At 69.7% G+C, this 109734-nt stretch carries 114 protein-coding genes, 1 tRNA gene and 1 pseudogene (1 of these 116 only partly in view); 43 read left to right on the top strand and 73 right to left on the bottom strand.

Annotated elements, in window-relative coordinates:
- Positions 1 to 1398: the 3' portion of an ABC transporter ATP-binding protein gene (locus V5F49_RS18935; RefSeq protein WP_394117884.1), read on the top strand. 402 nt of this gene lie to the left of the window's left edge; only the last 1398 of its 1800 coding nucleotides appear in the window; its start codon lies beyond the left edge, outside the window; it ends in the stop codon at positions 1396 to 1398.
- A gap of 251 nt (positions 1399 to 1649) precedes the next feature.
- Positions 1650 to 2153: a GNAT family N-acetyltransferase gene (locus tag V5F49_RS18930; RefSeq protein WP_394117883.1), complete on the top strand. Its 504-nt coding sequence runs from the start codon at positions 1650 to 1652 to the stop codon at positions 2151 to 2153.
- Positions 2154 to 2179: 26 nt separating this feature from the next.
- Here V5F49_RS18930 and V5F49_RS18925 read toward each other — a convergent pair whose 3' ends face one another.
- Both V5F49_RS18925 and V5F49_RS18920 read right to left on the bottom strand, forming a co-directional pair.
- The gene (locus V5F49_RS18925; protein WP_394117882.1) at positions 2180 to 2632 is read right to left on the bottom strand and encodes a DUF6790 family protein; all 453 of its coding nucleotides are present in this window, start codon (positions 2630 to 2632) and stop codon (positions 2180 to 2182) included.
- Between the two features lie 172 nt (positions 2633 to 2804).
- On the bottom strand, positions 2805 to 4241 hold the full coding sequence (locus V5F49_RS18920) for a class II 3-deoxy-7-phosphoheptulonate synthase (protein WP_394117881.1): 1437 nt from the start codon (positions 4239 to 4241) through the stop codon (positions 2805 to 2807).
- Positions 4242 to 4707: 466 nt separating this feature from the next.
- Here V5F49_RS18920 and V5F49_RS18915 point away from each other — a divergent pair, with 466 nt between their 5' ends.
- Both V5F49_RS18915 and V5F49_RS18910 read left to right on the top strand, forming a co-directional pair.
- Positions 4708 to 5982: a multidrug effflux MFS transporter gene (locus V5F49_RS18915; protein WP_394117880.1), complete on the top strand. Its 1275-nt coding sequence runs from the start codon at positions 4708 to 4710 to the stop codon at positions 5980 to 5982.
- Positions 5983 to 6147: 165 nt separating this feature from the next.
- Positions 6148 to 7044, top strand: a complete 897-nt coding sequence (locus tag V5F49_RS18910; protein ID WP_394117879.1) for an SHOCT domain-containing protein — start codon at positions 6148 to 6150, stop codon at positions 7042 to 7044.
- 93 nt (positions 7045 to 7137) lie between these two features.
- Here V5F49_RS18910 and gor read toward each other — a convergent pair whose 3' ends face one another.
- Positions 7138 to 8505, bottom strand: coding sequence for a glutathione-disulfide reductase (gene gor, locus V5F49_RS18905; RefSeq protein ID WP_394117878.1), 1368 nt, complete (start codon positions 8503 to 8505; stop codon positions 7138 to 7140).
- Between the two features lie 162 nt (positions 8506 to 8667).
- Here gor and V5F49_RS18900 point away from each other — a divergent pair, with 162 nt between their 5' ends.
- Positions 8668 to 10782: a glycosyltransferase family 2 protein gene (locus tag V5F49_RS18900; protein ID WP_394117877.1), complete on the top strand. Its 2115-nt coding sequence runs from the start codon at positions 8668 to 8670 to the stop codon at positions 10780 to 10782.
- Positions 10783 to 11191: 409 nt separating this feature from the next.
- Here V5F49_RS18900 and V5F49_RS18895 read toward each other — a convergent pair whose 3' ends face one another.
- From V5F49_RS18895 to V5F49_RS18885, 3 genes are all read right to left on the bottom strand, one after another.
- A complete protein-coding gene (locus V5F49_RS18895) occupies positions 11192 to 11740 on the bottom strand; it encodes a DUF2059 domain-containing protein (RefSeq protein WP_394117876.1) in 549 nt (182 codons plus the stop codon).
- 23 nt (positions 11741 to 11763) lie between these two features.
- Positions 11764 to 12471, bottom strand: coding sequence for a ribose-5-phosphate isomerase RpiA (gene rpiA / locus V5F49_RS18890; RefSeq protein WP_394117875.1), 708 nt, complete (start codon positions 12469 to 12471; stop codon positions 11764 to 11766).
- 128 nt (positions 12472 to 12599) lie between these two features.
- Positions 12600 to 13067 (bottom strand): hypothetical protein, encoded by a 468-nt coding sequence (locus V5F49_RS18885; RefSeq protein ID WP_394117874.1) that lies wholly within the window; start codon positions 13065 to 13067, stop codon positions 12600 to 12602.
- A gap of 159 nt (positions 13068 to 13226) precedes the next feature.
- Here V5F49_RS18885 and V5F49_RS18880 point away from each other — a divergent pair, with 159 nt between their 5' ends.
- The 3 genes from V5F49_RS18880 to V5F49_RS18870 all read left to right on the top strand — a co-directional run bounded on the left by V5F49_RS18880 (position 13227) and on the right by V5F49_RS18870 (position 14680).
- Positions 13227 to 13937: an HAD hydrolase-like protein gene (locus V5F49_RS18880; protein ID WP_394117873.1), complete on the top strand. Its 711-nt coding sequence runs from the start codon at positions 13227 to 13229 to the stop codon at positions 13935 to 13937.
- 90 nt (positions 13938 to 14027) lie between these two features.
- A tRNA-Val gene (locus tag V5F49_RS18875) sits at positions 14028 to 14102 on the top strand.
- 290 nt (positions 14103 to 14392) lie between these two features.
- Complete coding sequence (locus tag V5F49_RS18870; RefSeq protein WP_509210714.1) at positions 14393 to 14680, top strand: immunity protein CdiI family protein; 288 nt, start codon at positions 14393 to 14395, stop codon at positions 14678 to 14680.
- A gap of 279 nt (positions 14681 to 14959) precedes the next feature.
- On the opposite strand, the gene V5F49_RS18865 is transcribed toward V5F49_RS18870, so the two are convergent.
- From V5F49_RS18865 to V5F49_RS18835, 7 genes are all read right to left on the bottom strand, one after another.
- Complete coding sequence (locus V5F49_RS18865; protein WP_394117872.1) at positions 14960 to 15625, bottom strand: class I SAM-dependent methyltransferase; 666 nt, start codon at positions 15623 to 15625, stop codon at positions 14960 to 14962.
- The gene (locus tag V5F49_RS18860) at positions 15625 to 16296 is read right to left on the bottom strand and encodes a tetratricopeptide repeat protein (RefSeq protein ID WP_394117871.1); all 672 of its coding nucleotides are present in this window, start codon (positions 16294 to 16296) and stop codon (positions 15625 to 15627) included. Before V5F49_RS18860 ends, V5F49_RS18865 begins: the two co-directional genes overlap by 1 nt.
- A 54-nt stretch (positions 16297 to 16350) precedes the next feature.
- Positions 16351 to 17145, bottom strand: coding sequence for an SDR family NAD(P)-dependent oxidoreductase (locus V5F49_RS18855; RefSeq protein ID WP_394117870.1), 795 nt, complete (start codon positions 17143 to 17145; stop codon positions 16351 to 16353).
- On the bottom strand, positions 17135 to 17803 hold the full coding sequence (locus V5F49_RS18850) for an iron-containing redox enzyme family protein (protein WP_394117869.1): 669 nt from the start codon (positions 17801 to 17803) through the stop codon (positions 17135 to 17137). The genes V5F49_RS18855 and V5F49_RS18850 overlap by 11 nt, the downstream gene beginning before the upstream one ends.
- A 39-nt stretch (positions 17804 to 17842) precedes the next feature.
- Entirely contained in the window at positions 17843 to 19294 is a 1452-nt protein-coding gene (locus V5F49_RS18845; RefSeq protein WP_394117868.1) for an AMP-binding protein, read from the bottom strand.
- Positions 19278 to 19895: a thermostable hemolysin gene (locus tag V5F49_RS18840; protein WP_394117867.1), complete on the bottom strand. Its 618-nt coding sequence runs from the start codon at positions 19893 to 19895 to the stop codon at positions 19278 to 19280. Before V5F49_RS18840 ends, V5F49_RS18845 begins: the two co-directional genes overlap by 17 nt.
- Before the next feature lie 138 nt (positions 19896 to 20033).
- Complete coding sequence (locus tag V5F49_RS18835) at positions 20034 to 20294, bottom strand: hypothetical protein (protein WP_394117866.1); 261 nt, start codon at positions 20292 to 20294, stop codon at positions 20034 to 20036.
- A 402-nt stretch (positions 20295 to 20696) separates the two neighbouring features.
- On the opposite strand from V5F49_RS18835, the gene V5F49_RS18830 reads away from it, so the two are divergent.
- From V5F49_RS18830 to V5F49_RS18810, 5 genes are all read left to right on the top strand, one after another.
- On the top strand, positions 20697 to 21890 hold the full coding sequence (locus V5F49_RS18830) for a glycosyltransferase (protein WP_394117865.1): 1194 nt from the start codon (positions 20697 to 20699) through the stop codon (positions 21888 to 21890).
- A 32-nt stretch (positions 21891 to 21922) separates the two neighbouring features.
- Positions 21923 to 23467: a glycosyltransferase family 39 protein gene (locus V5F49_RS18825; RefSeq protein ID WP_394117864.1), complete on the top strand. Its 1545-nt coding sequence runs from the start codon at positions 21923 to 21925 to the stop codon at positions 23465 to 23467.
- A gap of 212 nt (positions 23468 to 23679) precedes the next feature.
- A complete protein-coding gene (locus V5F49_RS18820) occupies positions 23680 to 24351 on the top strand; it encodes a response regulator (RefSeq protein WP_394117863.1) in 672 nt (223 codons plus the stop codon).
- Positions 24348 to 25709 carry a sensor histidine kinase gene (locus tag V5F49_RS18815; RefSeq protein ID WP_394117862.1) on the top strand — a complete coding sequence of 454 codons (1362 nt, stop codon included), beginning with the start codon at positions 24348 to 24350 and terminating at the stop codon, positions 25707 to 25709. Before V5F49_RS18820 ends, V5F49_RS18815 begins: the two co-directional genes overlap by 4 nt.
- A 219-nt stretch (positions 25710 to 25928) precedes the next feature.
- A complete protein-coding gene (locus V5F49_RS18810; RefSeq protein ID WP_394117861.1) occupies positions 25929 to 26624 on the top strand; it encodes a VIT1/CCC1 transporter family protein in 696 nt (231 codons plus the stop codon).
- 255 nt (positions 26625 to 26879) lie between these two features.
- On the opposite strand, the gene V5F49_RS18805 is transcribed toward V5F49_RS18810, so the two are convergent.
- The 4 genes from V5F49_RS18805 to V5F49_RS18790 form a co-directional block, all read right to left on the bottom strand.
- Positions 26880 to 27284 carry an EAL domain-containing protein gene (locus V5F49_RS18805; protein ID WP_394117860.1) on the bottom strand — a complete coding sequence of 135 codons (405 nt, stop codon included), beginning with the start codon at positions 27282 to 27284 and terminating at the stop codon, positions 26880 to 26882.
- Between the two features lie 221 nt (positions 27285 to 27505).
- A complete protein-coding gene (locus tag V5F49_RS18800; protein WP_394117859.1) occupies positions 27506 to 28012 on the bottom strand; it encodes a YciE/YciF ferroxidase family protein in 507 nt (168 codons plus the stop codon).
- 71 nt (positions 28013 to 28083) lie between these two features.
- Entirely contained in the window at positions 28084 to 28350 is a 267-nt protein-coding gene (locus V5F49_RS18795; RefSeq protein WP_394117858.1) for a con-10 family general stress protein, read from the bottom strand.
- A gap of 189 nt (positions 28351 to 28539) precedes the next feature.
- Complete coding sequence (locus V5F49_RS18790) at positions 28540 to 29832, bottom strand: hypothetical protein (RefSeq protein WP_509210713.1); 1293 nt, start codon at positions 29830 to 29832, stop codon at positions 28540 to 28542.
- A 211-nt stretch (positions 29833 to 30043) separates the two neighbouring features.
- Here V5F49_RS18790 and V5F49_RS18785 point away from each other — a divergent pair, with 211 nt between their 5' ends.
- Both V5F49_RS18785 and V5F49_RS18780 read left to right on the top strand, forming a co-directional pair.
- Positions 30044 to 30886, top strand: coding sequence for an alpha/beta fold hydrolase (locus V5F49_RS18785; protein WP_394117856.1), 843 nt, complete (start codon positions 30044 to 30046; stop codon positions 30884 to 30886).
- Between the two features lie 175 nt (positions 30887 to 31061).
- Positions 31062 to 31649 (top strand): L,D-transpeptidase, encoded by a 588-nt coding sequence (locus V5F49_RS18780; protein WP_394117855.1) that lies wholly within the window; start codon positions 31062 to 31064, stop codon positions 31647 to 31649.
- Positions 31650 to 31726: 77 nt separating this feature from the next.
- Here V5F49_RS18780 and V5F49_RS18775 read toward each other — a convergent pair whose 3' ends face one another.
- The 7 genes from V5F49_RS18775 to V5F49_RS18745 form a co-directional block, all read right to left on the bottom strand.
- Positions 31727 to 31933 (bottom strand): cold-shock protein, encoded by a 207-nt coding sequence (locus tag V5F49_RS18775; RefSeq protein ID WP_394117854.1) that lies wholly within the window; start codon positions 31931 to 31933, stop codon positions 31727 to 31729.
- Between the two features lie 418 nt (positions 31934 to 32351).
- On the bottom strand, positions 32352 to 33383 hold the full coding sequence (locus tag V5F49_RS18770) for an ABC transporter substrate-binding protein (protein ID WP_394117853.1): 1032 nt from the start codon (positions 33381 to 33383) through the stop codon (positions 32352 to 32354).
- A 44-nt stretch (positions 33384 to 33427) separates the two neighbouring features.
- A complete protein-coding gene (locus V5F49_RS18765) occupies positions 33428 to 34237 on the bottom strand; it encodes an ABC transporter permease (protein ID WP_394117852.1) in 810 nt (269 codons plus the stop codon).
- Positions 34237 to 35028 carry an ABC transporter ATP-binding protein gene (locus V5F49_RS18760; protein ID WP_394117956.1) on the bottom strand — a complete coding sequence of 264 codons (792 nt, stop codon included), beginning with the start codon at positions 35026 to 35028 and terminating at the stop codon, positions 34237 to 34239. Before V5F49_RS18760 ends, V5F49_RS18765 begins: the two co-directional genes overlap by 1 nt.
- A gap of 208 nt (positions 35029 to 35236) precedes the next feature.
- On the bottom strand, positions 35237 to 35737 hold the full coding sequence (locus tag V5F49_RS18755; protein WP_394117851.1) for a DUF2165 family protein: 501 nt from the start codon (positions 35735 to 35737) through the stop codon (positions 35237 to 35239).
- Between the two features lie 78 nt (positions 35738 to 35815).
- Positions 35816 to 36091, bottom strand: a complete 276-nt coding sequence (gene infA / locus V5F49_RS18750) for a translation initiation factor IF-1 (RefSeq protein WP_012115181.1) — start codon at positions 36089 to 36091, stop codon at positions 35816 to 35818.
- Between the two features lie 127 nt (positions 36092 to 36218).
- Positions 36219 to 37889: a DEAD/DEAH box helicase gene (locus V5F49_RS18745; protein WP_394117850.1), complete on the bottom strand. Its 1671-nt coding sequence runs from the start codon at positions 37887 to 37889 to the stop codon at positions 36219 to 36221.
- 370 nt (positions 37890 to 38259) lie between these two features.
- Between V5F49_RS18745 and V5F49_RS18740 the strand changes: the two genes are divergently transcribed.
- From V5F49_RS18740 to modC, 4 genes are all read left to right on the top strand, one after another.
- Complete coding sequence (locus V5F49_RS18740) at positions 38260 to 38784, top strand: DedA family protein (protein ID WP_394117849.1); 525 nt, start codon at positions 38260 to 38262, stop codon at positions 38782 to 38784.
- A 158-nt stretch (positions 38785 to 38942) separates the two neighbouring features.
- Positions 38943 to 39722: a molybdate ABC transporter substrate-binding protein gene (gene modA / locus V5F49_RS18735; RefSeq protein ID WP_394117848.1), complete on the top strand. Its 780-nt coding sequence runs from the start codon at positions 38943 to 38945 to the stop codon at positions 39720 to 39722.
- Between the two features lie 206 nt (positions 39723 to 39928).
- Positions 39929 to 40618, top strand: a complete 690-nt coding sequence (gene modB / locus V5F49_RS18730; RefSeq protein WP_394117847.1) for a molybdate ABC transporter permease subunit — start codon at positions 39929 to 39931, stop codon at positions 40616 to 40618.
- Positions 40618 to 41814 carry a molybdenum ABC transporter ATP-binding protein gene (gene modC, locus V5F49_RS18725; protein ID WP_394117955.1) on the top strand — a complete coding sequence of 399 codons (1197 nt, stop codon included), beginning with the start codon at positions 40618 to 40620 and terminating at the stop codon, positions 41812 to 41814. Before modB ends, modC begins: the two co-directional genes overlap by 1 nt.
- Here modC and V5F49_RS18720 read toward each other — a convergent pair.
- Together V5F49_RS18720 and V5F49_RS18715 are read right to left on the bottom strand one after the other, a co-directional pair.
- Positions 41720 to 42142 (bottom strand): winged helix-turn-helix domain-containing protein, encoded by a 423-nt coding sequence (locus tag V5F49_RS18720; protein ID WP_394117846.1) that lies wholly within the window; start codon positions 42140 to 42142, stop codon positions 41720 to 41722. The genes modC and V5F49_RS18720 overlap by 95 nt on opposite strands.
- Before the next feature lie 94 nt (positions 42143 to 42236).
- Positions 42237 to 43082 (bottom strand): FTR1 family iron permease, encoded by an 846-nt coding sequence (locus V5F49_RS18715; RefSeq protein ID WP_394117845.1) that lies wholly within the window; start codon positions 43080 to 43082, stop codon positions 42237 to 42239.
- 569 nt (positions 43083 to 43651) lie between these two features.
- On the opposite strand from V5F49_RS18715, the gene V5F49_RS18710 reads away from it, so the two are divergent.
- From V5F49_RS18710 to V5F49_RS18685, 6 genes are all read left to right on the top strand, one after another.
- Complete coding sequence (locus tag V5F49_RS18710) at positions 43652 to 44926, top strand: imelysin family protein (RefSeq protein ID WP_394117844.1); 1275 nt, start codon at positions 43652 to 43654, stop codon at positions 44924 to 44926.
- A 7-nt stretch (positions 44927 to 44933) separates the two neighbouring features.
- Complete coding sequence (locus tag V5F49_RS18705) at positions 44934 to 46403, top strand: multicopper oxidase family protein (RefSeq protein ID WP_394117843.1); 1470 nt, start codon at positions 44934 to 44936, stop codon at positions 46401 to 46403.
- Positions 46400 to 47665, top strand: coding sequence for a di-heme oxidoredictase family protein (locus tag V5F49_RS18700; protein WP_394117842.1), 1266 nt, complete (start codon positions 46400 to 46402; stop codon positions 47663 to 47665). The genes V5F49_RS18705 and V5F49_RS18700 overlap by 4 nt, the downstream gene beginning before the upstream one ends.
- Before the next feature lie 25 nt (positions 47666 to 47690).
- Entirely contained in the window at positions 47691 to 48788 is a 1098-nt protein-coding gene (locus tag V5F49_RS18695; protein WP_394117841.1) for an imelysin family protein, read from the top strand.
- Position 48789: 1 nt separating this feature from the next.
- A complete protein-coding gene (locus V5F49_RS18690; RefSeq protein WP_394117840.1) occupies positions 48790 to 49959 on the top strand; it encodes a DUF1513 domain-containing protein in 1170 nt (389 codons plus the stop codon).
- Positions 49960 to 50050: 91 nt separating this feature from the next.
- Positions 50051 to 50611, top strand: a complete 561-nt coding sequence (locus V5F49_RS18685; protein ID WP_394117839.1) for an NADPH-dependent FMN reductase — start codon at positions 50051 to 50053, stop codon at positions 50609 to 50611.
- A 54-nt stretch (positions 50612 to 50665) separates the two neighbouring features.
- On the opposite strand, the gene queD is transcribed toward V5F49_RS18685, so the two are convergent.
- Both queD and queE read right to left on the bottom strand, forming a co-directional pair.
- Positions 50666 to 51022, bottom strand: a complete 357-nt coding sequence (queD, locus tag V5F49_RS18680; protein WP_394117954.1) for a 6-carboxytetrahydropterin synthase QueD — start codon at positions 51020 to 51022, stop codon at positions 50666 to 50668.
- Between the two features lie 29 nt (positions 51023 to 51051).
- Entirely contained in the window at positions 51052 to 51687 is a 636-nt protein-coding gene (queE, locus tag V5F49_RS18675) for a 7-carboxy-7-deazaguanine synthase (protein WP_394117838.1), read from the bottom strand.
- A gap of 196 nt (positions 51688 to 51883) precedes the next feature.
- Here queE and V5F49_RS18670 point away from each other — a divergent pair, with 196 nt between their 5' ends.
- Positions 51884 to 52825: a ring-cleaving dioxygenase gene (locus V5F49_RS18670; protein ID WP_394117837.1), complete on the top strand. Its 942-nt coding sequence runs from the start codon at positions 51884 to 51886 to the stop codon at positions 52823 to 52825.
- An 88-nt stretch (positions 52826 to 52913) separates the two neighbouring features.
- Here V5F49_RS18670 and V5F49_RS18665 read toward each other — a convergent pair whose 3' ends face one another.
- Entirely contained in the window at positions 52914 to 54044 is a 1131-nt protein-coding gene (locus V5F49_RS18665; RefSeq protein ID WP_394117836.1) for an aminomethyl transferase family protein, read from the bottom strand.
- A gap of 407 nt (positions 54045 to 54451) precedes the next feature.
- On the opposite strand from V5F49_RS18665, the gene V5F49_RS18660 reads away from it, so the two are divergent.
- The 7 genes from V5F49_RS18660 (at position 54452) to V5F49_RS18630 (ending at position 63463) form a co-directional block, all read left to right on the top strand.
- Entirely contained in the window at positions 54452 to 55855 is a 1404-nt protein-coding gene (locus tag V5F49_RS18660; protein ID WP_394117835.1) for an acyl-CoA dehydrogenase family protein, read from the top strand.
- 166 nt (positions 55856 to 56021) lie between these two features.
- Positions 56022 to 56534 (top strand): flavin reductase family protein, encoded by a 513-nt coding sequence (locus V5F49_RS18655; RefSeq protein WP_394117834.1) that lies wholly within the window; start codon positions 56022 to 56024, stop codon positions 56532 to 56534.
- Positions 56535 to 58844, top strand: coding sequence for a trimethylamine N-oxide demethylase (locus tag V5F49_RS18650; RefSeq protein ID WP_394117833.1), 2310 nt, complete (start codon positions 56535 to 56537; stop codon positions 58842 to 58844).
- A 305-nt stretch (positions 58845 to 59149) separates the two neighbouring features.
- The gene (locus V5F49_RS18645) at positions 59150 to 60832 is read left to right on the top strand and encodes an APC family permease (RefSeq protein ID WP_394117832.1); all 1683 of its coding nucleotides are present in this window, start codon (positions 59150 to 59152) and stop codon (positions 60830 to 60832) included.
- Positions 60833 to 60843: 11 nt separating this feature from the next.
- Positions 60844 to 61431 (top strand): dimethylamine monooxygenase subunit DmmA family protein, encoded by a 588-nt coding sequence (locus V5F49_RS18640; protein ID WP_394117831.1) that lies wholly within the window; start codon positions 60844 to 60846, stop codon positions 61429 to 61431.
- The gene (locus tag V5F49_RS18635; RefSeq protein ID WP_394117830.1) at positions 61428 to 62384 is read left to right on the top strand and encodes a PDR/VanB family oxidoreductase; all 957 of its coding nucleotides are present in this window, start codon (positions 61428 to 61430) and stop codon (positions 62382 to 62384) included. The genes V5F49_RS18640 and V5F49_RS18635 overlap by 4 nt, the downstream gene beginning before the upstream one ends.
- Positions 62385 to 62401: 17 nt before the next feature.
- On the top strand, positions 62402 to 63463 hold the full coding sequence (locus V5F49_RS18630; protein WP_394117829.1) for a heme-dependent oxidative N-demethylase family protein: 1062 nt from the start codon (positions 62402 to 62404) through the stop codon (positions 63461 to 63463).
- A gap of 57 nt (positions 63464 to 63520) precedes the next feature.
- Here the strand turns inward: V5F49_RS18630 and V5F49_RS18625 are convergent, their stop codons facing one another.
- A complete protein-coding gene (locus tag V5F49_RS18625; RefSeq protein WP_394117828.1) occupies positions 63521 to 64156 on the bottom strand; it encodes a MarC family protein in 636 nt (211 codons plus the stop codon).
- A gap of 158 nt (positions 64157 to 64314) precedes the next feature.
- On the opposite strand from V5F49_RS18625, the gene V5F49_RS18620 reads away from it, so the two are divergent.
- Positions 64315 to 65154, top strand: coding sequence for a universal stress protein (locus tag V5F49_RS18620; RefSeq protein WP_394117827.1), 840 nt, complete (start codon positions 64315 to 64317; stop codon positions 65152 to 65154).
- An 80-nt stretch (positions 65155 to 65234) separates the two neighbouring features.
- Here the strand turns inward: V5F49_RS18620 and V5F49_RS18615 are convergent, their stop codons facing one another.
- The 13 genes from V5F49_RS18615 to V5F49_RS18555 all read right to left on the bottom strand — a co-directional run bounded on the left by V5F49_RS18615 (position 65235) and on the right by V5F49_RS18555 (position 78125).
- Positions 65235 to 65672: an RT0821/Lpp0805 family surface protein gene (locus V5F49_RS18615; protein WP_394117826.1), complete on the bottom strand. Its 438-nt coding sequence runs from the start codon at positions 65670 to 65672 to the stop codon at positions 65235 to 65237.
- 208 nt (positions 65673 to 65880) lie between these two features.
- Positions 65881 to 67305: an ATP-binding protein gene (locus V5F49_RS18610; RefSeq protein WP_394117953.1), complete on the bottom strand. Its 1425-nt coding sequence runs from the start codon at positions 67303 to 67305 to the stop codon at positions 65881 to 65883.
- 12 nt (positions 67306 to 67317) lie between these two features.
- A complete protein-coding gene (locus tag V5F49_RS18605; RefSeq protein WP_394117825.1) occupies positions 67318 to 67989 on the bottom strand; it encodes a response regulator transcription factor in 672 nt (223 codons plus the stop codon).
- Positions 67990 to 68232: 243 nt separating this feature from the next.
- Positions 68233 to 68553 (bottom strand): hypothetical protein, encoded by a 321-nt coding sequence (locus V5F49_RS18600; RefSeq protein ID WP_394117824.1) that lies wholly within the window; start codon positions 68551 to 68553, stop codon positions 68233 to 68235.
- Positions 68550 to 69401 carry a glycoside hydrolase family 108 protein gene (locus V5F49_RS18595; RefSeq protein ID WP_394117823.1) on the bottom strand — a complete coding sequence of 284 codons (852 nt, stop codon included), beginning with the start codon at positions 69399 to 69401 and terminating at the stop codon, positions 68550 to 68552. Before V5F49_RS18595 ends, V5F49_RS18600 begins: the two co-directional genes overlap by 4 nt.
- Positions 69402 to 69482: 81 nt before the next feature.
- The gene (locus tag V5F49_RS18590; RefSeq protein ID WP_394117822.1) at positions 69483 to 70727 is read right to left on the bottom strand and encodes an SGNH/GDSL hydrolase family protein; all 1245 of its coding nucleotides are present in this window, start codon (positions 70725 to 70727) and stop codon (positions 69483 to 69485) included.
- Positions 70727 to 70885 carry a hypothetical protein gene (locus tag V5F49_RS18585; RefSeq protein ID WP_394117821.1) on the bottom strand — a complete coding sequence of 53 codons (159 nt, stop codon included), beginning with the start codon at positions 70883 to 70885 and terminating at the stop codon, positions 70727 to 70729. Before V5F49_RS18585 ends, V5F49_RS18590 begins: the two co-directional genes overlap by 1 nt.
- A gap of 51 nt (positions 70886 to 70936) precedes the next feature.
- The gene (locus V5F49_RS18580) at positions 70937 to 71257 is read right to left on the bottom strand and encodes a spike base protein, RCAP_Rcc01079 family (protein WP_394117820.1); all 321 of its coding nucleotides are present in this window, start codon (positions 71255 to 71257) and stop codon (positions 70937 to 70939) included.
- 33 nt (positions 71258 to 71290) lie between these two features.
- Entirely contained in the window at positions 71291 to 71992 is a 702-nt protein-coding gene (locus tag V5F49_RS18575; RefSeq protein ID WP_394117819.1) for a DUF2793 domain-containing protein, read from the bottom strand.
- Between the two features lie 28 nt (positions 71993 to 72020).
- Positions 72021 to 75923: a baseplate multidomain protein megatron gene (locus V5F49_RS18570; RefSeq protein ID WP_394117818.1), complete on the bottom strand. Its 3903-nt coding sequence runs from the start codon at positions 75921 to 75923 to the stop codon at positions 72021 to 72023.
- Positions 75924 to 76115: 192 nt separating this feature from the next.
- A complete protein-coding gene (locus tag V5F49_RS18565; RefSeq protein ID WP_394117817.1) occupies positions 76116 to 76589 on the bottom strand; it encodes an NlpC/P60 family protein in 474 nt (157 codons plus the stop codon).
- On the bottom strand, positions 76586 to 77476 hold the full coding sequence (locus V5F49_RS18560; RefSeq protein ID WP_394117816.1) for a phage/gene transfer agent baseplate hub protein: 891 nt from the start codon (positions 77474 to 77476) through the stop codon (positions 76586 to 76588). Before V5F49_RS18560 ends, V5F49_RS18565 begins: the two co-directional genes overlap by 4 nt.
- Positions 77477 to 77483: 7 nt before the next feature.
- Positions 77484 to 78125, bottom strand: a complete 642-nt coding sequence (locus V5F49_RS18555; RefSeq protein ID WP_394117815.1) for a phage distal tail protein, Rcc01695 family — start codon at positions 78123 to 78125, stop codon at positions 77484 to 77486.
- Positions 78126 to 78234: 109 nt separating this feature from the next.
- Here V5F49_RS18555 and V5F49_RS18550 point away from each other — a divergent pair, with 109 nt between their 5' ends.
- Complete coding sequence (locus tag V5F49_RS18550) at positions 78235 to 78912, top strand: hypothetical protein (RefSeq protein WP_394117814.1); 678 nt, start codon at positions 78235 to 78237, stop codon at positions 78910 to 78912.
- Between the two features lie 371 nt (positions 78913 to 79283).
- Complete coding sequence (locus tag V5F49_RS18545) at positions 79284 to 79607, top strand: hypothetical protein (protein ID WP_394117813.1); 324 nt, start codon at positions 79284 to 79286, stop codon at positions 79605 to 79607.
- 10 nt (positions 79608 to 79617) lie between these two features.
- Here the strand turns inward: V5F49_RS18545 and V5F49_RS18540 are convergent, their stop codons facing one another.
- The 8 genes from V5F49_RS18540 to V5F49_RS18505 form a co-directional block, all read right to left on the bottom strand.
- Entirely contained in the window at positions 79618 to 80193 is a 576-nt protein-coding gene (locus tag V5F49_RS18540) for a phage tail tape measure protein (RefSeq protein WP_394117812.1), read from the bottom strand.
- Between the two features lie 922 nt (positions 80194 to 81115).
- Positions 81116 to 81283, bottom strand: coding sequence for a rcc01693 family protein (locus V5F49_RS18535; RefSeq protein WP_394117952.1), 168 nt, complete (start codon positions 81281 to 81283; stop codon positions 81116 to 81118).
- Positions 81284 to 81327: 44 nt separating this feature from the next.
- Positions 81328 to 81684 carry a gene transfer agent family protein gene (locus tag V5F49_RS18530; RefSeq protein ID WP_394117811.1) on the bottom strand — a complete coding sequence of 119 codons (357 nt, stop codon included), beginning with the start codon at positions 81682 to 81684 and terminating at the stop codon, positions 81328 to 81330.
- Between the two features lie 15 nt (positions 81685 to 81699).
- Positions 81700 to 82107 carry a phage major tail protein, TP901-1 family gene (locus V5F49_RS18525; protein WP_394117810.1) on the bottom strand — a complete coding sequence of 136 codons (408 nt, stop codon included), beginning with the start codon at positions 82105 to 82107 and terminating at the stop codon, positions 81700 to 81702.
- 17 nt (positions 82108 to 82124) lie between these two features.
- On the bottom strand, positions 82125 to 82544 hold the full coding sequence (locus tag V5F49_RS18520; protein ID WP_394117809.1) for a DUF3168 domain-containing protein: 420 nt from the start codon (positions 82542 to 82544) through the stop codon (positions 82125 to 82127).
- 1875 nt (positions 82545 to 84419) lie between these two features.
- Entirely contained in the window at positions 84420 to 84704 is a 285-nt protein-coding gene (locus V5F49_RS18515; RefSeq protein WP_394118570.1) for a hypothetical protein, read from the bottom strand.
- Between the two features lie 1239 nt (positions 84705 to 85943).
- Positions 85944 to 86267 (bottom strand): head-tail adaptor protein, encoded by a 324-nt coding sequence (locus tag V5F49_RS18510; RefSeq protein WP_394118569.1) that lies wholly within the window; start codon positions 86265 to 86267, stop codon positions 85944 to 85946.
- Positions 86264 to 86827: a head-tail connector protein gene (locus V5F49_RS18505; protein WP_394118568.1), complete on the bottom strand. Its 564-nt coding sequence runs from the start codon at positions 86825 to 86827 to the stop codon at positions 86264 to 86266. The genes V5F49_RS18510 and V5F49_RS18505 overlap by 4 nt, the downstream gene beginning before the upstream one ends.
- A gap of 82 nt (positions 86828 to 86909) precedes the next feature.
- Between V5F49_RS18505 and V5F49_RS18500 the strand changes: the two genes are divergently transcribed.
- Positions 86910 to 87716: a S1 family peptidase gene (locus tag V5F49_RS18500; RefSeq protein WP_394118567.1), complete on the top strand. Its 807-nt coding sequence runs from the start codon at positions 86910 to 86912 to the stop codon at positions 87714 to 87716.
- Between the two features lie 1463 nt (positions 87717 to 89179).
- A complete protein-coding gene (locus V5F49_RS18495; protein WP_394118341.1) occupies positions 89180 to 89950 on the top strand; it encodes a lytic transglycosylase domain-containing protein in 771 nt (256 codons plus the stop codon).
- Positions 89951 to 90124: 174 nt separating this feature from the next.
- Here the strand turns inward: V5F49_RS18495 and V5F49_RS18490 are convergent, their stop codons facing one another.
- From V5F49_RS18490 to V5F49_RS18460, 7 genes are all read right to left on the bottom strand, one after another.
- A complete protein-coding gene (locus tag V5F49_RS18490) occupies positions 90125 to 91393 on the bottom strand; it encodes a phage major capsid protein (protein ID WP_394118340.1) in 1269 nt (422 codons plus the stop codon).
- Between the two features lie 28 nt (positions 91394 to 91421).
- Entirely contained in the window at positions 91422 to 91973 is a 552-nt protein-coding gene (locus tag V5F49_RS18485) for an HK97 family phage prohead protease (RefSeq protein WP_394118339.1), read from the bottom strand.
- Between the two features lie 3 nt (positions 91974 to 91976).
- On the bottom strand, positions 91977 to 92222 hold the full coding sequence (locus V5F49_RS18480; protein WP_394118338.1) for a hypothetical protein: 246 nt from the start codon (positions 92220 to 92222) through the stop codon (positions 91977 to 91979).
- Positions 92223 to 92249: 27 nt separating this feature from the next.
- Positions 92250 to 92438, bottom strand: coding sequence for a hypothetical protein (locus V5F49_RS18475; RefSeq protein WP_394118337.1), 189 nt, complete (start codon positions 92436 to 92438; stop codon positions 92250 to 92252).
- A gap of 39 nt (positions 92439 to 92477) precedes the next feature.
- The gene (locus V5F49_RS18470; RefSeq protein WP_394118336.1) at positions 92478 to 92870 is read right to left on the bottom strand and encodes a VOC family protein; all 393 of its coding nucleotides are present in this window, start codon (positions 92868 to 92870) and stop codon (positions 92478 to 92480) included.
- 68 nt (positions 92871 to 92938) lie between these two features.
- Positions 92939 to 94120, bottom strand: a complete 1182-nt coding sequence (locus tag V5F49_RS18465; RefSeq protein ID WP_394118335.1) for a phage portal protein — start codon at positions 94118 to 94120, stop codon at positions 92939 to 92941.
- A 361-nt stretch (positions 94121 to 94481) separates the two neighbouring features.
- Entirely contained in the window at positions 94482 to 94991 is a 510-nt protein-coding gene (locus V5F49_RS18460; RefSeq protein WP_394118334.1) for an HPP family protein, read from the bottom strand.
- 664 nt (positions 94992 to 95655) lie between these two features.
- On the opposite strand from V5F49_RS18460, the gene V5F49_RS18455 reads away from it, so the two are divergent.
- On the top strand, positions 95656 to 95931 hold the full coding sequence (locus V5F49_RS18455) for a hypothetical protein (protein ID WP_394118333.1): 276 nt from the start codon (positions 95656 to 95658) through the stop codon (positions 95929 to 95931).
- Between the two features lie 510 nt (positions 95932 to 96441).
- Here the strand turns inward: V5F49_RS18455 and V5F49_RS18450 are convergent.
- Positions 96442 to 96576 (bottom strand): annotated as a pseudogene (locus V5F49_RS18450) (ATP-binding protein); the annotation flags it as partial.
- 146 nt (positions 96577 to 96722) lie between these two features.
- On the opposite strand from V5F49_RS18450, the gene V5F49_RS18445 reads away from it, so the two are divergent.
- From V5F49_RS18445 to V5F49_RS18430, 4 genes are all read left to right on the top strand, one after another.
- On the top strand, positions 96723 to 96977 hold the full coding sequence (locus tag V5F49_RS18445) for a hypothetical protein (RefSeq protein ID WP_394118332.1): 255 nt from the start codon (positions 96723 to 96725) through the stop codon (positions 96975 to 96977).
- A complete protein-coding gene (locus V5F49_RS18440; protein WP_394118331.1) occupies positions 96970 to 97767 on the top strand; it encodes a hypothetical protein in 798 nt (265 codons plus the stop codon). Before V5F49_RS18445 ends, V5F49_RS18440 begins: the two co-directional genes overlap by 8 nt.
- Positions 97768 to 98018: 251 nt before the next feature.
- The gene (locus V5F49_RS18435; protein WP_394118330.1) at positions 98019 to 98252 is read left to right on the top strand and encodes a hypothetical protein; all 234 of its coding nucleotides are present in this window, start codon (positions 98019 to 98021) and stop codon (positions 98250 to 98252) included.
- 46 nt (positions 98253 to 98298) lie between these two features.
- Entirely contained in the window at positions 98299 to 98553 is a 255-nt protein-coding gene (locus tag V5F49_RS18430) for a hypothetical protein (RefSeq protein ID WP_394118329.1), read from the top strand.
- Positions 98554 to 98590: 37 nt separating this feature from the next.
- Here the strand turns inward: V5F49_RS18430 and V5F49_RS18425 are convergent, their stop codons facing one another.
- The 14 genes from V5F49_RS18425 to V5F49_RS18360 form a co-directional block, all read right to left on the bottom strand.
- Positions 98591 to 98884, bottom strand: a complete 294-nt coding sequence (locus tag V5F49_RS18425) for a hypothetical protein (protein ID WP_394118328.1) — start codon at positions 98882 to 98884, stop codon at positions 98591 to 98593.
- Positions 98881 to 99249 (bottom strand): DUF1937 family protein, encoded by a 369-nt coding sequence (locus V5F49_RS18420; protein ID WP_394118327.1) that lies wholly within the window; start codon positions 99247 to 99249, stop codon positions 98881 to 98883. The genes V5F49_RS18425 and V5F49_RS18420 overlap by 4 nt, the downstream gene beginning before the upstream one ends.
- Entirely contained in the window at positions 99234 to 99551 is a 318-nt protein-coding gene (locus V5F49_RS18415) for an HNH endonuclease (RefSeq protein WP_509210796.1), read from the bottom strand. Before V5F49_RS18415 ends, V5F49_RS18420 begins: the two co-directional genes overlap by 16 nt.
- Positions 99552 to 99992: 441 nt before the next feature.
- Positions 99993 to 100214: a hypothetical protein gene (locus V5F49_RS18410; RefSeq protein WP_394118325.1), complete on the bottom strand. Its 222-nt coding sequence runs from the start codon at positions 100212 to 100214 to the stop codon at positions 99993 to 99995.
- Positions 100215 to 100223: 9 nt separating this feature from the next.
- Positions 100224 to 101297, bottom strand: a complete 1074-nt coding sequence (locus V5F49_RS18405; RefSeq protein WP_394118324.1) for a hypothetical protein — start codon at positions 101295 to 101297, stop codon at positions 100224 to 100226.
- A gap of 348 nt (positions 101298 to 101645) precedes the next feature.
- Positions 101646 to 101867 carry a hypothetical protein gene (locus V5F49_RS18400; protein WP_394118323.1) on the bottom strand — a complete coding sequence of 74 codons (222 nt, stop codon included), beginning with the start codon at positions 101865 to 101867 and terminating at the stop codon, positions 101646 to 101648.
- Positions 101864 to 102244, bottom strand: a complete 381-nt coding sequence (locus V5F49_RS18395; RefSeq protein ID WP_394118322.1) for a hypothetical protein — start codon at positions 102242 to 102244, stop codon at positions 101864 to 101866. Before V5F49_RS18395 ends, V5F49_RS18400 begins: the two co-directional genes overlap by 4 nt.
- A 138-nt stretch (positions 102245 to 102382) precedes the next feature.
- Positions 102383 to 102772, bottom strand: coding sequence for a hypothetical protein (locus tag V5F49_RS18390; RefSeq protein ID WP_394118321.1), 390 nt, complete (start codon positions 102770 to 102772; stop codon positions 102383 to 102385).
- On the bottom strand, positions 102769 to 103716 hold the full coding sequence (locus V5F49_RS18385; RefSeq protein ID WP_394118320.1) for a glycoside hydrolase family 108 protein: 948 nt from the start codon (positions 103714 to 103716) through the stop codon (positions 102769 to 102771). The genes V5F49_RS18390 and V5F49_RS18385 overlap by 4 nt, the downstream gene beginning before the upstream one ends.
- A 15-nt stretch (positions 103717 to 103731) precedes the next feature.
- The gene (locus V5F49_RS18380; protein WP_394118319.1) at positions 103732 to 104994 is read right to left on the bottom strand and encodes an SGNH/GDSL hydrolase family protein; all 1263 of its coding nucleotides are present in this window, start codon (positions 104992 to 104994) and stop codon (positions 103732 to 103734) included.
- A gap of 64 nt (positions 104995 to 105058) precedes the next feature.
- Positions 105059 to 107359 (bottom strand): right-handed parallel beta-helix repeat-containing protein, encoded by a 2301-nt coding sequence (locus tag V5F49_RS18375; protein WP_394118318.1) that lies wholly within the window; start codon positions 107357 to 107359, stop codon positions 105059 to 105061.
- Complete coding sequence (locus tag V5F49_RS18370) at positions 107356 to 107925, bottom strand: hypothetical protein (protein WP_394118317.1); 570 nt, start codon at positions 107923 to 107925, stop codon at positions 107356 to 107358. Before V5F49_RS18370 ends, V5F49_RS18375 begins: the two co-directional genes overlap by 4 nt.
- Before the next feature lie 8 nt (positions 107926 to 107933).
- Positions 107934 to 108461, bottom strand: a complete 528-nt coding sequence (locus V5F49_RS18365; protein WP_394118316.1) for a DUF4376 domain-containing protein — start codon at positions 108459 to 108461, stop codon at positions 107934 to 107936.
- Positions 108462 to 108464: 3 nt separating this feature from the next.
- Positions 108465 to 109715 (bottom strand): glycine-rich domain-containing protein, encoded by a 1251-nt coding sequence (locus tag V5F49_RS18360; protein WP_394118315.1) that lies wholly within the window; start codon positions 109713 to 109715, stop codon positions 108465 to 108467.
- Between the last annotated feature and the right edge of the window lie 19 nt (positions 109716 to 109734).

Here is a 109734-nt window from a genome sequence, read left to right as displayed (position 1 = left end):
ATCTCGCGCGGGATGTGGTCGCTCGACATGCTGCACGACACGCTGCTGGTGGCGCTGTTCCCCTCGCTGGTGGCGCTCGCCGGCTCGGCGCTGCTGCTCGGCTGGCACTGGCCGCTGATGGGCGCTGTGGTGGCGGTGGGCGCGGTGGCGTTCGTCGCCCTCACGCTCGCCCTGTCGATGACCTACGTGGCTCCGGCCGCGCGCCTCTCCAACCAGTGGGACACCCGCGTCGGCGGCGTGCTGGCGGATGCGGTGGGCTGCAACGCGGTGGTGAAGGGCTTCGGCGCCGAGGCGCGGGAGGAGGCGCGGCTGTCCCGCGTGCTCGCCAAGTGGAACGCCCGCACCCTGCGCACCTGGATGGCCGGCACCTGGGCGGGCACCGCGCAGCTGCTGGCGCTGGTGGCGCTGCAGGCGGCCATCCTCGGCACCGCGCTGGTGCTGTGGCGGCGGGGCGAAGCCAGCGCCGGCGACATGGCCTATGTGCTCGCCACCTATTTCGTCGTGCATTCCTACCTGCGCGACATCGGCATGCACATCCACAATCTCCAGCGCGCGCTGAACGAGCTGGAGGAGCTGGTGGAGATCCACCACCACAAGGTGGCGATCGCCGATGCGCCGGCCGCGGTGCCGGCGCGGGTCGAGGACGGGCGGATCGCCTTCGAGAACGTCACGTTCCGCTATGGCGGCCACGCGACGCCGCTCTATGACGATCTCAGCGTCACCATCGACGCCGGGGAGCGGGTGGGCCTCGTCGGCCATTCCGGCTCGGGCAAGACGACGTTCGTAAAGCTGATCCAGCGGCTGCATGACGTCTCCGCCGGGCGGGTGCTGGTGGACGGGCAGGACGTGCGGGAGGTGACGCAGGCCTCGCTGCGGCGCGCCATCGCCGTGGTCCAGCAGGAACCGGTGCTGTTCCATCGCTCGCTGATGGAGAACATCGCCTATGCCCGGCCCGATGCCGATTTCGCCGACATCCGCCGGGCCGCCGAGCTCGCCAATGCGGCCGGCTTCATCGATCGCCTGCCGCGCGGCTACGGCACGCTGGTGGGCGAGCGGGGCGTGAAGCTCTCCGGCGGCGAGCGCCAGCGCATCGCCATCGCCCGCGCCTTCCTCGCCGATGCGCCGATCCTCATCCTGGACGAGGCCACCTCCAGCCTCGATTCGGAATCCGAGGCGGCGATCCAGGAGGCCATGGAGCGGCTGATGGTGGGGCGGACCACGCTGGTCATCGCTCACCGCCTGTCCACGGTGCGCGCGCTCGACCGGCTCCTGGTGTTCGACAAGGGCCGCATCGTCGAGGAGGGCGACCACGATGCCCTGGTCAAGCGCGAGGGCGGCCTCTACCGGCGGCTGTTCGAGCGTCAGGCGCTGGAGCTGTCGCGCGGGCTGGCTGCGTGAGGAGACGGGGAGAGCGTGCCGGCGGCGCCCTCTCCCCGTCCTTGCCGGACGCGCCGCACACGGCCACTGGACCTTCCGGAGCGGCCGTGCTATCCGCCCCGGCCATTCTCGTGAGGGGACCATGGGCATTCGCCTTCAGCGACGACGACAGGACGCGCAGCGCACCAGCGCCCGCGCCGTGCCGCCCGCCTGACGGTCTTTGGGCCGGTCTCGCGGGTCTCTTGTCCTGCCCGCACAGATCCAGGCCTCCCATGACCGAGCTTCCCCTCGCCATTGCCGTCGAGACGGCATCCGACGACCACGACATCGACCGGCTCCACGAACGCACCTTCGGTCCCGGCCGGTTCGCGCGCACGGCGTTCCGCATCCGCGAGCAGACCCACCATGAGCGCGCCTTGTCCTTCACCGCGCGGGTGGGCAACATGCTGGTGGGCTCGGTGCGGCTGACGCACGTGCGGATCGGCGCGACCCCGGCGCTTCTCCTCGGACCGCTGACGGTGGAGCCCCCGTTCCAGTCGGTGGGCATCGGCGCCCGGCTGATGGAGGTGGCGCTGGAGGCCGCGCGGCAGGCCGGCCATGGCCTCGTGGTGCTGGTGGGCGATGCCCCCTATTACGCCCGCTTCGGCTTCCGCCCCGTGCCGGTCGGCCAGGTGACGCTGCCCGGCCCGGTGGACCCGAACCGCCTGCTGGTGGCGGAACTGAGCGACGGCGCGTTCTCCGGCGTCTCGGGCATGGTGAGCGGCGGGGCGGGCTGAACCGACCGCGCCCTTTCTCCCGCGCCTCACCCGCGCAGCATCGCCGCCGTCGCCAGAACCGCCACCATCGCGAGGTCGGAGACCATGGCGATGGTCTCGGTGCGGTTCCGGCCCGGCCGCATCACGTGGCGCAGGCCGGCGAGGAGCAGGAACAGGCCGCCCGCCACCGCAGCCGGCGTGAGGAAGGCCGGAAAGACGAGGGAGAGAAGGCCCAGCAGGCCGAAGGCGAGGTTGGCGAAGCCCAGCTCCTGCACGATCACCTGCGCCTTGGGATCGGCGATCTCGAAGATGGTCTGCGCGGTGAACGCCGGCTGCGCCACCTGCTTCACCCCGGCAAGGCCGAGCCGCGCGCCGATGCCCCAGAACACGAACCACTTGAGCACCAGCGCGGCCGCCGGGCCGCCCGCCACCACCAGCTCGACAAGCACGCTCGCGAGCGGGGCGACGAGCATCAGCAGGAGGAGGACGGCGAGATACATGCGAAACCGTCCGGGCTCGGGGGACGTGGACACACGGCCCCATGATCGGGGAAACGCCCGGCCAATGTAAGCCGGAGCGCGGCCATTTCCCGGCGGGTGGAGCGGTGCGGGCCCCGGAAACGAAAACGGCGGGCCCGAAGCCCGCCGTTCCGTCTGTTTCAGGTGCGTCCGCTCACTCCGCGGCGGCCACGTGCGGGCGGCCGCGGGCGATGCGCTCGCGCTTGAGCAGCTCGGCCACCAGGAAGGCGGTCTCGATGGCCTGCTCGGCGTTGAGGCGCGGATCGCAGTAGGTGTGGTAGCGGTCGCGCAGGTCCTCGTCGGAGATGGCGCGGGCGCCGCCGGTGCATTCGGTGACGTTCTTGCCGGTCATCTCCAGGTGCACGCCACCGGCGAAGGTGCCTTCCGCCGCATGGATGTCGAAGAACGAGCGGATCTCCGACTGGATGCGGTCGAACGGCCGGGTCTTGTAGCCCGAGGCGGCCTTGATGGTGTTGCCGTGCATGGGATCGCACGACCACGCCACCACGCGGCCTTCCTTCTCCACCGCGCGGATCAGGGCGGGCAGGTGCTCGCCGATCTTGTCCGCGCCGAAGCGGCAGATGAGGCTGATGCGTCCGGGCTCGTTGTCGGGCTGGAGGATGTCCAGCAGGCGGATGAGGCCGTCGCCGGTGAGCGAGGGGCCGCACTTGATGCCGATGGGATTGCGGATGCCGCGGAAATACTCGACATGCGCATGGTCCGGCTGGCGGGTGCGGTCGCCGATCCACAGCAGGTGGCCGGAGGTGGCGTACCAGTCGCCCGAGGTGGAATCGACGCGGGTCAGCGCCTCCTCATAGCCCAGAAGCAGCGCCTCGTGGCTGGTGAAGAAATCGGTGGTCCGCATCTCCGGGTGGCTGTGCGGGTCGATCCCGCAGGCGCGCATGAAGTCGAGCGCCTGGGTGATGCGGTCCGCCAGCTCCTGGTAGCGCGAGGACTGGGGGCTGTCCTTCACGAAGCCCAGCATCCACTGGTGGGCGTTCTCGAGGTTGGCATAGCCGCCGGTCGCGAACGCGCGCAGCAGGTTCAGCGTCGCCGCCGACTGGCGATACGCCTCGATCTGCCGGCGCGGATCCGGCACGCGGGCCTCGGGGGTGAAGGCGATGTCGTTGACGATGTCGCCGCGGTAGCTGGGCAGCGTCACGCCATTCTCCGTCTCCGTGTCGGAGGAGCGGGGCTTGGCGAACTGGCCGGCGATGCGGCCCACCTTCACCACCGGCGAGCCGCCGGCGAACGTGAGCACCACCGCCATCTGCAGGAAGACGCGGAAGAAATCGCGGATGTTGTCGGCGGAGTGCTCGTCGAAGCTCTCGGCGCAGTCACCGCCCTGCAGCAGGAACGCCTCGCCCTTCGCCACCTTGGCGAGCTCCGCCTTCAGGCGACGGGCCTCGCCGGCGAACACCAGCGGCGGGTAGGAGGCGAGCTTGGCTTCCACCTCGGCGAGGGCAGGCTTGTCCGGATAATCGGGCATCTGCACGCCGGGATAAAATCGCCAGCTGTCCGGACGCCAGCCTTCGGCGCGGCGAGAAGCCTCGGCGCCAGGGACGGGTGCGGATTGCGGGCGGGTCACCATTTCACTCTCCTGTTGCGGATGCCGGCCGGCTCCTCCGGGCCGACCCGGACCGGCGTTCCTCTTGTGTTCGCCGGACCGGAAGGCGGGCTTATACACGAACCGGCGGCCCACAGGAAGGACGCGCCGCAAATGGCGATTCGGGCCGGCGGCGACAAGCCTCGCCGCACCTCCGGCGCAGCCCGAGCTCGGACCCGTGACCGGGGTCGCTTGCCCGCCCGCCCCGATGCGAGCAGGCGCCACCCGCGCCAGTGCCGACATGGCGCGCCGCGCCCGGCGCGCCCCTCCCCCAACCCCACTCCCTCGCGATCTTGTGCATCCCGCGGCACGCGCGGCCGGGCGGCGGCGGAGGCCGGCCACCTTCTCCTGCGTCGCGCCATGGCCTATGTGTGTCGCTCCTCGCGGCCGCCCTGCCCGGCCGCCGCCCCCCTCGTGTCTGTTGCGGGACACGCCAACTCCCGAGCGTGCCATGTCCCAGCCCCAGCGGGCCTCCGCGACCCGTGATGCCGCGTCTCCGGCGCACCCGGCGCCGAAGCCCCTGCGCCCGCCCTTCGCGGAATTCGTCGCCATCATCGCCCTGCTCATGGGCATGACGGCCTTCTCCATCGACAACCTGCTGCCGGCCTTCGGCGCCATCCGCGCCGATTTCGCGCTGGCCGATCCCAACCAGGTGCAGGTGCTGGTCTACGCCTACCTGTTCGGCATCGGCGTGGCGCAGTTCTTCTACGGGCCGCTCTCCGACGTGCTCGGGCGCCGGCCGATCCTGTTCGGCGGCCTCGCCATCTATGCGGCCGGCGGCATCGTCGCGCTGTTCGCGACGGATTTCGGGACGCTGGTCGCCGCGCGCCTTGTGCAGGGCGTGGGCGCGGCGGCGGGGCGCGTGCTGGCGGTGGCCATCGTGCGCGACCGCTTCGAGGGCCGCGAGATGGCGCGCATCATGTCGCTGAGCATGATGGTGTTCCTCACCGTCCCGATCATCGCGCCGGCGCTGGGCAGCATCATCCTCGTCTTCGGCTCGTGGCACCTCATCTTCCTCGCCATGCTGGCGCTGGCAGTGCTGCTGTGGGCGTGGTTCGGCCTGCGCATGCCGGAGACGCTGCATCCGGAATACCGGATCCCCTTCTCCTTCATCTCCATCGGCCGCGGCATGGGGCTGACGCTGCGCGCCCGCCGCACCGTGGGCTATGCCATTGCCATGGGCCTGATGATGGGCTCGCTGATGGCCTACGTGGGCTCGGCCTCTCAGGTGTTCCAGACCGACGTCTACGCCCTCGGCCACCTGTTCCCGGTGGCGTTCGCGGCGGTGGCGGGCATCATGGCCGTCGCCTCCTTCCTGAACGCCGCGCTGGTGCGCCGGCTCGGCATGCGGCGGCTGTCGCACGGCGGCATGTGCGGGTTCGTGGCGGTGGGGGCGGCCATGGTGGCGGCCAGCATCGCCTTCGACGGCAAGCCTCCGGTGGTGCTGTTCTGCGCGCTGGTTGCGGCGGGGCAGTTCCTGTTCGCGCTCACCGTGCCGAACTTCAATTCCATCGCCATGGAGCCTCTGGGCGCGGTGGCGGGCACGGCCTCCTCGTTCATCGGCGGCTTCACGACGCTGATGTCGTCCGTGCTCGGCTATCTGGTCGGGCGCGCCTTCGACGGCACGGTGCTGCCGCTGAGCCTCGGCTACATGGTGCTCGGCGCCATCGCCGTCCTGTTCGTTCTGTGGGCGGAAAAGGGCCGCCTGTTCGGACACCAGCCGTAGGCGACCGGGAACGCGGGGACGGGCGGACCCGTGCGGGCGGCATGGCTGCCCTGCTCCCGGCCCCTGATTCTGTCGGCGATCTGTGCCCGAGCCGTGGTAGAAGACGGCAACGCCGACACGCGGGCGCCATTCCGCGCCCGTTGACCGAGCCATGTCAGGAGCCCCATGCCTCAGCTCTCGCCGGAAGGCCAGGCGGCCATCAACGCCATTTCCCAGCGCACCGGCTTCAGCCCGGATGCGGTCACCTCCATGCTGTTCTCGGTGATCGCCGGCAACGGCACGATGGCTCAGTTCAACCATCCCGAATTCGGCGGGTCCGGCCAGTGGATGGCGGGCGGGATGACCATGGTCTCGGACATGTTCAACAACTACCTGAAGTGCCGGGTGGACGGCCTGTGCAGCGAGTTGTCGAACCTCGTCGCCAGCCAGCCCGGCCTCACCCAGACCGGCAGCTTCCAGTCCCAGAGCCAGAGCGGCGGCTATCCCGGCGGCGGGCAGTGGCAGTCGAGCGGGGGCGGCGGCTTCGGCGGCAGCCTCGGGGGGAGCATGGGCGGCAATCAGCCCAGCCTGTTCGTGCCGGACGCCTCCGGCAGCTTCAACTGGTGGCCGGCCGATCTCGGCCAGCCGGCCAGCACCGGCGCGCAGAACGGGGTGCGCTATGCGTATTTCCCGGGCGCCCGCCGCCTCGCCATCGACCTCAACGGCCAGGTCACCGTCTATGACAGCCTCGATCACCAGATCGGCGGCTTTTCCCAGCAGCAGGGCGGCTCGGGTTCGCTCACCTTCACCAGCCAGTATGGCACGGTGTTCGTGTCCAGCCTGCCGATCGTGAGCGGCGCCCCGCAGGCCCCGGCCTATGCCCCGCCGCCGGTCTACGAGCCGGCGCCGCAGCAGCAGACCTATGCGCCGCCGACCCAGACCCAGGGCTACGGCGCGGCCCCGCCGCTCGGCCAGAGCGAGGTGATCTCCGCCATCGAGAAGCTGGCCGATCTCCACGCCAAGGGCATCCTGAGCGACCAGGAATTCAGCACCAAGAAGGCCGAGCTGCTCAGCCGCCTCTGAGCGCCGCGGCGGGCCGAGGCCGATCCGCGGCCGGCGCCATGCCGGCCCCTCTCCCAACGATGCGCGGACCCGTTCGCTGGCCGTGAGCGGCATTCAGACGGTGCGCGTGGCCGTGCGCATGGTCACCAGCTCTTCCGCCGATGTGGGATGGACGGCGACGGTGCGGTCGAAGTCCGCCTTCGTCGCCTTCAGCCCCAGCGCCACGGCGGCGAGCTGGATCATCTCCGCCGCCGCCTCGCCCATGACGTGGCAGCCGAGCACGCGGTCCGTCTCCCGGTCCACCACCAGCTTCATGAAGGTGCGCGTCTGGCGGCCGGAGAGCGTGGCCTTCAGCGGCCGGAACTCGGTACTGTAGATGTCCACCGGCCGGCCGGCGGCGCGCGCCGCCTCCTCGCTCAGGCCCACGGTGCCGATCTCCGGCTCGGAGAAGACGGCGGTGGCGACGAGCGAGTGGTCCACGCTCCACGGCTTGTTGCCGAACACCGTGTCGGCGAAGGCGTGCCCCTCGCGGATGGCCACCGGCGTCAGGTTCACCCGGTTGGTCACGTCGCCGACCGCGTAGATGGACGGCACGTTGGTGCGGCTCTGCCCGTCCACCAGCACCGCTCCGGCGGCGTCCAGCTCCACCCCCGCCTCCTCCAGCCCGAGGTTGCGGGTGTTGGGGATGCGGCCGATGGCGAGCATCACCTCGTCCACCTCGACCACGGAACCGTCGGAGAGGGTGACGCGCTTGCCGCCGGCAATCGCCTCGATGGAGGAAAGGGTGCGGCCGGAGGCGAGATGGATGCCGGCGCGCGTCATCTCCGTCTCCAGATGGTCGCGGATCTCCTCGTCGAACCCGCGCAGCACCTTGGCGCCGCGATAGACCAGCGTCACCTCGGCGCCGAGCGAGCGGAACAGGCCGGCGAACTCCACCGCGATGTATCCGGCGCCCTGGATCAGGATGCGGTTGGGGAACTGGCTGAGGTTGAAGGCTTCGTTGGAGGTGATCGCCAGCTCGCAGCCGGGGATCGCCGGCCCCAGCGCCGGCTGGGCGCCCGTGGCGATGAGGATGTGGCCGGCGGTCACTTCCTCGCCGGTGGCGAGAAGGCGCACCCGGTTGCGGCCCGCGAGCACGGCACGGGAGGCCACCACCTCGACCCCGGCATTCTCGGCGTTGCGGCGGTAGATGCCCTCCAGCCGGGCGATCTCCTTGTCCTTGTTGGCGACCAGGGTGAGCCAGTCGAACTCCGGCTCGCCGACGCGCCAGCCGAAGCCGGCCATGTCCTCCAGCTCGTGGGCGAAGCGGCCGGCGTAGACGAACAGCTTCTTGGGCACGCAGCCGCGGATCACGCAGGTTCCGCCCATGCGGTATTCCTCCGCCATCATCACCCGCGCGCCATGCTGGGCCGCGATGCGCGCCGCGCGCACGCCGCCCGAGCCGCCGCCAATGACGAACAGATCCACTTCTCGCAGTGCCATCACATGCTCCCGCCTCGCGCGCCGGCTCCCAGCTGCGCCTCGACTATGTGGGGGCCACTTGAGGGGGGCGCCACCTCTGCGTCAAGCAATGCTGCCGCGCGCTCCCGGCTTGCCGAGGCCGCGCCGGGGTGCTTCAACGCGCCGGGACCGAGCAGGACAGCCATGGCCGAGACCGACATTCCGCCCCTGTGGCTCGCCGCCGCGCCGGGCCGCGACGCGCGACGGCGCTTCCGCCTGCCGTTCGTGCTGCGGATGCGGGCGGCGCGCGACGGGCTGCCGCTGGTGGTGGAGGCGCGCGGCGCCGACTTTCCGCTCGCCCTCACCATCCGTGACCGCAGGGGCGCGGTGCGCGGACAGGAGGTGCTGGCCGCACCGGGACCGGGGGTCATCACCCTGCCGCCCGGCGGCGCGCTGATCGAGGTGGAGGGCGCCTCGGCGGCGCTGCGGCTCGGCTACTACCCCCTCCACAAGGTGGCGCTGAAGCTCCACGCCTTCGCCAACGGGCCGTTCTCCGGCGGGCTCGGCCCGCGCTGGAAGGAGGCCGGGGTCGCCGCGCGCACCCTGCGCGGCGCGCTCCGGGCGCGGCTGTCCGCCTCCTCCGCCCGCCGCAGCGGCGAGGCAGCGGCCTATCGGGCCTTCCGCGCCCGCTATGTGGAAGACTTCCGCGAGGTGCCGGCGCCGGATGCCGCGCCCCGCCTCAGCCTTCTCACCGATGCCACGGATGTGTCCGCCGACCGGCTCGCCCGCTGCGCCCGCGCCGTCGCTGCGCAGACGGACCGCGCGTTCGAGTGGATCGTCGTCCTGCCCGAGGAGCGCCGGGCGACCGAGGGCGCGCCCCTCACCGCCATGGGAGCGCAGGTCATCGCCAGCGCGGCCGTGACGGGCGGCGGCCGGCTGGCGGACGCCCTCGCCGCGGCAACCGGCGGGCTGGTTCTGGTGCTCGACCCCACCGGGCGCCCCACCCGGGACGCCGTGGCGCTGATCCGCGCCACCTTCGCCCGGCATCCCGACTGCGCCCTCGCCTATGCGGACGAGGAGCGGCTCGACGCCTCGGGCACGCCCCTGCACGGCGTGTTCCACCCGGCCTTCAACCGGCATCTCATGGAAGCCTCGGGCTATCTCCGCGCCTTCGCCGCCCTGCCGCGGGCGGATGCCATCCGTCTTGGCCTTCCCGCGGCGGACGGGGCGGCGGCGGCGTTCGACCTGCTGCTGCGCCAGTCGCGCGCCTGCGGACCGGAGCGCATCCGCCACGTGCCCCGCGTGGCCTGGGGAGCGGAGGATCACCCGCCCGGCTTCGCGCCCGAGGCCATCGGGGATGCCGCCCGCCTGCTCTCCGCATCCACCGGCCTGCCGGTGGAGATCACCGGCGGTCGCCACCTGCGGCCGCTCTATGGCGTGCCGGAGCCGGCGCCGCTCGTCTCCATCGTGGTGCCGACCCGCGACCGCGCCGCCCTGCTTGCCACGGCCCTGCGCACGCTGATCGCCGGCACAGACTACCGCGCCTTCGAGATCATCATCGTGGACAACGGCTCGGTGGAGCCCGAGACCTTCGCGCTGTTCGACGAGATCCGCGCCGCCTGGCCGGCCACCACGGTGGTGCGCGACGACGGCGGCTTCAACTTCCCGCGCATCTGCAACCTGGGGGTCGATGCCGCCAGGGGCGACATGATCCTCCTGCTCAACAACGACGTGGAGGTGGTGGAGCCGGGCTGGCTGTCGGAGATCGTGGCCCTCGCCAGCCTGCCGGGCGCGGGCGTCGTCGGCGCCAAGCTGCTGTTCCCGGATCGCACGGTGCAGCACGCCGGCGCCATCGTCGGCCTGTTCCGCTATGCCGACCACTGGTTCGCCCACAGCGCCGCCGACGCGCCGGGCTACGAGGACCGCCTCATGGTGCGGCAGAACCTCTCCGCCGTCACCGCCGCCTGCCTGCTGATCCGTCGCGACGTGTGGGACGCCATCGGCCCTCTCGACGCCGAGCGCTTCGCCGAGGACTGCAACGACATCGATCTGTGCCTGCGCGCCCGCCGCGCCGGCTACGAGGTGGTGTTCAGCCCGTTCGCGCTGCTGGTCCACCACGAATCCGCCTCACGCGGGAAGAAGCGGGCCAAGGCGCACCGGGAGCGGCTGAAGGCGCAGCGCGCGCGCATGGAGGCCATCTGGCACAATTCCACGCTGGTGGACCCGCACTACAGCCCCAACCTCGACCGCAAGAGCCTGTTCGCGGCCCAGGCCCGGGCGCCAGAAGGCCCCCGCGCGCCGCGCACGGGCGAGGTGTAGTGCACGGGATAGGCAGCATGACGCCAGATGGGATGGAGCAATTGCATCGCGCTACACTGTTGCTCGTTGCTGCTGGTTATCTATGCGGATGCACGAGCCAGAGAGAAATCTACACGACCCCGGACGGGCTTGAAGTGGATGCGACCGTGCGCTCTGGCACGTTTTCCGGCTACATCCGGAATGGAAATATGCGCGCCGTCGCCCGGTTCTTGCATGAGAAATGCAGCAATGGCCCCGGAGGAGCATATCCAAAAGCGGATGGATCATTCTATTTCTATTGCGGGACGCAGCCTGTTCCGGAATGACCCTCCGAAATAGCCGGCCCCTTCGGGCCGCGCGCACCAAGAAAAAGGCCGGCCCGCGAACGGGCCGGCCTGGTTTCTGCTCCGGCGCGGGCCGGCGGCGGCGATCAGAGATCGACGCCGCGCTTGCGCATTTCCACGCGCACCCGCTCCACCGCCTGGGCGTTCACCTGCGCGCCCCAGACCTGAATGCCCTGCACCGCCTCCTGGACGATGATCGGACGGTCCTGCACCAGCTTCACGCCCGTGGGCGACTTGTAGAAGGCGATGGCCTCCTTCAGCTGGGCCTCGGTGAAGCGGCGGGCATAGGCGCTGGCGAGGATGTCGATGATCTCGCCCTGGCGCTTCTCGAATTCGGGACGCAGCAGGATCGCCACCTCCCGCAGCTGCTTGGCGAGGTCCGGATTGGTCTGGACGAACGACAGGGCCGCCCCGTCCACCACGTTGGGGATCACGCCCTCGAACGCGCGGGCCTCGCCGTTGACCGCCACGAGATCGCGGGCGAGCTGGAGCAGGGCCGGGCTCGGCGCCTGCGCGGCGGGCTGGGCCGACTGGGCGAAGGCCGCCGGCACGGGGGTGACGGCCAGGGCCAGCGCCGCCAGGGCCGCGGCGAAGCCGATCTTCGCGCCGGTGCGGCCGGTCTTCAGGATGGGCATTGGTCTCTCCGGAACGAGGAAAATCAGAAACTGCCGGGCTCCAGCACGGTGATGCCGTCCGTGCCGGCAAGCACGGCCCGGCGGGCGAGGCCGAGGAACAGCCCGTGCTCGACCACTCCGGCCACTTCCTCCACCGCCCGCGCAAGGGCGGCAGGGTCGGGAATGCGTCCGAGGTGGGCGTCGAGGATCAGGTGCCCCTGATCGGTGACGAAAGGATGGCCGTCGCGATCGCGGCGGATGGTGACGGGCCCCTCGCAGCCGGCCTTGCGCACCGCCAGCTCGACCTGGCGCTGGATGGAGCCGACGCCGAAATCCACCACCTCGATGGGCAGCGGGAAGCGGCCCAAAACGTCCACCTTCTTGGTGGCGTCGGCGATGACCACCATCTCCTTGGCCGCGCTGGCGACGATCTTCTCGCGCAGCAGCGCGCCGCCGCCGCCCTTGATGAGGGCGAGGCCGGGGCCGATCTCGTCCGCGCCGTCGATGCACAGGTCGAGCGGGCCGGCCTCGTCGAGCGTGGCGATCGGAACGCCCAGCTGCACCGCCTGGTCGAGGGTCTGCTCGGAGGTGGGCACGCCGAGGATGTTCATGCCCTCGCGCACCTTCTCCGCCAGCAGCTCCACGAAATGGCGCGCGGTGGAACCGGTGCCGAGGCCGAGGCGCATGCCGTCGGTCACATAGGTGAGAGCGTGGGCGGCGGCGCGGCGCTTCAGGTCTTCGGCGTGGGCCATGGGCTTTCCATCCCGCCCGCGCGGCCCGGAACCGGGCGGCGGGCACGCGAGTGCTTGAAACGGGACGGCGGACCGCCCCGCTCCGGCTCTAGCCCCGTTCGCGGCGGCCGACAAGCCGCGCACCGGCCTCAGCGCGCGGCAGGCGTGCAGACAAGGCTCGAATCGGCTCCGCCGCCGGCCCGCGGCGTCTCGCGCACGTAGCAGATGCTCATCTCGCCGGTATCCCGGTTGACGCGGAAGATGCCAGTCTCACCCTCATAGCGGGTGGGCGCCAGCGCATAATTGCCGGCCTTCTGCGGCCCGGCCCCCTCGCCCTGGGCGAAGCAGCGGGTGATGCCCACCGACGCCGCCTCCGGCCGCTCGAACTGGCAGACGTTCATCTCGCCGGTCTGGCGGTTGATGCCATACACCCGGTTCGCCTGCGCGGAGGGCGGGGCGGCGAACTCGTATCCGGCCGCCGGCGCGGCCTGCGCGGCAGCGGGCGCCGATTGCGCGCCGAGGCCGGCGGCCGCGCACGCCAGCACCACGCCCATCGCCATCCCCCACCCCCGCGAGCCCTTACGCTGCGTCGATGCCGTCAGAGCCAACCCCTGCATGCACGCCTCCTTGGAACAGTCCATCACCGGGCGGACCTGCGCCATGCCGCCGCAGCCCGCTTCAGGGGCGGACGCTCGCGCGAAAAAGCGGCAGGATTTAAGGCAGAGGCATGGGGTCGGCGCCCCCCATGCCCGGAACGCCCAACAATGAGGCCCGACATGACTGCCCCGCTCTCCCCGTCTCCGCTTGCCCACCGGCCCGTCGTCGCGTTCGATCTCGACGGTACCCTGGTCGACACCGCGCCCGACCTGCTCGATGCCCTCGATGTGGTGCTGGCCGAGTACAAGGTACCGCCGGTGGACCGCGCGCTCGCCCGCAACATGATCGGCGGCGGTGCCCGCAAGCTGATCGTGAACGCCCTCGGCTCGGAAGGCATCGTCCTGCCCGACGACGAGCTGGCGGGCATGACCACCCGTTTCATCGCCCATTATGCCGAGCACATCGCCGTCGGCTCGCGCCCCTTCCCCGGCCTCGGCATGGCGCTCGACCGACTCGCCGCGCGCGGCGTGACGCTGGCGGTGTGCACCAACAAGCTGGAGCGCCTCGCCCGCCTGCTGCTGGACGCGCTGGAGCTGACCGACCGCTTCGCCGTCATCACCGGGGCCGACACCTACGCCCGCCCCAAGCCCGATCCCCTGCCCCTCCTGTCCACCATCACGGCGGCGGGCGGCTCGGCGCGGCAGGCGATCATGGTGGGCGACAGCATCACCGACGTGCTGACCGCCCGCGCCACCGGCGTGCCGGTGGTGGCGGTGTCGTTCGGCTACACGGAGACCCCTCCCGCCGAGCTTGGCGCCGACGCGCTGATTCACCATTTCGACCAGTTGGAAGAGGCGGTGGACGCACTGCTCGCGGCCGCTGCCGGATAGGCGTCATCCACAGGCCGGGGGCGGTTCGGCGCGACCGCCCCTTGACAGGAAGGGCCGCGGGGCTCTAAACGGCCCTCCTCGCAATGGCGCGGGCGATTAGCTCAGCGGGAGAGCACTCCCTTCACACGGGAGGGGTCGCAGGTTCAATCCCTGCATCGCCCACCATTCGAACCTAAATCCCGACAATACCTCCCGCCGGCTCGCAGCCTTGACCATCTCGGCAGGCTTCGGCGGACGTGTGCGGAACATGGCAGCCCAGCCGTGGAAAACCCAGGAGTGGGTTTGCCCAATGTCGGCGGAGCGCGATGCGCTCCATGCCGCCGGCTGTCATGCTGTGCAAGCGAAATATCACCAGTATCCCGATACACGCTGCATCGGCTCTAGCTAAGCCGTGAACCCATAAATGGGACAGACAAGAGATGGAGCTTTCGCCGCCGATTGCATAGCATCTCGGCATGAAGATTAGGGTGATGGCGGATTATGAGTGCTGGCCTCTCTGGTGGGACGGGGACGGCCGTGTCGGCAACATAGCTCCGTCAGATCTGGGCTTGAGTGACTGCCTATGGGCCGACCTGAAAGCATGGGCGTCAGCGTATGACGCGACGCTAAACCGCGACGACCCGTTATCGTCAGGTTTTGCTTCGAGCGATGACCAAAAACAGTTTCATGCACAGGGAGAGCGCTTGGCCACTCGTGTGGCGGAGGAGTTGGGAGCCAACGCGGCCGTCCGCTATCAAGGCTGACCGAGTCTGGCGGCGTCCATATCGTCCCAAGTTCTGATTCAGGCTTCGCACGAGCCGATATGATCTGACCGAACTTCGCGTGCCATGGGATCGCGCCGCTCTTCCCCAACAAATCCGTAGGCGTGCAGCGTGTCGATGACCGGCGCGTGCGGAGGCGGCACAGGCGCCGTTACCGTCCCAGTCGAAGACGAGGCGGCTCGTCCGGGCAGCGCAGGTGGAAGGCCGGGCGGCGGAACATCCCGCCCGTCCCGCGCCCAGCGCATCCGCGCCCGAACAAGCTCAAGCCGACGGGGCCGACGAAGCTACGGCCACGAGCCCCTCCACGAACAGCGGCAGATGGTGGGCCGTGATGGAGATATCCCCTGCGCCGAAACCGCCGTCGAGCAACAGGCGCCTGAGAGCAGCTGTATCGTAGGTCAGATGGGTATCCGCCCCCGCGAATGGCCAGCGCGCCATGGTGGCACGGTCGGTTACGTAGAACACCGCCAGTCCGCCCGGCTTCAGCACGCGGCGGATCTCGGCGACGGTCGAGCCGGACCGATCGAAGAAATAGGCGACATTCACGGCGAGCACCTTGTCGAAGCACGCGTTGGGCCAAGGCAGACGCTGGAAGTCCCCCGCCACCAGATCCACTTGGCCGAGAGCCGTCGCCCGGCGATTGCGCCTCTGCGCAAGCCGCAGCATGGCGGGCGAGCCTTCGATGCCGGCGACGTGCCCGACCCGCTTCGCCAAAGCCGCAATCCCCGCGCCGGGGCCGAATCCCAGCTCGAGCACCCGGTCCTGCGGCTCCGGCCGCAGCGCTTCGAGGGCGAGCCGGTATGGCGCCGCGTTGGCGCGCGCCATGAGGTGCCCGACCAGCGCGCCGCCGGGCCCTTCCGGCCGGGCGAGTTGACGGCCGAGCCAGTGCCAGAGCGGGGCCGCTGCTGCGGCGGAGGCCTCCGCCATCAACGCCTGGCCCTGATCTGGTCGAGCTTCTCGGTGATGACCAGACGCCGGTTCTGGTCCCACAAAGCGCGGTCAGCGCGCACCGGGATGGCGAGCGCATGGGTGAAGGCTGCCTGGGCCTTGGCGTATTCGCCCTGCGTCATCAGGAAGTCCCCGTAGAAATACCAGGCGTCGAGGCCATCGGGCGCGCTCTTCGTCGCCTGCTCCAGCAATGCGCGCGCCTTGGTCTTGTCGCCGAACGCCACGGGAAAGCCCGGCACACGGTAATAGAGCACACCAAGGCTGGTCGCCGCGCCGGCATCGAGCACGGTGGCGTTCAGCTTGTAGGCCTTTTCCAGCGTGTCACGGGCGCGGTTCGCCAGCGACAGGGCCGAGATGGGATTGACCAGCGATGCGCGTTCGCTGGTGACGATGCCGTCCCAGATCAGGACCTCCACACGATCCGGATACTTGCTCGCGAGGCCGTCCGCGTCGGCGCCGAGGGCATTCATCTGTTCCGTCTGCCGGTCGCCTTCCGGAACGGTGAACTTGATGGTCTCCCACCGCGTCTGGATCTGCCTCACCTGCCCGAGGACGGGGTCGTCGGCGGGGGTGGTGTTGGCGGAGGTGGCGTTGGCGGAAACGGCGCAGACGGCGGCGAGGAGGGCGCCGAGGAAGAAAGGTGCGCGCATGGCGAAATCCTTTGGGCTCGATATGGCTTTGCTGGATGTACGGGTTGGAGCGGATCAGGCGCCGTGACGCGAGAGAGCGCGGTCGATCAGCTTGGGAAACAGGCTCTGGATGAGCACGAACAGGCGCTCGGGGCCGGCGGGGTAGGCGGCATCTCGGCCTGCATCCGCTGCCCGCCAGATGTGCGCCGCGACCTTGTCGGGATCGTCGAGGCGCATGCCGGTGCTGGCGATGAGGTCGGTGAAGGCAGAGGCCGCATCGGTCCGCGTCGCCCGCGGCGCCGCATAGGTGACGCAGATGCCCCGCCCCCTCCATTCGCGCCTGAGCGCGCTGGAGTAGCCGCGCAGGGCGAACTTGGAGGCGGAATAGGCCGCAAAGCCGGGATAGGCGATGTCGCCGAACACCGATCCGACATTCACCACACGCGCCGGCCGCGCGGCCGCGAGCAACGGGGCGAGGTCCCGTGTCAACGCCATCGGGGCGACGACATTGGTGCGGAACAAGTCTTCCATCGCGTCGTCGGCCGCGTGCTCCACATCGCCGCCAACCACTCGGCCGGCGTTGTTGAACAGAATGTCGAGCCGCCCCCATGCCTGCTGCAGCACGGTCGCGATGCGGGTGCGGTCTTCCGGGCGGGTGAGATCGGCGGGGATGACCAGCGGGCTCGCCGAGGAAGGCAGCGCAGCCGCGGTCTCCTCCAGAGCCGCCGCGCGGCGTCCGCACACGCCCACGATCATTCCGCGCCGGCCCGCCTCGAGCGCCAGCGCCCGGCCGATTCCGGAGCCGCCGCCCGTGACGAGCACGCATTTCACCGCGTGCGGCAAGCCCTCGAGCGCCCCCTCACGCCGCATGGCTCAGCTCCGAGCGGGCGCCGAGCTCGCGGAAGATGTCGCCGTAGAGGCGGTAGAACATCCGCGAATGGTCGATGATGATGTCCTGCGCGGCGGGGTCCTCGATGCCGTCCACCAGCGTGCGAAAGAAGGCCACGTGCTCCTGGTCGAGGCTGCCGTGGGAGGTCAGATAGGAGAAGCCGGCGCCGCCCGCGCTTCCGAAGGTCCGCGCCAGCGTTGTGGCCAGTTGGTCGGCGAGGAGGACGGACATGCCTTCAAGCACGTGCACGCTGCCGAGCATCGCGTAGGGGCTCACATGCTCAATGGCGTAATAGCTGAAGCCGACCATCACGCGGCAGGCCGTCCCCGGCTGCCCGGTGCGCACCGCCTCGGCGTTCCCGCCCATGGCGCGGATGTCGTCGAGGATCCATTTCTCGTGCCCGCGCTCCTCCTCCATGTATTCGAGCAGGGCTTCCTGGTAGCGCTCGTCCGTGGTGCGGGAGGCCGCCAGCGCCAGCAGCGGGAAGGTGTGCCTCACGTGGTGGTAGGCCTCGGCGAGGAAGCCGAGATAGAGCGCGCGCGTGCCGCCCGTGCGGGGCGCATCTGCGACGAGAGGGATGGAGAGGAAGCTGGTGCGCGCTGCGGCGGTCTCGTGGGTCAAACGGTCATGGAAGCTCATGGCCGGGGCCTTTCTGAGGATGAGCGGGAAGGGAGGGGGTCAGATGGCCGCGGCCACATGATCGAGGATCAGGTCGCGCGCCACCTGGCGGCGGATGCGGCCGTTGTCGGTGAAGAGGCCGGCGGCCTTGGCGGCGGCCATGTCGACGACCTGGGTGCGCGCCGGCCGCGCATAGGCCGGCAGGCCGGCGCAGGCGTCGGCGATACGGGCGTCGATTGACGCGCGACTGGCACGCGCGAACCATTCGGTGGTGGCCGATGCCGGAACCACGAGTGCGGCAAGTCCATCCGGGGCTGCCGTGACGGCGCAGGCGGCGATGAAGGGATCGCCGAGCAGCGCCGTCTCCACCCATTCCGGGCTGACATTGCGCCCGAGCGGCGTGACGACGAGGTTGTCCTTGCGGCCGGAAACCCTCAGTCTGCCGTCGGCGCCGAGCGTCGCCAGATCGCCGGTGGGCCAGGGATGGGGAGCGGAGGCGCCGCGCAGGTAGCCGTCCGTCACGCACGGGCCGTCCACGTGGAGCTCGCCATCGACCACGGTGAGCGCGAGGCCGGCAAGCGGCTCGCCGACGGTGCCGGCGACGCGCCGGCCCGGCCGGTTTACCGCGACCACCGAGCCGCATTCGGACAGGCCATAGCCCTCGTGCACGGGGATGCCGAGCTGCCACGCGACCTCCGCCACCCGAGGCGGAACGGCGGCGCCACCGACCGCCACGAAGCGCAGGCTGTCCGGCGCCCGCATCCGCGCGGCGGAAAGCTCCACCACCCAGAGCCGCAGCAGCTCCGGCACCAGCACGCCGGCGGTTGGCCGATGGCGGGCGAATGCCTCGGCGATGCCGCGGACGGCGCCGCGGCCGATCCGCTCCGAGATGGCGGTCTCGAAATGCACGCGACCGCCCACGAGCGCCGGGATGAACAGCGCGCAGATGCTCTCCAGCAGGAGGGAGAGCGGCAGCACGGAGAGGTAGCTGTCATCCTCCTGCGCGCCGATCGCTTCAGCCAGCGCGGCGGCGGACCAGCCCACCTGCCCGCTCTCGTGGCGCACGCCCTTGGGCTGGCCCGTGCTGCCGGACGTGTAGACCAGCGTGCCGTAGCCTTCCTGAAAGACCGGCGGGGCGCCCGGAGCGCCGGTGACGGCGACCGCCTGGCGGGCGATGCCGTCCGGCACGGACCCCTCGTCACCCGGCGCAACGAGGACGAGTTCTATGCCGGCATCACGCACCACATGGGCGATCTGGGCCGGGCTGAAGAAGGCGGGGAGCGGCACCGCGATGCGTCCCGACGCCACCAACGCCATCTGCGCCACGGCATAGGCCCGCCCGTTGGGCAGGAACAATCCGACGACACGAGCCGACGCCGGAAGCGCGGCGACGAGGCGGGCCGCGTCGGCCATGAGCGCTGCGCGAGCGATGGTGCCGCCCGGATCGCTGAACGCGACGCGATCCGGCGACCGTCGGGCGTGGCTCGCCAGCGCGTCAAATAACTGCCGCATGATCCATCGCCCGGCTGGTGGCAGACGGCGCGCAGAAGGCGGTAGCCTTTGCGCGGCGGTAGGCGGCGAGCATGTCGACGCCGCACACGCCATAGACCTGGGGCCGGGTCTCGTAATAGCGGCCCCACTCCTCGCGACCGGCGATGCGGGCGGGATCTGCCTCGGCGAGGTGGATCGGGGAGAGGCCGCGCCGGCGCACCAGCAGGCTGAGGCGGTGCGTGAGCGTGAAGAAGCACCACGACAGGCCCCGGCGACCGCCGAAGGCCACGATGTCCGCGATGAAAGGCACGAGATCGCGGGGCGCGTCGCTTGCCAGCGTCGTCACCTCATAGATGTCGGCACGCCGGACCCGGTGCCCGGTGACGCGGGACAGATCAGCCTCTACCGGCGCGCTCAGGTAGCGTTCGGAGAAGAATCCTTCCTCGGCAAGGCGCATGCCGGCGGCGCAGAGAATATCGCCGGCCGTATTCCGCCGGCACAACAGGCGCTTGGCGAAACTGTTGATGTTTGCGCTGTATTCGCGGGCATATGCGGTCCGGATGAAAGCTTCCACCTCGGCACGCTCGGCGTCGCCGGGTTCAACGATTTGTGCAAATCCCATGTCCGCTGGTCCGTGATTGTGGCTGCCACGGACGTTGCAAGGTTGAGCTTACGCCTCGCTTACGGCTGAGCGGTCAGGTCAAGGTCAATTTGGGGCACTTCCGGGGCATCCTGCACGACCTGCCAAATTGGTCGGCCGTCATGGTGCGCGCCCGCATCCCGCGTGGCGGCCGCAATCCCAGATCGCATCGCCCATGACCCAGCCGAGGCTGACCCAGATCGCGATGAAGGCGACGATGAGGAGCATGGCCACCTCGGAATGACGATAAGCGAGGACGAGCCCGACTTGGCCGCCCGCCATGGTGCGCGCCCGCGCCTGCACTACCCGGATATCCACCGCAGGCACGGACACGGCGCGGGCCGCATTCGAGAGGGCTGCGTGCTGGTCGGCGGTCCGCAAGGTCAGGCATCAGGAGGGCTCCCGCGATTGCCCCCTGGACCGCCAGCCGGAGGTCGCACGCCTGCCCCCGCTGAACAGGCATAAGCGCCGCGCCGTCAAATACCGGGAGGCCCGCAGCACAGACGGAAATTTTTCTGTATTTTATTTGAATATCGAACAACACCAACGCGAAATGCAGATAAAAAACGAATAAAATCATCATTTATGCAATACATAACAGCCAGCCTCACAGCGATGCCCCTGCCCGTCGCTGTAAGTCTGCCGTAAGCTTGGCCACCTAGGGTCCGCCTCGACGGAGCGGCCGGCGGCGGGCTTCGTCGCGATCCGGGGTGAGCGCGTGGGAACCTGTGTCCTGCTTGCCGCGTCGCAAGTGTGTTTGCGCCGCACCAGGGCATTTCCGCAATGTTGCAAGCCTCCCCAGCCTCTTTCGACAGCATGTCGGTGGCGTTCCGAGGGAACCGGGAACTGCGGCTTTGCCCAACGGCATCCTCCTGCGCGGAGCGGGATTCCGTACCGGCATTGCCGGCGCTGTCCGTGATCGTCCCGACGTTCAATGAGCAGGGCAACGTGGCGCACATGTGCCAGGCGCTGAACCATGCGCTGGCCGGCGTGCCGTTCGAGATCATCTTCGTCGACGACGATTCGCCCGATGGAACCGCGCAGGTGGTCAGGGAGCTCGGTGCCCACGATCCGCGCGTCCGCTGCATCCGCCGCGTCGGTCGGCGCGGTCTCGCGGGTGCCTGCATCGAGGGGATGCTGGCCGCGCAGGCGCCGCTGGTCGCCGTGATCGATGGCGACCTGCAGCATGATGCCGGCGTGCTGCGCACCATGCTGGCGCGCGCCCCCGAGGCGGATCTCGTGGTGGCCAGCCGCTACGTGGCGGGTGGAAGCGCCTGCGGGCTGGACCGGCGACGGGGCGCCATGAGCCGCTCGGCCACCGGGCTTGCGCAACGGCTCCTCGGCCTCCACACCTCCGACCCCATGAGCGGCTGCTTCCTGATCCGCCGGGACGTGGTGGAACGCCTCGCGCCGGGCCTGTCGCCGGAGGGGTTCAAGATCCTCCTCGACATCCTCACCGCCGGCAGCGAGCCTCTGCGCATCGTGGAAGTGCCGATGACCTTCGGCGCCCGCCATGCCGGAGTCAGCAAGCTCGACAGCCGCACCGTCATCGATTTCCTGACGCTCCTCGTGTCCAAGGTCACCGGCTCTGTCGTCTCGCCCCGCTTCGTGTGGTTTTCCGGCGTCGGTGCGGCCGGGCTGGTCGTGCATCTCCTGGCGCTGAAAGGCGCCCTCTTCGCCGGCATGGCCTTTGCCCTGGCGCAGGCGCTGGCAACGGTCCTGGCGATGACCTCCAACTTCGCGCTCAACAACGCCTTCACCTATCGCGACCGGCGCAAGCACGGGCTGGCCATCCTGCCGGCTCTGGCCCGCTTCTATGTGGTTTGCGGCGCTGGCGCGGTCGCGAACGTGGGCGTGGCAAGCTGGATCTTTGCCGGCGGCTGGCGCTGGTGGCTCGCCGGCGTCGCGGGCTCGGTGATCGGCGCGGTCTGGAACTTCGCCATGACGGCCCTGCTCGTGTGGGGGCCCCAGAAGTGAGCCTCTCGCCCGTGCGCATGGACGGGGCCGCCATGGCATCCCCCATCGCCGGCGGTCCTGCGACCGCCCCGCGCCTGCCCGTCGCTCTGCTGCAGCAACGCGTGAGCCCCATCACCGCCCTCGCCGCGGTGCTGCTGCTGGCGCTCGCCCTGCGGCTCGTGTTCGCGGCCGCGACCGGGCTCGGCAACGACGAATCCTATACGCTCGTCGCCAGCCGAACGCTGGCGTTGAGCTATTTCGATCACCCGCCCATGGCCTGGTGGCTCGCCCACCTCGCGTCACGCCTCGGCGGGTCGGAGGCGCCGCTCTTGGTGCGGACGCCGTTCCTGCTGCTGTCCACGGCATCCACCCTGCTCATGTATCTCCTCACCGCCCGGCTGTTCGGCCGCTGGGCCGGAGTGTGGGCGGCTCTGATGATGGCCTGCGCGCCGGTGCTGGGCCTCACCGGCGCCGCCTGGGTCCTGCCCGATGGACCTCTGGTCGCCTTTCTGCTGGCCGGGGCGCTGGTGCTGACCCACGTCCTCTTCGATCGGGGCGCCCGCCCGGCGGGCTGGCTTCTCGCCGGCTTCCTCGGCGGGCTGGCGATGCTGTCCAAGTATCACGGTGTCTTCTTCCTTGCCGGAACGCTCCTGTTCCTGCTGGTGAGCCCACGCCACCGCCATTGGCTCGCGAGCCCGTGGCCCTATGCGGGCGCGGCGGTGGCCCTCGCGATGTTCACGCCGGTGATCGTCTGGAATGTGCAGCATCAGTTCGCCTCCCTCGCCTTCCAGGGCAGCCGGGCCACGGGCGCGCACCTCCAGCTGCTGATGCCGCTGGTGAGCGTGGCCGGCATCGCCGTGTTCCTGACCCCGTGGATCTGGGCAGGCCTCGCAGCCGCCGCCTGGCGCGCGCTCAGGGGGCGGCCCGCCAACCCGCGCGCGCTGCTGCTCCTGTGCCTGGCCGCCGGGCCGGTGCTGGTGTTCCCCATGGTGGCCGCATGGTCGAGCGCCAAGCCCTTCTTCCATTGGGCTGCGCCTGGATATCTCATGCTGTTCCCCCTGCTGGGACGGGCCATGGCGCGGCGCTGGCCCATCGCGCGTGGCGTGCGGATCTGGACGGTCTGGGCCGCCGGCTTCACCGCCGCGGGCGTGGCGGTGGTGGCCGTCCTGTCGCTGGTGCCGGCGCCGGTGGCGGCGATCACCGGCACCGATCCCTTGCGTGAACTCGCGGCATGGAGCGACCTGAAGGCCGCTTTCCAGCGCCACAGCCTGACGCCGGAGCGCTACGCCTTCGTCACCGCGCCGGTCTGGCACGAGGCCGGGAAGGTAGGCTACGCGCTTGGCCCGGCGTGGCCGATCGCCTGCATGGGCGCGGACTGCCGGGGCTTTCTCATCGCCGATGTCCAGCGCGGGCACGAGGGCGCGGATGCGGTGCTGGTGCTGGACGCCGGGTCGGCTGGCGAAATCGCGGACATGGGTCGCCGCTTCCGCAGCCTCGAGCCGGTGGAAACCCTGGAGCTGCGCCATTCCGGCGCACTGGTGGGCCGCGTGGCGGTGCTCGTCGGGCGCGGCTACCGCGATCCGTCGCGCGCTCAGTAGGCGCGACCGACCTTGTGGCCGTCGCAACGTTCATATGCATCGACGCCGGTTTCACGATGCAGCTGGCTCTGGTCGTGAGGCATCATTCCACCACCATCGGCGGAGCCGGACGATATTTTTGATCCATATCAAATAGATGGCCGGCTACTGCAAGTCCCACATTGCGCCGTAATTATCCCGCATCGGAGGAGAGAGATGTGGAGTGGCCTCCAATGCGCGTTCTCCTCGTCGAGGACAATATTCGACTGAGCGACCTAACGGCAGCTGCTTTGCGGGCCGCCGGATTTGCCGTGGATGCGGTGCTCACGGCAGAAGATGCGGAGGCCGCGCTCAGCGTTTCAGCGTTTGATGCGATCATTCTGGATCTGGGCCTGCCCGACCTCGACGGCATGGATCTTCTGGAGCGGGTGCGACGGCGGCGGCTCGCCACGCCGGTGCTGCTGCTGACGGCGCGGGACGGCGCTGTCGTGGCCGGCCTGAACGGCGGGGCCGATGACTTCCTGCGCAAGCCCTTCAACATGGAAGAGCTGATCGCCCGCATCCGCGCGCTGCTGCGGCGGCCGGGCGTGCCCATGGCCGCGGCGCTCCGGGAAGGCAATATCGAGCTTGATACCGTGACCCGCCAGGCGCGGGTCGGCGACCTGCCGCTCGCTCTGAGCCGCCGTGAGGCCGGCGCTCTGGAGCTGCTGATGCGGCGCGCCGGCACGGTCATCACCAAGTCCGCTATGGAGGAAGGGCTTTACGGCTTCGGTGAGGAGGTGAGCGTCAATGCGATCGAGGTGCTGGTTCACCGTCTGCGCCGCAAGCTCTCCGGCGCCGGCGCGCAGATGGAGATCCACACCCTGCGCGGCATCGGCTACCTGTTGATGGAACGGCCGCAATGAGGCGCCTCACCCGCGGACTGTTCGGACGGCTCATGCTGGGCATGGTCGTCGTGAGCGTGCTCGCGGTGGTGACGACGGCCGCCTTCCTCTACCTGCGCTTCGACGAGGTGAACACGCGCTTCCGCGAGGGCACGCTGCACAGTTTCGCGGTCAGCATCGCTGCGGACGTGGTGACCGGGCCGGTGCCGTCAGCCCCCATCCGTCAATCCACGGTGGCGCGCATCGCCCAGGAGGGGGGACATTTCATCGTCCTCGGCCCCTCCGGCGAGCGCCTCGCGGGCTCGCGGGAGGTGAAAGAGGCCTTCGTGCCGGTGGAGGATGTCGCGGAGCGCTATTTCGAGCTGCCGCGCGGCAATTCCCCGGAGGCGCTCTACGGCATCTCCCTGCGCCTGCCGCAACAGCCGCCCGTCTATGTGCAGGTCGCGTTTCCCAGCAGCGACCTCATCTTCGATTCCGTGCTCGAGGAGTTCCTCCAGGACATCGCCTGGCTGTGGATCCCGTTCATGCTGGCCATGCTCGCCACCAATCTGCTGGTCGCCCACATCGCCCTGAAGCCGTTGTCGGAAACGGTGAAGGAGGCGGAGGCGATCCATCCCGGCGGGGTCTCGGTGACCTTGAGCGAACGGCGGCTGCCCGATGACGTGCTGGCGCTCGTGCGGGCCATCAACCACGCCCTCGCCCGCCTGCGCGAGGGCTATCGCGCGCAGGAGGAATTCTCCGGCGACATGGCCCACGAGCTGCGCACGCCGCTCGCCGTCATGAAGGCCCAGCTGGCGGCGGTGGAAGCACCCTATGCGCGGGTGCTCGAGCGCGAGGTGGCAGCCATGGAACGGCTGGTGGAGCAGTTGCTGGACCGGGTGCGGCTCGGCCGCTTCCGCCTCGAGCCGGGGGATGTGGTCGATCTCACCGCGGTGACGCGCGACGTCGCCGCCTATCTGGCTCCACGCGTCATCACGCGGCGCCGGCGCATCGAGGTGATCGCGCCGGATGCTCCCGTCATGATCGCGGGCGGCCGGGACGACGTGTTCCGGGCGCTGCGGAACCTCATCGAGAATGCCCTCGAGCATGCGCCCGAGGATGGCGTCATCTCCATCGAGGTGTCCGATGCGCCGTCCATCCGGGTACGCGATGGCGGTGCCGGCTTCCCGCAGGCCCTGCTGGATACGGGCAAGCGGCAGCGCGGGCCGATCCGAAGCGATCGCCGCGACGGGGTGGGCCTCGGCCTCGCCATCGTCGAGCGCACGATGGAAGTGCATGGCGGCCGGCTCGTCCTGCGCAACCTGCCGGGGGGCGGGGGTGAGGCGGAGATGATCTTCCCCTCCACGGTCGCCCTATCGCGCGCGCCCTGCCCGGCCTGACGCGCCGTCCCGGTCGGTCGGGCCCGCGCGCGAGCCCCCCTCCGGGAGCGTTTCCGCCGAGGGCCGCGACGGGCCCTCTTCAGGGCCAGCCGACAAAGCGTGCAGTGACCAACAATTTTCATCCGGCCGACACACTAAGCTGCTCTTCGAACAGCCATATGGTCGGTGTCTCGACAAGATGCCCCCATCGGTCCATCGTCTTTTCCCGCAGGTATCGCCATGACCCCTACTCACCGCGAAAATCACCTGATCGAGCGCATTGGCTGGCTGCGGGCCGCAGTCCTCGGCGCCAACGACGGCATCATCTCGACAGCAAGCCTCATGGTGGGCGTCGCGGCCGCCTCGACCAATTCGTCCGAGATCCTGGTCGCGGGCGTGGCGAGCCTGGTGGCCGGCGCCATGTCGATGGCGGCCGGCGAATACGTCTCGGTCAGCTCCCAGGCCGATACCGAGAATGCCGATCTGCAGAAGGAGCGGCGCGAGCTCGCGGAGGACCCCGAGAGCGAGCTGAACGAGCTGACGCAGATCTATGTGCGGCGGGGCGTCGAGCCGGCGCTGGCCCGTCAGGTGGCGGAGCAGATGACCGCCAAGGATGCGTTCTCCGCCCATGCGCGCGACGAGCTCGGGCTGGCGGAGCACGTGGTGGCGCGCCCGATCCAGGCGGCGCTGACATCGGCGGTCACGTTCGCGCTCGGCGCCGCGATCCCGCTCATCATCTCGCTGCTCGCGCCGACGGCCCAGATCGCACCCATCGTCTCTGGCGGGTCGCTGGTCTGCCTCGCGGTCCTCGGCGCGCTGGGCGCGCGGGCGGGTGGCGCGGCCATCTGGAAGCCGACCATCCGCGTCACGTTCTGGGGCGCGATCGCCATGGCTGCGACGGCGGCCATCGGCACACTGGTCGGGCACGCCATCTAGCGGCTCCCCCGGGCGCTCGGTCGTCACGCCCGCGACGTGCCGACCAGTCCGCCGAACAGCGCGGCCCACTGTCCGGCGGCGGCGTTCACGACCGAACGGGTGTGTTGCCCCATTCGGCCGTGCCGACCGGGCACCGGTCTCGTGCGGGGAAGGTCAGCAAGGACTGCGGCCATGATGACCGCATCGGGATTTCCGCTCGTCCACGTGCGCTCGACCGAAGCCGCCTCCAGCCCCCCGCGCGCGGCGGGCCCAGCCCTAGTGGTGGCGCCGGCCGCGTCCGGGGCCGGCTTTTCTCGGTGGCGCAGATAACGCCGCCCCGCCGAGGCGCAGCTCGAACTCCCGCGCCGGCTCGGGCCGTCCGAACAGATAGCCCTGTCCCAGCGGGCAATCGCGCTCGGCCAGGCAGGCGCGTTCGGCCTCGCTCTCGATGCCCTCCGCGATGACCTCCATGTCCAGCGCCCGGCCCATCTGGAGGATGGCGGCGAAGAAGACGCTGTCGGAGCCGATCATGTTCACGGCCGCCATGGGCACGTTGAAGATGCGCAGCGCCATCTCGACGAGAGGGGTCAGGTCCGCGAGCGGTCCCTGTCCTGCGAGGCAAGAGCTGTCGAGCGCGGCAAGCCGGTCCTTCTCATGGAGAGGCACAGGCGGACATTTCATCCCATCCCCCTTTCGCCCGCTCTATACGGAGCGAAACCGGGTGTTATTGCTCCCCAAAGCAGCACAGAGCCGATTTGAACGCGACGCTCCGGTGCGGCGGGCGGGCGGCGCCCGCTGCGGCCCCGATCCAGCCCCACCGCAACAAAAAGCCCCTGCGGAAAGCAGGGGCGAGTGACGGCGCGGGCCTCAAAACGGGCGGTGCGGGGGTGGCCGCCGGGAGGCTACTCGGCCGCCCGCATGTTGAGCTTCGCCTCGGCGATGGCGGTGAGCTTGCCGTCGGCCGCCTTCTCCTCTTCCAGCGTGCGCTCCAGGATCGCCGCGCAGTCCGCCCGCCCCAGACGCCGGGCCCAGGAGACGAGCGTGCCGTAGCGGGTGATCTCGTAATGCTCCACCGCCTGCGCGGTTGCCGCCAGAGCGGCGTCGAGCACCTCGGGATCCCCCACCTCGCCTGCCACGTCCTCGGCCTCGGAGATGATGCCGTCGATGGCCGGGCATTTCACCGTCTCGGCGGCGACGCCGTGCATCCGGAACACCTCTTCCAGGCGCCGCACATGCTCCTCGGTCTCGCCGAGGTGGAACTGGAACGCCTGGCGCAACGACGTGCTCTGCGCCTTCTCGATCATCTCCGGCAGCGCCTTCAGGATGCGCCGCTCCGCGTAATGGACGTCACGCAGCGTGTGGACGAAAAGGTCGTCCATGGTCTTGATATCCTTGGAAAAGAAACCCATTCCTGCCTCCTCGGGATTGGTGCTGACGGCTGGCGCTCCGGCGCCCGCGGCACCGGCGCGCCAGCGGCCGATCAGCGCTGGCCGCCCTTGCGGCCGGCTTCGGAGGCGAGATCGGGGTCCTGCGAGAACGAGCGCTTCTCATCCGGCGCGCTCTGGCCGCCCTTGCGGCCGGCCTCGGAGGCGCGGTCCTTGTCGTCGGCGAAGCTGCCGGACCCACCCTGCTGGCCGCGGCCATGCTCCTGCTGGGTCTGCTGGCGCTGTTCCCCACCCTTCTGGCCGGCCTGCTCGGCGCGCTTGCGCTCGTCCTCGTTCTGTCCGCCCTGCTGACGATTGTTCATGAGACGATCTCCTTCTTGTATCCCCCGTCAGAGCAACGGACCCCGGGAACTATGGTTCCGCCTCGTGAGCCCGGACAAAGAAAGATAAAATGCACAACAAAAAAGGCCCCGCCGACGACCAGATGGTCGATACGGCGAGGCCTACGGTCGATATGATACTGTCAGCGCGAAGTATTCTGCTGCACCGCCTCAGTTCTCATCAGCGTGACTGGGATCATCGATGGCGATATTCAGGCAGGAGAGACTGTCCTCCGGCTCATCGAACGAAGCCTGGGTGAGGAAGCCGCACCGCGTGCCCTCTGCCGCCGCGATGTAGGACACGAGGCGCTGGGTGATGCCCGCCACCTGCGCCGAATCGTCGGTCGGCTTGAAGGCGGCGTCGGCCGGCGGCTGCGGGCCGGATTTCTTCGCGCCCTTCAGCTCGCTCACGGCGGGAATGAGGGAGATGGTGTCGGCCGCGTCGGTGGGCGTCACCACCGGCTGGAGGGTCAGCGTGAACTGGTCGAAGCTGCCCTTGCCGAGGCGCGTCGCCTCGGCCTCGCCGGTGACGGTGGCGCGATAGACGGGGCCGCTGTCGCCCGGCACCACCTGGCCGGAAAGGCGGAACTTGCGCGGGCCCGGCGCGCCCGCATCCGGCGCCGCGCCCGACAGCAGCCGGCTGAGCACCGTCTCCGCATAGCCCTTCAGCTTGGCCTCGGACACCTTATCCCCGTCCGCGAGGCGCGCGCGCGGCACCACCGCCAGCGCCATCTCCCCGCACAGGGAGGGGAGCATGACGGCGGAGACCTGCGGCAGGCGGCGAAGCTCCTCCGCGATGCGCGCCTCCGCGCCCACCGGCACCGCAACGTCCACGGACACGTCGTCGCCCGAGCGGGCGGCGAGGCGCAGGCGGCTCCAGGCGTCCTTCAGCTTCACCTTCGTCGTGCCGCCCTGCTGGGGCACGACGATGAGGTCGAGGTCGGCCAGCGCGGCGGGGGCGTCCGCCGTCGCGGCAAGATCCTTGGCGCGCAGCTCCACCGTCAGGCCGCCGTAGACGAGGCCGCACCAGTTGTCGGCATCGTGCTGGAGCGCCAGCGCCGGGCCGGAGAAGCCGGCCTGCGGACGGAACAGGCTCACCGCGTCGAGCCCCGGCACACTCGCCGTCTCCTCGAAGATGCGGTGGAGGCCGCGCTCGTTCTCGCTGAAGGCGAGGCTGTAGGTCTCCCCGCCCTGGCCGACGGTGAGCTTCAGCACCCCGTTTGCGAGCGTGCCCGAGAGCGGCAAGGCGGGACGCGGATCGCCCACGGGCGGGACCAGCGTTCCGGTAACCTTGCCGCCGTTCACATCGAGCGTCGCGATGGCGATGCGGTAGGGATCGAAGAAAGGCAGGCCGGTGGCCATGTAGCGATCTGCCGCCCGGGCTGGCGCGCCGAGCGCGACGCCCGCGCAGGCCGCAAGGGCCAACAGGCCGGCTCTGGAAAGGAGGTGACTGCGCATGGTCAAGGACCCCTTCTGGGACTTCCGCTGTCGCCGCGCTCTATAGCACCCCGCCGCCGCCCGCCAAAAGCCGCCCCGGTCAAGCTCGCGCCGCGCCGTGGCGTCCGCCTCCAATCATGAGCCGGCTCACCTCTTGCGTGAAGACGCGCGCGCAAGCTGGTCTCCGGAGCCCATTTCCGGCTTCCGGCGAGCCGCGGAAATGCTCTAGGGATAGGCCATGAGCCAGCCCCTGCCCCCGCCCCGCGCCGCCCGCATCGCCACGCCCGACGGCATCTCGATCGCCGCCGAGGCGCATGGCGCCGCCGCCGGCCGCGACATTCTCTTCATCCACGGATTTTCCCAGTCCGGCCTGTGCTGGACCCGCCAGACGACGAGCCCGGCGCTGGCGGGGTGCCGCATGGTCACCTACGACTTCCGCGGCCATGGGGCCTCCGACAAGCCGGCCGACCCCGCCCGCTACAAGGACCCCGCCCTGTGGGCCGGCGAGGTGGATGCGGTGATCCGCGGCTTCGGCCTGGAGCGCCCCATCCTGGTCGGCTGGTCCTACGCCGGGCGCATCATCGGCGACTATCTGGCGGCGTTCGGCACGGGCGCCATCGGCGGCATCGTGTTCGTGGATGCAGCCACCGCCAACGAACGGCGCTTCTACGGCAGCTGCAACCGGCTGATGCGGCAGATGTGCAGCCCCGACCTAAGGGAGAACGTGCGCGCCACCCGCGCCTTCCTCGGCCAGTGCTTCGCCGCGCCGTTGCCGCAGCCGCTGTTCGACCTGCTGTTCGGCGTGAACATGGTGGTGCCGGTGGAGGTGCGCGCGGCCCTGTTCGACCGGTCGTCGGACTATGAGGCGGTGCTGCGCGCGGTGGACGTGCCCACGCTGGTGGTGCATGGCGCCCGCGACGTGGTGGTGGCCCCGGCCATGGCCCGGCATATCGCCGAGCTGGTGCCCGGCGCGCGGCTCGACCTGTACGAGGACGCGGGGCACGCGCCGTTCCTGGAGGCGCCGGAGCGCTTCAACGCGACCCTCGCCGCATTTGCCGCGGAGGTAGCCGGCAAGGTCTAAGCGTGGCCGTGAGGCCGCAGGGCACCACAAAAGCGCATCACAGGTCCGTGCGAGCGGAACCGCTTCGCCACAAAGCGGTTGCAGTCATGTCCATTTTGCGGCGACAAAATTGCGTTCTTGCGCAATTCGTCCGTCCCCCGAGTGCATCCTTGTTCCTCAGCCGAGCAGCAGAACCATGACGCACCTCAAGACTCTCGCCCTTGCCGCCGTGGCGGCCACCATCGCGGCGGCCGCTCCCGCCCGCGCCGATGACCGCTACGACATCTTCAACTTCAACAAGCTCTTCGGGGGCGGCAACACCGCCTATGTGGGCGGCTCCTCGTCCGTCGGACGGCAGATGGCCTCCATCGATCCGAAGTACGCCCCCGGCACCATCGTCATCAGCACCTCCGAGCGCCGGCTCTATTATGTGACCGCGCGCGGTCAGGCCATCCGCTACGGCATCGGCGTGGGGCGGCAGGGCTTCCAGTGGTCCGGCGTGAAGACGGTGAGCGCGAAGAAGGAGTGGCCGTCCTGGACGCCGCCCTCGCAGATGCTGAAGCGTCGGCCCGACCTGCCGCGCTACATGCCCGGCGGCATCGACAACCCGCTCGGCGCCCGCGCCATGTATCTCGGCTCCAGCCTCTACCGCATCCACGGCTCGAACGAGCCGGAGACGATCGGCCAGGCGGTGTCCTCGGGCTGCTTCCGCATGACCAACGAGGATGTGGTGGACCTCTACAACCGCGTCCACGTCGGAACGACCGTGTACGTCCTGCGCTGAGCCTGCCCCGGACATGCGAAAGGCCCGGCCGTCTCGCGACGGCCGGGCCTTTGCTTTGTCCGGATGGAACCTGCGCGTCAGAGCGCGGCGAGGTTCGCAGCCTTGTTCTTGCCCCGGTTGTCCGGGACCACGTCGAACGACACCTTCTGGCCGTCGTTCAGCCCGTACATGCCGGACCGCTCCACGTCGGAGATGTGGACGAACACGTCGGGGCCGCCCTCATCCTGCACGATGAAGCCGAAGCCCTTCTGGGCGTTGAAAAACTTGACAGTACCCGTGGCCATGGCGGCCTCCTGTAGAACGCCCGCGGGTCTGACCCGGAGGCGCCGATCGCCCCGGCGACACGCGGCGGGAGCCGCGGCGCAACGGGACGCAGTTCAGGACGAGTTCGCTGAAGGGAGGCTTTTGCGTCGCGGCCCGAAGGAAACGAAGAAGAGGCCGTCGACGAACTTGTCCGCTCGGCTCGCCCCTCCGCAAATCCATGGAAATGGAAAGCGGAGGAACGAACACCCCGTGCCGCGGTATCATGCCTGAGCGGGATCGGAGTACATCCGTCCGTCTCCCGGAAGCATCGGCGCTTGCAACAGCGCCCACATCCGTCGGCTGGGGTTGATGGAGAGATAGGCGCGAAAAGCGGCGGTTCAAGGGCGCCGGCGAAGATTTTTCACCGCCGCCCTTTTGCATTGCAACGTAGCGTGGGCGTTATTTGCCGGCAGAGGCCTTGGCTACGAACCGGTCATCGAAGGTTTTCGCCAGATCGATTTTCGCCGCCTTCAGCTCCGGATCAAACTCCACCAGCATGTTGAGCGCATTTTTCATGCCCTGCTCGGGGATGACGCCGGTGCGCGAATAGACCGGCAGGGAGTTCTTGACCGCATTGAGATAGAGCGCCTTGTCGCCCAGGAGATATTCTTCCGGCACCACGGCCGCCACATCCTCGGGCGTCGCCGTCTTCAGCCATTGCAGGGTCCTGTAGAAGGCGTTCACCAGCTTCTGCGTGGTGACGGGGTTCTCGGTGACGAAATCGCGCTTCATGTAAAGCACGGCGGCCGGATTGGCGCCGCCGAAGATCTTGTCGTTGCCGGCCTCGGTGCGGCTGTCGGCGAGCACCACCACGTCGCCGTCATCCTCGAGCTTGGTGATGACCGGATCAAGGTTCGACATGGCGTCGATCTCGCCGCGCTTCATCTGCGCCACCGCCGAGGCTCCGCCGCCCACCCCGATGAAGGCGACGTCCTCCGGCTTCAGCCCGTCCTTGGCCAGCAGGAAGTTGACGAAGAAATTGGTGGAGGAGCCGGGCGCCGTCACGCCGATCTTCGCGCCCTTCAGGTCCTTCACCGACTTGATCGGCCGGTCCTTGCGCGCCACCAGCACGATGCCGGGGAAGCGGCCGAGTTCGATGACAGAGACGATGTCCTGCCCCTTGGCCTGCATGCGGATGGTGTGCTCGTAGGCGCCCGTCACCACGTCGATGGAGCCGCCGATCAGCGCCTGGAGCGACTTCGCGCCGCCGCCGAAATCGTTGATGGTGACGTCGAGCCCCTCGTCCTTGAAGAAGCCCTTCCGCTCGGCGATGGTGAGCGGAAGGTAATAGAGCAGCGGCTTGCCGCCGACGCCGAGGGTGAGCTTGGGCTTTTCCGCCGTCTGCGCCCTGGCCGGCGTCGCGACCGGCGCCCCGGCGAGCACCAGCGCCACGAGCGCGCCGATGGCCGGAGCCAGCTTCATGATCCGCATGTGATCCTCCCGTTTTATGGTTGCGGGCCGTTGCCCGTTCTGTGTCAGCCCCCGGCCGCAGGGGCGGGTCGCCAGACCAGCAGCCGGCGCTCGATGGCGCTGACCGCCGTGTCGATGACGATGACGAACAGCGCCAGCACCAGCATGCCGGAGAACACGCCCGTCACGTCGAACACCCCTTCCGCCTGATGGATGCGGTAGCCGAGCCCGGCAGCGGAGCCGAGATATTCGCCCACCACCGCCCCCACCAGCGCGAACCCCACCGCCGTGTGGAGCGAGGAGAACATCCAGGTCAGCGCCGAGGGCCAGAACACGTTGCGCATGAGCTGGCGCTCGCTCATGCCCAGCATCCGGGCGTTGGCGAGCAGGGTCGGGCTCACCTCCTTCACGCCCTGATAGACGTTGAAGAAGACGATGAAGAACACCAGCGTCACCCCCAGCGCCACCTTCGACCAGATGCCGAGGCCGAGCCACAAGGCGAAGATGGGCGCCAGCACCACGCGGGGCAGCGCATTGGCCATCTTCACATAGGGGTCGAACACGGCGGCCAGCAGCGCTTTGCGGGCGAACCAGAAGCCCACCACCACCCCGCCCGCCGCGCCGATGACGAAGGCCAGCGCCGTCTCCAGCAGGGTGATCCCGAGGTGGTACCAGATGACCCCGGTGTAGAAGTCCTTCCAGGTCCGCTCGATCACGGCGAGCGGCGTGGAGAAGAAGAAGGGATCGAGCGGGAAGAATGGCTTCGGCGAGAGGGCGGGAAGGCTCACCTTCACGGTCGAGCCGAAATGCCAGACCGCGAGGATCAGCACCGCCACCAGCAGCTGGAGGCCGATCAGGGACAGGCGCGCGCGCATCAGCCCACCGCCTCCGACTGCCGATAGCCCTTCACCACCTCGTCGCGCAGCGCGTCCCAGATCTCACGGTGCAGGGCATGGAAGGCGGGATCGAGGCGGATGTCGATGCCGCGGGGGCGCGCCAGCGGCACCCGCCAGGCGCCGATGATGCGGGAGGCCGGCCCCGCCCCCATGATGACCACCCGATCGGCGAGCGCGATGGCCTCCTCCAGATCATGGGTGACGAACATCACGGCCTTGCGGTCGGCGCTCCACAGGTCCAGCAGCAGGCCGCCCATGATCTGGCGGGTCTGCGCGTCGAGCGGGCCGAACGGCTCGTCCATCAGGAGGATCTTGGGATCGCGGATCAGCACCTGGGCGAGGCCGACGCGCTTCCTCTGCCCGCCGGACAGCATGTGGGGATAGCGGTCGGCGAAGGCGGCAAGGCCCACCCGCTTCAGCCAGTCGAGGGCGGCGGCACGGGCCTCGCGGCGCGGCGTGCCTGCGACTTCCAGGCCGATGGCCACGTTGTCCACCGCGCTCTTCCACGGAAACAGCGCCTCGGCCTGAAAGAGATAGCCGGCCGCGCGGTTCAACCCGGACAGCGGCGCGCCGAGCACGCTCACCGTGCCGGCGGCGGGGGTGAGGAGGCCGGCGGTGGCGTTCAGCAGGGTGGACTTGCCGCAGCCCGTGGGCCCGACGATGGCGACGAACTCCCCGTCCGCAACATCAAGGTCGACGCCCTCGACGGCGACGAACGGGGTGGCCGCGCCGGGTGCCGGGAAGGCGATGCGCAGCCCCCGCAGCGCCACGGCGAGGGAGGCGTCTCCCGGCGCCACCTCGCGGCCGCCAGCGATCACGCTGAAGGGTGGGGACACGCAACTCCTCCCGCTTCCTGCGCGCCGCATGCGGGCGCCCGTCCGGTTGGCCGGATCAGGGGCAAAGGTAACGGCGGAAGCGAAAGAGGCAAGGCCGACGCACGATCAACCGGCGCGCCACGAACGAACTGGAGGGCAGCGCTCAGCCGGCGTCCGGCTCGCGCTCCGGCAGGGCCACGAGGATCATGACGCCCAGCACCGCCACATAGAAGCGGAAGGCAGCTTCCTGTCCGTTCCAGTCGTGCGACTGCCACATGGCGAAATACTCGCCGGCGACCACCATGAAGCCGAGGAACCAGAGCAGGAAGGCAAGGGTGCCGCCGATATAGGCGAAGCGCTTGGCGCGCTCGAACCGCGCGGCGGGAGCGGAGAGGCGGGCCAGCATCTGCACGGCGCCGATGGCCAGCAGCAGGCCGCTCGCCGCCTCTGTGGCGATGATGGCGGCGTAGGCGAGGCGCCATGCGGTCGGGTCGACGATCGCACGGTGCATCAGCGCGTTGTTGGGGAAGGTCGTGTCCATGCTCATCACATGGCGCACGAACTCGTAGTTGGACTCGTAGTCGGCCAGGTTGCCGTAGGCGACCATCAGGCAGAAGCCTGCCAGCGCCGCCACCATGATCGCCTTTGCAAGCCGCAGTTCCATGGTGCCGTCCCCCTCGGCGCATCCCGTCGGCGGATGATATCCGCTTGCGCCCGGCGGTCGACCCGCCGGCGCGGCGCGTCAGCGACGGCGGAAATTCTGCTGGCGGCGGGCGCCGGGCGGCGGGGCGTTGCCCTCGGCCTTGTGGCGGAAGTTGATCCGGCCGCGATCGAGATCGTAGGGAGACATCTCCACCACCACGCGGTCGCCCTCGATGGTGCGGATGCGGTTCTTCTTCATCTTGCCGGCCGCGTAGGCCAGGATCTGATGATCGTTGTCGAGGCGCACCCGGAAATTGCCGTCCGGAAGGACCTCGGTCACCGTACCCTCGAACTCCAGCAGTTCTTCCTTCGCCATATAGTCGTCTCCAGCGGCCCCCTCGTGCGGGGCGGAATTTGGCGGGCTTATCTCACGAAAACGCCCGGTAGCCCATAGTCCAGTTGGGCGCGGAGCGGTTTTTGGCCGCCACGCGCCCGAAAAAGCGTCAGCGCGCGGGGCGCTTCATCTGGCCGTTGCCGGGACGCGCGTCGCGACGGGGCTCCTGACGGCCCTCCGGACGCGGACCGCGCCCGGGAACCGCCTGCATGAAGCCGATGCCGCCGAGCTCGCTGCCGAGGCGGTTTTCGCCGCGCTCGCCGCGCGGGCTGCGATCGCCCCGCGCCTGCTGGCCGGCGCCCTGCCCACCGGAGCGGTGGCCGCCATGACGGCCGGAGCCGGCCTCCTCGGCGGTGCGCTCGCGGTCGGCCGGACGACCCTCGCCGCGCGGCTTGCGGGGACGCTCGCCCTGCGGACGGGGCTGCTGCTCGCCGCCGCGGGACTGTCCCTCGCCGCGGCCTTCACCACGCCCCTGGCCGGAACGGGCACGCCCCTCGCCGGAGCGGGCCTCGCCGCGCTCGCCGTTGCGGGACCGCTGGCCGCGCTGGCCCTGCCGGCCGCCGGGGCGGCCGATGTAGTCGTTGCGCTCGGCGGTCTCGTCCTGCTCGTCGAGGATGATCGGCGCCGCATCGGGAATCGCGAAGCGCGCACCGCTGCCGCGTCGGTCGGTCATGGGGATCTGCAGCTTGATGAGCCGCTCGATGGACTTCAGGTACGCCCTCTCCTCGTGATCGCAGAAGGAGATGGCGATGCCCTCGCGGCCGGCGCGCGCGGTGCGGCCGATGCGGTGCACGTAGCTCTCGGGCACGTTGGGCAGGTCGTAGTTGATGACGTGGCTCACGCCGGTCACGTCGATGCCGCGGGCGGCGATGTCGGTGGCCACCAGCGTGCGCACGGTGCCCTCGCGGAATGCCGCCAGCACGCGGTCGCGCTGGTTCTGCGACTTGTTGCCGTGGATCGCCTCGGCGCGGATGCCGCTCTTGGCGAGCACGCGCACCACCTTGTCGGCGCCGTGCTTGGTGCGGGCGAAGACGAGGGCGCGGTCGATCTCCTCGGTGGAGAGCACCTCGGCGAGGAGCGAGCCCTTGTTGGGCTTGTCCACCAGGATCACGCGCTGCTCCACCCGGTCAGCGGTCTTGGCGACGGGGGTCACCGCCACGCGGGCCGGATTGTGCAGCATGGAGCCGGCCAGCTCGGAGATGGCCGGCGGCATGGTGGCGGAGAAGAACAGCGAGTGCCGCTTGTGCGGCAGACGGCGCACGATGGCGCGGATGGCATGGACGAAGCCCATGTCGAGCATCTGGTCGGCCTCGTCAAGGACGAAGGCCTCCACCTGGTCGAGCCGCACCGCATTGTTCTCGACGAGGTCGATCAGGCGGCCGGGGGTGGCGACCAGAACGTCCACGCCGCGTGCCAGGGCGCGGATCTGCCGGCCCATGGGCACGCCGCCGATGGCGAGCGACACCGAGATGCGGGCGTGGCGGCCGAACTTCTCGAAATTGTCCACGATCTGGCCGGACAGCTCGCGGGTGGGCGACAGCACCAGCGCGCGCACCGACTTGGGCTCAGGACGGCGCGGATGGCGCACCAGGCGATCGAGGATGGGGAGGGCGAAGGCGGCGGTCTTTCCAGTGCCCGTCTGGGCGATGCCGATCAGGTCACGACCGGCGAGAATCTGCGGAATGGCCTCGGCCTGGATGGGGGTGGGAGTGACGTGCTGCGCCTCGGTAAGGGCGCGAACGATGGGCTCGGCGAGGCCGAGGGTCGAAAAAGAGGTCAAGCTCTGACTTTCATATGCGAACGACACCGGCGCACGCGTCGGGCGCGGCGCAGCTCGCGGGGAATGCGACATCCCGCGTGGCTAGGGGTGTCCGAGGGCAAAAGTTGAATTCGGGCAAAGCCGCTCGTGATGCTTCTCAAGGATCGGAAGCTCCGGCGGTCTCCGCTACGCGGCCCGGGCGCGCTGCGGGAGAAATGGGCCTCCGGCGCGCGTCGAGAGGCATATGACGCATCCCCATGACGATTTCAAGGCGGCCGCCCCTTTTTCGGCCGCACTGGCAGGCCATCAGGGACCGGCCCGCACGCCGGACACGGGCCCGCCCCCTTGCGCCAGGGGACCGCGCCGCCAATCTCATCCGGCTGGAGGAGACATGTTCGACGTTCAGTCCATCGTCGCGGCCACCACCGCTTTCGTTCAGGAACACCACACCCTCGCGCCCGCCGTGGTGTTCGGCCTCGCCTTCGGCGAGTCGCTCGCGCTGGTCTCCTTCTTCATCCCGGCGACGGTGCTGCTGCTGGCCATCGGCGCGCTCATCGAGGCGAGCGGGCTGCATTTCTTCCCCATCTGGCTGGCCGCCGCCTGTGGCGCGGCCTTGGGCGACGCCATCTCCTACTGGCTCGGCTTCCACTACAAGGACCGGGCGAAGCGCTTCTGGCCCCTGTCGCGCCGACCGGACCTGGTGGCGCGGGCTGAGGACTTCTTCCAGCGCTTCGGCGTGTGGGGCGTGGCCGTGGGAAGGTTCTTCGGGCCGGTGCGCGCCGTGGTGCCGCTGGTGGCGGGGGTGATGGCCATGCGCCAGAGCCATTTCCAGCTGGCCAATCTGGCGAGCGCGGCCGTGTGGGCCTTCGCCATGCTGGCGCCCGGAGCGGCCGCGTTCAAGATGATGGGGTGGTAGCCCTGCCCTGCCGCGGCCAGATGCCGCACTGCAACAAAGCCTGCCCCGCAAACGGCAACAGAAGCGTGACGCCTGGAGCGTGACGCTTCTGTTTCGTAGCGGCATCCTGTATATGTGCGGACATATCACAGGATGATTGCAGAAGGGGAGCCATTGCCATGTCCCGTTTCTTCCTGCGCCGCGGTCTGATCGCCGGCCTTCTCCTTGCGGCCACGCTTGGGCCGGTGCGCGCCCAGGCCCCGGACGTCACCGTCTTCGCGGCGGCCAGCCTCACCAATGCCCTCGAGGACATCAGCAAGGCCTATGCGGCCAAGGGCAACACCACGCCGATCAAGTTCTCCTTCGCCGCCTCCTCGGGCCTTGCCAAGCAGCTCGAGGCCGGCGCGCCCGCCAACATCTTCGCCTCCGCCGACCTGAAGTGGATGGACTACACCGACACCAAGGGCCTGACCCTGCCCGCCACCCGGGTCACGCTGCTCGGCAATTCGCTGGTGATGGTGGCGCCCGCCGACAAGGCGAAGCCCGTCACCATCTCCAAGGGCATGGACATCAACGCGCTGCTCGGCCCGGACGGCCGCATCGCAACCGGCCTCGTGGATAGCGTCCCGGTGGGCGTCTACGCCAAGACCGCCTTCACCAATCTCGGCGTGTGGGACAAGGTGGCCCCCCGCATCGTCGGCGCCGAGAGCGTGCGCGCCGCGCTGGCGCTGGTGGAGCGCGGCGAGGCCCCGTTCGGCGTGGTCTATGCCACCGACGCGGCCATCGCCAAGAACGTGAAGATCGTCGCCGTCTTCCCGGCGGACAGCCATCCCCCGGTGGAGTATCCCTTCGCCCTGGTGAAGGGACAGGATACCCCGGCGGCTCGCGACTTCTTCGCCTTCCTGCAGGGGCCCGAGGCCAAGGCCATCTACACCAAGTACGGCTTCTCGGTGCGCTGAAGCTCGTCGTCCCGTTCGCCTCGCCCCCCTGCGCCCCGGCCGTGGCCACCCGCCGGTCAGCTCGCCTCGCAAGCTGACCGGACGCGCGATCTCCGGCCGCCCGGCAGGGCGCGGGGCGGAACGGGAATTGCTTCGCGCCGTCCGGGGGTTGGCTTAAGCTCCGGCTGCTGCGCCCCGAACCTCCCGCCGATCCGGAACCTCGCCTCATGCTGACCCCTGAAGAATGGACGGCCGTGCGGCTCAGCCTCGAGGTCGCCTTCTGGGCCACCATCTGGAGCCTGCCGCCCGCCATCCTGGTCGGCTGGGTGCTGGCCCGCCTCGACTTTCCCGGCAAGGGCCTGTTCGACGGCATCGTCCATCTGCCGCTGGTGCTGCCGAAGGTGGTGGTGGGCTATCTGCTGCTCATCACCCTGGGCACGCGCGGCTATATCGGCCAGTATCTCAACGAGTGGTTCGGCATCCGCCTCATCTTCACCACGGCGGGCGCCACCGTGGCCGCGGCGGTGGTGAGCTTTCCGCTGACCGTCAACGCCATCCGCCTCGCCATCGGCGGCATCGACCGGGGCATCGAGACCGCGGCCCGCACCCTCGGCGCCAGCCGGATGGACGCTTTCTTCACCGTCACCCTGCCGCTGATGATGCCGGGCGTGCTCTCCGGCAGCCTGATCTCGCTCGCCTCGGCGCTGGGCGAGTTCGGCGCCACCATCACCTTCGTCTCCAACGTCGAGGGGCAGACGCGGACCATCCCGCTCGCCATCTACAGCGCCACTCACATGCCCGACGGCGACGCCGCGGCGCTGCGCCTCACCGTGGTTTCGGTGATCCTCGCGCTCGGCTCGCTGATCCTCGCCGAAATGGCCGACCGGCGCATCCGGAACGCCCTGGGGCAGATATGATCGAGATCGACGTCTCCCTCGCCCGCGGCACCGGCTTCACGCTGGAGGCGCAGTTCGAGGCGCCGGACCGGGGCGTGACGGCCCTGTTCGGCCGCTCCGGCTCGGGCAAGACCACCATCATCCAGCTGGTGGCGGGCTCGCTTCGTCCGGACCGCGGGCGGATCGCGGTGGGCGGCGAGGTGTTCTTCGATTCCGAGCGCCGCATTGACATGCCCATGGAGCGGCGCGGCGCCGGATACGTGTTCCAGGACGCCCGCCTGTTCCCGCACATGACCGTCGAGAACAACCTGCGCTACGGCGAGCGGAGGGCGCGGAGGGCGCGTACCATCGGCTTCGACGCGGTGGTGGAGATGCTCGGCATCCGCCACCTGCTGCGGCGGCGCCCGCATACGCTGTCGGGCGGCGAGAAGCAGCGCGTGGCCATCGGCCGGGCCCTGCTGTCCCAGCCGCGCCTGCTGCTGATGGACGAGCCCCTCGCCTCCCTGGACGAGATGCGCAAGGGCGAGATCCTGCCCTATCTGGAGCGCCTCAGGGACGAGCTGGGCCTGCCGATCCTCTATGTGAGCCATTCGGTGGAGGAGGTGCTGCGCCTGTCGGACGCGGTGGCGGCGGTGGCGAACGGCAAGCTCATCGCCTTCGGCACCCTGACCGACGTGCTCTCGCGACCGGAGCTGCTGCCCATCCTCGGCCGGTTCGACGTTGGCACCATCATCGACTGCACCGTGACGGCGCATGATCCCGAGTTCGGCCTGTCCACGGTGGCGTTCGCCGACGGCGAGCTGCGCGTGCCGCTGGTGGGGCGGCCGGTGGGGGCGCCGGCGCGGGCGCGCATCCGCTCGCGCGACGTATCCCTGTCCCTGTCCCGGCCCATCGACGTGTCGGTGACGAATCGCCTCGCCGGCACCATCGCCCGCATCACGCGGGAGGAAGGGCCTTTCGCCGACGTGGAGGTGAGCCTCGCCAGCGGCCGCATCCATGCGCTGGTGACGCAGGAGAGCGTGCAGCGTCTGGCGCTGGAACCGGGCATGACGGTGTGGGCGATGATCAAGGCGGTGACGGTGGACAGCCGGCCGCTGGGCTTCAATTCCCCCGGGGCGGAGTTCAGGACGCCTTCGCCCGTCCCCGTGTCTCCGCCGGCCCCGCCTCCGGGGCTGCGTCTGATCTCGGGTGGTACTCCGCCGCAAGCGCCTGAGTGAGCTCCTTCACCGCCGCCTGCGTGGACTTGGCGGCCTGCCGTTCCATGGCGCGATAGAGCGCGATCAGCCGCTCGCCGAACGGCGTCACCTCCGTGCCGGCGCCACGGCGGCCGGGGAAGGTCACGATCACCCGCTGCTCGAACATGCGGTCCAGCTCATCCACCAGCAGCCACGCCCGGCGGTAGCTCATGCCCACCGCCTTGGCGGCCGAGAGGATGGAGCGATGCTCGCGGATCGCCTCCAGCAGCATGATCTTTCCGGGGCCGAGCGCCCGCTCGTCGGGAAAGTCCACGCGCAGGAACAGGCGGGCGCCATCCTTCTTCGTCACGGGGTTCCCTCCTGCGGCGCCCGCGCGGCGCTCGGTCCGTGCTGAGCATACCGGATCGGAAGGCCGGCGGATACCGCGCTCAGGCGCCCGCTTCTCAGGCCCGCGCCTGGCGCGGGGCGGCTGCGGCCGGGGCGCCGATCCGGCCGTTGACGATGGCGGAGAACACCACGATCACCGCCACGGTGGCGAGATAGGCGATCACCTGCATCCCGGTCGGCTCGGCGCGATAGCCGATGAGGGTGCGCAGCACGCGGCCGAGCGCGCTGTCGTCGGCGAGGAGCCAGCCGCTGTTCCACACCGGATCGGCCAGCGCCTGGATGAAGCCGGCGTCCTGGAGAATGCCGACCGACTGCGCCGCGAGGCCCGCCGCCACCAGCGTGATGAGCAGCGCGGTGACCTTGAACAGATGCTTCAGCGGAATGGCGACGAGCCCGCGATAGAGCACCAGCGACACCGCCCCACCGCCGGCGAGGCCGATGAGCCCGCCGAGCGCGACGGAACTCCACGTCTCGGTTCCGGTGGACACCATGCCGAAGCAGAACAGCACGACCTCGACGCCCTCGCGCAGCACCGCCATGCCGACCACGATGGCCAGCGCGGCGAGCGGCCGGCGGCCTTCCTTCACCGCGCGCCCCACCTCCTTCACCTCCGCCACCATCTGGCGGCCGTGGCTCGCCATCCACACCACCGTCCACACCAGCATCACCACCGCCACCGACAGGATGGCCGCGTTGAGGAGGTCCTGTCCGGACCCCTCGAAGGTGTTGGCGATCTGGTCGGCGAACAGGGCCAGCAGGGCAGAGCCGGCAAGGCCGCCGAAGATGCCGAGGGCGATCCAGCGACCGCGCTGCGGGATTCCCTCCGAGGCCGCGAGCACCACGCCGGTCACGATGCCCGCTTCCAGCACCTCGCGGAAGACGATGAGGAGAGCGGCGATCATCGGCAGGCTTCCTTCCTGGGCCGCGCGCCGTCGGCGTTGAGATCCGGCTGCGGCGCGTGGATGGCGAAAAACGGGTGGCAACGGCAACGACGGGACATGGCAAACGACGGAACATGGCAAGAGTGCAAAAGTCTTACGTAACGGAATGCGAATTCTCGGCGACAACTTGGCTCGACCTTATCACCCGCGTCACCGCGCTGTCACCGGGCGGGCCATTGTTTTGAATTGTTCAAATCAAAAACAAGGCCAATAACCCGCAACCCCGCGGCGGCATTCACATCCCCTGTTCCGGATCGAGGGGACGTGGCGCAGGTGTTCGCGCCTCGCCCACGAAGGGCGTCATGTCATGGCGCGTTGACCGTGGCGCCGGATGGCGGAGATCGACTGCAGCAGCGTCAGGTTGACGACAATTTGACTTCAATCCGACAAGTCTTCGCGTGCCGGTACACAATGGAACAATTCCATAGTCACGCCGACCGCTTGCCGCCCCCCGAACGCATCCCTAAGGTGCCCCGCGAAGGGTGCCGGGCACCTTTTTTGCCTCATTCAGTCCAGGGGAGAACAGGTCGATGCGCGCGCATGTTCTTGGCGCAGTCGTCGCCGTGGTGACAGCTTTTGCGGGGCCGGCTCTTGCCGATGCGCCCAAGCCGCGCGACGTCGTTGTCCATTATGCCAATCTCGCGGAAGTCATGTACCAGTCCTCCGCAGCCGCGGCGAAGGACATGCAGAAGACGATTCTCGCCTTCCTCGACGCTCCCTCCGCCGAGACCCTGGCCAAGGCCCGCGACGCCTGGAAAGCCGCCCGCGTTCCCTACATCCAGACCGAGGCGTTCCGCTTCGGCAACAAGGCCGTCGACAAGCTGGAGGGCAACGTCAACTCCTGGCCGCTGGACGAGGGGCTGATCGACTACGTGGACCGCAAGAGCTACGGCGAGAAGTCGGATGAAAATCCGCTCTACACCGCCAATGTGATTGCCTCGAAGACCATCCGCGTCGGCAAGAAGACCATCGACGTCTCCAAGATCACCCCCGCCCTGCTGCATGACCTCAACACCGCCGGCGGCGTCGAGGCGAACGTGGGCAGCGGCTGGCACGCCGTCGAGTTCCTGCTGTGGGGGCAGGACCTGAACGGCACCGGCCCCGGCGCCGGCAACCGCCCCTACACCGACTACGACCTGAAGAACTGCACCAACGCCAACTGCGACCGCCGCGCCGAATACCTGAAGGTCGCCACCGCGACCCTGGTGGCGGATCTCGAGGCCATGGCCGCCACCTGGGGGCCCAAGGGCGAGGCGCGCACCGCGCTGCTGAAGAACAAGGACAAGCCGGCGCTGGCGGTCATCTTCACCGGCCTCGGCTCGCTCTCCTACGGCGAGCTGGCGGGCGAGCGCATGAAGCTCGGCCTGATCCTCCACGACACCGAGGAGGAGCAGGACTGCTTCTCCGACAACACCCACAATTCGCACTATTACGACGAGGTGGGCATCCGCGACGTCTATTACGGCCGCTACACCAAGCCCGACGGCACCGTCGTCTCCGGCCCCTCGGTGGCGGACCTCGTGCGTGCCGCCGACCCGAAGATCGCCGACGAGATCGACCAGAAGTCCGACGCGGCGCTGGCGGCCTTGAAGAAGATCAAGGACACCGCCGACAGCGGCGAGATGTACTACGACATGATGCTGGCCGAGGGGAACGAGAAGGGCGCCAAGCTGATCCAGGACGGCGTCGACGCCCTGGTCGCCCAGGCCCACGCCATCGAGCGCGGCGTCGCCGCCCTGAAGCTGCAGATCAAGGTCGAGGGCTCGGCGAGCCTCGACGATCCGAAGGCGGTGAAGAAGAAGTGAGGACATCATGTTGATATCGCGCCGGGCGGTCCTGCTCGGCGGCGCGGCGGCGGCGACGGGGGTCATCCCCGCCGCCATCGGCCGGGAACCCCTCTCCCGCGATACCCTTCCCGCGAACGCCCCGGTGCGCCGCCTCCAGCTCTCCGCAGGCGAGATGGAGGCGGCGCTCCTCGGTCCGGACAAGCCGCGCACGCAGGGCTTCTGCGCCTATAACGGCACGCCCTTCTTCACGCTGCGCGCGCCACAGGGCACTCGCCTGCTGGTGGATTTCGAGAATCGCCTGCCCACGCCGACGACGGTGCACTGGCACGGCATCCGCGTGCCCTACCTGTCCGACGGCGTCTCGCCGCTCACCCAGGCGCCGGTCGCGCCGGGGGCGAGGTTCGCCTACAACGTGCCGCTGCCGGATCCCGGTTTCTATTTCTTCCATCCCCATTGCGACGAGACCGGGCAGGTGGGGCGCGGCCTCGCCGGCCTGCTGATCGTGGACGACCCGGCCGAGGCGAAGCTGGGCTTCGATCTCGAGCACATCATCGTGGTGAAGGACTGGCGCCTCGACGCGGACGGCCGCTGGCTGCCCATGTTCACGGACGACGGCGCCTCCACCGCCGGCACCTTCGGCACGGTGCGCGCCACCAACGGGCAGGTCGTGCCCCCGCGTGTGGAGGCCCCGGCCCATGGCGACGTTCGGCTGCGAGTGCTGGTGGCCGATTCCACCCGCACCATCGATTTCGGCTGCGAGACGCAGGACGCTGCCATCATCGCGGTGGACGGCCAGGCGACCACGCCGCCCCTCTCCTTCTCCCGCCTGCCGGACGAGATCTGGCGCATGGGTCCGGCCATGCGGCTCGACGTGCATGTGCGCATGCCCGGCCCGGGCGAGGAGGTGAAGGTCTACGACTACCGTACCGCCGAGCCCTATCTGCTCACCACGCTGGTGGCGGTGGACCGGGGCCGGCGCAAGACGGCCTTCGTGCCCAAGGCGCTGCCGCCGGCGAAAGTGCCGCTGCCGGACATGCGGCGGGCGCGGAAGATGGACTTCCTGGTGCAGACCTCCGCAGGCGCCACCGCCATCGCCCCGCCGCTGCCGGCCGATGATCCGCTGGCGAAGGCGCTCATCGATTCCCTGTGCGTGGGCGACCGCACCTTCTGGGCCATCAATCGCACCTCGTGGGGCGCGGGCGCCGACCTGCGCCTGCCACCACCGCTCGAGACGCTGAAGGACGGCGAGAGCTACGTGCTCTCCATCACCAACGTCACCAAGCACGTGCACCCCATGCATCTGCACGGGCATGTGTTCCGGGTGCTCTCCTCGTCGCGGCGCAAGGTGCCGCCCTATCTCGCCGACACGGTGATGACCGAGCCCAACGAGACCGTGGACATCGCCTTCCGCGCCACCAGCGGCGACTGGGTGTTCCACTGCCATATCCTGGAGCACATGGACGCCGGCCTCATGGGCTGGTTCCGGGTGGCATGATGGGTGCGCGCCGCCAGGCCATTGCCCTCGCCCTCGCCTTGACGGCCGGCATCGCCGGGCCTGCCGCGGCAGCCGAGACCATCGACCGGCTCGACATCGCCATCGGCAAGGCCCTGTTCCGCCGTGCCTGGGTACCGGCTCCCGCCTCCACTGGCGCCGACGATGGCCTGGGCCCCCTGTTCGACGCCCGCTCGTGCGCATCCTGCCATCCCGCCGAGGGCCGTGCGCCCGCGCGCATGGAGGACGGGACGGCCGGGCGCGGAATGGTGCTGGTGATCGCCCGGCCGGATGGCAGCGGCGATCCGGTCTACGGCCACCGCTTCCAGATCGATGCGGTGCCGGGCATCCCGGCCGAGGGGGTCATCGGCATCGCGGACACTGCGCTACCGGACGGCCGCATCGTCCGGGCGCCGCGGCCGGAGAAGCTGGGCTACGGCCCGCTCGATCCAGCAAGCGGCCTGTCCCTGCGCGTGGCGCCGGACCTGCACGGACGCGGCGCGCTGGCGCAGGTACCGGACGCCGCGCTCCGCGCCGTCGCCGCCGAACAGGCGCGCGGCACGGAGGGCGTCTCCGGCCGCGCGCGCCAGATCCGGCTGCCCGATGGCTCCACCGCCGTCGGCCGGTTCGGCTGGAAGGCGTCCCAGCCGGATCTGGCGCGTCAGTCGGCCGAAGCCTTCTTCCTCGACATCGGCCTCTCCAATCCGTTCCACCCGGAGCCGTGGGGCGATTGCACCGAGGCCCAATCCGCCTGCCGCGACGCCCCCCACGGCGCCGCCGCCCGCGCCCCGGGGAGCGCCGAGACGGCACCCGAGATCGGCACGCCGCTGCTCGACCGGGTCGTGGCGTTCGTCGCCGCCCTGCCGCAGCCGGAACCGGAGGTGCTCGCCGCGCCCGACCGCGCCGAAGGCCAGCGGCTGTTCGCCGCAACCGGCTGCGCCACCTGCCACCGGCCTGCCCTGCCGACCACCGGCGGCGGCACGGCGCGCATGTTCACGGACCTCTTGCTGCACGACATGGGGCCGGGCCTTGCCGACAGCATGCCCGAGCCGGGCGCTGCCGCCTCCGAATGGCGCACCGCGCCACTGGCGGGTGTATCCGACGCGCTCGCCCGCCAGACGGGCTTGCTGCACGACGGCCGCGCGCGCACCATCGACGAGGCCATCGCCTGGCACGACGGGGAAGCCACGTCCGCCCGGCGCCGGTTCGATGCCCTGACCGGCCCGCAGAAGGCTGCGCTCGTGCGCTACGTTTCATCGCTCTAGGTTTCAAGAGAGTTTGCCGGCCGCCATGTTGTCCCAGCCTTCATCCCTCCCCGCCCGCCTCGCGCTTGCGCTGGGGCTCCTCGTCGGCGCCGCCGGCCTTGCCCCCGAGCCAGCCCGTGCGGCCAACCCGGTGCTGGATCCGGTCCCTCTCATCGAGGGTTGGCTGCTGCCGCGCTATGACGCCCTCGCCGCGCAGACCGCCGCGCAGGCGCAGACGTGGACGGCGTTCTGCGCCAAGCCAGAAGCTGCCGGCGTGCCGGCGCTGAAGGAGGCCTACGGCAAGGCGGCCGATGCCTGGAACGCGGTGGAGTTCGTCACCTTCGGCCCGGTCAGCCTGTCGCTCAGGGCAGATCGCATCTCCTTCTTCCCGGACCGCCGCAACGCCATCTCGCGCGGGCTCGCCGAGCTTTTGGGCGACACGGATGCCGCCCGGCTGCAGCCGGAGCGGTTCGCGCAGTCCAGCGCGGCGGTGCAGGGCCTGCCGGCGCTGGAGCGCCTGCTGTACGAGGAGGGTGCGGCCGATGCGCTCGTCGCCGGTCCCGAAGCCACGCGCCGCTGCGCCGTGGGCACCGCCATCGCCACCAATCTCGCCACCATCGCGCGGGAGATCCGCACCGCCTGGGGCGACCGCGGCACCGGGGTGCTGGGCTCCATCGTCTCGGGCAAGGGCGATCCGGCCCTGTTTCCCGATGTCGGCGCCCTGCCGGGCATGATCCTGACCGACCTGTCCGGCGCCTACCAGCGCGTGTCCGACACCAAGATCCTGCCGGTCATGGGCTCCGGCCCTGCCGACACCAAGCCGACGCTGGCCGACAGCTGGCGCTCCGGGCGCTCCGGGCGGGTGGCGGCCAACATGATCCGCAGCGCCGATCAGCTGCTCGTCGCCGTCGGGACACAGATGCCGACCCGACCGCAATGGGTGGTGAACAAGGCGGCCGGTACCGCCGATGCGGCCGCCGACAAGCTGCCCGCGGACATCGGAGCTGCGGCCGCCACCGCGCAGGGGGCCACTGCGCTGCAGGCGGCGCTGAAGGCGTTCAAGGGCGCGCAGGCGACGGTCTACCGTCCGGTGGCGTCCTATTTCGCCATCTCGCTGGGCTTCAACGCGCTCGATGGGGATTGAGATGGCCGCGGGCTTCGAGGATCTCGGCCGGCGCGCCTTCCTCACCGGTGCCGGCGCGCTGCTGGTGGCGGGCCGCGGACCGCGGGCGCTGGCCGCCGGACTGCCGGCGGATGCGATGGGCGGGGGCTGGCTCGCGACCGCCGGCGTAGGCGAGGGCTTCGCCGCGGTAGGGCTCGACGGAGCGTTCGCCGCCGTGACCGAGGCGCCATCCGCCGATCGCCTGCATGGCGTCGAAGCGAGCCCGACCGGCTCTCTGGCAGTGGCGGTGGGGCGCAGGCCGGGCCGTATCGCGCTGGTGTTCGACCGGGAGAAGGGCGGCGCGGTCACGAGCTTCGGCCCCGGCGCCGGGCGCGTGTTCTCCGGCCACGGGCGGTTCACCGCCGACGGCGCCCTGTTCCTGACGAACGAGATCGAGCGCCCGCCCGAGGGCGCGCGGGCCATGGGGCGCGGCGTTGTGACGGTGCGCGAGGTTGCGGGCGGCTTCGCCATCCGCGACGAATGGGCAAGCGGCGGCGACGGCCCCCACGATCTCATGCGCTCCGGCGCCGTGCTGGTGATCGCCAATGGCGGCATCGAACCGAACACACCGGAGGCGCGGGACGCGGAGGCGACCGGCTCCGGCGTCGCCCTGCTCGATCCCCTCACCGGCGCCACCTGCGCCGAGGGGCATCTGTCCAGCGCCCTTGCGAGCCTGTCGCTGCGCCACCTCTCCCGCGACGGGCACGGCGGCACGGTGGTGGCGGCGCAGGACCTGCTGAAGGACGGGGAGGCCCGTCCGCTCCTGTTCCGTATCGGCGAGGGTGGCGCGTTGACCGCCTTCGATGCGCCGGAGGAGGCATGGCGCGCCTTGCGCGGATACGTGGGCTCGGTGGCGCACGATCCCTCGGGCCGGCTGGTGGCCTGCGCCTCGCCGCGTGGCAACCGGGTGGCCGTGTGGGAGGCGTCGGGCCGCTTCCTCGGGGCGGTGCCGCTCACCGATGGCTGCGGCCTCGCCGCCGGGCCAGAGGCGGGCACCTTCATCGCCGCGTCGGGCTATGGCGAGGTGATTCTGATCCGCGCCGACAGCGAAGGCGTCGGCATCGCCGCGCGACGGGCCGGCGGGCCGCGCTTCGACAACCACATGGCCCGCGTGGCATGGGCGCCGGCCACCGGCCCGCACGCCGCCCCCTGATTTTTTTCCGGCCCGCGCGGCTCGCGGCCTCCGGCTTCGCTATTGTCGTCCCGGCTGCGGGGTCGCGGTAGATGAACGATGAGGCAAAGCCATGAACTGGGTCGTCCTGGTGGGCAGCGTGCGCAAGGGCTCTCTCAATGCGGCGCTCGCCCGCGCGCTCGCGGACCTTGCCCCCGAGGGGGTCACGATCGAGATCCTGCCCTCGGTGGCGCAGATGCCGATCTATGACGGGGACATCGAGGCTGCCGGCATTCCGGAGGCCGTGAGCGCGGTCGGCGCCAGGATCAAGGCCGCGGATGCGCTGGTCATCGTCACGCCGGAGTATAACTATTCCGTTCCCGGCGGCCTGAAGAACGCGCTGGACTGGCTCTCCCGCCTCAAGGACCACCCGCTCAAGGGCAAGCCGACGCTGATCCAGTCCGCCTCGCCCGGCGGCATGGGCGGGGCGCGGGCCCAGTATCACCTGCGGCAGGTGCTGGTGGCGCTCGACGCGCTGGTGATGAACGTGCCGGAGGCCATGGTGGCGCAGGCGCACACCAAGGTGACCGACGGCGCCCTCACCGATCAGGGGACGCGCGATTTCATCACTGGGCAGCTGGCCGCGTTCGCGACCTTCGTCCGCAAGGCGAAGGCGGCCGAGGCGATCGTCTGAGCCCACCTCGCGAAGCCGCGCGCCCGCCTCTTGAAAGGGGCGGGCGCGTGGGTGCTACTCGCCGGCGAACTCGGCGAAGGACATGGGCGTCTCATATACCCGCACGCTGGCGAGCAACGGCAGGAGCGGCTTGGTGCGCTCCCAGATCCAGGCGGCGATGATCTCGGCCGTGGGATTCTCCAGGCCGTCGATGTCGTTGAGGCAATAGTGGTCCAGCTGCTTCAGCAGCGGTCCGAAGGCGGCTTCCACGTCGAAGAAGTCCACCACGAAGCCGGTCACGGGGTCCACCGGCCCCTCAAGCGTCAGGTCCACGCGGTAGGAATGGCCGTGCATGCGCCGGCAGCGATGGGTCTCCGGCACGTTGGGCAGGAAATGGGCGGCCTCGAAGGTGAAGCCCTGGGTGATGCGCACCCGCCGCGGCAGCGGGGAGGGGCTCGAAGTCATGGAATGCCGATCATCTTGTGGGTCTGGAGGGACAGCCGCCAGCGCGGGTGCGCCAGGCAGTAGGCCACCGCGGCCTGCGTGTTGCGCAGGCGGTCGGGCCCATCCATGGGCTGCAGGAAGAAGTGCGTGAAATCGAGCGTCGCCAGCGCCTCGGGATCGATCCCTTGCTGGGGGAAGACGAGCTTCAGCTCGCTGCCGGCCGTCTGGCGCAGGGCATTGCCGGCCTTGGGGCTGACGCAGATCCAGTCGATGCCTTCCGGGGCCTCCAGCGTGCCGTTGGTCTCCACCGCGATCTCGAAGCCGTGGCCATGCACGGCGTCGATCAGCGCCGGATCGAGCTGCAGCAGCGGCTCGCCACCGGTGAACACGACGAAGCGCCGCTCCGGCGCGCCTTCGCCCCAGGTCGCGGCGATTGCATCGGCGAGCGCCGACGCATCGGTGAAACGGCCGCCACCCTCGCCCGAGGTGCCGACAAAATCGGTGTCGCAGAAACGGCATGCGGCGTCCGCGCGGTCCTCCTCCCGGCCGGACCACAGATTGCAGCCCGCGAACCGGCAGAACACCGCGGCACGCCCCGCCTGTCCGCCCTCCCCCTGCAGGGTGCGGAACATCTCTTTGACAGAATAAGCCATGGGCCGATGCCTTTAGACCGAAGGCGGCCCGGAAGGAAGCCCGCGGCTGCATGCGTGCAGATCGGCAATCATTATTGGACCATTGGCAGATCCATCTTGCAGACGAGCAAGCCCGCTTTGCAGCTTCGCGCGTCGCATCGGGGGGAGGAAGGGCCTATCTCGGTGGCAACGGATTTCACCCGATCGGGAGACAGCCATGCAGCTCACCGGCCTCCACCACGTCACCGCCGTCTCGGCGGACGCGCCCTACAACCACCGCTTCTACACCCAGACGCTCGGCATGCGGCTGGTGAAGAAGACCGTGAACCAGGACGATACCTCGGCCTACCATCTGTTCTACGCGGATGGCGACGCCAATCCCGGCACCGACCTCACCTTCTTCGACTGGCCGGTGCCGGCGGAACGGCGCGGCACCCATGCCGCGGTGCGCACCTTCCTGCGCGTGCAGGACGAGGCGGCGCTCGAATACTGGGCCGCCCGGCTGGCGGATGCCGGTGTCGCCCACGGCGGCATCGAGACCCGCGATGGCCGCGACATGCTCCCGTTCGAGGATCGCGAGGGTCAGCGCCTCGGCCTCATCGTCGATGGCGGGCGCGGGCCCGGCGTGCCGTGGGCCAAGAGCCCGGTGCCGGCGGCGCACCAGATCCGCGGCCTCGGCCCGATCCTGCTCTCGGTGCCGGATCTCGCCCCCACCGCCGCCGTGCTGATCCATGTGATGGGGATGCGGGAGGCGCGGGTCTATGCCAGCGAGGAGGGTCGCGCCATCCATGTGTTCGAGATGGGCGGGGGCGGCCCCGCCGCGGAAGTGCATGTGAAGGTCGAGCCGGGGCTCGATCCCGCCCATCAGGGGGCCGGCGCGGTGCATCACGTGGCGTTCCGCGTCACCACCTTCGACGAGTATGAAGAATGGGCGCGCCGCCTGCGCGAGCTGCGCATCCCCAACAGCGGCATGGTGGACCGTTTCTACTTCCGCTCGCTCTATTTCCGCGAGCCCAACGGCATCCTGTTCGAGCTCGCCACCGACCAGCCGGGATTTGCCGCCGACGAGGACCCGGCGCACCTCGGCGAGCGCCTCTCCCTGCCGCCCTTCCTGGAGGACCGGCGGGCGCAGATCGAGGCCGGGCTGAAGCCGCTCTGAGGCCGGCGGAAGACCGGCACCGGAACGAAAAAAAGGGCGGCCGGACGGGGAGTTCCCGTCCGGCCGCCCTTCTGCGTGATGAGGATGCTCAGGCCCGCTCGTCCAGCGGATGCGTGCGCAGGCGCATGGGATCGTAGAAGGGCGTGCGCACCACGGCCGCCTCGTAGCTCGCCTCGCCATCCGTGACGGTGAGCCCCGTGCCGAGCGCGGTCACATCCGGCTTCAGGGAAACGAGAGCCAGCGACTTCATCAGGTGCTGGCTGTAGGTGGTGGAATTCACCACGCCCACCTCGGCGCCGTCCTTGTAGATCTTGGCGCCCGGCGTCATGGCCACGGGCGCGAGCACCTCCAGCCCCGCCTGGTGGGTGCGCTCGGTGCCCTTGCGGGCGATCAGCGCCGCCTTGCCGCGGAAATCGGGCTTCGACAGGTCCACGGACCAGTCCATCAGCACCTCGAAGGGCGTCGTATCCTTGTGCGGCATGTCGAACGGGAAGAACAGCAGCGCCCCCTCCACCCGCACGATGTCGAGGCAGTCCCACGACACCGGCATGGCGCCGAACGGCTTGCCCACCTCCAGGATCTTGTCCCACAGGAACACCGCATCATTGGCGGAGCAGAACACCTCGTAGCCACGCTCGGCCGAATAGCCCCCGCGCGCGAGCGACACCGGGATGCTGAACAGGGTGGTCTTGCCGTGCCCGAAATAGGGCAGGTCCTTCAACGTCATGGGAGTATGGGGCGCGAGGATCTCCAGCGCCTTGGGGCCCTGCAGGGAGAGGATGTGCACGTCGTTGTCGCGCGCGAAGGCGACGTCGAAGCCCTGCGCAACCACCGGCAGGGCCTCTTCGAGCGCGCCGCCGCCGTGCGACAGGCGGAAGGCGCCATCGCCGTCCACATAGACCAGCACGTCGTCGATCAGCCCGCCATCGTCGCCGACGATCGAGGCGATCATGGAGCGGCCGGCCGGCACCTTCGAGATATCGGCGGTGACAAGCTGGTTGATGAAGGCCAGCGCATCCTTGCCGGAGACGTTGATGATCTTGAGCGCGGAGACATCGAACAGGCCGGCGCGGTAGCGCACCGCCTCGGTCTCCAGATAGGGGTCGGTGGCGTAATGCTGGGGAATCGCCATGTCGTTCCACGATTCCTCGAGCCTGGAGCCGAGCTCCCGGTGACGCTCATTGAGGATCGATTGGCGCCAGATGGTTGCGCTCGTCATCCTGTCCCCTCTCTTGGCCCTTGGCCTTGTCTGGAAATTGGAGAGGCGGAGGGCGCGCCGGCATCGCGTCACGCGGCCGCACGGACGGCCGTTCCGTCTCGACGCGCACATCCTGTGCGGCCGACACAGCTTGTGTCAATTACTTTTCCTGTGAAGAAATTTTTACGGCTTGTCGCCTAAAAACAAGGCCTTACGAATGCTGCAACGGTCACGATTCCGCTCGTTCGGCCTCCGGATTGGGCACGGATATGCCCAATCATCGGGCTTGCACACGCCGCAATCAATGGCAGAGTGTTTCTACGGCGTCAAAAAAGTTCACCGAGGGGAACAGTCGCCGCCTTCAGCGAGGATCGCAACTGCGGGAGGGATACCCCAAGCGGGACCCGCCCAGGCGGAGCTTCATCATCATGTCCGAAGTCAAAATGTGGGGCAAGGAAGAGTTCTGGGGTCTCGGCTTCGAGTGGGACCCCCAATGGCTGCTGACGCCGGCGCAGAAGGAGTTGCAGAAGAAGCTCATCGCCCTCTGCGAGACCACCCTGCGCGCCAATGCCATCGAGAGTGACGCGCAGTACATCTATCCGCGCAAGAATTTCGAGGCGCTCGCCTCGCTCGGCCTGCTCGGCCTGAACGTGCCGAAGGAGCTGGGCGGCCTCGGCGAGAACCACGTGTGCGCCGCCATGGTGGTCGAGACCATCGCGCGCTACGGCTGCCCCTCCACCGCCATGTGCTTCACCATGCACCTCGGCGCCACCGCGGCCGCCCTGCTGCGGCACCACGACAATCCGATCCTCACCGACATCCTCAAGCGGCTGGACAAGGACGTGCTGATCGGCACGCTTTCCTATTCCGACCCCGAGACCGGCTCGCACTTCTGGTATCCCATCTCCTCCAAGGCGGAGGCCCACGGTGACGGCTGGAAGGTGACCAAGAAGGCCTCCTGGACCACCTCCGGCGGCTTCGCCGACTGGTACATCATCCAGACCACCAGCCCCGGCTTCGCCGGCGACTATTCCGACCTGTCCTGCTTCCTCGTCACCAAGGACGAGGTGAAGGCCAACCCCTCCGAATGGGACGGCCTCGGCCTGCGCGGTAATCAGTCCGGCCCCATCGTCGTGGAAAATGCGGTGCTGCCGAAGGACGCCCTGGTCGGCCCCATCGGCGACGGCGCCAAGTCCAACGATGAGGTGGTGGACCCCTTCTTTCTCACCCTGTCCTCGGCCTGCTGGAACGGAATCTCGCTCGCGGTGGTGGACATCGCCAAGCGTCACACCACCCGCAAGACCCATAACGACGTGGGCATGCGTGTCGCTGACTATCCCACCATCCAGGACTATGTGGGCGAGGCGATCATGGACACCAACGCCTGCCGGGCGCTGGACTTCCAGATGGCGCAGGCGCTCGACAGCGTCACCAACAACTGCGACTGGTCGATCCACAAGGACCCGGACGCCCTGCCCCGCACCGCCCTGCTCCACTGGCTGTGGCAGGTGAAGTTCGAGGCGGCCAAGAACGTCGCCCACGTGGTGGACAAGATGCTCCACGCCACCGGCGGCACCGGCTATCGCCCGGCCCTGCAGATCGAGCGCTACCTGCGCGACGGCAAGGCCGGCTGGGTGATGGGCCCGACCAACGAGGTGCTGCGCCAGTTCGTGGGCAAGGCTTCCCTGCTCGGCTTCGGCTCGCTCGACTACTGGAACAAGTCCATCAACGAGCGCGTGCTGAACAACGAGATCAAGAAGATGGACGACGCCGAGAAGCGCGCCTTCGCCGAGAAGCTGCTGGCGGAAGTCCAGCCCGCCAAGGTCGCCTGAGAAGAGCGACGGGCGGCGGGCGGCGACCTGCCGCCCGCGCTGCCCCGGCAGGTGCCGGAGGCGGCTTCACGATCCGATGCTGCAGGGCGCACGCCCCGCTCACCCGCGGCCGCCGACAGGTTTATCATGGCCGCGCGGTTTCCATTTTTTCAGCGAGTGCCTTGCCATGACCACCATTGATCTCGACGCCCGCCTTGATCCGCGCGAGCTGCGCAACGCCCTGGGCCGCTTCGCAACCGGCATCGCCGTGGTGATGGCGCAGGATGCGGAAGGCCCGATCGGCGTCACCGTCAACTCGTTCTCGGCGGTGTCGCTCGACCCGCCGCTGATCCTGTTCTGCATGGCCCGCTCGCTGCATTCGCTCGGGCGGATGGAGCGGGCCAAAGCCTATTCGGTGAACATCCTGCTGGAGCACCAGAAGGAGGTTTCCAACCGCTTCGCCCGCGCGGGCGAGGACAAGTTCACCGGCACGGCGTGGGAGGTCGGCCCCTCCGGCGCGCCGCGCCTCGTGCCCGCCCACGCGGTCTTCGAATGCGTGCCCTACGCCCATTATGACGGCGGAGATCATGTGATCTTCGTCGGCCGGGTCGTGCACATGCATGCGGAGGGCGAGGGCGACCCCCTGCTCTACTACCGCGGCAGCTACCGGCTGCTGGCGGGGCTCCTGCAAGAGGGCTAGATGGACGCTTCCCTTCTCCCGCCCGGACCGACCCGGACCGACGCACCCGAGCCGCGCGAGCGCCTGGTGGTGCGCGGCGGCGGCGTGGCGGCAGTCCGCCTTTCAGCCGGCGACGCCATCACCGTGATCGACCCGGAAGGGCTGCAGCCGGCGGAGGCCTATGCTTCCGATCCGGCCGCCCTTTCCGATGGCAGGCCGGCGGCTGCGACCGTGGCGGGCGGCCTTGCGGCCCATCTTGCGGCCGGCGGGGAAGGCAGCGCCGAGGTGTCCCGGCTCCTCGCAGGTCTCGGCCTTGATGCGGCAGGCCTTGCCGGCCGCATCCTCCTTGCCGGCGACCATGATGCCGGCGGCCGGGCAAGGATCGAGGCGACCGCCGACGTGCTGGTGGTGATCGCCGCGCCCGGCGGCCCCATGGCGCCGGACGGGCAGGACACCGCCACCGATCTGCTCGTCACCGTCGCCCGCGCCGAGGGCAACGAGCGCCCCCTTCCAGAGCCGCTGGCGGCCTTGACGCTGGACCTGCGGATCCCGGCGGCGCAAGCCTGCGCATTCCGGGTGAAGGCCGGCGACTATATCCAGATCATCGACGTAGATGGCCGCCAGTGCTCCGACTTCCTCGCCTTCGACGCGGCGGAGCTGGAGGCGGGGCGCGAGTTCGGGCTCGATCCCACCACCACCCGCACCCTCATGGGCGCCGCCTATCCGGGGCCGGGGCTGCATTCCAAATATTACGATGAGCGCCAGGTGCCCCTGGTAGAAGTGATTCGCGACACGGTGGGGCGGCACGATACATTCGCCCTCGCCTGCTCGGCGAAATACTACGAGGACATGGGCTATCCGGGCCACGCCAACTGCTCGGACAACTTCAATGCCGTGCTGACACCGCACGGCATCCGGCCGCGGGCGGGCTGGGCGGCCATCAACTTCTTCTACAACACGGCGGTGGACCACTCCAACGCGCTCACCATGGACGAGCCGTGGTCCCGACCCGGGGACTATGTGCTGCTCCGCGCCCTGACCGATCTCGTCTGCGCCACCTCCTCCTGCGCCGACGACATCGACCCGGCCAACGGCTGGGAGCCCACCGACATCCACGTGCGCGTCTATGACGCCGCCGAGACCTTCTCGAAGGGAACCGCGTTCCGCATGAATGCCGAAGCCGAGCCGCGCCTGACGCGCGAAAGCGCCTTCCACCGGAGCCTCGCCGGGCTCACCCGCAATTTCGTGGAGTATCGCGGCTTCTGGCTGCCCACGTGCTTCACCGGCGAGGGGCCCATCGCCGAATACTGGGCCTGCCGCGAGAAAGCGGCGGTGATGGATCTCTCGCCGCTCCGCAAGTTCGAGGTGACGGGGCCGGATGCGGAAATCCTGCTCCAGCGCACGGTGACGCGCGACATGCGCAAGCTCGCCGTGGGCCAGGTGGTCTATACCGCGCTGTGCTACGACCATGGCGGCATGATCGACGATGCCACCATCTTCCGGCTGGCGCCCGCCAATTTCCGCGTGGTCTGCGGCGAGGAGTTCACCGGCACCTGGCTGCGCGACAAGGCCCGCGAATGGGGCCTGTCGGTCCATGTGCGCTCCTCCACCGACCAGTTGCACAACATCGCGGTGCAGGGCCCGCTCTCGCGCGAGATCCTGTCCGAGGTCATCTGGACCTCCCCGACGCAGCCCTCCATCACCGAGCTGAAATGGTTCCGCTTCGCCGTCGCGCGCCTCGGCGGGCCCATGGGACCGGCGCTGGTGGTGTCGCGCACGGGCTACACCGGCGAGCTCGGCTACGAGATCTGGTGCCACCCGAAGGATGCCGCCGCCGTGTTCGCGGCGGTGTGGGGCGCCGGCGCGCCGAAGGGCATGAAGCCACTCGGCCTTTCCGCCCTCGACATGCTGCGCATCGAGGCGGGCCTGGTGTTCGCCGGCTACGACTTCTGCGACCAGACCGACCCCTACGAGGCGGGAATCGGCTTCACGGTGGCGGAGAAGGAGGAGGACTTCGTAGGCAAGGCCGCCCTCGCCCGGCGCAAGGCCAATCCGGCCCGCAAGCTGGTCGGCCTCCTCATCGACGGCAATGATGCGGTCGGCCACGGCGACACGCTGCACGTGGGCCGCGCCAGCGTCGGCGTCATCACCAGCGCCACGCAATCGCCCATTCTGAAGGCACAGATCGCTCTGGCGCGGATCGATGTCGCCCATGCCGCGACAGGCACGCGCATCGAGGTGGGCAAGCTGGACGGGCTGAAGAAGCGCATCGGTGCTGAGATCGTGCCCTTCCCCCATTTCGACCCGCAGAAGACCCGCGTCCGCGCCTGAACGCACTCAAGTTACTGCAAGATCATTCCAATAGCTATTCGACAAACGACCCGTCCGGCAGCGTCTTCCCGCTGTCGCGACGCATGTTTCCGGCCGATTGAAGACTGACCCCCTGTATACCCTCGCGATCAGATGGGATCGCGGGGGCGTGTTTGTTTTCCGGAAGTGCCGATGCACAAGAGTCGGGCAAGGATATGAACAAAAAATCACCTCGCCATGACGTTGGGTTAGATCTATATCTTCATTGACAAAAAATTTTCGCGTCGGGAAACTCCTCGCCATAAAGATAACCGAGGGGTCACACCATGAGCATCGCAGCAACCAACGAGGTGGCCGCCGAACCGGCGGCCGGCACGCTTCATCGAAAAATCTCCTGGACCGGCGCGTTCTGGATCGCGAGCGGCGTGCCCGCGCTCGTGCTGTTCTCCATCGGCGCCATCGGCGCCACGGTGGGGGCGCCGGCCTGGTTCGTATGGATCCTGTCCATCATCTTCGGCTTCATCCAGGCCTTCTCGTATGCCGAGATCGCCGGCCTGTTCCCGCACAAGTCGGGCGGCGCGTCGGTCTATGGCGCCATCGCCTGGGTGCGCTACGGCAAGCTGCTCGCGCCGTTCTCGGTGTGGTGCAACTGGCTGGCGTGGTCGCCGGTGCTCTCCATCGGCTCGGGCCTCGCCGCGGGCTACGTGCTCTCCATCCTGTTCGCGCCGGATGCGGCCATCAACACCTGGCAGCTCACGCTGGTGGATCTCGGCTGGCTGAAGGCGGGCCTTGCCCTGCGCATCAACGCCACCTTCGTGCTCGGCGCCGCGCTGCTGATGGTCGCCTTCGCCATCCAGCACCGCGGCATCAGCCAGACCGCGAAGGTGCAGGTGATCCTCGGCGTGGTGGCGCTGCTGCCGCTGGTGCTGATCGGCCTCGTGCCGCTCCTCACCGGCGACGTGCTCGCCGCCAACCTCGGCCCGTTCGCCCCGCTGGCGAAGGACGAGGCGGGCAAGGTGATCGCGGGCGAGTGGAACATGGCCGGCATCACCCTGATGGCCGGCGGCCTGTTCATCGCAGCCTGGTCCACCTACGGCTTCGAGACGGCGGTCTGCTACACGCGCGAGTTCCGCGACCCGAAGACCGACACCTTCAAGGCCATCCTCTATTCCGGCCTGCTGTGCATCTTCGTGTTCACCATCGTGCCCATCTCGTTCCAGGGCGTGCTCGGCCTCGGCCAGCTGGTGACTCCGGCGGTGACCGACGCTTCCGGCACGGTGACGACGCCGGCGGTCTATGACGGCATCCTCTCCGCGGACATCTATTCCGGCATGGGCGTCGCCAGCGCCATGGCGGGCATGATCAAGGGCGGGCCCATCGTCCACAACGTGATCGTGGTGATGCTGATCCTGGCGCTGATGCTCGCCATCGTCACCTCCATGGCCGGCTCCTCGCGCACGCTCTACCAGGCGTCCGTGGACGGCTGGCTGCCCAAGTACCTCGGCCATGTGAACGAGAACGGCGCGCCCACCAAGGCCATGTGGACCGACCTCGGCTTCAACCTCATCCTGCTGATGATGTCGGACTACGTGTTCGTGCTGGCCATCTCGAACGTCTGCTACATCCTGTTCAACTTCCTGAACCTGAATGCCGCCTGGATGCACCGGATCGACCGGCCGGCGTGGGAGCGTCCCTACAAGGCGCCGACCTGGCTGCTCAGCATGGGCACGGTGCTTGCCTACGTGAACCTGTTCCTGCTCGGCATGGGCGCGGACATCTGGGGCGCGGGCACGCTGGTGACGGGCCTTGTGGTGTCGGCGGCCATCATCCCGGTGTTCCTGTTCCGTCACTATGTGACCGACAAGGGCCAGTTCCCGGCGGCCATGATGGAGGACATGCACCTGAAGGCGGAGCCGGGCGCCAATACCCGGGCGGGCATGCTGCCCTACCTCGCCCTGGGGCTGGGCGCCGTGGTCATCATCGTGGCGCACACGCTGGCGGTCTACTGAGCGGAGACGAGATGAGCGATCAAGGCATCAAGAGCCGGCCGAAGTACCAGCCGATCGCGCCGGACCCGCAGGGGCGGCACCATCTGCTGCTGGTGGACGGCGCCGAGGTTCCGGCCGGCGCGCTGGCGGAGGGGGTCACCCCCTCCGCCTTCGAGGTGTGGACGGTGGCGCGCCGCAGCGCCGTGCCGCCCGCCGCCGCCATGGAGGAGGCGCCCGGCACCGTGCGCCCCTTCCGCTCCCCCGCGCACCTGTTCTCGGCGCTGGAGGAGCGGCTCGCCCGCGAGACCATGGGCCTGCGCCTCTACGCGGCCGGCTCCGAACCGTTCGTGTGGGATACGTCTGCCCTCGGCGCGGCGGCCGGGCTGAGCCGGCAGGAGATGGGCTTCAACCATGCCGGCACCTGGGCGCGGCGCATCTTCTGCGTCCACTGCCGCGAGGTGACGGAGGGGGTGACCACCTCCATCGTCACCTGCTCGGGCTGCGGCGCGCCACTGTTCGTACGCGATCATTTCTCCCGCAGGCTCTCGGCCTTCATGGGCGTGCAGGTGGATGCGGAAGTTCCGGGCGAGGTGCCCGAGGCCGAGGAGCTGTATCCATGACCGCCGCCCCTTCCCGCGCCGTGCGCGTGCGCGAGATCGTCGAGCTTGCTCCGAGCCTGAAGCGGTTCTCGTTCGAGCCCGCCGACGGCGGCCTCTTCCCCACCGCGCCGGCCGGCGGCCATGTGATGCTCACCCTGCGCGACGGCGCACGGGTGATGAAGAACGCCTATTCGCTGGTCTCCCCGCCCGATCAGCGGGCACGTTACGACATCATCGTGCGGCTGGTGGCGCAGTCGCGCGGCGGCTCGGCCTTCCTGCACCGCTCGGTCGCCCCCGGCGACGTGCTGGAGATGGCGAGCCCCATCAGCCTGTTCCCGCTCGCCGCCACGGCGAAGAAGCACCTTCTGATCGGCGGCGGCATCGGCATCACGCCGCTGCTCTCGTTTCTGCCGGAACTGAAGGCGCGTGGCGCGCGGTTCGAGATGCACCAGCTCGCCACGCTGGAAGAGGTGCCCGTGTTCGAGCGCCTGCTGGCCCCCTATGCGGCCGGCGAGGAGATCCGCGTGCATGGCGGCGGCCGCTCGGCGTTCGACATGGCCGGACTGCTGGCGCGCCAGCCGTTGGGCACGCACCTGTATGTCTGCGGGCCCACCAGCCTGATGGAGGCGGTGGCCACCACCGCCGCCGCGCTCGGCTGGCCGAAGGGCAAGGTGCACAAGGAGAGCTTCGGCGGCGACGTGTCCGGCCTGCCGTTCCGCGCGGTGCTGAGGAAGTCCGGCATCGAGGTGGAGGTGGGCGCGAGCCAGACCCTGCTGGAGGCCATCGAGGCCGCCGGCGTCGAGGCGCCCTGCCTGTGCCGCGGCGGCGCCTGCGGCGAATGCGCGACGCCGGTGCTGGAAGGCGAGCCCGACCACCGGGACGACTTCCTCTCGCAGCAGGAGAAGGCCGCCGGCTCGCTCATCATGACCTGCGTGTCGCGCGCCCGCGGGCCGCGCATCGTGCTCGACCTCTGATCCCGGAAGGACATGAAATGACCCTCCAGTTCAAGCCCGCAGAAACCTTCCGCGACACCTTCACCTACCGCAAGTCGCCGCAGGACATCCTGCGCTTCCCGTTCCCGTTCCCCGAGGACGAGTACATGTACTCGGTGAACATCGAGCCGCACGTACGCGGTGGCCCCACCGCCGCGTTCCAGGCCGCGTTCGACATCGACGAGCACTATGTGGCCGAGTGCGCCGAGCGCGCCCGCGTGCTGGCGGAAGACCCCAAGCGCTGCCAGGTGCTGCCGCACATGCTGGCGGCCGAGTGGGACACGCTCGAGCTCATCATGGAGAGCCTCGCGGCCGACTATCCCGAGCACTTCACCCTGTCCAAGGACGGGGACGTGTGGACGTGGGTGAACCGGCCGCTCAACATCCAGCAGACCTTCACCTTCGGCAAGGCGGAGACGCTGCCCTGCGGCCCGTTCGAGTACATCACCCGCCAGGCGCAGGGCGATTTCACCCTGCAGGACCAGCGCGACGACAACCTGTTCGTGGACGGCGGCATGGTGACGACCCAGGCCGACTGGTCGCTGGAATTCGACATCGGCATGAGCTTCCACGAGTGGCACGGCCCGGTGCCGCTGGCCCACGAGAAGGGTGTGTTCGACCGGGCGCTGAAATATCTCCTGCGGCTCCAGTACGGCCAGCCGGTGCGCCGCCTCAACTGGACCATGACCATCAACCCGCGCCTCGACACCTCGCCGGAGAATTATCCCGTCTGGGGGCCGGACAAGGCGACCGTGACCCCCGAGAACGTGGCTCAGAAGGTGCACCTGCGCGTGGAGCTGCAGACGCTGTTCCGGCTGCCCCGCTCCAACGCGATCCTGTTCGGCATCCGCTGCTATCTCACCAGCGTCGCGGACATCGCCCGCGTGCCCAAGTGGCGGCGGCGGCTCCACCGGGTGCTGCGCGACCTGCATCCGGACATCGCCACCTACAAGGGCCTGCCGCGCTATCGCCAGATGGTGGTGGACCATCTCGCCCCGCTCGACGACGGCGCGCCCACCTCCAAGGGCATCGCCCCCGACACCGACAGCATCGAGGGCTGATGCGCCTTCCCCTCCCCGTCGCCCCCGGGCGGCGGGGATGCGGCCATGGCCGGCCGGTCAGATTGCCGGCAGGCCCAGCCAGAGCTGGAACGCGTTGAGGATCAGGTTCACCGACAGCGCCGCGAGCAGGATGCCCATGACCCGCCGCAGCAGGCTGGTGCCGCTCTCGCCGATGACCTTGACGATATAGTCGCCCAGCAGGAACACGACGAACAGCACCGCCATCATCAGCGCCAGCACCACCAGCGTGACCACGTGGTGGGACAGGGGGGCGCCGCGGTTGTTGTCCGAGAACAGAACCATGGCGAGGATCGCCCCCGGCCCGGCGAGGATCGGCGTCGCCAGCGGATAGACCGCCAGCGTCAGCACCCCGCGCTCGGGATTGACGTGCACCGGCCGGTGCGGGCGATCCACGAAGATCAGCGTCATGGCGAACAGGAACAGGATCATCCCGCCGGAAATCTGGAAGGCGAGGATGGAGATGCCCATCGCCTGGAGCAGCATCCGGCCGAGCAGCGTGAACACCAGCAGGATCAGGAACGCGAACGCCAGCGAGAGCGCCGCCGCGCGCCGGCGCTGGCCTGCATCCAGATGGCCGGTGGCGCTCAGGAACATGCTCAGGTGGCTGAATGGCTCCAGCACGACCCACAGGGTGATCATCTGGCTGGCAAAAAGGTTGAGATCCTCGATCATGCCCCGGTTTTCCCGCGCCGTCCGCCGCCGCGCGCACCGGCAGCGTTGTGCGCCGCGGCACGCACGCATGTGGACGGGAGCTAGACTTTTGTTGACGTGACGCAACGATAACTGCTGCGCTGCTGGCTAGCGTGTCTTGTCTCAGGAGGAAAAGCCACATGGTCCAGAACATTAAAAGTGTCCTGATCGGCATGACCGAGGAGGGAATCGACGAGCCGTCGTCCGCCCTCGCCTATGGTCTGTCATTGGCCCGGCAATCCGGCGCCCATGCCACCATCCAGGCGGCCTCGCTGAAGGTGGTGCTGGGCAACACGTTCGTGAGCAACGTGGCGACCGGCCTCGTGGCCGCGCACAACCGCCGCCTGCGCCAGCTGGCGGCGGCGGTGGCGGAGAAGGCGGCGGGCGACGCGGCCGCGGCGGGCGTCGCCGCCTCGGTGGAGGCCCCGCAGCTGAGCTACCCCCAGCTGGTGGACACCTTCGTCGCGCAGGCCCGCGTGCACGACATCGCCGTGCTGGATGCCGAGACCGCGACGGTGAATGCCGACCGCGGCCTCATCGAGGGGCTGCTGTTCGAGAGCGGACGCCCGCTCCTGGTGGTGCCGCCCGGCTTCGACAGCTTCCGGAACGAGCGCGTGCTGGTGGCGTGGGACGCGAGCGCGCGCGCCGCCCGTGCGGTGAATGACGCCATCGGCATCCTGCGGGCCGCCGGCTCGGTGGAGGTGCTCGCCATCGGCTCCGAGAAGGAGCTGGCGCACGAGGTGCCGGGCGCGGAGCTGGCGCCGCATCTGGCGCGGCATGGCGTCAACGTGACGGTGAAGAACCTGGTGGCCGGCCCGGACGGCATCGCCGGCACCCTGCGCTCCCATGCGGGCCTGACCGGCGCAGACCTGATCGTGATGGGCGCGTTCAACCACTCCCGCATGCGCGAGTGGGTGCTGGGCGGCGTCACCCAGTCGCTGCTGGAAGACTGCAAGGTCCCGCTGCTGATGTCCTACTGACGGCACGCCCGCGACGCCTCAGGCGGCGGGCACGTGCCTGCGCACGATCGTCCGAGATCCCGGCCGCGCCGGCCCGCACCTCAGGTGACGGGCTGCCAGCGGCCGTCCGGCGTGCGGCAGGCGGCGCCGCGCGCGATCTGCGGGCGGTTGTCGATGTAGATGGTGTGGGAATAGTCGCGGCAGCTCTGGAAGCCGGCACGGTTGTACGGCGGGCCGGCCACTACCGTGCCTCGCGCGCCGCTGTCGCCCTTCCAGCCGATGGGGTAGCCCGGACCGCCGGTCTCCAGCGCGGAGATTTCGGCGTCATAGGCGCGCTTGCGGTCGCCCTCATCCAGCCCGTTGCCGATGCCGCCGCTGATGAGCCCGCCGGATACGGCGCCGCTCATGACGGGCGCCGTCGGCAGCGCCGCCTGCGCCGCGATGCCCTTGGAGCCGCCGGAATCGGTGGCGCACCCGGCGAGTGCCGAGGCCACGAGGGCGGCGACGGTCAGGCGGATGCGAACCAGGCGGGCGGGCATCGGTCGGGATCTCTCACGCAGGGGCAATGGGGCGAAACGGGGCCCCGATGGGGCGGAACGGTGGCTCCAACCTTCCTCTTAAGGTCTCCCCCGCGCCCTGAAAAGCCGCAAGGGGGCGCCGCCGGGGCCGGGCGCGGCAATGGAGCGCAGGCCGGCGGGAGCGGAAGGCGGGGCGAAGACGGGGGACGGCAGGGCAGCCATTGCCGGCTCAGCCCAGCGGCGGCGGGGGGGCGCTGGCGGCCGGCAGGACGATCTCGGTGCGCAGGCCGCCGAGAGGCGCCGAGCTGAGCTCGAACCGCCCGCCGTAGAGCAGCGCCAGCTCGTGGACGATGGACAGGCCGAGCCCGGAGCCGGGCTTGGATTCATCGAGCCGCCGGCCACGCCGCCCCACGTCCACCCTGCGGGCGGGGTCGAGGCCGGGCCCGTCGTCGTCGATGATGACGTGGAAGAACACCCGCTCCCCCGGCGTGCGCGGCCGGTCGGCGCAGACCTCCACCTCCACGCGGGAGGAAGCCCACTTGCAGGCATTGTCCACGAGGTTGCCGACCATCTCCTCCAGATCCTGCTGCTCGCCGCGGAAATGCACGTCGTCGGCGATCCGCACGTCGATGGCGAGGTCCTTGGTGCGGTGGATCTTCTCCATGGTGCGGGCGAGCGCGGTGATGACCGGCGTCACGCCACACACGCTCGCCACCACGGAGACGCGGGCCGCCATGCGCGCCCGCTCGAGGTGATGGGCGACCTGATCGCGCATCACCCCGGCCTGGTCGCGCACCCGGACCGCGAGGGGGTCGTCGCGCGTGCCGGCCTCGTTCAGCAGCACGGAGAGCGGCGTCTTCAGCGCATGGGCGAGGTTGCCCACATGGGTGCGGGCGCGCTCGACGATCTCGCGGTTGGCCTCGATGAGGGCGTTCACCTCCCGCACCAGCGGGACGATCTCGTCCGGATACGCCCCCTCCAGCCTCTCGGCCTTGCCGGAGCGCACATCGGCGAGGGCTTCCGAGATGCGGGTGAGCGGCTTGAGGCCGAAGCGCACCTGCACCATCACCACCAGCAGGAAGGCGCAGGCCAGCACCACCAGCGTGCCTGCCAGCGCCAGGTTGAAGGCGGCGATCTCCTGCTCCAGCTCCAGCGCGGCCGCGCCGACCGAGACCACGTAGCGGGCGTCGGCGCCGAGATCGACGTCCCGCTCGGTAAGGCGCAGCTCCTGCCCGCCGGGGCCGATTGCGTAGCCCTGGCGCATGATGCCGGGGCGGCCGGAAATGCCCTGCGCCGCGAGGAACGGCAGCGTGGCCCCCGCCAGCGAGCGGGAGGTGCGCCGTGTCGTTTCCCCGCCCGAGACATGGGCGATCTGCCAGTACCAGCCGGAATTGGGGAAGGCGAACAAGGGATCGCCCAGCGCCTGCGGCTCCGGCACGGTGCCCTCGGGGGCGTTGGCCACCTCGGCCACGATGGTCTTCAGATAGACGTCGAGCCGCCGGTCGAACGCCCGCTCGGCAGCGCTGCGGTAGAGCGAGGACAGGACCAGCCCCACCACCAGCAGCACGACCACCGTGATGCCCATGGCCGACAGCACCAACCGGAAGGCGAGTGAGCCGGGGGCATATTCGGAGGGACGCGCGGGCTCGGGCATGGGCATGGCGCGTCAGCGCGGCTCTTCCGGGGCGGCGAGCAGATAGCCGAGGCCGCGCACGGTCTGGATCACGTCGCAGTCCAGCTTCTTGCGCAGACGCCCCACGAACACCTCGATGGTGTTGGAATCGCGGTCGAAATCCTGGTCGTAGAGGTGCTCCACCAGCTCCCCGCGCGACACCACGCGCCCGGCGTGGTGCATGAGGTAGGACAGGAGGCGGTACTCGTGCGAGGTGAGCTTGACCGGATTGCCGGCCACCGCCACCCGCCCGGAGCGGGTATCGAGCCGCACCGGGCCGCAGGTCAGCTCGCTGGAGGCATGGCCGGTGGCGCGCCGCAGCAGGGCGCGCAGGCGGGCCAGCACCTCCTCCATGTGGAAGGGCTTGGCCACATAGTCGTCGGCGCCGGCGTCGAAGCCCTGCACCTTGTCGCTCCAGCGGTCGCGGGCGGTGAGAATCAGCACCGGCGTGGTCTTGCCGCCGCGCCGCCAGCTCTCCAGCACGGAGAGGCCGTCCAGCTTGGGCAGGCCGATATCGAGGACGATGGCGTCATAGGGCTCGGTCTCACCGAGGAACTGCCCCTCCTCGCCGTCATAGGCGCGGTCCACCGCATAGCCCGCGTCGGCCAGCGCCTCGGCGAGCTGTCGGTTGAGATCGGGATCGTCCTCCACCACCAATAGACGCACGGATCGTCTCCGCCTTGCCGCCGGTCCGTCATAAAAGAGCTGCCGCGAGAATGACAGAGGCGCGCGGCGGAGCAAGCGCCAACGGCGCCGCAGGGGCGTCGGCCGCCGCCGCGCGCGCCTCGCCGGCGTCAGCGCCAGCCGCACAGGCGCCGGCCCACGGCGTTGTGGGCGCGGGCCTGGCGGATGGTGTCGTCGGTGTCGGCGGCAGACCAGCGGATGGGCTCGGCGCCGCTACAGAACACCCTAGTCGCGCCGGAACCCGTCGTCGTCGCGCAGCCCGGAAGGCTGGCGGCCACGGCGATCAGCGCGAGCGCGCTCATCGCGCGCCGTCTCCACGATGCGGTCGGCTTCACGGTCCCCCTCCTGTCGTGCCTGTCGATAGCCCTGCTGGGCGCCGCGCCGGTGGGCGAGCGCGAGCGCCAGAGCGGCGGCGGCGGCCATCGCCGCCCGGATGCCAGCGAACCGCGCCACCGCGGCCACCGCGCCGAGGCCCAGCACGGCCCAGACCCACCACGGGATCACCTGCCCGAAAAAATGCGCGATCGCCTGCGCCATGCCGGTCATGCCGCCCGCCCCCGCCCGGCCGTCAGGCCGAGCGCATCGGCCCGCCGGGCGGCGGCGCGGGCGCTCCACCACACCCACGCCGCGCCGGCCAGCGTCGCGGCAAGGCCGGCGAGGGTGAGGACGGTGAACACCATCGCCAGCGTGGGCGAGGCGCCGGCGTGGGGCTCGATCTGCCGGGCTGCCTCGGCGACGCCGGAGGCGATGAGACCGCCCGCCACCGCTCCGGCTCCAGCTTCCGGACGCGGCGCCTTGCGGGCGCTGCTCACGGGCGCCTTCGCCCCCTGCCCGGCCGCGGCCGCGACCGATCCCGGAACCGGTCCCCCGGTGGCCCAGGCCTTGCCGGCGCGGCGCACATCGGCCACCCGCCGCCCCCAGCCCCGGCCGAACACCGGCCAGGTGGAGAGCGCCTTGAGCATGGCCAGCCGGCGATCGCAGATGTCGTCCACCAGCCGGCCCGGCGCCGCCTCGGCGGTGGCGCGGGCGGCGGCCAGCGTGACCTCGCCCACCGCGCCGTCCGCCTCGAGGCCGAGGGCCCGCTGCAGCCATTTGGCGGATTGGGCGGGGCCGGAGTTCACCGCCCCGTCGAACACCACATAGTCGATGCCGGCGGGCAGCTCGTCGGCCCGTACCGCGTCCCAATACTGGCGGCGGTAGATCTCCCGGAGCTCGTCCTCCTCGATCTGCCGCACCGGGCGCGTCGGCATGTTCCTGGCCCGCCGATAGGCATCGTAGACGCGCTGGATCACGCCCTTCATGGTGGGGCCGCCCGGATCGGCCGGATGGTTGGAATAGCCGCCCTCGTGGCGGAGCACGGCGGCGAGCGCCGGCGCGAAGCTGTCCTTGGCCATGTGGTTCACCCCGGAAGGAAGAAGGCACGCCGGATGGCGCGGAGCCGCGCGCCGGCGCAGGGCGGCGCGCGGCGGGGGCGGCTAGGGCGTGACGCGCCAGACGCCGAGGCGACGCATCTTCACCGTCACCGAGCCGGCGGCGGAGAAGTAGAAGAAGGCCCCGACGCTGAACCAGCCGCGCGTGCCGGACGGGACCGCCAGGTGCTCGGTCTCCGACACGAACGCATAGGCCGCGCTCGGCAGGTTGCCGTTGGAGGTGGTCATGAAGCCGTCCTCGGTCGCCGTGGTCGCGCCGGCGCGATTGGCCTCGAGATGCGCCGCGGCGCTCTGGAAGTTGCTCCCGCCGGTCAGCACGTCGAGCTCGCAGTTGGCGAAGTAGCTCTCGCCCACCACCTCGATGTTGCTGAAGTCCGAGAGCACCTTCACCACGCCTCCCGCGCCGGCGGTGATGGCGAGCTGCCAGTCGTTGCCGTAGGCCCCCGCCGACACCGAGCTGACGATGGAGGAGCCCGCCGGCCCGGTGGCGGCGGTGATGCCGGTGGGCTTGGTTCCGGTCATGATGCCCACCGCCGTGCCGTCCGTGGCGGTGAACAGCGGGTTGGCGAACAGCTGCACCCCGCCGTTGGCGTTCACCTGCCCCACCGAATAGACCAGCCCATCGCACGGCGGAGCGATCTGCTTGAGGAGGTCGGCGAACTTCACGCCCACCGCATAGGCGCCGGCGGCGAGGTTGATGTGGGTGGCGTCGCCCGAATAGGCAGGGTTGATGGTCATTTCCGCGCCGGGCTGCATCACCAGCGCCGCCACGTCGAACAGGATGACGTTGCGGTTCGCGCGGGCGTAGTCGCGGATCTGGCGGTTGTACTTGAACACCGCGCCCTTCTGCGCGGCGGTGGTGAGGCCGCCGGAGCCGGTCTCGGTGAGCAGGATCACCGCGCGCCCGGTGGCGATCCAGCGCTCCGCCACCGGGCGCACGGTGGCGTTCCAGTAGTCGGTGGCGTTGCCCAGCTGGGCGATGTCGTTGAGCACGCCATACAGCACCAGCCAGTAGCTCTTGCAGGCGAGCGCGGCGGTCACGTTGGCCTCGGCCAGGTACTGGTCCGAGCGCTGGCCGGACACCGCGAACGACTTCTCCACCTTCATGCGCTGCCCGCAGAGCTTGAGCGCGTGGGTGAGGAAGTTGGCGCCGTGGCGCAGCAGCTTGCTGGAGGGGTCGTTGAACGCGCCGGCAAGGCGGCTGTCGCCCATCAGCACCAGCGTGGAGCGGTTGTAGCCCTGCGCCGCCTGGCGCGCGGCGACGAAATCGGGATCTTCGGTCAAGAGCATCACGGCATCCTTCCGTAGAGCGCGCGGCCGGAGGCGGAGGAGAGGTACGTGCCGCCGGTGCCCTTCAGCCGGCCATAGGCGATGCCGCCGATGATCCGGCGCAGCGGCAGGCCGGCACGGCGCGCGATGGTGGAGAGGGAAAGCGAGAGGGAGATCATGGAGCCACCCGGAGGTCGGCCGCCCCACCGGCGCGCCGGCGGGGCCGGCGGTCAGCGGTCGGAGAGGGCGTAGATGCTGAGGCCGGTGCTGGTGCCGGTGGCCCAGACGCGGCGCACCTGGCACGGCGGCAGCGGCTGGAGGCCGGGCAGCGCCTTCAGGTCCACCGTGTCCGCATCGCCCCCGGCCACGGGCGTGACGCGAATGGTGGCGACACCGCCGGCCACGTCCTCGGGCACGAACGCCCACAGGGCCTTGGCGTAGGGGTCGAGGTCGGCCGCATCGGACGGCGTGATGCGCAGGAGCTGGCGCGCCGGCGACGACAGGGAGGCGGCGAGACCCTTGAGGGGGTCGCGGGCCGGATCGTAGGGCATGAAGCGTCTCCGTGGGGAAAGGCGCGCGGCGGCTCAGGCCTCCGGCGCGGTGCAGACGAGAAGGTGGAAGGCGACGCGCACCGCGCCGCCGGTGAAGCTGCCGCCATTGGCGGTGAGGCGCACCGGCGTCGGCGCGTAGACCGCCGCCGGTCCGATGACGCCGACGTTGCTGGAGCCCGCCGCAATGCCGAGGCTGCCGCCGAACTTGGAGGGTTCCCCCGCGATGCCGCAGTCATAAGACGAGGCGCCGGTGACCGCCGTGATGGTGCGGGTCGAGACGCCGAGCACGATGGCGCGCGCCGGGATGGCGGCGGCGGTCTCGATGAAGGCGCCGGAGAGGGCGACATCCTCTTCCATCACCCGCGCGGCGATGGCGGCGCGGCGGGGCGAGGCGGCGAGCGGCGAGACCCAGGCGGCGCCGTCATAAAGGGCGAGGCGCCCCTCGTCGCGGATGAAGGCGAGGAAGCCGGGGCGCGGATCGAGGAAGTCAAACACCCCCGCCTCGAACGCGGCGATGCGCCCCTCCTGCCCCGCGAACGCGCCGCCGGCGCCGGAGGGAACGAACCAGCGCGCGCCCGCAGCCGGGGTCGCCGGCGGCGCGGTCGCGGTGGCGCTCTCCAGCACCATCTGGACGAAGGCGTCGAGGCGTCGGATGGCCTCGTTGTGGGTCACATGCTTCTGCGCCTGCGCCATCGCGATGTAGGGCAGCGCGAGGTTGGCCGTCTGGTCGGACATGGGGGTCCCCCGGTGTGGAAAAAGCGCCTCAGGGGCGGACGATGGCGGTGACGGCGGCGCCGGGGCCGACGCTCGCCGAGCGCTGGGCCACCCGCACCGTGAGAAGCGGCTGCGGGGCGCCGAAATCCGCGATTTCGTCAGCGGCGGCATAGAGCGCGGCGGGGGCCTCCACCTCCAGCGTGCGCACCACGCTGGCGCCGGAAAGGATCTCCACCCGATAGGCCTCGCGCGCCTCGCCCAGGGGCACATCCAGCACCTCCCAGCCGTCGCCCGCCACGCGGGTGCGGCGGATGAAGGAGAGCGCGACGCCCGCAGCCGTCCGCCGGCCGCGCACATGCACCGGCGAGAGCGGGGTCAGCGCCGCGCCGGAGACAGTGGCCGAGACTTCGGTCGCCTCCTCCGAGCCCTGATCGTCGCGCGCCGGGCCGACGCGATAGACAAAGGCGCGACCAAGGCTCGCCACGCCGCTCGCCACCGGCACCAGCGTGCCGTCGAGCCGCACCAGCCGGGTGCCGGCGGGCCATGCCTCCGCCCCCGCCGCCTCGGTGCCGGCAAGGCCGCGCAGCAGGCCGGAGAGCCGGTAGGTGTCGGCATCGACGAGCTCGGCGTCGGTGAAGGCGAGGATCTCGATCGCGCGCTCCGGCGCGAGGAGGGCGAGGAGGTTGGCGCCGCCCAGCACCTCCGCCTCGGCGGCGGAGACCAGCAGCGAGGACTGGAGCGCGACCTCCAGGATCGTGGCCCGGTCGAACCGCCAGATCGGCCCCGGCGGCAGCGGGGAGATGAGCGTGCCGAAAGTGGCGGAGGCGGTGAGCGGCGCCACCGCCTCGAAGCTTGCGCCATCGGTGGAGCGCCAGATGGCGAGCGTGCCCGGCCAGGGCTTCGCCGCGGCCGCAACGAACTGCAGCGGCACCGGCTCCGCCTCCGACAGGGCGGGCAGATCGAGCACCATCACCGCCGGAGGGCCGGAGGGCACGGGCAGCGCCACGCTCCCCGGCGGATCGTCGGCGAGGGCGGCGTCGAACACCTCCGGCTCGATGCCGCGCGCGCTCACCGCCAGCGCCTCTGCCGCCTCCAACCGGGTCACTTCCACAAGCCGCGAGCGACCGTCGAGGGTGAGGCGCACCAGGTCGCCGGGCGTGAGCGCGAGATGGGACGGCGGCAGCGCGAAGGAGACGGTCTCGCGTCCGGCCCACAGGTCCTGCAGCCAGATGTCGGCGGCGCGCACCATCACCGGCGCGGAGGCCACCGCCGCGAGATCGGCGTGGGTGGCGTGATGGCTGCCGCCAGCCAGCCGGCGCGAGGAGACGGTGGCGCGGCGATAGTCCTTCAGCCCGTCGATGAAGCCGACGCTGACCTGCTGCGGCAGCTCGGTTTCCTGCGCCCGTGTCACGGCAAGGAGCGGGGCATCGCCGGCCCGCACCAGATCCTCGACGCCGATCTCGCGCACCACCCCGCGCCCACGACGGCGGAAGGCCATGCGGCCGTCCTCCTCGCGCGCGTCGAAGCCGAAGGCGCGGCCGAGCGGCTCCAGCGCCGCGCGGGCGGACATGGGCTGCTCCACCACATAGCCTTCCAGCGCGCCGTCAAGGTCGGTGCTGTCGACGTCCGGCACGCCGAAGTCGGCGCAGAGCGTCGCCACCAGCGCATCCAGCGGCGCGCCACCGAGACGGCCGGTGAGCCAGTGGCCGGTGGACCAGTTGGCGCCATCCGCCCACACGCTGTCGGCGACCGGGAACTGCGGATAGGGCCGCGCATCCCACGTCCAGAGATAGACCGCCTCCACCATGCGGCCGGTGTAGAGGCCGGCCGCAGGATTGTCGGTGTCGTCCGCGACCGATGGCTCGAAGGTGGAAAGCACCGCCTCCAGCGCGCGGCGCTGCACGAGGTCGTCGCGCGCGCCGGTGGAGAAAGGCGGCAGCGTGCCTTCGGAGGATTTGGCATCGGGAAAGGCGCTCGGCCGGTTGGGGCCCTTGTCCACCGCCGGGCAGCCGGCCTCCATCAGGCGGATCGGCTTGGCGCCGGGCACGAAGGCGGTGGGCGCGGCGCTGCGCGTGCCGCCTGTGCGCTCATGATGCGCGCTCCCCCACCACGACCACAGGTCCTTCTGGCGGAACACCCACGGCTCGCCGAAGGCACCATCGGTGATGGGCGTGCGCGCCTGCGCGGCGCGGGCCGCTTCATCGGCGTAATACCAGTCGAACGCCTCGCCGGCGCGGAGGTTGGCCTTGAGATACGCGCGCTCGTGAATGTCCTGCGCGAGCCCTGCATCGAGGTGGGCGGAACCGTCGCGCCAGTCCGCCATGGGCGGGTACCAGTCGATGCCAATGAAATCCACCGCCGGCGCGCTCCACACCGCATCGAGCGGGAAGCGCACGTCGCCGTTGGCCAGCACCTGCGCGCCATATTCGGTCCAGTCGGCGGCGTAGGAGACGCGCGTGTCGGGACCCACCACCGCCTTCACGTCGGCCGCCAGCGCGGCCAGCGCCATGGCGGCGGGGAAAGCCCCGGTCTCGTCGGTGAGGCGGGTGAGCGCGGCGAATTCCGAGCCGATCAGGATCGCCTCCACCCCGCCCGCCGCCACGGCGAGATGGGCGTAGTGGAGCGCCATGCGGCGCAGGCTCCATTCGGCCGGGCCGTGATAGAGCACGAGATTGCCGAGGCGGGTGAAATCGTCCGGCTGCGCCGCGCCGAACAGGGTCTCCACCTGGGCGCGGCAGGCGGCGGTGCCATCCACGCTGCCGGGGCGGCCGGGCGCGGGATCGCACACCATGCGCCCGCGCCAGGGATGTGCCGGCTGGGAGGAGGCGCCGGTCCAGGGATCGGGGCGCGTGTTGCCGGCGGGAATGTCCATCATCACGAACGGGTTGAGCGTGACCTTCAGCCCCGCCGCCTTCATCCGCGCGATGGCCCGCACCACGCTGTCGTCGGAGGGCGTGCCGCCATAGGCCGCGCGGCCCTCGTATTGCGACACCGCCGGCACCGCGAAGCGCGGCAGCCCGCCCACCGCCCAGACGGCCGGAACGGTGGCCTTGAACACCCGCTCGCAGCGCGGCTGGATGGCGCACACGCCGGCGCGAAGATCATCCCCGAACCAGGACACCACCAGCGAGACCCGCTCGAGGTTCGGGCAAGTGCCGATGAGCTGATCGAGCGAAGCCTCGAAATCGCTCCAGGCGGTGGTGACGTGGCGGTTCTCCGCCCCGTAGCTGCCCTCGCCATAGGACTGGCGCACGAGCCAGGTGTCGTAGCCGAACTCGGTGGCGCCGGGGATCAGCGTCACCGCCCGTGCCTGCCGCTCCAGCGTGCCCACCGCCCGCTCCACCTCCACGGTGATCTGCGGCAGGCGATTGCCGTAGTCGGTCAGCTCCAGGTTCTGGAACACCACATAGGCGACGCCGCGATAGGCCGGCGTGCCGGTGGCGCCCTGCTTCGCCTCGATCCAGGGATCGGCCGCCTCGTCCTCGCCGCCGAGATGGACGGAGAGGTGCAGGCGGCGCGTGTCCATCAGCTTGCCGTCGGCCCAGATGCGGCCGATGCGCGACACCGGCCCCGCGCAGAGGGCGACGGCGAAATTGCCGTAATAGGTGTAGGTCGTGGTGGAGACCTTGGGCGAGAGGCTGCCGCCCTTGCCGCCCACGGACTGGGTCTCCTCCTTCTTCACCTCGGTGAGCCTGGTCGCCCAGATCACCTGCCCGGCGAGGCGGGCGCGGCCGTAGAGGCGCGGCAGCGGGCCGCCCTCGGTGGAGGCCATCACGTCGAGGTCGGTGAGGCGCGGCCCCTCCACCCGGCGCGAGCGGTTGCCACCGAACAGCGCGCCGTCGATGGCCGAGCCGCCGAGCGCGCCGAGCGCACGCCCGGCCACCGCGCCGAACGGCCCGAACAGCGCGCCGCCGATGAGGCCGCCGGCCGCGCCGAGAAGCAGGGTCGCCATGGATATCTCCTGTGGGGCTGGATGCGGGGGGGCGCAGGTCACCGCCGCAGGCGTAGCCGCGGGAACGGACCGCGCGGGTGAAGGCGGCGGCGCGGGCGGCGGGCGAGGCGAAGGCGGCGCAGGGACGAAGGCGCGCGGGGCATGCGAGGACAGCCGCCCTCGCCGGGCGCGGGTCGAAGCGAACGCCTCGGCTCAGCCGGCGCCGGGAAAGGCGAAGGCGAAGGCGAGGCGGCGGCGCCACCAGGGCGAGAGGTGGGTCTCGCACACGCTCGCGCCGTCATAGGCATGGATCATGCGCCCGCCCTCGGAGAGGATGGCCGCATGCTTGGCGGGCAGGTGCGCACGGAAGCGGAACAGCAGCACGTCGCCCGGCTGCGCCGCGTCGGGCGCGATGGCGACGAGGCAGCGGTGCGCGGTGTCCGCCAGCGTCTCGCGCCGGCCGGCCTCGGCCCAGTCCGGCGCATAGGGTGGAAGCGGCTCCGGCTCGGGCCCAACGAGGGCGCGCCATACCCCGCGCACGAGGCCGAGGCAGTCCGCGCCATGGCCCTTCAGCGAGGCGCGGTGGAGGTAGGGTGTGCCGATCCAGGACCGCGCCTCGGCGAGGATGGCTGCGCGGTCGAGAGGCGCGGCGGCAGCGCGCGCGGGGACGGAAGCGGGCGCGCTCATTCCAGCAGCCCGCCGTCGTATCCGCCCTCGCCGGGAATGGCGACGGTGAGCACGAAATCATTGCCCGGCATATGCGGAAACCCGCGGAAATTCAGCGCGTTGGCGAAGCGGTCGCGGCAGGTGGCATAGCGCTTGTCGCAGCCGGCGGTGAGGACGAGCGCATCGCCCTCGGAGACCTCGAACGGCGGACGCTGCCACAGCCGGATCACCGCGCCGGAGGCATCGACAAGATGCGCCTTCACCTCCGTTGCGAAGCCCGCATTGGCGCCGCTGGCGAACACCGCGCGACCGCGCGCGAACGCCCCCTGCCCATGGCCGGAGAGGCCCTCCACGCGCAGCCGCAGCCCCCCTTCCACCGCGCTCACCGACACCTCCGCGCGATGCGCCGGCGCGGCGAGATCGACGCCGCAGCGCGCATCGCCGAGATCGGCATCGCAGGAGGTGGAGAAGAGGCGGCCGCGCGTCTGGTTCAGCGCATCGGCGGCGCCGCGGATCTCGGCGGTGAACACGCCATCCGCGCAGCGCACCTCGCCGATGGTGCCGCGCCTCAGCACCACGTGCTGCGCGGGGTCCCGCCAGTTGATGAGCAGGAGGTCGATGGCCGCGCCGTCATAGAGGCCGGCGGCGAGATCGGCATCGGCGAGCGCGTCGGAGGAGAGCGCGCCGGAGAGCTCCGCGCCGGTGACCGCGAGCCCCGCCGCCTCGACGCTCTCCGAGCCGGCGATGCCGGACGCCGCGCGCAGCGTGAGGCCGTCCACCACGAGGTCGCGATCATGATCGGTGAAGCCCATGGGCACGCCGTCACGGCGCGTCACGCGCCAGCCGTGGCACAGAGTGGTGACGCCGGTGGCGAGATGGGCTTGGAGCGCATCGGGAAGGGAACGCATGGCAGCCTCACACGCGGATCTCGATGACGGGGATGCGGGGGATCTCGCCGGCCGCGAAGGCGGTGAGATTCACCTCCAGGAAATCGGTGTCGAAACGCACCGGCACGTCGAACGCGAAGCCCGCCGTCACCACCGCGCCGTCAGGCGGCGCGAAGGCCGGCGCGAAGGTGATCTCGCCGCGCGTGACGTCGACGGAAAAATGCGTCTCCTCAATAGCTTCTGTACCATCGACGGCGATACGCACCGTGCCCGCGACAGGCTTGGTGATGGCCCGCGCATAGGGCGCATGGAAGCCGCCGTAGGTCTTCGCGAGGGTGAAGATGCGGCGCGTTCCGTCGCCGGTCGCGAGCACCTGGTCGAGCGGCGTCACATCGTGCCCGTGCGGCGCCGAGGAATGGTCGAGACGGTCGCGCCAGCGGAAGCCGTGGAGGCGTCCGCGACGCTCCTCGAAGAAGCTCACCACATCGGCGAGCGCGGTGAGCGTTTTGACCCCGTATCCGGCGTCCCAGCGATGGCGCGAATCAGCCTGTCGCGTGTTGCGCTCCTCGCGGCCGGACGCGGTGGTGACCACCTCGGTGACGCGCTCGGGACCGCCGGAAGCGCCCAGGGCAACCTCCAGGGGGAACAAAATCTCATGAAAGGCGGCCATATGATGCCCCTCTTCCCCAATTCTTAGCCAAAACCAGTAGAGATGGCCTTGACATAGTTGAACGCGACGCCTTGACTTTCCGATGCCCCGTTGAGCATGGAGCAAAAGCATGGCTACCAAGCCCGCGAAGAAGCCGGCCGCCGCCGCCGAGAAACCTGCCGAGAAGACCCCCGCCCCGAAGGCCGCCGCGAAGCCCGCGGCTGCGAAGGCCGCGAAGCCCGCTGCCGCTCCCAAGGCCGCTGCCGCCAAGGCTGCCGCGCCGAAGGCCGCCGCAGCACCGAAAGCCGCGAAGGCTGCTGCACCGAAGGCCGCCGCGCCCAAGGCTGCGGCTCCCAAGGCTGCTGCCAAGAAGGCCGCCGCCCCCAAGGCCGCTGCACCGAAGACCGCTGCACCGAAGACCGCTGCACCGAAGGCCGAGGCTCCGAAGGCCGAGGTGAAGGCCCCCGCGCCCAAGGCCGCGAAGGCGCCCGCCAAGGCCGCTGCTCCGAAGGCTGCTGCTCCGAAGGCAGCCAAGAAGCCTGCCGAGGCCAAGGCTGCCGCTCCCAAGGCTGCTGCACCGAAGGCCGCCGCCAAGAAGGCTGCTGCTCCCAAAGCTGCCACTCCCAAGGCCGCGGCCCCGAAGGCTGCTGCCAAGGCCGCCGCGCCCGAGGCGAAGGCAGCCGCCAAGCCTGCGGCTGCGAAGCCCGCCGCCCCGAAGGCCGCGAAGGCTGCCGCCCCCAAGGCCGCTGCCAAGCCTGCCGCCAAGAAGGCCGCTGCGCCCAAGGCCAAGGCCGCCGCTCCGAAGTGATCCTTCCCCGATGCCGGCGCGGTCCTGACACCGCGCCGCATCGGAGCGTGCCCTACCTGTCGCGGATGCGCGGCAGCGCCAGACAGGCCCGCCGCCCGGAGATGCGCGCGCAAGCGACATCCGGGGTGCGGCGTGCCTCCAGATCGTGACCCGTCGCGCCCCTGCCCGGCTCCGCCGGACGCATCTGCGTCCGGATCGCGCCCGGCCTTTCCGGTCTTCCGGAGGGAGCGGCGGTCCGCCCGAAACGCCTGTCCTCTCATGACGTTGAGGCAGCTTCGCAGGCTTCCGGATAAGGTTTGCGCACGGCGCGCGGCGCGCTATGGTCCGCCTCGTTCGCCGCCTGCGCGGCATTGCCTGTCCGGACCCGCGCCATGCCCATGTCGCCGACCCCCATTCCGCGCCGCCGCCGCATCCGCGCGGGCCGTGCCCTGCTCGCCGCCGCGCTCCTGTGCGCGACGCCGGTGCTGGCCCAGTCGTCGGGCACGGGCAAGGAGGACAAGAGCTGCGCGCAGTACGGCGCCGGCTTCCAGCGGGTGCCGGGCTCGACGTCCTGCGTGCGCACCGGCGCGAGCGTGCGGACCGACGCCTTCAGCGGCGGCGCGCCCGGCACTGCCGGAAACCAGTTCAACGGGACGCCCACGGGCGCCTCCGGCACTGCCACCCAGAACAGCGACCCCTGGAAGACGACGCGCTGAGGCGCGCCGCTCAGGCCCCGCGCTGCCCCCGCGCCACCGCCCGCGCCACGAGGCCGGAGAGATAGGCATCCGAACGCCGGAAGCCGGCGATGTCCGGGGTGGTGATGTTCACGGTCACCGAACCACCCCCGCCCGTCGCGCCGGCGCTGCGCACGCCGAGCCGGCCGTCCGCGCCGCGCGCCAGCGGCAGGATCGCCTCGGCGCCCTTCTCGCCCATGAGGCCGAGGGAGGCCTGGCCGAGGGGGAAATAGGTGGGCGCGGCCACCACGCCGCCGCGCGCGAACGGCATCACCCGCCCCTGTCCGATCACCCCGCCATCGGCGAAGCCGAGCCCGCCCACGGCACCGCCGATGAGCGAGGTCAGCCCGCTTTCCAGCGGCTTCAGGGCGGCGGTGAGCGCGAGGTTGGCAAGGCGCGTTGCGAGCTGCTCCAGCACGCTGCCCACGTCCTTGCCCTGGATGGCGAGCCCGGTGAAGGCCGAGGCCAGCGCCGAGGCGAACCCCCGCGCGGAAACCTCCACCTCGCCCAGCGCCGCCTTGGCCTTCTGGGTGTCCACCTCGATGGCGATGTCGACGGTCTCGGTCATGGCGTGAGCCCCGGTTGGAGGAATAGGAAGCGCCGGCAGGCTGGCATTGCCGGAAGCCGGATGGGACGGCGGGCGGATGTCGCGGGCGGCACGCCGGCGTTCGCCCATGCCGACGGCCCCGGCTCCCGACGCGCGAGCCTTGCGAAGGAGGCATCGCCCGTCCCGCCCGGCACCGACGCGCGGGGACGGCATTTGCATGCGCACGGCCGTTGCCGTCCGCTCCTCGCGCGAAGGCGAGATGCCCGCGGGGCGAAGCGCGCGGCCTGCCTGCCACGGGCCTGATCCACCGCCGACGCGCCACGCCGCTGGCGGGCGGAGCCGTGCCGGCAAGCCGGGCGTTCGATGCCGCCTCCCCGCATCGCTGCGGCATCCGCCAGGGGAAAGGACACTGCGCCGGACGCCGCGGCGGCGGGCCGGGCACGCCATCACGGCCGGTCCCGCGCTCTCCGGGCGGGAGCGGGAAAGCGCCATCGGCGCGTCCTGCCCGGCAGGCGGGAGAGGTCAAGCGAGGGACGGCGGCAGAGCGGCGATTGCGACCCCAGCCAGCGCGGCGTCGCGCGCCAGAGGACGCCGGGAGAAAGCCGCACGCTTGAGCACAACGCGTCGTCCCCAGCGCGCGGGATCGACAGGGCACGCCATCAGCGCACCGCGTTGGCAGCAGGACGGCACTTGCGCTCTTGCCGCCCGCCAGCATGCAGAGCGTCGGGTGCCGGAAGGGTCGGGAGACAAGCGGCCGATGAGCCGCCGCCCCCCGGCCCTCACCGCGCCGGATCGGGAATGCGCGCCATCAGCGCGTGCAGCCCATCCCCCACAGCGCCGGCCGCCGCGACGGCGGCAGCGCGACAATTGGAGGCTCGCGCCAGCGCGCGCGGCGTCATCCACCGGCAGGCTCCACAGACCATCTGCCAGGCCGCCTCCGCCCTCACCGCGCCGGATCGGGAAAACGCGCCATCAGCGCGTCCAGGCCGGCGCGTGGCAGCGGGCCGCCCTGTGCCGGCAGGAGAGCCGTCACGGCCGCGGCGAGCTCGCGCGGAGTCATGCGCCAGAAGCCATCGGGGGCGAGCCGCAGCAGGCCGAAGCCGGCGCCCATGGCGGCAGCCCATGGAAAGGGCGTCGCCACGCCGGGCGCCGGGCTCACGCCTGCCGCGGCGGCGGAGGGGACGCGGCATCGTCCTCCTCCTCCGTCCCGCCGAAGGTGGCGGACAGCAACCGCGCCACGATGCGCGCGAAGCCGGCCGCGCCGCCTTCCGCGCGCATGGCCTCCACCTCGTCCAGCGTCACGCCGGCGCCGGCACCGTTGAGGCCCGCGACGATGATGCGCGCCGCATCTCGGGCCGAAAGCCGGCCGCGCTCGAAGCGCCCGGCGAGGGCGGTGAGATCCTCCGCGCCGAAGGCGGATTCCAGCTCCGCGAGGGCGCCGAGGGTGAGCACGAGAACGCGCGGCGTGCCATCCAGCACCGCCTCGATCTCGCCACGTCGGGCATTGGCCATGGGTGCCTCCGGAGGTCAGAGGGTGGTGAAGGCGAGTTCGCCCGCGCTTTCCAGGGTGAGGTCGAAGGTGACCTCGCGATCATGCTCGGCGGCGATCTCCAGCGCCGTGATCTGGAACGGGCCGGTCACGGTGCCGAAATCCGGGATCACCACCTGGCAGGAGGCGAGCGCGCCGGAGAAGAACAGCTGCCGCACCAGCGCGTCGGAGGTGGCATCCTTGAACACGCCCGAGCCGGAGACCGACGCGCGCTTCACGCCTGCGCCGTCGAGCAGCTCGCGCCAGCGCCCGGCGCTGTCCGCGTGGGTCACGTCCACGCTCTGCGCATTGAAGGCGAGGGTGCGCGAGCGCAGCCCCGCCACGGTGGAAAAGCCGGTGCCGTCATGCACCTTCAACAGCAGGTCCTTGCCCTTCTGCGCGGCCATGGAAATCTCTCCGAATGTCACAGGGGCTCGGTGACGGCGCGGAACCGCACCAGAGCGTGGAAGGTGCGCCCGTCGCTCTCGCGGCGGACCTCGGCGGTGGTGACCCTGAGGTTGGCGAGCCGGTGACCCGACAGGATCAGCGGCGCGTCGTTCAGCGCCTGCGCCACCGCGTCCGCGAGCGCGAAGGCCTCGGCCCGCCCGCCGGAGCGGGAGAAGGCGTGCAGCGTCAGCGCATGCTCGGTGCCGGCCTCGGTGGCGGTGGACCAGTCGGCCACCACCGCCTCGCCGAGCGCGACGAAGGGAAAGGCCGCATCGGCCGGCGGCACGTCATGGACACGCGCGCCGCCGAGCAGGGCGAGGAGGGGTGCGTCGGCGACGAGCGCGGCGTGGATCGCCGCGCGCAACGCAAGCGCGGGGCTCTCGGATGGCGAGGGCATGAGCATCTCTCCGGAGGGACGGCGGATGGATGAAGGCGGCGCCGGCGTTGGCGCGGCAGGGGTGGAAACGGCGAACGAGCGGCGCCGTCGCCAACCGGACGCATGGCGTTCGCATGGGTTGCGGCGATGAAGCCGCGCAGGCCTGCACGCACCGGCGGCGCCATGCGTCGCATCCGCGCCGTGACAGCCCGAGCCGGCGACGGCCGACGCTACGCGAAGGCCCGCAACCCCTCCGGCATCTCCCTTCAGCCGTGGCACGTGATCCGCGGCGAGAGCATCGCGCGCGGCCGGCAGGCCGAGTTCCAGCCGGTCTCCAGCGCGCAGCGGCGACGCGTGCGGGCGAGCGGCTTCCGTTGCCCCATGGGCCGAGCTTTGTGTGCTCCGGCAGCGGCCCACAGGCGCCCTCGGCGCTGCAGCGAGGCATCCCCGTCGCTCGCCACCGGGCGTCGAACGCCGAGGCCGAGGATGGAAAGCGAAACCGCCCCCGCACGGCCGCAACGGCACGTGATACGCAGCGGGAGCATCGCGCGCGGCGGGCAGGCCGAGTTCCAGCCGGTCTCCGGCGCGCAGCTGCGACGCATGCGGGCGAGCGGCTTCCGTTGCCCCATGGGCCGGAGCTTTGTGTGCTCCAGAAGCGGCCCACAGGCGCCCTCGGCGCTGCAACGAGGCATCCCCGCCGCTCGTCACCGGGCGTCAGACGCCGATGGCGAGGATAGAAAGCGAAAACCGCCCCGCACGGCCGCGACGGCACTTGATCCACAGCGAGAGCATCGCGCGAGACCGGCAGGCCGAGTGCCTGCCGGTCTCCGGCGCGCAGCGGCGACGCATGCGGGCGAGCGGCTTCCGTTGCCCCATGGCCGGAGCTTTGTGTGCTCCGGCAGCGGCCCACAGGCGCCCTCGGCGCTGCAGCGAGGCATCCCCGCCGCTCGCCACCGGGCGTCGGACGCCGAGGGCGAGGATAGAAAACGAAAACCGCCCCGCACGGCCGCGACGGCACTTGATCCACAGCGAGAGCATCGCGCGAGACCGGCAGGCCGAGTGCCTGCCGGTCTCCGGCGCGCAGCGGCGACGCATGCGGGCGAGCGGCTTCCGTTGCCCCATGGCCGGAGCTTTGTGTGCTCCGGCAGCGGCCCACAGGCGCCCTCGGCGCTGCAGCGAGGCATCCCCGCCGCTCGCCACCGGGCGTCGGACGCCGAGGGCGAGGATAGAAAACGAAAACCGCCCCGCACGGCCGCGACGGCACTTGATCCACAGCGAGAGCATCGCGCGCGGCCGGCAGGCCGAGTTCCAGCCGGTCTCCGGCGCGCAGCGGCGACGCATGCGGGCGAGCGGCTTCCGTTGCCCCATGGCCGGAGCTTTGTGTGCTCCGGCAGCGGTCGTCAGACGCGCCCGGCGCCGCAGCAGGGCATCACCCTCGGGCGTCGGACGCCGAGGGCCACGATGGAAAGCGAAACCGCCCCCGCACGGCCGCGACGGCACGTCATCCGCAGCGGGAGCATCGCGCGCCCGGGTGCCAGCGATCCGGTTCCTGGCGGGGTCGGCGGCAGCGGAGCTTGCAGGCAAGCGGCGAACGGCGGTCACGCCGCAGAACCAGGTCGCCTGCGGTCGGCCGGCGGACCAACAGCTGCACACGGATGCAACGGTTCATGTGGCCAACGGGTCATCGTGCGCCGATGCGCATGAAGGATGCGGACGGACCGGATCGCGCCAAATGTCGTCGCTGGCCGCACGCGCGCTGCGTGACGCTCCCTTGCGCGGGCACGAGGCGCCATTCTCGCCCGCCGGGGAACCGTCGCGGCGCTCGCCCATTCGCGACGGCGCAGCAGGGGAACGGGGACCGCGCTCGCCACCTGCGGAGCGGGCGCCGGAAGGCCCTCACCGCCGCCGCGCGAAGGCGAGCAGGATGCGGTCGAGGGTCGGATCGCCGGGCGTGTCGGGCCCGCCGCGACGCGCGGCCGCCAGCGCCGGATCGGCGATACGCACCTGCGCCCGGCCCGCCTGCTCGGTGCTTGCGGCCGGCACCCCCGTCTCCGTGGTGATCGTCTCCGCGAGGTCGGCGGCTGCGGTGGTGGCGGCCCGCGCGGCGGCGGCGGGCAGGAGCCGGGCGGCGAGACGCTGGGCGAGCCCGTCGAGGCCGCGACTGCGGATGCCTGTCGTCATGGTCCCTCCATTCGGGTCGGTGTGGCCCCAAGACCGCGGCACGCCCCAGCACCGCGCCGGTCGGCCGCGAAGCACGCCGAACGGCGGCTCCGCCCGCACAATCGAACGCGGCAGCTGCATCACGTGCACGAGCGCTGCGCGGCTTGAATCCCGTTCGCACGGCAGCGGAGGCGTCGGCGCGGCGGCGCCCTGGTGCCGGCCGCCCGAGGGGGCGTGTCAGCTTTGCTGTCGGCTCTGCCCGCACAATCGAGGGCGGCAACGGCCCCACGTGCACGAGCGCTGCGCGACTTGAACCCCGTTCGCGCGGCAGCGGAGGCGACCGGCGCGGCGGCGCCCTGATGCCGGCCGCCCGAGGGGGCGCGCCAGCTTTGCTCCCCGCGACGCCCTTGCCCCTCCGCGCCAAGTCGCCTGCCCCAAGGCCGCGCGGGCCCGCCAGCCCTGCCCCTCGCGGCGGCGGATGCTCCCGTTGCGCATGGACCCGCCCGACGCCGGGATCGGGGCCGACCCAAGACCGCGGCACGCTCCAATACCGCGCCGGTCGGCCGCGAAGCACGCCGAACGGCGGCTCCGCCCGCACAATCGAACGCGGCAGCTGCACCGCGTGGCATGGGCGCCGTGCGGCTTGAATTCCGTTCGCACGGCAGCGGAGGCGACCGGCGCGGCGGCGCCCTGGTGCCGGCAGCCCGAGGGCGCGCGCCAGCTTTGCTCCCCGCGACGCCCTTGCCCCTCCGCGCCAAGTCGCCTGCCCCAAGGCCGCGCGGGCCCGCCAGCCCTGTCCCTCGCGGCGGCGGATGACCCAGTTGCGTATGGACCCGCCCGACGCCGGGATCGGGGCCGACCCAAGACCGCGGCACGCTCCAATACCGCGCCGGTCGGCCGCGAAGCACGCCGAACGGCGGCTCCGCCCGCACAATCGAACGCGGCAGTTGCACCCCGCGGCACGGGCGCCGCGCGGCTTCCATCCGGTTGCGCACAGCAGCGGAGACGACCTGTGCGGCGGCGCCCTGGTGCCGGCCACCCGAGGGGACGCGCCAGCTTTGCTCCCCGCGACGCCCTTGCCTCTCCGCGCCAAGTCGCCTGCCCCAAGACCGCGCGGGCCCGCCAGCCCTGCCCCTCGCGGTGGCGGGTGATCCAGTTGCGCATGGACCCGCCGACACCAGGATCGGGGCCATCCCAAGACAGCGGCACGCCCTTGCCCCTCCGCGCCCTGCCGCCTGCCCAAGGCCGCGCGGCACGCCCTCACGTCTGCTCCTCGCGGCAGCGGATGCGGTTGAGGCGGCCGCGGCCGTCGGCGTCGGTGATGGCCTCCACGTGCAGCACCCGGCCGGCATGGAGCAGGCGATCGCCCGGCGCCACGGTGTGCGGCGCGCGGACGGTGACGCGCACCAGCTGGCTGGCGCGGGGGCGCTCCTCGGCGAGGCCGAACTCGGCGGAGAGCGGCTCCACCGCGCCCCACAGCATGTCCACCGTGAGGAAGGTGCGGGCGATGCCGCCGGCCCCGTCGGGCAGGTCCACCGCGGTCTGGTGCGCCAGCCGGTGGCGCAGGGCGCCGGGGCCGGTCACAGCCGCACCACGCGATAGGGCGCCATCAGCGCCAGGGCGGCGTCGGGCAGCGCGGTGGCCTCGCCGGGGCCGTCGCGATGCTCATGAAAATGCGCCACCGCGAGCCGCACCGCCTGCACCAGATCGGCCGGCACGTCGGCGGCGTCGGGGCCGTAGCCGGCCTTCAGCGTCACGATGATGCCGTCGCGCCGCACCGCCGGAACCGGAACCAGCGCCGGGTCCACGCGCAGCAGCGCCGGGGCGCGGCCCGTCTGGAGCGTCAGCCCGCCGTCGGGCACCGGCACCGGCGTGCCATCCGCCGCCAGCACGGTGGCGGAGAGGATCTCCCGCACCGGGGAGACCGGCGCCGGGATGATGCCGCGCAGCGGCCAGGCATCGAGGGTGAGGCGCCAGGTCTGGTCGATGAGCGCGCGGCCGGTGGCCGCCTCCACCAGCCGGCGGGCGGCGGCGATGAGCGCGTCGATCAGCGTGTCCTCGGCATCGTGGTCGATGCGCAGGTAGGCCTTGGCCTCGGCACGGGTCAAAGGCTCGACGGCGGGGCCGGAAAGAAGTTCGGCCATGGGGGGGCTCCGTGGGTTGCTCGGGGATCGGGCGCCGCGGTCCGGCATTGACGCTCGCGGCGCGGGGCGGCAGAAACGATGCATGAACGGCCAACGCTGCCCCGGCTTCCGCCCCTCCGGTTTCCGGCGCGCCCGCCTCGCGCGGGCCCTGCGCCTCGGCGCCTGCGCGCTCATGCTGGCAGCGGGGCTCGTTGGGGCCGGGCCCGCCCGCGCCATCGTGGGCGGCGGGCCGGCCGGATCGGAGATGGCGGCGCAGACGGTGCTGATCGTCTCCACCCGCGGCGCCTCCTGCACCGGCGCGGTGCTGGCGCGCGACCTGGTGCTCACGGCGGCCCACTGCGTGGCGCCGGCGGCGGACTACGCGGTGGCCGTCCTCGGCGATGGCGCGCCGAAGCTGGTGCCGGCCGCGCGCGTGGTGGTGCATCCGCGATTCGACGGTCAGCAGTTCCAGACCCGCCGGCCGACGCCCGATCTCGCACTTGTGAAGCTGGCCGAGCCGCTGCCCGCACGGTTCCGCATCGCGCGACTGGCGGATGCGGAGGGCCTGCCGTCGCATGGCACGCCGTTTGTCATCGCCGGCTACGGCATGGCCGCCGATGGCGCGCAGCGCAGCGCCGGCACCCTGCGCTCGGTCGCGCTCCAGTGCATCGGCACCACCGGCGGCATCATGGTGCGCCTCTCGACGCCGGAGGGCGGCGCCGGCGCCTGCACCGGGGATTCCGGCGGACCTGCCTTCCGCGACGGCGCGCTGGCCGGCGTGACCGGATGGGCCACCGGGCCGGGCGGCAGCCGCGGCTGCGGCGGCGTCACCGGCGTGACCCTGGTGTCCATCCACCGCGATTGGATCGAGGCCACGGCACGCAGCCTCGGCAGTCCGCTGGGGCGCTGACGATGGCCCCGGCCCCGCATCGAGCGCGGCCGTGGCACCTTGCGGCGCTGTGCATGATGGCGCTCACGCCCGTACCCGGACGGGCGCAGGCAGCTGGCGATGCGGTTTTGCGGGACCCCGGGAGCCAGACGGCGACAACCGCGTCCGCCTATCGGGCGTGGGCTCGCGGTCCAATGGTCCTTGCGCCCACCGCGCCCGGCGACGAGAACAGCCTGAATTTCCCGGCAGCGCCCGACCGCGACACCGGGGATGGAAAGCCGACCACGCCTGACGGCGGCGAACGCGCGGCCTCACCCGCGACGCCGTCGGGCGTCGAGGGCGGTGCCCGGCCCGTCACCCGGAGCGGAACCTTGCTGCATCTCGCCCAGCTCCCGGCCTCCGGGCGCGGGGAAGGTGGAGCACCACCGGCCGCCGCGACCGACGGTCCCGGCAGCGAGAACGGCGGAAACGCGATCACACCGCCGGACAGCGGCACCCGCGATGGAGCGCCGGCCGCGCCTGACGGCGGCGAACGCTCGGCCTCCCTCGCGACGCCGTCGGGCGTCGAGGGCGGTGCCCGGCCCGTCACCCGGAGCGGAACCTTGCTGCATCTCGCCCAGCTCCCGGCGTCCGGGCGCGGGGAAGGTGGAGCACCACCGGCCGCAACGCCCGCCGGTCCCGGCAGCGAGAAGGGCGGAAACGCGATCACGCCGCCGGACAGCGGCGCAGGCGGTCGAACGCCGACCGCGCCGGAGAGCGACAGACGCTCGGCCTCCCTCGCGACGCCGTCCGGCGTCGAGGGCGGTGCCCGGCGCGTCACCCGGAGCGGAACCTCGCTGCATCTCGCCCAGCTCCCGGCCTCCGGGCGCGGGGAAGGTGGAGCACCACCGGCCGCCACGCCCAACGGTCCCGGCGGCAAGAACGGCGGAAACGCGATCACACCGCCCGACCGCGACACCGGGAATGGAAATCCGACCGCGCCGGAGAGCGACAGACGCTCGGCCTCCCTCGCGACGCCGTCCGGCGTCGAGGGCGGTGCCCGGCCCGTCACCCGGAGCGGAACCTTGCTGCATCTCGCCCAGCTCCCGGCGTCCGGGCGCGGGGAAGGTGGAGCACCACCGGCCGCCACGCCCGCCGGTCCCGGCAGCGAGAAGGGCGGAAACGCGATCACACCGCCGGACAGCGGCCCCGGCGATGGAACGCCGACCGCGCCGGAGAGCGACAGACACTCGGCCTCCCCCGCGACGCCGTCGGGCGACGAGGGCGGAGCCCGGCCCGTCACCCGGAGCGCAACCTTGCTGCATCTCGCCCAGCTCCCGGCCTCCGGGCGCGGGGAAGGTGGAGCACCACCGGCCGCCACGCCCACCGGTCCCGGTGCTGAGCAGAGCGGAAACGCGATCACACCGCCGGACAGCGGCACCCGCGATGGAACGCCTACCGCGCCCGGAAAAGGCGAGGCAGCAGCGCCGGCGCGCGGGGAGACGGTGGACCAGGCCATCTGCCGCCTCATCGATGCGGCGGCGGCGAAGGAAGGGCTGCCGGCGTCGTTCCTCACCCGCCTCATCTGGCGGGAAAGCTCGTTCCGCCCCGACGTGGTGAGCCACAAGGGCGCGCAGGGCATCGCCCAGTTCATGCCGGGCACGGCGCGCGAGCGCGGCCTCGACAATCCGTTCGATCCGGAGGCGGCGATCCCCGCCTCGGCCGCGCTGCTGGCGGACCTGAACCGGAAGTTCGGCAATCTCGGCCTCGCGGCCGCCGCCTACAACGCCGGGCCGGGCCGGGTGAACGGCTTCCTTGCAGGCGGCGGGCTGCCCAACGAGACGCGCACCTATGTGCGCCTCATCACCGGCCGCCCGGCCGAGGACTGGGCGGCGCTGCGCAAGCAAGGGGCGGCACCGGATGCGCCGCCGCCCTTCCCGGCGGAGCCCTGCCTCGTCAGCGTGGCGAGCCTGCGCAAGGGCGCGCCGCCCCCCGTCGCCGGCGAGCCGGTCAATCCGCTGTTCGCGCCGTGGGGGGCGCAGATCTCGGGCAATTACTCGCGCGAGATCGCGCTCGCCTCGTTCCGGCGGGAGGCCGGGCGACATCCGGAGGTGTTCGCCGACCAGACGCCGGTGATCGTGGCGACGCGGGTGGGCGGGCGGGGCCCGCGCACCTTCTATCGCGTGCGCCTGCCGGCCCAGACCAAGCAGGAGGCGATGCGCATCTGCGACCGCCTGCGCAAGGCTGGCGGCGCCTGCCTCGCCCTGCCCAACTGAGCCGGGCGCGCCGCTGAGAGCGCGATCCGGCCGGAGCGCGCGCCGGCGGCGGGGGAGCGGCGAACGCCCCGGCCTGCCGGGTGGTGCCATGGCCCTCGCGCGAACCGGTATCCGCCGGCCATGCGTCAAGCAGTCCCCTCCCCCGCCGGGTCACGGCGGGGGAGGCGCCGAACGTCAGCTGGCGGCGAACTTCAAGAGCTTGGCGGCATCGAAGTCCTGCACCCCGCCGCCCACGCGCTTGGTGGTGTAGAACAGCACGTAGGGCTTGGCGGAATAAGGATCGCGCAGCACCCGCACGCCGGCCCGGTCCACCACCAGGTAGAAGCGGCGGAAGTCGCCGAAGCAGATGGCGAAGGCATCGGCGGCGATGTCCGGCATGGCCTCGCTCTCGGCCACCGGGAAGCCCATCAGGCTCGCGCTCTGCCCCGCCGCGGCGGGCGGCGCCCAGAGGTAGGTGCCGTTCTCGTCCTTCAGCTTGCGCACGGCGGCCTGCGTCTTGCGGTTCATCACGAACGCCGCATTCTGCCGGTAGCCGGACTTCAGCGCGTAGACCAGATCCACCAGCGGATCGGCCGGGGCGGCGGAGGGGAAGGCACCGGCGGCGCCGGTGGCGACATAGCCCACCTTGTCCCAGGTCCAAGAGCCCTCGGCCACCTTGGTGTAGGCGAGGAAGCCCTTGGGCTTGGCCACGCCGTCTCCGGTGACGAAGGCGGTGCCCTCCTGCTCGGCGAAGGCGGCGTCCACCTCCTGCGCCAGCCATTCCTCCACGTTCACCTGCGCATCGTCCAGCAGCGCCTGGGTGGCGGCAGGCATGGCGTAGAGCTCCATGGCCGGGAAGGCGAGCTCGGCGAGGGCGGGGGCGGTGGTCTCGGGCCGCGCCGCCGTCTCCGCCGCCCAGCCGGAGACCGGGCCGGAGGTCATGAACGGCTTGCGATAGGTGCCGGCGCCGATGGTGCGCACGCTCGCCAGCGCGCGGATGGGCGAGAGGGCGGAGAGGCGGCGGCCGATCTCGCTCTCGGTCTCGGACGGCACCAGATAGCCGCCGTCGCCGCCGGCGGTCACGGCCTTGGCCTCCAGCGCCTTGAGGCCGGCGGCCTCGCCGTGGCGCACATAGGTGTCGAACGCGGCCTTGTGCTCGCCCTCCGGCGCGGCGGCGACGAGGGGAGCACCGAGGGGGACGCCCAGCGCCGGGCGGCGGGCCTTGGTGGCGATGGCGTCGAGCCGCGCCTGCTGGGCATCGAGGGCGGCATCGATGCGGGCGAGCTGCTCGGTGGTGAGCACGTCGGCGCTGCGGCGCTCCATCTCGGCGAGGCGGGCATCGTTCACCGCCTTGTAGCTCTCGAAGGCGGAGAGGAACTCGGCGACGGCATCGCGCGCCTCGGAGCCGGCGACCTTGGTCTCGGGCGCGGCGGGAAGGGCGCGGACGGTTTCGGAAAACGACATGGGAAGGCCTTTCGTGGGGAAGCTCGGTTCACGCGCCGAGGGCGGCGCGCAGGCGGGCGGCCGCGGCGGACACCCGCGCGGCGGAGGACGGCAAGGCGGACGACGGCACGGCGGAGGCGACGACAGGCGGCGCATCCGCGCCCGCCGGCTCGGCGGCGACGGCGCGGGCGATGCGCGCTCCCGGCTGCATGGGGAAGGTGACGATGGACACCTCCCACAGGTCGATGCGGGAGATGCGGCGCAGGCGCGTGCGCGGATCGGTGCGCGCGGCCACCGCCTTGAAGCCGATGGACAGGCCGTCGAGCGCGCCCTCGCGGATCAGCGCCGCGCACTCGCGGGCCCGCGCCACCTGCGGCGAGAGGCGGCCGCGAACGTAGAGGCCGCGCGCGTCCTCCTGCACCTCGGTCCACACGCCGATGGGCTCGGCCGGATCGTGCTGGTAGAGCATGCGCACGCCGGAGGGCCCCTGCCGGGCGAGGCTGGCGGCGAAGGCGCCGGGCAGCACCAGGTCGCGGCCGAGGTCGGCGATGTCGAACAGGCAGGCATAGCCCTCGATGGTGAGCAGGTCGGATGCCGCCATGCCTCAGCCCTCCCGCGACGGAGCGGCGGGGGTCTTGCGGCGGCGACGGCTCTTCTCCAGCCGCTCGAGGGTGGCGACGAACTCGCGGAACACCGCCTGCGGCGCCGTCACCGAGGGCGCGGCGGGCGCGCGGGCGGGCGAGGCCGCCTTGGCCCTGGAGGGAGCGGGCCCGCCCGCCGTCGCGCGCGAGGGGGCGCCGGTGAGCGCGCGGATGCGCGGCCCCGGCCCCTTGTGAAAGGGTGAGCGCATGTCAGGTTCTCCGGGAGGGGGAAGGGGTCAGGGACGCTCGTCGAAACGGGCGTTGAAGCGGGCGAGCTCGCGCACGAATTCATCCATGCGGGCGCTGGCGCGGGAGACCTCGCCGAGCGCGCGCCACAGCCCGGCGGACGCGGCCAGCGCCCACAGCAGCAGCGCGAGATGCGCAAGATCCCCCCGCTCCGCGAAGGTGCGGATGAGGGTGTCCATGTCGGTCCTTCGGAAGCGCGGGGTCGGCCCGCTCAGGCCCTATTCAGGGTCGTGGCAGCAGGCGCACAGCTTGTTGCCGTCAAGATCGCGGACATAGGCGCCGTAATAGTGCGGGTGATACTCGGGCCTGAGGCCGGGCGGCCCCTCGCAGGTACCGCCATGGGCCAGCGCCGCAGCATGGAAGGCCGCCACCGCCGCGCGCGAGGGCGCCAGCAGCGCCACCATCTGGCCGTTGCCGGCCGAGGCCGGGGCGCCGTCGAACGGGCGCCCCACCAGCAGCAGCGGACGCTCGGCCTCGGCCGGCTTCCAGCCGGACCACGGGCGCCCCGGCTCCACGAACTTCAGCATCCAGCCCAGCGCCGGCAGCACGGCGGCGTAGAAGGCGTGGGCACGGGCGTGATCGCTGGTGCCGATATGGATGTGGGACAGCATGGCGGGACCCGTGGTGGCGTCCTCCTCCATCCCACACCGGCGCACGGGTGGAAAGCCGGCCCCGCCCCTCACCGCCGCATGCGCCCGCCCTCGCCATAGCCCACCGCCACGCGCTTCTCGGTGTCGGTGAGGAAATCGGCGGCGCCGATGCGGCTCCACAATTCGGTGCGCTCGGTGGCGAGCGCCTCCACCTGGTCGAGGTCCGGCAGCAGCGAAAGATCGCCGCCATAGGCCGGGCCGAGCCAGAGGGCGAGCGCATCGCACACCCGCCGCACCAGCGGCACCACGCTCTGCCGCCAGAGGGCGCGGTTGGCTTCGGCATAGTTCGCATAGGTGTTGTCGCCGGGGATGCCGAGGAGAAGCGGCGGCACGCCGATGGCGAGGGCGATCTCGCGGGCGGCGGCATTGCGGGCGGCCTCGAAATCCATGTCCTTGGGCGAGAGCGAGAGCGGGCGCCAGTCGAGCCCGCCTTCCAGCAGCAGCGGGCGGCCGGCGTTCACCGCGCCCTGGAACGAGGCTTCCAGCTCCCCCTTCAGCCGCTCGAACTGCTCGTCCGAGAGCGAACCCGAGCCGCCATAGACCAGCGCGCCGGAGGGCCGGGCGGCATTGTCGATGAGCGCCTTGTTCCAGGCGCTGGCGGCATTGTGCAGGTCCAGCGCCTGCCCCGCCGCCTCCAGCGGGGCGAAGCCGTAATGGTCGTCCAGCGGGTTGAAGGACGCGAGGTGCAGGATGGCGGGCACGTCGCGCCCCGGCACCAGCGTGTCCTGGGAGATGCGCACCGTGCTGCCGGAGAGGGTGTATTCGAACGCATCGGGCCAGCCGTCGGGGCCGGGCACCACGCGCACCCGGTCGGGCCGCAGCACGTGCAGCTCGCGGATGCCGCCATCCAGCGCCACCGCCTCCACATAGGCGTTGCCGGCCACGAGGAGATGGCTGCAGATGGCCTCCATCAGGCCCGATCCGGTCAGGCGCGGGTTGGGCCGGCGCATCAGGTCGAGCAGGGGGTGGGTCTCCATCTCCATCCGCCCGTCCATGAGCACGAGGGGCAGCGACGCCGCGCATTCGCCGATGAGCCGCACCGCGCGATAGGCGATGGCGTTGCGGGCGAACCCTTCCCGCGCCAGCGAGGCATAGTCGCGCGGCGTCCAGCGCGGGCGGCCGCCGGCGAAGAAGGCCACCAGCGAGGCGGTGCGGCTGGCCTTCGCTTCGGGCGGACGAGTGCGGAAAGGTGCGAGAAGCGCGGCGAGCATGACGGGCTCCGAAACGAAAACGGCCGTCCGGAGGGGCGGCCGTGCGGGGAACGGACGGGATGGCGAAGGACGGCCCGGCAGGCGCCGGCCGGGCGGACCGACCTGAGTTGCGAGGGCGCCCTCCCGGCCAATGCGGCGGAACACCACGCATCGGCCGCCGCCGGAAGCGCCGCCCGCATGGCCATGCGCCGGGCGGACGGAACAGGGCGGCGCGGATGCGGCACCCTGTTGGCCTTCCACCGAAGCAGCGGAGGGACCGGCCGCCCCGGAAGACAGCGGGGGCGAGGGGCAGCACCCATGAGGCAACGGCGCTCCGCCGCACGGCAGGCCGGTCGGGCGGCGGCGGGCCGTACGGCCGGCGTCAGGCGACGCGGCGGGGATAGTCGTGGTGGCGCGGCGGCAGGCGATGGTAGATGCTCGCCAGCGCCACCAGAACCACGCTGCCGACGCAGACGATGCCGGCCAGCTCGAACGGGTCGATGGCGCTCGCCATCATCAGGATCGGCACCGCCCCCGCCGGCGGATGAGACACCCGCAGCAGCAGCATGGCGAGGATGGCGAGGCCGACGCCGAGCGCCGCCGCCCACCAGGCGCCGGGGAACAGCACGGCGCAGACGAGCCCCACCATGGCCGCCGTGGCATAGCCGCCGATGACGTTGGCGGGCTGGGCCAGCGGCGTTGCGGGGTGGCCGAACAGCAGCACGGCGCTCGCGCCGAACGGCGCGATGAGCAGCGGCAGATGGGTGAAGGCGGCCGCGCCGCCCACAAGGCCCATGCCGACCATGCCGCCGGCCCCAGATTTCAGGCCGACGCTGAGGGAGCCACAGTGCGGCTCATGACGTGCGAAGAAGGCTTTGATGTGCTGTCTCATGGCTCCGAACGGGGCAGATGGGGCCAAAGGCGAGCAAATGTCTGCACACTTCGTTGTCATGCAGCCTCATTTGTAGGCACGATGATGCACGTATTCTGAATACGACGCAATGGGCTCGCCGCGGCGATCCCCCGCGGGCGTCTCCCACCCCTCCCCCGGCGCCCCCTGCCCCGGCCACGCCGGCCCCGTGCGGCCCGACGCCGCCCGGCGCCGCGACGGCGCAGGGCTGGTCTGGAGCGCCGTCGGGGCGCGGCCGCCGGTACCGCCTCGGCCATGAAGCCGGGGCATGGCGCGCCATCGACCCGCGCGGCCACCGCCATTCCGGGCCGCGCCGATCGGGCGTAATGTGTTCGTCCGCACTGCCCTGCCCCGCATCGGCCGGTGCGCCGGCAGGGATCGGCAGAAACCCCGAGGCGGCGGGCGCCGGCGCACGGCATGCGCGGCGGCGTGGAACATCGCGGGCCCGGTGCCGTGGCCACGGGCCAGAGCCACGCGGTTCCAGCGGCGAGGGGCGGGTCTGGTGTCCTCAGGCCGCGCGCCTCGGCCGCGCTTCGGTTGCGTCAGGCGCGTCCCCTGACTGGACGCCGTATCGCGTCGGCTGCGCCCCCTGATGGGGCGATCGGGGGAAACGAGGGGGCGGCGGGGGCGCTCCCGGGAGGGCGTCATGCTCTATGCCCTGGTGCTTATCGTCACCACCACCACGGTCCAGCCCTCGGGCGCGGCCATGGGATATGCCGGCACGCCTTATGCCGTGTCGCCCCTCGTCTCCACCCAGACCTCCCAACAGGTGGTCGGCTATTACCGCACCGAGCGGGGCTGCCTCGGCGCCAGCCTGAAGCGCAACCAGAACTGGCCCGATTTCGCGCCGGGCCAGAGCGTCACCGGCATGTGCGTGCAGGTGGAGATCCCGGTCGGCGCCGATTTCGTCGGCGGCAGCTGATCCGCCGGGCAGCGCGCGGCGCGGGGCGGCGCCCGATTGAAAACGAACAGACGGCGTCCCGCCTGGGATCGGCCGGCGGGGAACCCGCGTGCGGTCGACCGGCACCCGCCGCGCAATCAAAGCGTTGAACCGATGGCGCACCGCATCAAGGCGGCGGCTGCGAACCGGATGCGGCGAGATGGCCGATGGCCCGGGGCGGCCCGCAACTCGGCCCGCTTCCCGAACCTGCCGGCCGGAAAGGATCTGGACCGGTAGTCCGCCGCGCCAAGCCGGCGGGAGCGAACCGGATGCGGCGCGACGGCCGATGGCTCGGGGTGGCCCGCAGCCCGGCGCGCGTCCGCAACCTGCCGGCCGGAAAAGCGGCGGCACGTGTGCGGGCACCGCCGCACCGCGTACGGACCCGCAGCCGGCAATTCCTTCCGGACCACCGCCCTTCCCTGCCCTGAAGCCCGCGCACGGGCGGTGCGCCGGAGCCTGCCCGGCATGCACAGGCAGCGCCCGTCCGGGTGCCTAAAGCCCGCGCACGCGCGGCGCGCCGGAGCGGGGGCCGAGGGCCAGCGCCGTCACCGCCCACACCAGCGCGTCCAGCCGGTCCGGCGAGCGGCCGGAGGTGAGGCCATCCGTGCCGAAGTCACACAATTGGTCGTGATCGAAATTTCCCTAAGACTGGCAACGGTATGCGTTTGCAGCGGATGGCCCGAAAAACCGTGAACGGAATCGGAACATCACGCCACATTGTAAAACGTTTTGGCCGGTTCCGGGGATGTTCTGGAAGCGTGAGGAGGAGAGGGATGGAGAAGGAAACCACGATCCTTTGGTGCGCCCATGTGCGCGGACCTGACGATGTGGTGGCGGCTACGAGCTATGCCGACGCCACCGCACTCTGCGATGAGATCAACGGAGTCGCGAAAAAGGTCGCGCACCTCGACGTGATGTGCGTCGCCTACCCGGCGGTGTGGCCTTGGGACGAAGCGAGCCACACCGCATCCCTTGCCACGGGGAATGGATATCGCGGCCCAATGAGGAAGGGCCAGACCAATGCGTGACGCCGACAATGCTGCCTTCCAAAAGGCGTTGCGCGACCACATCAAGGATGCCGTCCACTACGACGGCTATTCGTTTCAAGCCGGCTGGCAGGCCGCCCTTGCCTATGCAAGGGAGGGGACGGCACAGAAGCCGGTGGCGGTCACCGAATGCCGGGTCAACGGCATGTCCCATTGGGGTAGATTCGACAAACCGGAAGGATGGCTGGAATTCCGCTCCACGGGAGGAGCTTGTGTCGTTCTCGCTCCCGGTTCAGCGCTGCACGACGTGACGATCTCTGCCGGAGGCCTGCTTACTGGAGATAAAGACCAGCCTTTTAAGCTTGAAAATGGCAAATACTATAGACTGCGCAACGGCGCCAAGGTTGGCCCGATTGCAGTTTGCGTTGATGTTGGCCTAGGTGAAATGCCAACCCCTGCTTCTTGGGTTAGCCCCAGCGGGTGGCGATTTCGATGGCGACTTGATGGACGCGAGACCGCCCCATCAGGGCTGAATCTAGGCGAGTACGATATCGTTGCTGAGTGGACCAATGATCTGCCACGGCTGGAAGTTCCAGACGGGTACTGGCTTGCGCCTATGGCCCTCACGCCAGCGCTGCGCGCGGCCGGCGCAGAGGGCTCAGGAGAGGATAGCGAGGCCGTGGCAGAGGGAGCCTATGAGGCGATCCGGGATGCCGCGCTTGGGGCGTTCTCCCCGGCCGCAGGAGGCTATGTCGAGCGGATGGCCGCTGTCACCGAAAGCAGCGGCGACGTGTTCCGCGACCTCAACGTGTCTCCGCCGGAGAAGGAGTGAATGAGATGCGCAGGGCTTGGAAGAACGTCCTTGAGGCTCTTGCTGATCGCGGGGGGTATCATCTAGCGCACACTCTGCCCAACGGCCATGGGCACGCCTGCAATGGCAAATATGCCAGCATCCGGACAATGTGGGAGCTAGAGCGAGAAGGGTACATCAAGCACGGGGAGCACGAGCGCATCCCAGTGATGGGGTGGTGTATCACCGACGCCGGCCGCCGGGCTCTTGCTGAGAATAAGGGAGAGTGGTGAATGTCCGATATCGACCCTATCGTGAAAGCAGCAGTGGACGCATGGCTGGGCCAAGTGGAGAGCTTCTCCGTGAGAGCAGAGCGTGTTCCCGAGGGCGCGCTGCCGTGGCTCTATGAGGCGGCGATGGTGGGGGCCATTGCTTCCAGACGCTCCGGAATTCAGGAGTTCGTCACGGCTTGGCGCGAGCGCTTCCCCATTGTCATGGCAGCGCTAAAGGACGCCGAAAAGGGCTAGCCAATCGCCACTTGTTCCCCGTTTGTTCTGACATATAATCCACCCCATGCTCGCCATGGACGCCACTCCAATTGACGCACTACGGTTCGAATATGAAGCCGTCGAGGTGTACCATTGCAGGCTGGCGGTGCAGTTGCCGTTGGGGTTTCTGCCGGACAAGCCGCTGCGTGAAATGCGGTTCCGATGCCGGCGATGCGGGGCGCTATTATCCCATCAGGAGGCGCGGGCGAAATGGACGCGGCAATCGGATGCGGTTGGTGTTCCCAAGTCGGGAAATGCAAAGCCCGTGTTTGAGGTGTGAGCGATACAGACAGGGTGACAGGATGTGTCTGTAGGCCCTATTTCTCCCGCTCGCGCAGCAGCAAAATAGCCGCGGCCGTGTAGACGATAGAGCCCAGCAATTCGCGGATGGCGGCATCCACCTGCCCCCGCTCGATCATGCCTTGGGCCTCTTCCGATTTCTTGTCCGCCTGTCCGAGGGGGAAGCCAATGCCGCGCTTGCGGGCGATGTGCATGATGGGCTGATCGTGGAACGGCCTGTCGTTCGCGTGCCGTTCCTTGCCCTTCCCCGCCGAAGCCTGCTTATAGGCCGAATCCAGAATGTCGCGCAGGATCTCGTAACCATCGCTCACGGCAGCGGCTCCATTTCGACAATCGGCTTTCCGGCTCGCTGGAAGTATTCGGCCTCCAACGCCATTCCAACGCTGGACTTCCACCCCGGCAACTTCACCGCCACCATAGCAAAACATGCCTGCATGAAGCGATCATTTTGCGCCATCCATAGCTCATGTGAGCAGGGATCTATCCCACCCACGCGGGCAATGGGATGGCTATGCGAGATGGGGGAGAAGATGACGAAGCCCATTTTGATGAGGTGGGCAGCGTGTCGGTCTGCGTCATGGGCGGCGCATGATAGGCCGTAGGGGTGGGCGGTATACGGGACAGAAACATAGACTATCCCATCAATATCTAGAATATCATCTACTTGGATAGCCATGACCAGTTCCTTCCACTGCGAATGGCATAGACGGTTGGTATACTAACACTGTAAACTTTCGCACATTCCGACGCCGACAAAGACCCAAATTTTATTTGCCTAGCTTCATCTTCCTTCAATCTTGCGTACCCATGGTCCTCTCCAATCTTTCGTGGCGGGCGGGCCTGGGTTCCAGCCGCAATCCGATCTGCGGCGTTATCTAGATTGGTTCCGAGATAAAGATGATCCGGGTTAACACATGATGGCGTGTTGCACCTATGAAGCACATGTAGCCCGTTCGGAATATCTCCCTTAAATGCCATCCAAGAAGCGCGGTGCGCCTCCATATGCTTCTTGCGGTATATAATTTGACCATACCCGCTCCGATTTCCAGATCTAGTCCATATCCAGCACCCACACTCGGTAACCTGCTCAGAGTGCGCCACAATGCGCTCTGGTAATGGTTCATGACCTCTAAAGCAGGAATACCTTCGTTCTTTTTGGCTATGCGATCGGCTAGCCGTTTCCTTCATACATTGAACACATCGCCTGAACCCAGCATACCAGATAGGGGGGTGGCCATTTTTACAGGATTTATCCGATATATATTTATTATACCCGATGCTTAGCGCCACTTCTTTGGAAGGCGGGAATGGACCTATCATGTTCATCTATTCCAAGGATGTCTCTTGGAGATAGATTATACGGAACATACACCACATATACAATAAGCTAGCCTTCTTTCCCGAGGAGCTTTTCCAGCGTCACAGCGGCTGCTCCTTCGCGATTTTCCCTGTACTTGGAACGAGTGCAACAACCGTGGCCTTCGGAGGCTCCAAGTGCTGCATAAGGAGTTCTGCGGTGCGGTTTAGGATGCGCCGGCCGTCGCGGTTCTTCGCAGTCTCCAGATCGGACGCAATATCGCGGAGGGCTTGAGCGCGGGCAGGGATTTCATCGAAGACCGGTTCCAAATCGTCTTCTTCCACGGCGCGCTCCTATGCGATGTTCACGCGATGACGGCCGATCTCACCTCGATCCTTGTGGAAGGTGAGCGCGACTAGGGAGCGTCCGGAGCGCCAGCCGCCGCCGTTGGCATGGGCATCCTTGGCCGCCGGGGAGTTGAAGGACTCGACCCGGACGGTTCCGATCTCCTTCACGCTTTCATGATGCACGTGACCGAATAGGAGGTGGCGGAATTCGCTCTTGCCCCAATCCTCCGGGCGGTCGGCCGCCAGCATCATCGCCATGCGCTCCGGCTTGACGGTGTGCCCGTGCGTCGCGCCAAGCAGCACCTTCCCAAATCTCCGGTAGTAATGGAGCGATGGAGAGTCGTTGACGGATATCCTTTTGTGCCCATCGAAATAGAGCGCCATTGCCACGGTGAGTGTAACGGCCGCGTCCGGGTCATGATTGCCGGCGAGGAACCGTACCTCGACTTCATGATGACGCTCAGCGACCATGGACACAAGTTCTACAGCGAGTTTTGCACCGGCCTTATAGACTTTCGGCCATCTCCCATCCACATCCAGGATGTGCCCAGACCGAGGCGTCATGTTCGTCCGGTCGTTCATATGGAAGAGGTCGCCTAGACCGAGTACAATAGCGTGTCGCGTCGGGCGGGACTGGCTCACGAGGTCGCGAATTGCTTCCCTGATGGTCTGGCACGCGATGTCCAGATCCCAATTCTCCCCCGTCTCTTTTCCCCAGGACAGTGCGCCGAGGTGCAGGTCAGGAAGTGTGTAGACAGTCAGTAAATGGTCGTCGGGGTCTTTGGGTGGGGCGCGCAACCGGGCGGCGCCCTTCAGATCGGAGAAAGCCTGTTTGATGGCATCCAGATTATCGAGTGCCGTGTCCCCCTCGCGGGTTTTCACCCAGCGCTGGATTTCCCGCCCATCTGCGCCGATGAGGGACGACACGCCTTTAACCACATGGCCGTCAGGAACAGAAAACGGCTCGCCACGTTCGGGGCGCTGGTACACTGTCTTGCGGACCAGATCCCCGTCTGCATTGTAGATCGCGGTCGTGTGCCCAATCTCATATCCGGGAAGGACGGGATCGGTCCCGAGCATTCCGCGTTGAGCTGCGAGGCGCCTCCACCTGCGCGCGGTTGTTTCAGCGAGGCCCAATTCCCGTGCGGCATGAGCAACGACGCCAGCGTGCCCCGCCAAAGCGGAGACGAGGCGCGCCAGATCGTCGTCTGACGGCAGTGGCATAGAGTGCCCCTAGTTGTGGAGGGATGATACTTGGGTCCAACCGGGCGAGGAGGGATTGTACTTAGAGGCCGGTTGTGTAGAATCGGGAGGTCGCGGCGGCACGGAAGGACGTGCGAGTCGTAGTTTTGGTACATCCTCGCCCCTAGGCGCCTAGGCCGAGGCTCTGCGAAGCCCAAAACAGCAGGTATCAAGCCCTGCCCGCGACTACTTCCCAAGCACCTTGAGAAACTGCAGCGCATATGTCGCCGCGCTGCCCACGCCCAGCCAGACGACGATAAAGAGCCACTTGGCCCCCCTCGCCTGCTGAAGCATGTCATGCATGGCGGTTACCTTCGTGGACATGTCGTCCATCGTCTTCTGGAGGTGCGCCACTTCGATCTCTAGAGCGATCACCCTGTCTCGGGTGTCGGATTCTGCCGGGCTCACGCGCGCCCCCGCATCACGGCGTTCATCGCCTGCTCATGCTGAGGGAGGCCAAGCGTCACCGTCTGGCACACCACACCACCCTCAACGAGGGCGATAATAACCGCCCTCTGCCCTACGCCAATATAGAGCCGCTCAGGGGCATGATTGGACACAGGGGGGATGGCATTCACGACGGAGATATAGGCATCCACATCCACCTTGTCCTTAAGGACCAGAATAGGGATGCCGGCGGCTAGAACAGGAGCGACCTGCAATGCCTCAAAGTCAGCCACGGACTGGCATTGAGACTGAGCCGGACCGGCCCACGGGGCGGATGATACAATGGACGTGGCATAGGCCACAGCAGCACAGAATGCCGCCGCTTGCAGGAAGCGCATGAGGGGATGTCCAGAGAGGGGGATTAGCGCCAGCCGCAGAGCTTCTTGCCCGCTGCGTTGTGGGCTTTAGCCTGCCGGATCGTTTCGTCGGTGTCCTTCGCAGACCACCGGATCGGCTTGGACGAAGCGCAGTAGACGCTAGTCGCGCCGTTTGAACCCGTCGTCGTCACGCAACCTGTCAGGGTCAGCGTTGCGGCGGTCAGCATCAGCGCGAGCTTCGTTCGCCCGCTGGACAGCACGGTCGGCATTGGCTTTATCCTTCTGGATCTGGATGGAGGCCCCGGCCTTTTCACCGGAGCGGCGAGCGATGAGGACGGCGCCCGCGGCGAGGGCGCCAAGCGCAGGCTTGAGGCCGACCATCCGCCAGAGGAGCACGAACCCGCCGAGGGACACCGCTGCAATGAGAGCGAGCATCCAATCCCCGCCGAACACGCCTCCAACGATGAGGCCGGCCACGGCAGCGGCGGTCGGCAAGAACCAGGCGGACGCGGCGGCGCTTGCCCACAGAGCGAGAATGGAAGCGATCATGCTGCGGCCTCGCTCGCGTCTGTGTGGTTATCGTTGGCGAGGGCAGGAGGCGGGGCGATATCCAGCGCCTCCGCCATCTGCTTGCTCTTGCGATTGGCCCACCAAGCCCACGCTGCACCCGCTAGGGTGAGCACGATGCCAAGTACGATCAGGAATTGCAGCACGGCATCAAGCGTGGGAGACATGCCCTGCGCCGGCTGGGCAGCAGTGGTGACCGTCGAGACCCCGGACGACGCGGTGCCGATGGTCGTGGTGACCACGCCACCCGTCGCGCTCGGAAGAGGCTTGGCGTCGCTCTGGAATGCCTTCGGCGACGTGGGCGAGCCACCAGCGGCGATAGGCGCCTTATCCGGGGAAGTGACCCACCCGGCGGGCGTCGGGGCCGGCACCGAGCCGCGTGCGACAGCCTGTCCGAGCTTCTTGACCTCGGCGACACGACGGCCCCATCCACGGCCGAAATATTTCCACGTCCGGAGTTCCTGTAGCATCGCAAGCCGGCGGGCCTGCATCCGCTCGATCACCGCGTCCGTGTCGTCAATCGCATTGGCCGCCGCAATGGTGTTGGTGCCCATCTGAGCATCGACAGAGATGGGGCCTTGGCCGGTCTTCGCTCGCACATCGTTGAGGGAGCGCTGAAGCCACCTGATGGCCTGAGCCGGGCCGGAGTTCACCGCAGCATCGAACACCACATAGTCGAGGCCGGCGGGCAGATCATCGGCGCGCACCACGTTCCAGTAATAGGTGCGCCAGATTTCCTCCCGCTCGGGAACGGTGATGCTCCACACGTCTGCGCGGGGGCGCCCCTTGTCGCGGAGATACTGGTTGTACCGAGCCTGAGTCACGCCATAGGCGGTGCGGCCACCGGGGTCGTTCTTGTCGTCGTCCTTGCCGCCTTCGTGGACATTGACGCAGGCAAGGGAGGGCTTGAAGTTCGCTGCAACCATCAGACCGCCTCCTGCTTAAACCAGAACACGCGAGGCAACAGCCGCCGCAAGATACTGGTTTCCTGCGTAGTTCTCGTGGACAGAGTCGTAGAATAGATTGGAGGAGTACCCGTTGAACTCCTGCTCGGCATCGATAACTTCACAGCCATAGGCCGATCCAAGGTCGATCAACGCCTGCCGATATGCGGCCCGGAGTGCGGCCGAGCCGTAGCCGGGGCTCCCCACGGTGGGGTACATGAGCAGCACGTCGGCGCCCGCCGCCTGAGCCGCCACGATGAGCTGCTCTACGTTCGCCTTGTAGGTGGCAGCCGTAACCGACGTATTCAGGTCATTGGTTCCGATCTGGATCACCACGAGGCCGGGGCTGATCGCCGCCAGCATATTGATGGCGCTGAGCGGGTTGGAGGGGGCCGCATGGTCCGCCGATACGGAGCCGCGCCAGCCCGCGTTGATCACATCCACGGCCGGAGCGGCCGAATTGTAGGCGATCAGCCCGAGCGTGGTGACGCCCTGCCCGCTGGTGCGCTGGATGTTGATCTTGTGGGCACCGAGCGTAAACGTTGGCGTGTTCTTGACAATGACTTCCGTCGCCGACACGAGATCGTACGTTCCGATCACAGTCGGATCGGCATCTAGCGTTACCGTGAATACGCGGGAGTTCGCCTGACCGCGCGAATAGATCTCGACGGTGTCTACCTGACCCGCAGGCTGAAACGACCGAGGGTTAGAGTTCGTGCTGTTCTGCCAGCCGTAGCCCCCGAGGGTCACATATGCATAGCCCCACCCGGTAGAGCCGCCGGTATTGCGCGGGTCGTAGGCCGCGAAATCCGAATAGGCCGCCAGTCCCTTGTTGCCAAAGCAGCTGTCCCGGCTCGCCGGGAGCCCCCGCGCGGTGAGCATGCCGGCCAGCAGGTCCGGCCACGACTTGGGCGAAGCCCCAGCGGAGGCGCCGGCGCCAGCGAGGTTCGAGCCGGCCCCGAACCCCTGCGTTTTGCTGTCACCAATGCACACGAGGCGGGTCCGAGCCGCCCCCGCACGCACGAGAGCGGCGGCCTTTTGCCAGCGTCGGAGATTGATCCGAGCAAAGCCTTTGGAGGTGGACGCGAGGTCCGCCAAGGTCGCCTGAACATGGGCACCTGAGGCATCAACGCCCCAGACCTTAGACGGAGAGTTGGACGCGGCTGCATTGACGCGCATCGCCTCGGTCTGAGGCAAAATGCCATCGGCCCCGTCAGATGGGATAAGCACAACAGACTTTGAAGGAAATGGACCGGGCATGTAAAATCCTCCTCAGCCGGCCCTGCCGGTGAAGTTCAATTCTTGGATTAGGAGTGATGCGTAGTTAACTGGTCGGACCGTAATCCGGCGCCCAATCGGGACCAGTCGCGCTTGACACATGGTTGCTGCCAAGGGTGAGGCGGGTCCACCCACGCAGCACCTTGCCCCCGGAAACCGCCGGGAACAGGCTCTTTACGTAGTGCCCCGGAGAGTATTTTCCGCTTGTTGGGACCGCCGTCGCGGCACGGACGCACGTGTTCAACACTTGGCCGTAAGTAGCGGACGCTGGGTTGCCATCTTCGACCAAAAGCGTCCCGTAGAAATCCGGAACATAAATGTCACCAATGCCGATGTTGTTAGCGTCATACCCGATAGCAGTCGGGTTGCAGGCGATCACATTATCCTGCCAAACCTGCTGGCTTGCGCCAGACCCGAGATATACTGAATATAGATTTCGGAATGTATTGTTGGAGATGATGCAGCGGATGGTGTCGGTCCATACGCCGGGGAGCGTCGCGCCGCTGGTCCATTTTCCATTGGCCAGACGCCCCGAATGCACATGGAGCGGGTCACCGTCGAAGATGTTGTTTTCAACATTCACGGTGCCCTTGCCCAATGCGTAGAAACACCCGCCGCTCACATTGCCGACGTAGTTTCCTCGCACCGAGAGGTTTGCATATGCAATGTAGGCGTTGGCCGATGCCCCGTTAAGGTGGATGCCAATCGCCCCGCCCCACAATACGTTGTCGCTGATCGAGGAATTGCGCAGCGAGCCGCCAAGAACATAAATCTGTGTCCCAAGAATATCCTGCGACCGGATAGAGGGATCAACAGGGCCGGTGCGGGAGTAACGCTGCCCGTAACCATAATCCGAATAGGCGCTGGTCGGCGCAAGCGTTCGTACGCAAATGTTGTCCGAGACGTTAAACCCAAAGGCGCCGAGTTGGGTCCCCCCGGCCGCATCCACGTTGTTTGCGTAGAAGTACGGGAAGGGAGCAACAATGCCGCCAGCGCCGTCAGGACCAAACACGTAATATCCGCCTGGCGTAGTGCTCGGAGACGTGTCACCTAGAACAATCCACCCGACAAAATCGGCGGAGCTTGCCGAGAACCGGCGCCCGTTGAACACGTCAACAATTACGTTGTTCTGCACGCTGACATTCAGAAGCGCGGTAACCCCCTCAGTAGAACCAACGGAGCCGCACTGCACCGCAATCGCATGACCCTGGCACCGGATCAATGTATTATCGCTGATTTTGGCCGTCTTTGCCCCAAGCACGCGAATGCCTTGACAGTCAATCAGCGTGTTGTCGGTGATGATTACGTTCTGTTTTGCAGGGAACCCGGCGCTATCCAGCGTATGGACGGCAATCGCATCGTCATTGATCGCCGAAAGCCTATTATTCTGGACGGAGACAATGCCGCAATCGATCAAGCGAATGCCATCGGCGACGCCCTTATCGAGGTAGCAGCCGGACACTTCAGCATGCGCCGCCCCGACCACCGTCAATGACAGGTAAGACGAATTGCGGAACGAACAGTTGAGTATTTTTGCCGTGCCGCCAGTAGGCTGGAACCCGGCAAGCGGAGACCGCTGCGCCCAATCTCCGCCGACACCCCACGTGCCCTCGAAACCAATCCCATCAAGATACACGCTGCTGATGATGGAGGTTCCAAGGAACAAGTCGTTCCGCGTGGTCTGAACTGTATCATCGTGATAAATGATGCTGGACCACATCCCATCTCCGATGATGCGAATGTTGCCAGTAAGCGTCAAAGAAGACGTGTTGTTCGGCTTGCGGAACCGACCCTTTGGGATATATCCGACAAGACCGGTTGAACCGATGTAGGTCAGCCAAGCTTGAAGCGCTGCGGAGTCATTGGTGGTGCCATCGCCTTTGGCGCCAAACCACCCGAGAGAAACAGGACCGCTTCCAACGGACAATTGGAACCAGCGACCTGTACTGTCTTGGATCGCCATCGGGCCGGCGCTGGTGCCGAGCACATAGATTGCTCCGGCACCGAGATCACCATCAGTGGAATAGCCGGTCACCATGAACGCCTTGACCTGGATATCTGTCGAAGCGATCTGCGCCCGCGTAATATTAAGCGTCACAAGCGGGCGAGTGACTGCGGCCGTGACGCGCCCAGCGGAATTAATTTGCAGACGCGGGATGGAGGCCCCATCGCCGTACGTACCGGCCGCGACGCCCGTGGTCGCGAGATTGATCGCCACGTCTGATGTGAGTGGGCCGCCCCCGGTCAGGCCAACGCCGACCGTCACCTGCCGCGTGTTCGGGACAGCCGCAGCCGCGAGCGCCCTTGCCGCCGCAGCGACCCGGAGCGCAGTATCATGCACGCTCATGCGCTCAGCCTATAGGTAATGGTGCCAGAGGTGTACGCGGTGCACTGAAGGGAATACTGCACGCCGCTCTCGTCTTCAGTGTAGGATTCACTGAACGGGCCGGTGAACGTGTATAGTGCAGATCCAAGCGCCGTCAGAGGAACCTTGGTCGCGCCGCCGTCAAAGGAGCGAACGAGAACAATCGTGGCGACGAATGTGCCAGTGGCCGTGAAGTTGAACGGCCGGCCGGGGATTGGCGTAAATGGGGAGCTATACCCCGTCGCGCCCAGCGTGCCGGTCACAGGAGCGATGCCGCTTGCGCCGTTTGCGAGCGTCACGGGGGCGGGGTTGGTGACAGAGAGGGCAGACGATCCCACCTTAAGACCGACGCCGCTGAGCTTGGTCCAGATGGCCTTGAGGACAGAGATCACCCCCCCCGAACTGGTGCCATCCCAAGAAGCGTCAGAGGTCTCGCCAATCTCCGGGATAAAAGGCGCAAGGGCGCGTGCCCCATCCTTGTTATACGCGCGCTGCCAGATGGTGAGCCCGGACGCATCACGAACCGACACATTGTTTTGCGTTGCCATGGGCTATCTCACGTGTTGGAGGGCCACGGCGCAGCGTCGATCTGCGCGTAGGTGGTCACGGCCTCGGACTGGATTTCCTCCTGCACAAGGCGGAGGGTGGAGAAAGCCGCCTGCACATGCCGCCCGACCGCGACGCCGATGGCGCGCATGGACGTGGCATCAAGGGCCACCCATTCGCCCGGCTGGGCTTCCCAATCGATCTGCGTCAGGGTTTCGTCGGCGGTGAGAAGCTGGATCGCCCCGGCAATCTTGGACTGGCTCTTTTCATCCGTCCGTACCGATGTGCCCCCGACGACGATCCCGCCGGTTTCCACCGCCCATCGTTTGGCGGAGGCGTAGGACAGGAGGTCATCTTTCGACGGAGGGGGCGGAGGGGGCTGGACCAGCTTTTCGCCGTCCCACTCATCGCCGACGCGGGCCTCTTCGCTTTCAAAGCCGAACTCATCGGGCCACAGATCCTGCCAGCCCTCAGCGCACCTGCGGACGCAGACAACCGGCCCGGTGGCAGCACCAGGCGCAAGGAATGCAACGCGCATTCGTCAACCCTCCAGAACCAGAACGAAACCGTCGCCGCCAAGGCCGCCAGCGAGGGGGCCGCCGTTGGAACTGCCGCCGCCGCCGCCGAGGTAGCCGTTGCCGCCCTGCGGCCGGCTGTTGGACGCCGCTCCCGCCATGCCGGCGCCGCCGAAAAGGCCCGCGCCACCCATGCCCGGCAGGTAGCCGCCAGCCTTGAAGCCGGGCGAGCCATAGCCGGTGATCTGCCCCGTCGCCGCCGCGCCGACCTTGGACCCGTTAGCGTCAGTGGAGCTGTTCACGCGCCCGCCCCGGCCCGGCTTGCCGATGACCAGCGAGCCGAAGGACGAGTCGCCCGCGCCGTCCGCGCCATCGCCCGCGCTGGAAGAGGAGCCGCCCGCGCCGATTGCGACCGTCTGCGTGGTCATGCTGGTCGTGCTCAGGAGGGATATCGCCCACGATCCTGCGCCGCCTCCATCGCCGAACTGATTGGTGCCAAAAGCCGCCGAGCCTGCACCTCCACCTCCAGGGCCATGAGCAAGGACGAACGCCCAAGAGCCCCCCGTCGCCTTGGTCCACGTGCCACTGGTCGTGAAGAAGGAAAGCTTGGGCAGGGAGGTGTTCGGGACAGTAGTTGAACTGACCCTGATCCAGTTGTAGCCGTCCGCCCGATAGAAGATGACCGCACCAGCCGCGATGGATTCCGTCCCCACGCCGGAAGAACCCGGCCCCTGGAATACACCGGTTGCGGTCGATAGCGTGTGAGAGACGACCGAGGCGTTGTACACCGCGAGGTCGGCGCCGGCCGTGGGTGTCGGGAAATTGGTGGTCGTGGTGGACGTGCCTGTGAGCTTGATGAATTGGCCGAAATGCGCGGCCGTGAGCGTGCTGGACGTCGAGACGATGGTGGCCGAGGTGTTAAACCCGACAGGAGCGTTGAACGCGCCGGTCATCGTGTCGCCGGCACGGAGCACGTAATTGCTCAGATCGATGGGAGACGACCCGCTGGCGATCCACGCGGCGAGGGCCGCCTTGAAATTCGCCTCAAAGGTCGGGATATCGCCATTGTCCAGCGCATCGCCGCCATAATCGGCGGTGAACTGCGCAATCATGGACGCGACAAAATTCGCCTGCCGCAGCGCCTTGTTTACCGAGGTCGGATCAGCGACGCCGACCGCGAAGCCGTTCAGGCGGTCGGCAAGGGCGGCATAGGCGACCTGCGACATGACATTGGCGCCGGCACCCGTGCCGAACGGCAGAATTTCATTTGTTGCCATGGGGGCTCCAAGTCAATAC

The sequence above is a fragment of the Xanthobacter lutulentifluminis genome (genome assembly GCF_043194675.2).
Taxonomy (GTDB): domain Bacteria; phylum Pseudomonadota; class Alphaproteobacteria; order Rhizobiales; family Xanthobacteraceae; genus Xanthobacter.
The sequence above is the reverse complement of the archived record's forward strand: the minus strand, read 5'-3'. Positions and strand labels throughout refer to the sequence as shown.

Coding starts and splice junctions, on each gene's coding strand:
- V5F49_RS18365 (WP_394118316.1), bottom strand. CDS start 108,461: ATGCGCGTTGCATTCCTTGCGCCTGGTGCTGCCACCGGGCCGGTTGTC.
- V5F49_RS18405 (WP_394118324.1), bottom strand. CDS start 101,297: ATGCTCGGGACCGATCCCGTCCTTCCCGGATATGAGATTGGGCACACG.
- modB (WP_394117847.1), top strand. CDS start 39,929: ATGCTGACCCCTGAAGAATGGACGGCCGTGCGGCTCAGCCTCGAGGTC.
- V5F49_RS18560 (WP_394117816.1), bottom strand. CDS start 77,476: ATGCGTTCCCTTCCCGATGCGCTCCAAGCCCATCTCGCCACCGGCGTC.
- V5F49_RS18550 (WP_394117814.1), top strand. CDS start 78,235: ATGGCTACCAAGCCCGCGAAGAAGCCGGCCGCCGCCGCCGAGAAACCT.
- V5F49_RS18505 (WP_394118568.1), bottom strand. CDS start 86,827: ATGGCCGAACTTCTTTCCGGCCCCGCCGTCGAGCCTTTGACCCGTGCC.
- V5F49_RS18850 (WP_394117869.1), bottom strand. CDS start 17,803: ATGAGCTTCCATGACCGTTTGACCCACGAGACCGCCGCAGCGCGCACC.
- V5F49_RS18465 (WP_394118335.1), bottom strand. CDS start 94,120: ATGCTCGCCGCGCTTCTCGCACCTTTCCGCACTCGTCCGCCCGAAGCG.
- V5F49_RS18455 (WP_394118333.1), top strand. CDS start 95,656: ATGCTCTATGCCCTGGTGCTTATCGTCACCACCACCACGGTCCAGCCC.
- V5F49_RS18525 (WP_394117810.1), bottom strand. CDS start 82,107: ATGGCCGCGCAGAAGGGCAAGGACCTGCTGTTGAAGGTGCATGACGGC.
- V5F49_RS18420 (WP_394118327.1), bottom strand. CDS start 99,249: ATGGCTATCCAAGTAGATGATATTCTAGATATTGATGGGATAGTCTAT.
- gor (WP_394117878.1), bottom strand. CDS start 8,505: ATGGCACTGCGAGAAGTGGATCTGTTCGTCATTGGCGGCGGCTCGGGC.
- V5F49_RS18375 (WP_394118318.1), bottom strand. CDS start 107,359: ATGAGCGTGCATGATACTGCGCTCCGGGTCGCTGCGGCGGCAAGGGCG.
- V5F49_RS18540 (WP_394117812.1), bottom strand. CDS start 80,193: ATGACCGAGACCGTCGACATCGCCATCGAGGTGGACACCCAGAAGGCC.
- V5F49_RS18445 (WP_394118332.1), top strand. CDS start 96,723: ATGGAGAAGGAAACCACGATCCTTTGGTGCGCCCATGTGCGCGGACCT.
- V5F49_RS18380 (WP_394118319.1), bottom strand. CDS start 104,994: ATGCCCGGTCCATTTCCTTCAAAGTCTGTTGTGCTTATCCCATCTGAC.
- V5F49_RS18800 (WP_394117859.1), bottom strand. CDS start 28,012: ATGGGTTTCTTTTCCAAGGATATCAAGACCATGGACGACCTTTTCGTC.
- V5F49_RS18630 (WP_394117829.1), top strand. CDS start 62,402: ATGACCCTCCAGTTCAAGCCCGCAGAAACCTTCCGCGACACCTTCACC.
- V5F49_RS18780 (WP_394117855.1), top strand. CDS start 31,062: ATGACGCACCTCAAGACTCTCGCCCTTGCCGCCGTGGCGGCCACCATC.
- V5F49_RS18615 (WP_394117826.1), bottom strand. CDS start 65,672: ATGCCCGCCCGCCTGGTTCGCATCCGCCTGACCGTCGCCGCCCTCGTG.
- V5F49_RS18840 (WP_394117867.1), bottom strand. CDS start 19,895: ATGGGATTTGCACAAATCGTTGAACCCGGCGACGCCGAGCGTGCCGAG.
- V5F49_RS18520 (WP_394117809.1), bottom strand. CDS start 82,544: ATGCCCTCGCCATCCGAGAGCCCCGCGCTTGCGTTGCGCGCGGCGATC.
- V5F49_RS18610 (WP_394117953.1), bottom strand. CDS start 67,305: ATGCCCGAGCCCGCGCGTCCCTCCGAATATGCCCCCGGCTCACTCGCC.
- V5F49_RS18810 (WP_394117861.1), top strand. CDS start 25,929: ATGACCCCTACTCACCGCGAAAATCACCTGATCGAGCGCATTGGCTGG.
- V5F49_RS18485 (WP_394118339.1), bottom strand. CDS start 91,973: ATGGCGGCATCCGACCTGCTCACCATCGAGGGCTATGCCTGCCTGTTC.
- V5F49_RS18390 (WP_394118321.1), bottom strand. CDS start 102,772: ATGATCGCTTCCATTCTCGCTCTGTGGGCAAGCGCCGCCGCGTCCGCC.
- V5F49_RS18590 (WP_394117822.1), bottom strand. CDS start 70,727: ATGCTCTTGACCGAAGATCCCGATTTCGTCGCCGCGCGCCAGGCGGCG.
- rpiA (WP_394117875.1), bottom strand. CDS start 12,471: ATGGCCCACGCCGAAGACCTGAAGCGCCGCGCCGCCGCCCACGCTCTC.
- V5F49_RS18915 (WP_394117880.1), top strand. CDS start 4,708: ATGTCCCAGCCCCAGCGGGCCTCCGCGACCCGTGATGCCGCGTCTCCG.
- V5F49_RS18395 (WP_394118322.1), bottom strand. CDS start 102,244: ATGCGCTTCCTGCAAGCGGCGGCATTCTGTGCTGCTGTGGCCTATGCC.
- V5F49_RS18660 (WP_394117835.1), top strand. CDS start 54,452: ATGTCCGAAGTCAAAATGTGGGGCAAGGAAGAGTTCTGGGGTCTCGGC.
- V5F49_RS18900 (WP_394117877.1), top strand. CDS start 8,668: ATGGCCGAGACCGACATTCCGCCCCTGTGGCTCGCCGCCGCGCCGGGC.
- V5F49_RS18795 (WP_394117858.1), bottom strand. CDS start 28,350: ATGAACAATCGTCAGCAGGGCGGACAGAACGAGGACGAGCGCAAGCGC.
- V5F49_RS18475 (WP_394118337.1), bottom strand. CDS start 92,438: ATGGACACCCTCATCCGCACCTTCGCGGAGCGGGGGGATCTTGCGCAT.
- V5F49_RS18865 (WP_394117872.1), bottom strand. CDS start 15,625: ATGGCGGAGGCCTCCGCCGCAGCAGCGGCCCCGCTCTGGCACTGGCTC.
- V5F49_RS18500 (WP_394118567.1), top strand. CDS start 86,910: ATGAACGGCCAACGCTGCCCCGGCTTCCGCCCCTCCGGTTTCCGGCGC.
- V5F49_RS18740 (WP_394117849.1), top strand. CDS start 38,260: ATGTTCGACGTTCAGTCCATCGTCGCGGCCACCACCGCTTTCGTTCAG.
- V5F49_RS18635 (WP_394117830.1), top strand. CDS start 61,428: ATGACCGCCGCCCCTTCCCGCGCCGTGCGCGTGCGCGAGATCGTCGAG.
- V5F49_RS18785 (WP_394117856.1), top strand. CDS start 30,044: ATGAGCCAGCCCCTGCCCCCGCCCCGCGCCGCCCGCATCGCCACGCCC.
- V5F49_RS18895 (WP_394117876.1), bottom strand. CDS start 11,740: ATGCCCATCCTGAAGACCGGCCGCACCGGCGCGAAGATCGGCTTCGCC.
- V5F49_RS18815 (WP_394117862.1), top strand. CDS start 24,348: ATGAGGCGCCTCACCCGCGGACTGTTCGGACGGCTCATGCTGGGCATG.
- V5F49_RS18565 (WP_394117817.1), bottom strand. CDS start 76,589: ATGAGCGCGCCCGCTTCCGTCCCCGCGCGCGCTGCCGCCGCGCCTCTC.
- V5F49_RS18625 (WP_394117828.1), bottom strand. CDS start 64,156: ATGATCGAGGATCTCAACCTTTTTGCCAGCCAGATGATCACCCTGTGG.
- modA (WP_394117848.1), top strand. CDS start 38,943: ATGTCCCGTTTCTTCCTGCGCCGCGGTCTGATCGCCGGCCTTCTCCTT.
- V5F49_RS18360 (WP_394118315.1), bottom strand. CDS start 109,715: ATGGCAACAAATGAAATTCTGCCGTTCGGCACGGGTGCCGGCGCCAAT.
- V5F49_RS18480 (WP_394118338.1), bottom strand. CDS start 92,222: ATGCGCTCACCCTTTCACAAGGGGCCGGGGCCGCGCATCCGCGCGCTC.
- V5F49_RS18910 (WP_394117879.1), top strand. CDS start 6,148: ATGCCTCAGCTCTCGCCGGAAGGCCAGGCGGCCATCAACGCCATTTCC.
- V5F49_RS18530 (WP_394117811.1), bottom strand. CDS start 81,684: ATGGCCAATGCCCGACGTGGCGAGATCGAGGCGGTGCTGGATGGCACG.
- V5F49_RS18600 (WP_394117824.1), bottom strand. CDS start 68,553: ATGACCGGCATGGCGCAGGCGATCGCGCATTTTTTCGGGCAGGTGATC.
- V5F49_RS18885 (WP_394117874.1), bottom strand. CDS start 13,067: ATGCAGGGGTTGGCTCTGACGGCATCGACGCAGCGTAAGGGCTCGCGG.
- V5F49_RS18470 (WP_394118336.1), bottom strand. CDS start 92,870: ATGCTGTCCCACATCCATATCGGCACCAGCGATCACGCCCGTGCCCAC.
- V5F49_RS18755 (WP_394117851.1), bottom strand. CDS start 35,737: ATGGAACTGCGGCTTGCAAAGGCGATCATGGTGGCGGCGCTGGCAGGC.
- V5F49_RS18830 (WP_394117865.1), top strand. CDS start 20,697: ATGTTGCAAGCCTCCCCAGCCTCTTTCGACAGCATGTCGGTGGCGTTC.
- V5F49_RS18620 (WP_394117827.1), top strand. CDS start 64,315: ATGGTCCAGAACATTAAAAGTGTCCTGATCGGCATGACCGAGGAGGGA.
- V5F49_RS18765 (WP_394117852.1), bottom strand. CDS start 34,237: ATGCGCGCGCGCCTGTCCCTGATCGGCCTCCAGCTGCTGGTGGCGGTG.
- V5F49_RS18690 (WP_394117840.1), top strand. CDS start 48,790: ATGGCCGCGGGCTTCGAGGATCTCGGCCGGCGCGCCTTCCTCACCGGT.
- infA (WP_012115181.1), bottom strand. CDS start 36,091: ATGGCGAAGGAAGAACTGCTGGAGTTCGAGGGTACGGTGACCGAGGTC.
- V5F49_RS18670 (WP_394117837.1), top strand. CDS start 51,884: ATGCAGCTCACCGGCCTCCACCACGTCACCGCCGTCTCGGCGGACGCG.
- V5F49_RS18490 (WP_394118340.1), bottom strand. CDS start 91,393: ATGTCGTTTTCCGAAACCGTCCGCGCCCTTCCCGCCGCGCCCGAGACC.
- V5F49_RS18655 (WP_394117834.1), top strand. CDS start 56,022: ATGACCACCATTGATCTCGACGCCCGCCTTGATCCGCGCGAGCTGCGC.
- V5F49_RS18770 (WP_394117853.1), bottom strand. CDS start 33,383: ATGCGGATCATGAAGCTGGCTCCGGCCATCGGCGCGCTCGTGGCGCTG.
- V5F49_RS18880 (WP_394117873.1), top strand. CDS start 13,227: ATGACTGCCCCGCTCTCCCCGTCTCCGCTTGCCCACCGGCCCGTCGTC.
- V5F49_RS18555 (WP_394117815.1), bottom strand. CDS start 78,125: ATGGCCGCCTTTCATGAGATTTTGTTCCCCCTGGAGGTTGCCCTGGGC.
- V5F49_RS18570 (WP_394117818.1), bottom strand. CDS start 75,923: ATGGCGACCCTGCTTCTCGGCGCGGCCGGCGGCCTCATCGGCGGCGCG.
- V5F49_RS18595 (WP_394117823.1), bottom strand. CDS start 69,401: ATGGCCAAGGACAGCTTCGCGCCGGCGCTCGCCGCCGTGCTCCGCCAC.
- V5F49_RS18580 (WP_394117820.1), bottom strand. CDS start 71,257: ATGCCCTACGATCCGGCCCGCGACCCCCTCAAGGGTCTCGCCGCCTCC.
- V5F49_RS18575 (WP_394117819.1), bottom strand. CDS start 71,992: ATGTCCGACCAGACGGCCAACCTCGCGCTGCCCTACATCGCGATGGCG.
- V5F49_RS18925 (WP_394117882.1), bottom strand. CDS start 2,632: ATGTATCTCGCCGTCCTCCTCCTGCTGATGCTCGTCGCCCCGCTCGCG.
- V5F49_RS18845 (WP_394117868.1), bottom strand. CDS start 19,294: ATGCGGCAGTTATTTGACGCGCTGGCGAGCCACGCCCGACGGTCGCCG.
- V5F49_RS18545 (WP_394117813.1), top strand. CDS start 79,284: ATGCCCATGTCGCCGACCCCCATTCCGCGCCGCCGCCGCATCCGCGCG.
- V5F49_RS18775 (WP_394117854.1), bottom strand. CDS start 31,933: ATGGCCACGGGTACTGTCAAGTTTTTCAACGCCCAGAAGGGCTTCGGC.
- V5F49_RS18535 (WP_394117952.1), bottom strand. CDS start 81,283: ATGGGCGCCGGCTTCGGCCTGCTGCGGCTCGCCCCCGATGGCTTCTGG.
- V5F49_RS18415 (WP_509210796.1), bottom strand. CDS start 99,551: ATGGCATTTAAGGGAGATATTCCGAACGGGCTACATGTGCTTCATAGG.
- V5F49_RS18870 (WP_509210714.1), top strand. CDS start 14,393: ATGAAGATTAGGGTGATGGCGGATTATGAGTGCTGGCCTCTCTGGTGG.
- V5F49_RS18650 (WP_394117833.1), top strand. CDS start 56,535: ATGGACGCTTCCCTTCTCCCGCCCGGACCGACCCGGACCGACGCACCC.
- queE (WP_394117838.1), bottom strand. CDS start 51,687: ATGGCTTATTCTGTCAAAGAGATGTTCCGCACCCTGCAGGGGGAGGGC.
- V5F49_RS18805 (WP_394117860.1), bottom strand. CDS start 27,284: ATGAAATGTCCGCCTGTGCCTCTCCATGAGAAGGACCGGCTTGCCGCG.
- V5F49_RS18640 (WP_394117831.1), top strand. CDS start 60,844: ATGAGCGATCAAGGCATCAAGAGCCGGCCGAAGTACCAGCCGATCGCG.
- V5F49_RS18855 (WP_394117870.1), bottom strand. CDS start 17,145: ATGCGGCGTGAGGGGGCGCTCGAGGGCTTGCCGCACGCGGTGAAATGC.
- V5F49_RS18700 (WP_394117842.1), top strand. CDS start 46,400: ATGATGGGTGCGCGCCGCCAGGCCATTGCCCTCGCCCTCGCCTTGACG.
- V5F49_RS18440 (WP_394118331.1), top strand. CDS start 96,970: ATGCGTGACGCCGACAATGCTGCCTTCCAAAAGGCGTTGCGCGACCAC.
- V5F49_RS18705 (WP_394117843.1), top strand. CDS start 44,934: ATGTTGATATCGCGCCGGGCGGTCCTGCTCGGCGGCGCGGCGGCGGCG.
- V5F49_RS18695 (WP_394117841.1), top strand. CDS start 47,691: ATGTTGTCCCAGCCTTCATCCCTCCCCGCCCGCCTCGCGCTTGCGCTG.
- V5F49_RS18515 (WP_394118570.1), bottom strand. CDS start 84,704: ATGACGACAGGCATCCGCAGTCGCGGCCTCGACGGGCTCGCCCAGCGT.
- V5F49_RS18920 (WP_394117881.1), bottom strand. CDS start 4,241: ATGGTGACCCGCCCGCAATCCGCACCCGTCCCTGGCGCCGAGGCTTCT.
- V5F49_RS18710 (WP_394117844.1), top strand. CDS start 43,652: ATGCGCGCGCATGTTCTTGGCGCAGTCGTCGCCGTGGTGACAGCTTTT.
- V5F49_RS18820 (WP_394117863.1), top strand. CDS start 23,680: ATGCGCGTTCTCCTCGTCGAGGACAATATTCGACTGAGCGACCTAACG.
- V5F49_RS18930 (WP_394117883.1), top strand. CDS start 1,650: ATGACCGAGCTTCCCCTCGCCATTGCCGTCGAGACGGCATCCGACGAC.
- V5F49_RS18645 (WP_394117832.1), top strand. CDS start 59,150: ATGAGCATCGCAGCAACCAACGAGGTGGCCGCCGAACCGGCGGCCGGC.
- V5F49_RS18685 (WP_394117839.1), top strand. CDS start 50,051: ATGAACTGGGTCGTCCTGGTGGGCAGCGTGCGCAAGGGCTCTCTCAAT.
- V5F49_RS18715 (WP_394117845.1), bottom strand. CDS start 43,082: ATGATCGCCGCTCTCCTCATCGTCTTCCGCGAGGTGCTGGAAGCGGGC.
- V5F49_RS18430 (WP_394118329.1), top strand. CDS start 98,299: ATGCTCGCCATGGACGCCACTCCAATTGACGCACTACGGTTCGAATAT.
- V5F49_RS18385 (WP_394118320.1), bottom strand. CDS start 103,716: ATGGTTGCAGCGAACTTCAAGCCCTCCCTTGCCTGCGTCAATGTCCAC.
- V5F49_RS18370 (WP_394118317.1), bottom strand. CDS start 107,925: ATGGCAACGCAAAACAATGTGTCGGTTCGTGATGCGTCCGGGCTCACC.
- V5F49_RS18585 (WP_394117821.1), bottom strand. CDS start 70,885: ATGATCTCCCTCTCGCTTTCCCTCTCCACCATCGCGCGCCGTGCCGGC.
- V5F49_RS18860 (WP_394117871.1), bottom strand. CDS start 16,296: ATGCGCGCACCTTTCTTCCTCGGCGCCCTCCTCGCCGCCGTCTGCGCC.
- V5F49_RS18825 (WP_394117864.1), top strand. CDS start 21,923: ATGGCATCCCCCATCGCCGGCGGTCCTGCGACCGCCCCGCGCCTGCCC.
- V5F49_RS18460 (WP_394118334.1), bottom strand. CDS start 94,991: ATGAGACAGCACATCAAAGCCTTCTTCGCACGTCATGAGCCGCACTGT.
- V5F49_RS18435 (WP_394118330.1), top strand. CDS start 98,019: ATGTCCGATATCGACCCTATCGTGAAAGCAGCAGTGGACGCATGGCTG.
- V5F49_RS18665 (WP_394117836.1), bottom strand. CDS start 54,044: ATGACGAGCGCAACCATCTGGCGCCAATCGATCCTCAATGAGCGTCAC.